Raw genomic sequence first — 103833 nt, 5'->3', positions numbered from 1 at the left:
AGATTTAAAACCTTCACATCATATAAATTACAGAAGCCCAATTGATACAATTGGGCTTCTTCTTTTTTAATACTACCAAAGTATCATTCATACCTAATTCAACCTTGAATTATCCCCTACATTTCACCACCTTTGCGCTTCAAAAAATCACAAACTATGACTTCAGATCAGCTGAAAGATTTAAAAGCCAGAGTAGCGGCTTTGAGGGGGTATCTTTGACTACGATGTCAAGAAACGTGAAGTAGAAGAAGAAGAGCTGGTTACAGCCCAACCAGAGTTTTGGAACGATCCAAAAGAGGCCGAAAAAGTATTAAAACAAATACGTTTAAAGAAAGTATGGACCACCAGCTTTGAAAACGTTTTAACTGCCTTAGAGGATGTTGAAACCCTAAACGAGTTTCTCGAAATGGGCGAAGTGTCCACTGAAGAGGTAGAGAAAGAATACAAAAAAGCCCTTGAAGTTTTAGAAGAAATTGAATTCAAGAAAATGCTCAGTGGCGAAGAAGACCAACTGAGTGCCATGATTGAAATCAACCCAGGCGCTGGCGGTACCGAAAGCAACGATTGGGCAGAAATATTGATGCGTATGTACATCATGTGGGGCGAAAGTAAGGGTTATAAAGTCAAACAAATTCATTACCAACCAGGTGATGTAGCAGGCTGTAAATCCTGTACGCTTGAATTCGAAGGCGAATTTGCTTTTGGGCTATTGAAGGCCGAATCAGGAGTGCATCGATTGGTACGTATTTCTCCTTTCGATTCTGGAGGAAGAAGACATACCTCATTTGCCTCTGTATTTGCCTACCCAGTAGTTGATGACACCATTGAAATTGAAATTAACCCTGCAGATATTAGTTGGGATACTTTCCGATCGGGAGGAGCTGGTGGACAGAACGTAAACAAAGTAGAAACTGGGGTACGCCTAAAGCACGCTCCTACGGGTATTACGATAGAAAATACAGAAGGTAGGTCGCAGCTGGGCAATAAGGAAAAGGCGCTTTCAATGCTTAAATCGAGGCTTTATCAAATTGAGATGGACAAGCGTAACGCAGCTCGAGATATAGTAGAAGGCGAAAAAAAGAGAGTCGATTTTGGTTCTCAAATTAGAAACTATGTACTACATCCTTATAAATTAATCAAAGATGCCCGAACTGGTTTTGAACGCACCGATGTACAAAACGTGTTAGATGGTGATTTAGACGATTACATAAAGGCTTATTTAATGCAGCAATAAATCAAATGGAGTCTAGGCTCCATTTTTTATTTACAACTATGCTCAAAAGAAAGACAGGAACGCCCAGTATTTACACCTTACAGTTTTTTTTACTTTGCCTAAGTTCCTTTCTGTTCTTCGGTAGCTTTAATATGATCGTACCCGATTTATATGATTACATCACTTCACTGGGTGGGGGCGAATACAAGGGCTTAATCATTTCTCTATTTACCGTAACGGCAGGACTTTCAAGGCCCTTTAGCGGAAGACTGTCAGATACGATTGGCAGAATACCAGTAATGATTTTCGGAGCCAGTGTATGCTTTGTAATGGGTTTTCTATACCCAATGGTGGGTACCGTTTGGGCTCTTTTACTTCTCAGGTTTCTCCACGGCTTTTCAACGGGTTTTAAACCTACAGGTACCTCAGCTTATATAGCCGATATTGTACCTTCCACCAGAAGAGGTGAAGCCATGGGGTACTCTGGCTTTTTCGGAAGCTTAGGCATGGCAGCTGGCCCATCCATTGGCCCGAAGATTACAGCCGCCTATGGTTTGGACATGACATTTTATACCTCTTCAATAGTAGCAATTCTCTCTGTAATCATTTTAGCGGGCATGAAAGAAACCTTGCAAGAAAAGGTGAAATTCCATCCGAAATTACTCAAAATTAAATGGAATGAAGTGATTGAGCCAAGAGTATTTAATCCTTCTCTCCTCTTTTTATTGACCGCTTTTTCTTTTGGGGCAGTACTTACTTTAGTGCCAGACCTTACCATACAACTAGGTTATGATCAAGGTCAAAAAGGAATTTTCTTTACCGTGTTCGTGATTTCTTCTTTGGTCATTCGACTTTTGGCCGGAAAAGCTTCTGATAGATATGGGCGAATAATAGTTTTGAAAATAGCGGCACTCGCCATAGTTGTCTCCGATGTGCTTATTGCCTATACACATACCCAAACCATGCTCATGGTGAGTGCTGTAATGTTTGGAGTTGCAGTAGGCATGAATACCCCAACCATTTACGCATGGACGATTGATTTAAGTTTAGATCATTTGCGCGGCAAAGGATTGGCTACGATGTACATTGCGCTAGAAATTGGTATTGGTTCAGGAGCACTTATTGCTGGATGGATTTACGCCAATCATATTGAAAACCTGCGCGAAGCCTTTTTGCTTTGTGGGGCACTTTCCCTTATTGGTTTCTTATTTCTAACTTTTGGTTTAAATTGGTCGAAGCGGCTTGTGAAAGGCACGGTTTAGTTGAATCAAACCTTCCTTCCCAGTCATACTGAACTTGTTTCAGTATCCCATCATTTAGAGAGCGGTAATTAATATATTTAACGACAACTCCAAATAACCTATAACCATTTAATATACAGAACTTTTGGAGGGTTATTCCTAGATTTAAAAATCATGAAAACACCAAAGACACTGCTTCCATTTTTTGCATTTGCCTTTCTCCATCTGTTGGCCAAGCTTATGGATTTTCCTACCATGGCCGATTTCACCAAACCACTTTTGATGGTGGGATTGATGATTTACTTCAATAGTGAAGTGCCTAAAACGGTACTGAGCAAATTTGTTAATGCAGCCCTATTTTTTTCTTTACTGGGAGATGTTTTCTTGATTTTCTCCGATGCTCAACCCATCTTCTTTCTGCTGGGTTTGGCTTCATTTTTACTCGCTCACCTTGTTTACATTTTTCTAAACCTCAATTTGGTAGATACGGAAGACCGAAAACTAAAATTCAGGTGGCACGATTTACTCTTTGGTATGTACGGCCTCGTTATATTTCAGCAAATCAAACCAGGATTGGGAGATATGATGATTCCTGCCCTACTCTACACCATTGTGATTTGTATTATGGGCATTACCGCCAGCAAGCGCTGGGGAAAAACAGACAAAACGAGTTTTTGGTGGATTATGATTGGCGCCTTTTTCTTCATCATCAGTGATAGCATTTTGGCCATTAACCAATTTGGAACCCCTTTTCCGCAAGCGGGTTTCTTCATTATGCTCACCTACATTATTGCCCAATTTATGATTGTAAGGGGCATTATTGAGTTTGTAAAAAGCCTAAAGACAAGTCAATAAGTAACACATTGCATCAGCCTTTCTCAGGTTTCATTCCCAAAAGAAAGTGCCTTCCTTTTCGCCAACACCTTAAAGCGGATAAAGAGGGTGATGGCCGCTATACTCAAGCCGGTTAGCAGGCCATACCAAACACCTTCCGGACCAAAGCCTAACGTGAAACCAAACAAATAACTGACAGGAATACCGAGTACCCAATAGGCCACAAAAGTGATTACAGTAGGCACTCTAACATCAGACATTCCTCTAAGCGAGCCTAGCCCCACCACTTGCACACCATCTGACAGCTGGAAGAAACCTGCCACAATAATCAATGAGCCTGCTATTCTTATTACTTCGGGGTCATCGATATAGAGTGTTGGAAAAAAATTATGGAAGACAATGTATACTACGGAACAACAGGCCATAAAAATAAGCGCCATCATAAAACTGGTATTACCCGCACGGTTAAGATTGAAAGCATCTCTTCTCCCCACTTGGTTACCAATACGCACGGTAGAAGCAGCTGCAATACCTGTGGCCATCATATAACTGAGTGAAACCAAGCTCAACGCAATTTGGTGTGCTGCCAAAGGCACTACCCCAAGCCTTCCCATCAACAACGCTGCTCCTGCAAAAGCACTTACCTCGAATACAAACTGGGTTCCACTCGGCACTCCAATTTTGAGCATGGGTTTAAAGTAGGCAGCAGTAATGTTAAAGATTTTAAAAGCAGCGCTGTAATACTGTGTTCTTTTACTCCTTCCTACATACAGCATCATACCTACGGCCATGAATACCCTAGAAATTAGTGTTCCCCAACCCGCTCCAATTAGGCCTAATTCAGGAAATCCGAACTTTCCATAAATTAGAATGTAATTGAATAACACATTGATCAGGTTAGCACTAATGGTAATAAACATGGTCGGTTTGGTGATAGAAAGCCCCTCAGCGAATTGTCGGAAATTCTGAAAAAGCATCATCGGAATCATCGAAAAAAGGATGACATAGAAATAAGGTTTTCCTAGCCTTATTACTTCTTCGGGTTGAGAGAAATTATCGAAACCAAAAGACAAGAGGTAGCCTAGTAATACCAACACTAAACTGGTACCTAAACACAAAACAATTCCATGGCGGAGCAGTCGGGTGATTTTATTGCGGTCACCCTCACCATCTGCCTGAGCGACTAATGGAGTGATGCCATACGACACACCAATACCGAACATCAGAAATACCATGAGTACATTATTGGCAAAAGAAGATGCCGCCAAAGCTTCTGGTCCAATTTGGCCTACCATAATACTATCTACAATCCCCACGGTAACATGGCCTACTTGGCTCAACATTACTGGATAGGCAAGGTTAATCGTTTTGCTGAAATGTTGTTTGTACGATAGTTTCTCCAACATCAGATTCCTTTTTTTCTTGCAAACCTCATGATTGCCGCTACGCTTAAACTATCGGTAATGCGGCCATCGAGCACCATTTCTAACACTTCGGTAAAGGGTAATTTCTTGATAGAAATATCTTCGGTGTCATCAAAGTTAGTTTCACCCTCAGTAAGGCCAGTTGCTAAATAGGCGAATCCCACTTCGTCTGTAACAGAATTGGAGGTATGAATTTTACACAGAAATTCAAGTTCTTGGCAATGAAGCCCAGTTTCCTCTTTCAGTTCGCGCTTCGCTCCTATTTCTAAAGTTTCGTTTTCGGGTACAGCGCCCATCGGGATTTCCCAGCTATATTCATTCAAGGTATATCGATACTGCCCAACCAGCCAGGTATTCATTTCTTCATCAATCGGAAGAATACCTACCGCTCGACCTTTGAAAGACACCTTCCCATAGATCCCTTTTCCACCCGAAGGATTGATCACATTAAACTCATCGACTCTAATCCATGGGTTCTCGTAAATCAGTTTTCCATCTAAAGTCTTCCAAGGGTTTTTATGCGATTCCATGCCGCAAAATTAGACATATGTTTCAGCATCCAAATCAAAGTTTTAAGTTTGGGCATGTTATTATCAAATTTTGGCTCTGGAAAGATTGAAGCCGGTTGCGATGAAGCTGGCCGTGGCCCCTTGGCGGGCCCAGTAGTGGCCTCCGCTGTTATTCTGCCAGTAGATTACCAGAATAAACTGCTCAATGATTCTAAGCAACTGAAAAGGGCGCACAGAGAGCAGCTTGAAATCGAAATCAAAGCTGAAGCCTTGGCTTGGGCGGTTTGCGAAGTAAGTCCTGTGGAAATTGATGAAATCAATATTCTAAACGCCTCATTTTTGGCCATGCATCGCGCGATTGACCAACTAAAGCAAAAACCCGAGCTACTACTTATTGACGGAAATCGTTTTAAAGTCTATCAGAGTATTCCGCATGAGTGTATTATAAAGGGCGATGGAAAGTATTTATCCATTGCCGCGGCTTCCATTTTAGCTAAGGTAGAACGAGACAGAATTATGAGTGAAGCAGCTCAACAATTCCCTGGTTATGGCTGGGAAAGTAATGCGGGCTATCCTACTAAAAAGCACCGTCAGGCCATAAGAGATTTGGGCGTTACACCTTTGCACCGGAAATCCTTTAGGCTATTGCCCGAGCAGATGGAGCTGTTTTGATAAACTTTTGGAGGGTTTTGAACCCTCCAAAAGGTAGTGCTAAGTTCAAAATTAAGTCATACTGTAAGCACCGAAGTCTCTGATTTTTAGTAACACAGGAAAGAGAGTTACAGATATCAGACAGTCTGTGTTTCGTGAAAACCCCGAAGTCTCTCGGCCTACGGGATGACTGAGTAGCTAGCTTATGAGCATTCAAAAATTCTGTACACCAAGTTCAAAGCTAAGTCATGCTGTAAGCATCCTTTTCAGTAACACAAGGAAAGCTGATATCGGGACGTGTGATCACTGCTATGGCGAGCCCACACGTTTTGAATAAACTTTTGGAGGGTTAAAAACCCTCCAAAAGGTAGTGCTAAAAACAAAAAAAGACGACCCATGGCAGCAGGTCGTCTTTTGTATTTAGGTGAAAGATTTTAATCAATCTACATTGTCGTGTAGAAACTTATTGTTGCCCATAATTTCATCGTCATCATTAAGGTTATAGCGCGACACATTGCTTTCAGATGAAGGGGGTGCATCGTTTAACCTTACTTGTCTACGCTGATAAGCAGGCACTTCAAGTTTCTCTTTTATGTCATCATTCTTGATCTGATAATTTCCAGAGCTACGAAGTTTTTCTTCTCTTAATCTGGCTTGTTGCTGAAGCTTATTACGCTTCATTTCCAAGAAATCCTTGTAACGCTGCTCCTCATGGTCTAACTCAATGCGTTCATTTCGCATACGAACTTCAGGATCTTCGTTGGCTTCTGGCCCAACTTCTTCGATGTCATATTTCTGAGCCAACCTAGACAAGAAAGTATAACCCGAAGTGATATTATCATCATCGCTCTCATCCTTATTCTCTACCTCATCAATTTCTTGACGCGGTTCAGGTTTTTCAAAACCCGCACTAAACAATGAGGATTGTGTTGGCTTTTCTACGAAAGAAGGTTTTTCAACATTACGCTGAATTGGCTGGTTGCTCTCTAAATCAATGACCGTTTTCTTAGTTGCATTTGGTCTCGCCTCCACTAACGGAGTTTCAAAGCCAGTTGCAATAACGGTTACGCTAATGCTTTGCCCGTGCTCAACGTCAATACCGTGACCGAAAATCACTTCAGCATCATCACCCGCTTTGTCTTGGATGTACTCAGTAATTTCAGTAAGCTCGTCCATTTGAAGTTCTGCATCTTCACCAGAAATAATAGAGAGCAAGATTTTCTTCGCTCCTAAAATGTCTTGGCTGTTCAATAATGGAGAGGAGATGGCCATTTCGGCAGCTCTTAGTGCCCTTCCTTCGCCTTCAGCAGAAGCAGAACCCATCACCGCAGCACCAGCGCCTTTCATTACGGTTTGAACGTCCATGAAATCGACATTTACATAACCAGGAACAGTAATGATTTCTGCAATTCCTTTGGCCGCAGTGGTCAATATATTGTCGGCCTCTGCAAATGCCTTACTGATTGGAAGGTTACCGTGGATTTCTCTCAACTTATCGTTGAGGATTACCAAAACAGTATCGCAATTTTCCTTTAATGCAGCAATACCTTCGTTAGCCGCATTCATTTTCTTTCTTCCTTCAAAACCAAAAGGAGCCGTAACAATACCCACAGTTAAAAGGTCCATGTCGCGTGCAATTTTGGCAATGATTGGAGCTGCACCAGTTCCAGTTCCTCCGCCCATTCCGGCAGTGATAAATACCATTTTGGTATCGTCACCCAGCATTTGACGGATGTCTTCTTTGCTTTCTAAAGCGGCATTTTTTCCCACCTCAGGGCTGGCACCAGCACCAAGTCCTTCGGTTAGACCAATGCCAATTTGCAACCTATTTGGAATAGGACTGCTTTTCAATGCCTGTGCATCGGTGTTACAAACGATAAACTCCACATCCTTAATCCCTTGATTATACATGTGGTTTACTGCGTTGCTCCCTCCGCCACCAACTCCAATCACTTTAATGATCGATTTGTGATGCTTAGGAATTTCGAACATATAAGATTCTGCCATGATTATTATGTTTAAGCCTGAAGTCCGAAGTCCGAAGACCGAAGACAAAAACAGGCGTTTGTTATTTTATCTTATTTTTAAATGCTGTCATCAAGTTGAATAACCAATTACAGCATCAAATTCACTTATTGTTTAGTTTCTAATACTCTCCGCCTTTATCCTGAAAATCATCCATCAATAAACCTTTTGTTTTATCGATAAGACCTTTGAAGAAGTCTGAACTTTTCTTTGCGCTCTTCATGGTTTTCTTTCCAGAAGCCACTTGATTTTGCATATAGCGATTTTCTCTTTCATCTATTGCTCTGAAGCCCGAAAGCACCAAACCAACTGTGGTTGCATACATTGGGCTCTTAATCGCTTCAACTTTGCTCTTGCCAAGGTGTTCGTTAGGATAACCAATTCTAGCGTCCATGCCTGTCATGTATTCGAACAACTGTTTTACATAGCCCAATTGTGAACCACCACCAGTAATTACAATACCACCAGCCAACTTGCTTGCATAACCAGAAGTGATAATTTCTGCATGTACTAACTCAATAATTTCTTCCATTCTGGCCTCAATAATATTGGCTAGGTTACGGATAGAAATTTCCTTTGGCGGCCTGTTTCTTAAGCCAGGAATTGAAACGATTTCGTTCGGATTGGCTTCTTCTGCAATGGCTTTTCCAAATTTCGTTTTCAACAATTCGGCTTGGTTCTGCATTACTTTACAGCCTTCCTTAATGTCGGAGGTGATGATATTACCACCAAAAGGAATGACTGCTGTGTGTCGGATAATATTATCATGGAAGATCGCGATGTCAGTAGTACCACCACCAATATCTACAAGGCAAACGCCAGCCTCTTTTTCTTCGTCACTTAATACCGACATGCTTGATGCCAAAGGCTCTAAAATCAAATTCTCAATCTCTAAACCAGCCCTGCGCACACACTTATTGATATTTCTGATGGCATTAGTTTGAGCAGTAATCACATGGAAATCTGCTTCAAGCTTAACACCCGACATACCCACTGGATCTTTAATTCCTTCTTCATAGTCCACAATGTAATCCTGTGGCATTACGTGAATAATTTCACAGCCAGGAGGCATTACAATTTTGTGTATATCATTCGATAAACGAGTTAAATCGCTCACCGTAATTTCGTCTTCAACTACATCGCGAGTAATGCTACCGTGGTGCACCGAACTCTTAATATGTTGACCAGCAATACCCACATTTACCACATTGATTTCGATACCCGATTGCTCACTTGCTTCGGCAATTGCCTTTTCAATTGCAATAACGGTTTTGTCAATATTGGTCACTATACCACGGATCACCCCATCAGAAACAGCTTTACCCATTCCCAATACTTCGAGTTTTCCATACTCATTTTTCGTTCCCACAATCACACAGATTTTTGTGGTTCCAATGTCTAGTCCGACAACTATTTTATCTTCTTGCATGGCGTTGTTTGTATTTTATATTTCAGAGCTTCTGTGTTTGTAAACCTGTCACTTCTACATTCACTTTCGCTTTAAATTCCTTTGTTTCGATCACTCACAAATGAGTTGATCTTTGTATTCTACATTTACTCTACTGTATGTATTCCAACCTTTTGTTGGCATAATTTCTTTGAAGAAAATTTCCAACCTCTTGAACTTCGACTTAAAGTCTTCAGCATAACCAAACTCAAGTTTCTGATCTCCTACTTGCGGAATCATCACTACTTTTCCGTTTTTGCTTACTACCAACTGAGCGATTTGCATGCTCCAAAACTTATCTTTATTAATGTATTCGATCAAATCATAAAGCTTTTGGTCATATTCATTTTCTTCAATGCTTTTTCGAGAAGTCAACTCATCCATATATTTCCCTGAAAGCACAATAACCCTTGCCGTGTATTTACTTGAAACTGGTAAAATATCACCCTCTTCTCCCAAATAAGCATGTTTTCCGTTATCGGCAATAATTCTTGCCATGGGTTTATTCTGAATGGCTTTCACCACCAAATGCCCATTTAAATCTCTAAACACTTGGGCGTCTTTCACAAAACTGTGCGACTCCACTCTTTGCTCTATTTCTTTCAAACTCACCCTACCGTAAGCATCACCCAACACTGTGTCTCCTTTGTTTTCGAAAATGAGCGACATTACATCTTCCTCATCTATAAAGAAATTCTCGAAGGTATTTACGATGTCCACTTCGATGTCATCAATTCTGTAGCCCAGCTCTCTTTTGTCGATAAAACTGATCATAGATAAAAGAAGCACTGAAGCCCCTGTAATCCCTACGACCCTCCAAATTGTTTCTTTTGCTCTCATGACAATTCAGTTTTTATAGGTTCTACAAATTTATCAATGTCGCCAGCGCCAATGGTTAAAAGCACCTCTGGTTGCCAGGCTTTAATTTGTTCAAGCAATGCTTCTTTTGGGCAAACCGTTTTTCTTTCTGCCCTTACCTTTTCTAGCAACATTTCTGAAGTAACCCCTTCAATAGGTTGCTCTCTGGCAGGGTAAATATCCAACAAAATCACCTCGTCTGCTAAGCTCAAACTCTCCGAAAATTCTGGAGCGAAATCTCTTGTGCGGCTGAACAAATGCGGTTGAAAAACAGCTGTAATTCTTTTATTCGGATAAAGCGCTCGCACCGACTTCAATAGTGATTCGATCTCAACTGGGTGATGTGCGTAATCATCAATATACACCAAGCTATCAGACTTGATAACATACTCAAAACGCCTTTTCACTCCTTTATAAGTGCTTACTCCTTCGCGAATAGAGTCATCATCGGCACCAAAGTATTTGGTTACCGAAATGGCAGCCAAAGCATTTTCTACATTATGAAAACCAGGCACATTCAACCGAATACCTGTAATCGTTTTCTTGCTCGTTTTATAATCGAAAACAAAAGCGGCCTCTTCAATTCTTAAGTTCTCCGCTGTAATATCAGCCGACTCCAAGGCATAACTAGAATGATGGATTCTATTCTCATCACCCAATATTTGACTCCCCACTCCTTGCTTCGCGAAGAGTTTACCTTTCTTTTCAATTTTACTTACAAACAGTGCAAAAGACTCTTTCAAAGCGTCTTTATCACCGTAAATATCTAAATGATCTGCATCGATAGAGGTAACCACAGCCGCATCTGGACGAAGCGTTAAGAACGAGCGATCAAATTCATCTGCCTCAATCACAGCGATAGAATTCGTTTCCTCATTCATCACCATGTTTGTACCGTAGTTGGTCGCAATTCCTCCCAAAAAACCTGTGCAATCAATGCCTGCAGTTTTCATCAAGTGGACGATCATAGAACTAGTAGTAGTTTTACCATGCGTTCCGGCCACGGCCACAGAAATCATGCTTTCGGTAATTAAGCCCAGTACTTGAGAGCGCTTCATTATGGTGAAACCTTCTGCCTTAAGCCAAGCCCATTCTTTATGATCTTTTGGAATTGCTGGCGTGTAGATCACCAAAGCATCTTCTTTCGAACTTTTTAAATTATCGCTGATTTGCGCTGGGTCATCTTCAAAATGAACTGCAATCCCTTCGTTTTCTAATTGACGCGTTAAAGGTGTTGGGGTTTTATCGTAACCAGACACAGCTTTGCCGTTGTGCTTAAACCACCTGGCCAAAGCACTCATCCCGATCCCTCCGATCCCAAGAAAATATACGTTATGTATGTCTCTCAGCTTCACGCTATCAATTTTAAAATCTCGTCAACTATTTCGTCAGCAGCATTGGGTTTAGCCAATGCCTTTATTTTTTCACTCAACCTTTCTTGCTTTTCCTGATCGCGGATTAGCGCAATGGCTTCGTCTATTAATTTCTCTCTGGCTTCCACATCCTTCACCAAAATGGCGGCCTCATTATCTACCAAAGCTTTCGCGTTTTTGGTTTGGTGGTCTTCGGCTACGTTGGGCGAAGGCACAAAAATTGTCGGCTTGGCAGCAATGCTCAATTCAGAAACTGATAATGCACCCGCTCTGGAAATCACAACGTCTGCTGCAGCATAGGCCAAATCCATTTCCTTCAAAAACTCGAAAAGAAGAATGCCTTTTGCATCTCCAGAAGCCTCAAGTTTCTTTTTCATTTCAGCATGATAAAACTTACCACACTGCCAAATCACTTGAACACCTTCTTCCTTTAATTTCTCTAAGCCTAGAACCATGCTATCATTAAGGGTTCTGGCACCAAGGCTTCCTCCTAAAATCATCAAAACTGGTGCATCACTCAGACCAAAATGCTTCAAAGCAGCTTCTTTCTTTCCTGCTAAATCCACTATGTCTTTTCTGACAGGATTTCCCGTAAAAGCGATTTTGTTGGTCGGGAAGAATTGTTCCATGCCAGGATACGCTACGCATATCTTTTGCACCTTCTTTGCCAATAATTTATTGGTAAGACCTGCATATGAATTCTGTTCCTGAATCACTGCTGGAATTCCTTTTCGCGAAGCCACTCTTAATAAAGGGCCGCTAGCATAACCACCAACACCTACCACTGCATGTGGCCTAAACCTTCTAATAATCCCCGCACTTTTGCTGAGACTGTTCACCAGCTTTACTGGGAAAAGAAGATTGTCGAAAGTGAGTCTGCGCTGCAAACCACTGATCCAAAGACCGATGATTTTATATCCCGCTTCAGGCACTTTCTGCATTTCCATTTTTCCTTCGGCACCCACAAAAAGAATTTCAGCATCACCGAAACGCGCTTTAAAAGCATTGGCAATGGCAATAGCTGGGTAAATATGCCCGCCTGTGCCGCCTCCGCTGATAATGATTCGATATGGTTGTTTATTTTCTATGGTTATTATGCTTTAGCTGTATTTCTTAGATCGCCATTGATAGGCGAAAAACTTTCTTGTTCTCCTCGGCTCACGCTCAGGATAATTCCCAAGGAAAGCCCAGTGAATAGTAGCGAGGTTCCCCCCATACTAATCAATGGTAATGTTTGACCTGTTACAGGACCTAACCCAACCACAACGCCAATATTCACCAAGGCCTGAATTACAATGGCGAAACTGAGCCCTGCTGAAAGCAGTCCTCCAAATGCCCTGTCACTGTTGGCCATTACTCGCATCCCTCTATAGAGCAGTACTAAATAGAGGAACAAAACGAACACGCCTCCAATCATTCCATACTCTTCGATAATGATGGCATACACAAAATCTGAATAAGGATATGGAAGGAAATTTCTTTGGTCACTTTTACCTGGCCCTTTCCCAATTACTCCGCCTGTGGCGATAGCGATATAAGATTGTTGAGCCTGATAAGGGACCTCTTCTTGACTGATGAAGTCAGTTACCCTGCTAATTGCAGTTCCACCACGCTGACCAAAACTCATGGCTAGTACGCCTACGAAAGCACCTACAACCACCAACATGGCCAAGTATTTAGGCGGTACTCGACCGATAAACAAAAGCAACATACAGGTAAGGAAGAGTAAAATTGCGGTCGAAATATTGGTCATTGCAATAAGTCCGCAAATCGCGCCACACCATGCCAACATTGGAATCAATGATTCTTTGATATTGGCAATATTCTGTTGCCTTTTGGCCAACATACTAGCTAAACCAGCAATCAGAGCCATTTTAGCCAAATCAGAAGGCTGAAATTGCAAACCAATAAATGGCAACTCAATCCAACGAGAAGCTTCATTTACAGTTGAGCCTGCTTGCCATGCATAAAGCAATAATGGCACAGAAACGAAAAGTGCGTATCGGGTAATTTTAGAATAATAGCGGTAGTCAATTTTATGAGCCACCCACATTACCACCATGGCCAAACCTACCATAATGGTATGACGAATAAGGTAATACTCTGTATTTCCCCCCATTTGTTTGTAAGCCAAGGAGCCCGTTGCACTATAAACCACCAAAATACTAATGAGAGAAAGGCATAGCACCACCACCCAAATGACGGGATCGCCCTGAAGGTGTTTATCGGTCCATGTTTTCAATTTTACTAACATCGTATTTTCTATATTCTATTTTAAATGGCTAAAACTGCTGTTCTAAACTGATCTCCGCGATCTTCATAGTTCTTGAACAAATCGAAGCTTGCACAAGCCGGAGATAGCAACACCGTATCGCCCGGTTTTGCCAATTCCTTGGCCATTCTAATCGCTTTTATCAAATCATCAGTCGCCTGAATGCTGGGTACTATATTTTCGAAAGCCGTAAAGAGTTTCGAATTATCTTTTCCCAAACAGATCAAGCCTTTTACTTTATTCTGTACCAAAGCCTGAATTAGGCTGTAATCATTTCCTTTATCTACCCCACCCGCAATCCAAACAATAGGTGCTTCAACCGCATCCAAAGCATAGTAGACAGAATCCACATTAGTCGCTTTTGAATCATTAATGTATTTCGCTCCGTTAATTTCCCTTACTGGCTCCAATCGGTGCGGTGCATTTTTGAAGTTTTTAAAACCACGAATAATGGCTTCATCACTTACCCCTGCCAAACTTGCGGCATAACCTGCGGCTTTGGCATTGAGCATATTGTGTTGCCCCTTTATTGAGATATCTGCTCTGGGGGCAGATACCTCAACGTTTAAAGGGGTAAAAAACAACCTATCATTGTTAATCTCGGAAACGTCTCCTCCAAGCGAATAAGGATGAACTTTCAGGCCGCGAGCGGCTTTAGAAATGTTCTTCCCAATTTGGTGGTCATCGTTCCAATAAATGGCATGACCGCCCAGGTGTACAAGGTGAAATATGCGCATCTTCGATGCGATATATTTTTCGAAGTCGTAATCGTACCTATCCAAATGATCTGGAGTGATATTTAATACAACAGCAATGTTTAATTTCAATTCGTAGCAGTCATCCAACTGAAAACTGCTTAACTCTAGCACGTACCAATCGTGTTGATCTTCGATCACCTGACGTGCTAAACTTTTTCCTACATTTCCGCCAAGACCTACGTTAAACCCTCCTTCTTTTAGAAGGTGATATGTCAAAAGCGTGGTAGTGGTTTTACCGTTTGTTCCTGTTATGCCAATCAACTTTGCGGCTGTATGCCTAGCTGCGAACTCGATTTCGCCAATGATTAAATTCCCTTTGGCTCTGAGTTTCTTAATCAGAGGAGCTGATTCAGGAATTCCAGGGCTTTTAATTACCAAGTCACTTTCTAAAATTCGATCTTCTGAATGTTTTCCGCTTTCAAACTCAATATCATTGGCCTCTAACTCCTGAACATACTGTGCTTTGATCTGCCCCATATCAGACACGAACACATCATAGCCTTTTGCTTTCCCAAGCAATGCCGCTCCTGTTCCGCTTTCGCCTGCGCCTAGTATGGTTAGTTTTCGTTTCATTGTTCAGAGTTACGATTTACCATGTTTGATGTACGAGTATTAGAAGCTGCATTGCTTCTAGCAGTCTTAATAGCTGCAACTGTCATTGCCAAAATCTCTTCTGACTCTTTTATTAGCCTTTGGACTTCAGACGTATTACTTCTATTCAATGCCAAAATAAGATCTAAGAAGTAGCTACACTCATCTGCTTCCTCTTCAACAATCTTGAGCTTATTGATAAAATCAGCAGTCGATTTACCTCTACCAGCAGCCCTGTAGTTAGCCCCTACTGAACTTGACGCTCTAATAAGCTGTCTAGCAAAAACACCATTTGAATAGCTCTTGGGCAAAGCATCACAGACATGTACTATATCTAGTACAAACTTTCTATGCCTCTTTATGATGTCCTGTCTATTCAAAATGTACTCTTTCTAACTCTTACATTAAACCTCGTAAATCAAACATTCTTCGTTATCTCAATTTCAATGTTGCCAATGTTATAATCGCCAACAGAATTCCCACAATCCAGAACCTTGTTACAATCTTGGCTTCTGGAATTTCCATTTTTTGATAGTGGTGATGTAAAGGCGACATCCTAAAGATTCTCCTTCCTTCTCCATATTTCTTTTTTGTGTATTTGAAATAACTCACCTGAATAATTACAGAGAGATTTTCGATCACAAAGATTCCACACAATACTGGAATCAAAAGTTCTTTTCGGAGTACCAAAGCCAGCACAGCGATGATTCCACCCAATGAAAGACTACCTGTATCGCCCATAAAAACTTGAGCCGGATAAGAGTTGTACCATAAAAAACCTACGCAAGCCCCCACAAAGGCAGTACAGAAAATTACGAGCTCTCCAGAATTTGGAATGAACATTACGTTCAGATAATCAGAGAAAATAGCGTTACCCGATATGTAGGCGAAAATTGCCAGCGTAAGGCCTATAATGGCCGATGTGCCCGCAGCCAATCCGTCAATTCCATCTGTAATATTGGCTCCGTTAGAAATGGCTGTAACAAAGAAAATCACCACCAAAATGTAAATGGCTGCAGTAATCCACTTGTTATCTGTTGGGTTGAAAGCATCATAATCCAACTCATTATTCTTCACAAAAGGAATTGTGGTTGTAGTAGATTTGCTATCAACATAATTTGGTGCTTCTGTTACCGAGATAGTTTGCTCTTGTGGAACAGGGTTGAATTCCCTTACCACTACATCATCGTTGAAGTAAAGTACAGCACCTACCAAAAGGCCAATTCCCACCTGACCTACCACTTTAAATTTACCGGCAAGCCCCTCTTTGTTCTTCTTAAAAACCTTGATGTAATCGTCTAAAAAGCCAATGGCTCCTAAACCCAAAGTGGTGATTAACAAAAGAATGACATAAATATTTTCAAGCTTCGCGAAGAGCAAAGTTGGAATTACAATGGCGGCTATAATGATAAGTCCACCCATGGTTGGTGTTCCTTTTTTGGCCATTTGGCCTTCTAAACCTAAATCTCTAATGCTCTCGCCTACTTGTTTGTTTCGAAGCATATTGATCAGCTTCTCACCGAAAGTAATGGTGATTAACAAAGACAAAAGCACAGCCATACCCGCACGGAAAGAGATGTACTGAAACACTCCCGCGCCAACCAAATCAAACTCTCTATCTAAATAATTGAATAGGTAGTATAGCATTCTAATAGGTTTTAAATTTTAGACGCTAGAGTTTAGAAAATCGGTTTTCTGAGCTCTGACATCGTCAATCGTATTTTATTTATGAATTAGGTTTAACATTTCTTTCAATACTTTTCTATCATCGAAATCGGATTTTACACCCTTTACATCTTGATAGGTTTCGTGACCTTTTCCCGCCACTAGGATAATATCTTTAGGTTCGGCCATAGAGCACGCGGTTTTAATCGCTTCTCTTCTGTCTGCCATTACCAGTGTTTTTCTATAATTGCTCGGGCTCACGCCTTTTTGCATGTCTTCGATAATCGCCATTGGCTCCTCAAAGCGTGGATTATCTGAAGTGAGTACCACTTTATCACTTAGTTCACAAGCAATTTTTGCCATTTCAGGCCTTTTCGTTGTATCTCGATTTCCACCGCAGCCTACTACCGTAATTACTTTCTCGTTTCCACTTCGGAAAACTTTAATGGTAGAAAGCACATTCTCTAAAGCATCAGGCGTATGTGCGTAATCCACAATAGCAGTGATTCCTGTATCGGTAAGCACCTGCTCAAAACGACCTGGCGCTGGGTTCAAATCCGATAAAGTTTGAAGCACATCTGCGGGTTCTTCTTCTAGCAAAATAGCCGCTCCATATACCGCCATTAGGTTATAAGCATTGAAATCGCCAATCAACTTGAACCAAACATTATGGCCTTCAATATCTAATTCCAGTCCTTGTAGGGTATTGGAAAGAATTCTTGCTTTGAAATCAGCCATGGTTTTTAAAGCATAGCTGTGTTTCGTTGCTTTTGTATTCTGAAGCATTATCGACCCTCGCTTATCATCAGTATTGGTTAAAGCAAAGGCAGAAGAGGGAAGCCCATCGAAGAGCATCTTCTTCGCTTTGATGTACTCATCGAAAGTCTTGTGATAATCTAAATGATCGTGAGAGAGGTTGGTGAAAACCGCTCCTGTGAAAGTGAGTCCTGAAACACGATGTTGCACTAAGGCATGTGAACTGACTTCCATAAAACAGTGTGAACAACCTTTAGCTACCATCTTCGCCATCAACTCATTCATTTGAATGGCATCGGGCGTAGTGTGAGTTGCCACAATTATCTCGTCATTGATTTTATTAACTACCGTAGAAAGCAAGCCAACATTATAACCGAGTTGCTTGAACAACTGGAATAATAAGCTTACACAAGTAGTTTTTCCATTGGTGCCAGTAACGCCTACCAACTTCAATTTCGTACTAGGGTTTCCAAAGAAGTTAGAAGCCATAATACCCAAAGCCTCACTACTGTCCTTCACCTGAACGTAGGTAATGGCAGCATTTAGGTTTTCAGGAAATTCTTCACAAATAATAGCTACAGCGCCCTTTTCAATGGCCTGTTCTATATAATCGTGACCATCGACTTGAGTACCACGCGTAGCGATAAAGGCTGTATTAGCTTCTACTTTTCTGGAGTCGAAAGCCAATGCGGCCACTTCTACAGTTGTATCGCCAGATACTGACTGCAAAGCCACTTTATACAATATGTCTTTTAATGCAGACATGAATTACCCTAGTTCTATCGTGATGGTTGTTCCTTTTTCTATTCTTCTTCCTGCGTAAATCGATTGCCTAAGCACTCGACCCGTACCAGAAACATTAACTCTTAATCCTTTATTTTCCAGTATGTAAAGCGCATCTCTCAATGTCATTCCTTCCACATTAGGCACGAGGTTCGACTGAGAATGATTGGGTTTCCAAGCAATCGCATTATTATTAACACTAGCCCTTACCCATTCTACATTTTCTTCTTCCATATGATTTGAAATGCCAAACTGATTTAACAGCTTATTCAATTCATCGAAATTTCCAGCCCTAATTACAGGGAAGGTTCCCTCTTTGGCCAAGCGCTCTCCTTCAAACTTATCGTGTAAGTCAAGGTCTAAAGCGAATATCATATCAGCAATTTCTTTGAAAACAGGCGCAGAAACATCTCCTCCGAAACTGTTCCAGCCTTTAGGGTCATCAATCACCACAATGCAAGAATACAAAGGCTCATCGGCAGGGAAATAACCAGCAAAAGACGCATAGTAGCGCTGTTTGTAGTATCGTCCATTAATCAATTTCTGGGCTGTTCCAGTTTTTCCGGCAATCTTGTAATAATCGTTTTTAATGTTTTTTGCGGTACCTCTTTCCACCACGCCTTCAAGCATGATTTTCAATTTTTCTAGTGTAGCTTTTGAGGCTATCTTCTTATCAAGTGTTTTAGCTTCAAACTCTTCTACGATCTGATTTCCTTTCCTAATACTCTTTACAATAATAGGCTGAATCATTTTTCCATCGTTGGCCACTGCATTGTAAAAAGCTAGGGTTTGAAGCGGAGTAATACTTGTTTCATACCCTACTGACATCCACGGTAAACTTGTTCCACTCCATGATTTGTCATCAACATTTTTAATATAAGGTATACCTTCACCTATCATTTGAAAATCGAGTGGTTTCCCTAAACCTGTTGATTTTATAATGTCTATGTATTTTTGAGGATCCTTACCAAAGTATTGATCTACCAGTTTGGAAATACCCACATTAGATGATTTTTCGAAGACTTCCTGAACAGTCAATTTACCATAACCACCTTTCCAAGCGCTTTGATCTTCCATTGTGCGGTCATAAAATTTAACAGTACCGTCATTGGTATCTACTGAATCGGTAAGCTCAATTTTATCTGCTTCTAAGAGGGCTAACATTGAAGCCAGTTTAAAGGTAGAGCCTGGGTCGTTCAAGCCTTGTACTGCATAATTATAATCTTCTACATAATTGCCGCTTTCTGTTCTGGTAAGGTTAGACATGGCTTTGATTTCACCTGTCTTCACTTCCATTAAAACTACTGTACCGTAGGCCGCTTCAAACTTCTCTAACTGCCTCAAAAGTGAGTTTTGAGCAACATCTTGAAGGTTGATATCGATAGTAGTGTACACATCATAACCATTTCTAGGCTTTACATCTGAAGCTACATTTACTGGCATCCAGTTACCACCTGCAATTCTTTGATACAAGCCTTTTCCATCTTGACCTGCCAAATAATGATCGAAGCTTTTTTCTATTCCTACAGTAGCTACACCATCTATATTTAAACCGCCAATTGTACGTTGGGCTAAAGCTTTAAAAGGACGATGTCTCCTATCCTCCTTGTCAAATATTACTCCCCCAATCATTTGGCCTTCCCGAAAAATCGGCCACTTTTCCATCATGGCCTTATCCTGATAATTAATGAGGCGGTTGTTTAGAACCAAATACCGTTTGCGAGACTGTCGAGCTTCCGAGATCTTCTTCCGGTATTCGCCAGGAGAGAGATCTCGAAAAAATTTCGACAATAGTAGTGAAAGGGAGTCAATACCTGTTTTAAAGGTATTATCGTTTGCAAGCGAAGGATCGAATGCAATTTTGTAAAAGGGAAGTGAGGTCGCCATCAGGTCGTTACCATCAGCATAAATACTTCCACGGGTGGCTTTAATTGTTTTATAATCCAACCCAATTTCTTGTGCTTGTTTTCGCCAATCATCGCCTTGCACAAACTGAATGTCTGCAATCCGGTAGATTACTACCAAGACAAAGGCAATCACAGCTAAAAAAGCTATTCTTACTCTCAGTAATATCGACTGCTTAATATTCACGTTCGTCTACAACAATTTTATATGGCGGTTCTTTACTTTCTTCTAATCCTAGTTTCTTTACGTTCTTGGCTACTTCCGACTGCTTACTGCTGTACATGTAATCTGCCTCCAGCGTGGTAACATCAGCCCTTAAATCCTCAACTTCGGTTTCTAGTTTCTTAATATTTCTATTTGCCTTTTCAGCATAATGGCTGTTCCACACATAAAACACACCCAACACTAGTGCGAAAGCTACTTTCGGCAGGTGCTTCACTGGAAGCCCCGTTTCTAAGTTTCCAGCTATTTTCAGCTTCGATAAAAGACCAAATAAGCCACCACCTGCAGTGCCGGATTTCTCATCTCTTTTCGCTTTGAATTTATTCGCTGCCACTTTCTTTACTTATATTTTTTCAGCAATACGAAGTTTTGCACTTCTTGCCCTGTTATTCACTTTTAACTCTTCCTCACTTGCTTCAATCGGTTTTCTGTTGATCGCATGAAATGGTTTCAACTGATTTCCGAAAAAGTCTTTTTCAACCTCACCAAACACCTTCCCCTTGTTAATAAAGTTTTTTACCATTCGATCTTCTAGCGAATGATAAGACTCTACCACTAGGCGACCTCCAGGCTTAATTACCTCAGCCGATTGTTCTAAGAAATCTTCCAGCGCCCCCATTTCATCGTTTACTTCGATACGGATGGCCTGAAAAACCTGAGCATAATATTTATACTCTCTATGCCTAGGCGCCAATCGATCCAATAATTGAATCAGGTCTTTGGTGGTTTTAAAAGGGTTGGAAAAACGCTCCGAAACAATAGCCGCAGCTAAAGTTTTGGCATTTTTCACCTCTCCGTAAATACCCAAAAGCTTATGCAATTGCTCTTCTGAATATTCATTCACCACATCGGCTGCCGTAAGCGAACCATTCAAATCCATCCTCATGTCTAAATCAGCTTCTGCACGGGTAGAAAACCCACGCATTGGCTCATCAATTTGATGAGATGAAATTCCCAAGTCCGCCAAAATTCCATCTACCTGCTTTACCCCGTATAACTTGAGGTACCGCTTGATGTGCCTAAAATTGGCTTGTACAAATGTGAAAGAACGATTGTCTATTTTTTCAGCATTAGCTCTAGCATCAACGTCTTGATCGAAACCAAAGAGCCTACCTTCACTATTTAAATGCTTTAATATTTCGGTTGAATGTCCGCCACCTCCAAAGGTGACATCTACATAGATTCCATTCGGCTTGATAGAGAGGCCATCAACGCATTCTTTAAGCATAACTGGCACATGATACTCTGACATAGTTTACTTATTCGTCTGCCAAAAATTTCTCCGCCATCTTGGAGTACTCACTTGCGTCTTGGATGAGGTATTCCTCATATTGGTCAGGATTCCAGATTTCGATTCTATTCCCCAACCCAACTAACACAACTTCTTTTTCAAGACCCGCATATTCCATCATCTTTTTAGGGATATTGATTCTTCCTGCTCCGTCTAACTCAACATCTACATTTCCCCTAAAAAAAGTTCTCTGAAACCTGCGGTACTCCTCACTGAATTCGCTTAGTCCCTTTATCTTCGCATAGATCTTTTTATACTCAAGCATAGGATATAACACCAAGCAAGGTTCGAAACCTCGTCTTAGCACAAGCTCTTCTGATGCATTATCTGGCAGTGCAGCCCTTACCTTTGAAGGTAAAGCCAACCTGCCCTTTACATCGAGCTTACAGTCATATTCACTTGTAAAAAAAGCCATTACACACCTGAACCTTTACAAAAGTAAGATTTTTTCCCACACTTCACCACTTTTCCTCACTTTTCCCCACTTTTTATGAAAAGTATCTTTTTCCGTACAGAAAAACAAGTGTGATCGAAAAATATCACTAGGAAGGTAAAGGAGGTAAAAAGTCCATTTCTGATGAATTACAAGGGCTTTAGCTGTTCAGAAAACTAGGCTTAAAATGGATTAACCCCATAAAATCCATATGAGTGAGTTTTTTTTAAAAGGCAAGAATAAAAGACCAAATGGGTATAAAAAAAGGCTTAACCAACCCGGTTTTAGATCATGTGGAGTAAAGTGGGAGAAAAATCACTAAAAAACATTCGCTTGCGGTAAAATACGGTTCGGTGGGAGAAGTCAATTCAAACCATCCAGAATTTCTTGATTATGCTGCCCTAATTGGGGAGGCGGGCTCAGCGAAAGGCGATCGAAGCCCGAAGCCACAAAAGAGCGTAAACCTGTAATGCCTTCGGCTTCTAAAAACCAATGAGGTTCGCCTTGATCTAGTGCATCATTTATGGTATTTACCAAGCCAGCTGGTACCTGCTGATTGACCAGCAATTCCATTAATTCATGTGAAGGCCATAGTCGGATTTTATCAGCAAGAATTCTATTCAATTCATCTCTGTTTACCACCCTTTCTTGATTGGCAGAAAAACCACCCATCTCATTAATGCTCAGAATACTACAGAGCCTATAGAATTGCTTATCGTTTCCAATCGCCAACAGCAATTGGCGACAATCTTTGGTCTCAAAAAGCTCACCATAAGGTGCAATATTTGGGTGAAGATTACCCATTGACTTTGGCTCATTTTTTCCTACCAACCAATTTGCACCTTGATTTACCAAGGCACTGATGGCAGCATCGATCAATGCTACTTGAACACACTTTCCTTTACCACTTTCCATACGCTCTATAAGGGCGACCAGCAGCGCCTCTTTCAGTTGGTGCCCTGCTAAAACATCAATCAGAGCGACAGGCATTTTTAACGGAGCAGCCCCTTGCTCACCATTAATGCTCATAAAGCCCGATTCTGCCTGAATGACAGCATCATAACCCACTTTAGGGTTGCTTAATCCATAACCGGTAATTTGACCATAAATAAGCGCTGGGTTAATCTCTTTTAGAGTGTTAAAGTCTACACCCAATTTTTCGGAATCACCAGGTTTATAACTGGCAACTACGATGTCTGCATTCTTGACAAGTTTATAGACTATTGCCCTTTCCTCCTTATTACTTAAGTCGATAGACAAAGATTTTTTACCCCAGTTTACCGAAGTAAAATATGCCGAAACGGTACCGTTTCTTTTTTCCCCCTTAAACAACCATGACCGAGTAACATCTCCGCCAGTTTTAGAGCTTTCTACTTTGATTACCTCTGCGCCCAATTCTGCAAAAAACTGCCCAACACTAGGCCCAGCTAGAACGGAAGCCAACTCAATTATTTTTAATTTTTTCATTGGTGCAGAAAGTGGTTGGTGATTTTTTTTTAAAAAAAACCGGCTTTTATATAAGGTCTTTTCTCCGACAGGTTGTTATTTTAGCATCTGCCATAGCGTGATTTTACTATTGGGCTATAGCAAAAAACAAATTTACTACTAACTAACTGAACAGCGCCATATCTCAAAATATGGCGTTGTTTTTTTATTTAGATCGCTCTATTGTGTAGGTAACTAACTGAGAAAGAGAATCTCTGTAAACACTTGGCTCAAATGTTTCCAGAATTTGTATTGCCTCTTGGTAATACTGATTCATTACTTTCTGGGCATATTCAATTCCGCCCGTTTCTCTTACAAAAGCAACTACTTCATTCACCTTTTTTGAATGATCTCCTTTACTTTTTACGGTTCGGATTATTCTTCGTTTGGTGCTGCTGCTGGCATTTTGTAAAGAATAAATCAGCGGCAAAGTCATTTTTTGCTCCTTAATATCAATACCTAGGGGCTTACCCACTTCTTCAGTACCGTAGTCAAAAAGGTCATCTTTGATTTGAAAAGCCATTCCGACTTTTAAACCAAATTCTCGCATTTTTTCTATGTCTTCTTGAGAAGCATTGGAGGCGGTAGCACCAACAGCGCAGCATGAGGCAATAAGCGAAGCGGTTTTCTGACGAATTACATCATAATAGATATCCTCGGTAATATCTAAGTTCCTGGCTTTGGCCATTTGAAGCAATTCACCTTCACTCATTTCGCGCACAGCTCGGGAAACAATTTTTAGAAAATCGAAATCTTCATTATCTACGGAAAGCAGTAAACCACGCGAAAGCAAATAATCACCTACTAAAACAGCTATTTTATTCTTCCAAAGTGCATTGATTGAAAAGAAGTCTCTTCTGTAATTTGAGTCGTCTACCACATCATCGTGAACCAGAGTGGCGGTGTGAAGTAATTCTATTAGAGAGGCGCCTCTATAAGTTCTGTCTGATATTTTGCCTGTTACCCCTGCTGCCAAAAACACAAACATAGGCCTCATTTGCTTGCCCTTGCGCTTTACAATGTAACTCATGATTTGGTCGAGCAGAAATACTTTACTCTTCATGAATGACCTGAATTTCTGTTCGAACTCAGTCATTTCACTAGCAATGGGGGCCTGTATTTCGGAAAGCTTTAACGCCATATCAGTAGAATGCCACAATATTAACAGGTAATGCTTCAACGGCAAAGTGAGGGCAGTTTTATTTGATAAGAAAAGTAGAAGCCTTTTGTTTAAAAATTTTACGCTGAACTTATTCTTAGTCCTTGTTTTTTAGTCTAAAATCAAAAACGAAAGAAATATAAGCGTCATTTTTTGCTGTTTGTACATCTTTACTCAACCAATGAAACATAATTTTAAATGTCGCTTTTTCATTACCAGTAGCCCAACCCACCCTAAAAGTACTCACCCAAGGCATCTGCCTTTCAGTATGCGGACTTTTATTATTGAATAAACTACCCGAAGCAGTAATGTCATGAAAAATATAGGACACTCCGTAACCAAAAACTACATAACCTACCCGCTCAAGGTCTTGGCTATTTTCACCAATCATGGCATTTGCAAATGGCGACTTGTTCAAAACATTCAATATACCCATCCTAAAATCGAAATTCTGGGCAATGTTCGTATGACCTGTTCCTAACGATGCTGATGATGAACTAATGAAATCCATACTTTTCGGCACCAAACTAAACTGCCGACTGTATTCAGCAGTGGCATTTAAAACCAAAGCCGTTCTAATTTGATGTTGCCATCCTCTTGGTTGCTTAAAACCCACGGCATTATGATACCACTTCTGCAAAGCTTCTGCTCCCGAGGCTTTGCCTGTTGTACCTAACTCCAAACCATATTTAAATCGTGAATTATCATTCTTGAACATAGACTTTGAAATTCCAGCATATAGCAAGCCTGCGTATGGCCTATCCAATTCAGAGATTTCATTATAAAACAAATCGTCAGGCGTATAAAACTTATGCGTAAGACTTATATCTATAATTTCCTTTGTGTTTAAAGAATCTGGTTTCTTGGGAACATACCTATAATGAAAAAGAAACCCATTAGAATAGTACTCATCATCCCTGTTCAGTAAGTAAACATCATTTTCAGTGGTGAACGAAAATTCAGATTTACGATAGTCTACCTGCCCTAAAATTGGCAACGTAAAGAGCAGTGAGAAAAAAATAAGAACCGACTTGATTGCAGTGATATTTAATTTGAGGCGCTAAAGTCTCAATTATTTATAATTTTAGCCAGCGTATTATCGGCAAATGGATAAAAAGAATTCAAGAATTGAGGAACAACTAAGTAAACGAGCGTTGCTGGGCAATAAACGCAGTTTGTCATTAGTAGATAAAAAACTGATAGACTTCAGCTCAAACGACTATTTAGGTCTTGCGAGGTCTGAAGGTTTAAAAAACCAAATTCTAAACAGCTATGAAAACCTAGCGGATAAAAATGGGTCAACCGGATCAAGGCTTTTGACTGGAAATTCAGCCTTAGCCACCGAGGTGGAATCAGAACTAGCCAAGCTTTTTGGATATGATGCCTGCCTAGTTTTTAACTCGGGCTACACAGCCAACCTAGGTTTTTTCTCTTGCCTTCCTCAAAGGGGCGATACTATTCTATATGATGAGCTTTCACATGCATGTATTAAAGATGGTAGTCGATTGAGTTTGGCCAAATCAATGCCTTTTAAGCATAACGACTTGGCCGATCTTGAGCGGAAATTAAAATTAAGTGAAGGCGAAATTTATATCGTTTGCGAAGCCGTCTACTCTATGGATGGTGACTTTGCTCCACTAAAAGCACTCTGTGAACTTTCAGAAAAATACAATGCAAAACTTATTGTAGACGAAGCACACAGCACAGGGGTATTCGGCAAAAACGGAGCGGGCTTAGTAGCTGAATTAGAACTAACCCAACGAGTTTATGCGGTTATTTTCACATTTGGTAAAGCCATGGGTATACACGGTGCTTGCATAGCTTCAAACCAAACAGTAATTGATTATATGATCAATTATTCACGCCCATTTATATATACTACCGCGCCCTCTCCTTTTGAGTTTTTATCAATACAGCAAGCCTTCCAGTTTTTAACCCATCACCCAGATTTGGCTATTCGTTTAAAAGAAAACATTTCCATCTTCAACCAAACACTTGAAACACAAAGACCTCCGCGTTATTTATCTACCAGTGCTGTGCAAGTAGTGATTACTTCGGGCAACTTAAAAGCAAAATCTACGTCAAAGCAACTTCAAGAAATGGGATTCGATGTTCGCCCAATTCTTTCGCCTACGGTAAAAGAAGGGGAAGAACGCTTGAGAATCTGCTTACATAGTTTTAATAGTAAAAATGAGGTATTGGGTTTGGCACATGCGCTGAATTCCTTACTTTGTTAACAGCGGAAGCTAGCGGAAGAATTTTTATCATATCTTTGGGGTTTTTAAAAACTGAATGAAGCCAATCGGCAAAGACTACGTAAAGAAGAAGTACGACCAGGTGGTTCCGGGAGGAATTGACGAGTGGCCGGTCGTGAGCTTAAGCAATAACAGGGATGCTTTCATTAAGGAAGTCACCGCTGAAAGTATTAAGCGTATAAAAAAACTTACCCCAAAGCGTTCAAGCCTAATTGAGGAAATAGAAACAACCCTTTTTAGGGAAAAGCTTAGGGTAAAAAGAAATCCTTGGGCGGTTGACCCACCAGACGAAGCTGACTTTCTTCAATCCATCAAAGACAGACTTCTTGAAATCTCAACAAATGACGACAAGGAGGACATTGACGAGACTTTAGAAGACATTCTTTCAGAAATTATAGAGCGCTACGCCAGTGAGATTGCCGGAAACTTTAAGAAGTCGCGGTACAGAATGGCTCGTTCCATTGTTACTTTTGGTTTTGCTAGGCTTTTAAACGCATCTCGTGCCCGAGGTTTTTGGTCGATTTTCAGTACTCGATATTCGCTTCAAGATAAAATTCATATTACTGGAGAAGTAGAGGAATTGCGCACCTTGGCCAAAAAAGGAACAATCATTATGGTTCCTACACATTTCAGTAATCTTGATTCTATATTAATAGGCTGGGTAATTAGTGCTTTGGGCTTGCCTGCATTTATTTATGGTGCTGGTTTAAACCTCTTCAACATAAAAATATTTGCCTACTTTATGGAAAGCCTTGGGGCCTATAAAGTAGACAGAAGAAAGAAAAACCTACTCTATTTAGAAACCCTAAAGAGTTATTCTAGTCTTGCAATTCAGAAAGGTTGCCATAGCCTTTTCTTCCCTGGCGGAACCCGTTCACGCTCAGGACAAATAGAAAAGAGATTGAAACTTGGTCTTTTAAGTACAGCTATTGAAGCACAGCGTGTCAACTATCAGAAGGGAAAAAGAGACGGTCTGCACAAAATATTTATTGTTCCAGTAACTTTAAACTACAATTTTGTGCTTGAAGCTCCTTCTCTTATTCGTGAATATTTAAGACTAAAGGGACAAGAGCGCTACTATGTAGAAAACGATGAGTATTCCACCTCATATAAAATTTCTGCCTTCTTGCTTAAATTCTTTACCAAAGGTTCCGACATATCAGTGTCCATCGGAAGAGGTTTGGATGTGCTGGGGAATTATGTAGATACAGATGGCAACAGTTATGACAAAAGTGGCCGTCAAATAGATACTCAAGAGTACTTTACCAAAGACGGAAAAATCATTTCGCACGACCAGCAACGCGAAGATGAATATACCCGAATGTTGAGTGATAGAATAGTTGAAGAATTCCATCGAATCAATAAGGTTTTCGCCAGTCATTTGGTGGCATTTGTAGCCTTTGAAATGCTACAAAAGAAATTCAATAAGCTGGATTTGTATAACTTCTTGAGAATTCCGGAAGAAGACCAGATTATTCCTTATGAGGAGTTTAAGGCTGTTTTCCAGACAGTATTAAGAAGAGTTCATGAAATGTATAATAAGGGAGAAGTTAGTGTTTCCCCTTACCTTACCGGAGATCCTGATAAAATTATTGCACACGGTTTGGCCAACGTGGGTATGTACCACGCCAAGCGTCCGCTGATAAAGAATAAGAAGGGGGATATTTATACCCAAGATTTAAATTTGCTGTTTTACTATCACAACCGTTTAGTAGGTTATAATCTTGAGAAATATGTCTAAGGAATGTGTTGGGGTTATTGGTTCAGGCAGTTTTGGAACAGCTGTAGCAAATATTCTTTCAAAGAATTCGAAGGTGTTATTATATGCCCGAAATGCTGAAACAGTCGAAAAAATTAAGTCGACCAGAATTTCGAACGGACAACACCTCCACGAAAACATAACTGTTACAAATAGTTTAGAAGAAGTTGCTAAAAAATGCAATGTGATATTCCCTGTAGTTCCTTCAGCTAATTTCAGGGATATGATGCGGCAGTTTGCTCCTTTTCTACATCCATACCATGTACTCATTCATGGCACCAAAGGCTTAGATTTAATTCTACCTCACGAAATGCCAACCGATTTCAAAATGGATCGATCATGCATTAGAACCATGAGTGAGGTAATAAGGGAAGAAAGTGTAGTGGTGCGTGTGGGTTGCATGGCAGGCCCTAATTTGGCAAAAGAATTAGCTTTAGGTCACCCAGCAGCTACTGTAATTGCTTCGCCATTCAATGAGGTAATTAATGAGGGTAAAAGATTACTGAGGTCTGAAAAATTTCAAGTTTACGGTAATCAAGACTTGAAGGGAGTCGAACTTTGTGGAGTACTTAAAAACATAATTGCTATTGCTTCGGGCATCATCTCTGGTTTAGGTTTTGGCGATAACGCCAAAGGGTTATTGATCAGTAGAGGCTTAGTTGAAATGATATACTTGGGAAAAGCCTTAGGTGGTGAAATATCGTCATTCATTGGTTTAGCAGGTATTGGCGACTTGGTCGCCACCGCTTCTAGTCAAACCAGCCGAAACTACACTATTGGTTTTAAATTGGCACAAGGAAAAAGCATGGATGAAGCCATTGCCGAGATGGAGGAAACCGCTGAAGGTGTAAACACGATTAAAATCATTAAGCAATTAGCAGATGCCCAAGGGATTAAACCTTTGATTACCGACACCCTTTATAAAATTCTTTATGAAGGAATGAAGCCTCAAGATGGCTTAAGTTATCTTATGAAATATCCAGGAAATATCGATATCGACTTTCTTTAAAAGTCGCCCCAAAAACAGTCCTCTTCTATTTCTTCAAATTCCCTTTTTCAACTATATTAAGAGAAAGGCATTCTAACTCCGAAGACTATCGAACTTAAAAGACACCATATTATCTTTCTTTGTCTGACTTTATGGTCTTGTCTTTCACTTTGTGCACAGCAGGAAAGAATAAATTATGACACTATTCCCTTACCAAAAAACACAACTATTATTTTAAAAGATGCCCGATATACTTTCGATAAAGACACCGTCTTAATTTTACCGGACACTGTTTTTTATAAAGTAAGAGGTAATTTCTATCAGCGCCTTCAAGGTAAATGGTCTAACCGAAAAATAACAAAAGAGCTTTTCAATCTTTTGTTTTCGCTGCCTTCTGATGATTTCAAGCTCGACACCACACAGTTTTCTATAAGTGAAAATCCATTTAAAAGTCATAATGGAAAAATCATCGGAAACATTGAGCTTATTAAGCTCAAAGCTTTAGGTACTAGAATGGATAAACCCGAGGAGAAGCCAAAATCCTTTATTCAAAAAACCGGTAATACGGTCAACTTTAACACCAGAGAAAGGGTAATTCTCAACAACCTGCTTTTTTCTAGTGGTGATATTGTTGACCCGCTAATTATAGCCGATAATGAAAGGATTCTCCGTGAACTGCCTTACATTAAAGATGCTCGGATTTACTTAAAACCAAGAGAGGATAACCCCGAAATTGTTGATGTTGAAATTATAACGAAAGACGTTCTGGCCTTATCTTTTGACATTGAAGCACGCGATTTTGACTCGGGTGTTTTAAGGGTAAACCACAAAAACATTTTTGGTTCTGGGCACGAAATAGACAATCGTTTTTCCGTAGACCATAGCTCAGACCAAAGGTACAGTTATCAGATACGCTATCGAGTGCCCAACATTAAGCGTTCTTTCATTTCGTTTGAAGCCAATTACGCCAATACGGTAAATCAAGATTTTAGCAGCGTAAAACTCCAGCGTGAGTTTATTTCACCAAAAATTAAGTTTGCAGGTGGTATTGAATTTACGAACCAAAGACTTCGCTTTACTGAACTATCCAATATCATTTCAGACGAAGAGTATGACTTTCAAACAATTAACCAACGCTATGACTACCAAGACTTTTGGCTGGCTAGGGCTTTCCCTCTCAACTTAAAAGACCCTATTCGAAATGAAAGGACAAGGCTTATTGTTTCGGGAAGAATTTCAAATATAAAATTTACACTCAGACCAGAAGTTGACACTGAACTTAATCAACCATTCCATAATAGAACTTTAGCCATTGGCTCTGTAGGAATTTCGCAAAGAAGATACTTTAAGGATCAACTCATTTTTGGTTATGGAAGAACTGAAGATATACCTTATGGCTATCAAATTGAATTACTAGGAGGTTATGAATGGGCAGAATTTGGTCACCGCTATTTTCTTGGCGGGAAAGCCGGCCGAGGAGGATATATGGGCAACCTAGGCTATTTTTTAGGAGGATTCTCGTTAGAAAGCTTTCTGAAAAACCAAGTTTTTGAACAAGGTGTATTCAAAGCTGATTTCCGCTTTTTCAGCTCATTAATTGATCTAAACCGATGGAAATTCAGGCAATTTATAAATGTAAATTACACCTACGGCATCGACCGATTTTCGAACGAGTACATTGATATAAGAGACGGAAATGGCATAAGGGGTTTGAAAAGTAATACACTGAGAGGAACTCAACGTTTCTTAATTAATATTGAAACGGTAAGCTTTACCCCATTTGAAGCCGCTGACTTTAAATTAGCTGTTTTTGGTTTCTACGACCTTGGCATGGTAAACAATGGTAAGAAAAGCATTTTTAGCGAAAAGGCTCAATCTGGAATAGGTTTAGGCTTTAGGATTAGAAATGACAACCTTACTTTTAAAGCCATTGAAATTCGTTTGGCCTATTACCCCGATGCCCCAGTTGGAATACCAATGACAGACCTGAGCCTATCTGGGAATAGTGGGTTTAACTTTTCAGATTTCTTAATCACACGCCCATCTCCAAGTATTTTCAGATAAAGCTATTCTAGTTTTTTAAATTGATCCATATGTTTCAACCTCTGGAGAAGTGTTGGGTGTGAATAGTTTACAAAAACATATGCAGGATGCGGTGTAAGGTTACTAAGGCTATCCACCGATAGCTTTTTAAGTGCTGATTGTAAAGCCGCAGGATTGTAGGTTGTGGAGGCATAAGCGTCTGCTTCATATTCATTCTTCCTACTAATCATGTTCATTAAAATACCTGTGAGTTTCGAAATTGGCGTATAAAGCAACGCAAATGCAACAAGATTTAAATGAACCGATAGGTCTTCTGCACCCAAGGCCATGGAAAGGCTTTCATTAAAAATAAGAAGAGATAAAATATATAATGTAACCGCCATTTGCACTACAGATATGGCCATGCCAACCATAATATGTTTCTTCTTAAAATGACCTACTTCATGCGCCAAAACAGCCACAAGTTCTTCATCTGATTGTTTTTCAATGAGCGTGTCGTAAAGCACAATTTTCTTTTTCTTCCCCATTCCAGAGAAAAAAGCATTCGCTTTACTAGACCTTTTAGAGCCATCAATTACAAAAATATTGTCTAAAGGAAATTTAACGCGTTCGGCATAGGCGTTAATTTTATCTCTCAATTCGCCCTCGGCCAAAGGAGTCAGTTTATTGAACAAAGGCAAAATGAGTGATGTATAGAAAACACTCATAAATAGTGAGAAAGTCGTAATAACGATAAGTGCATAAATCCAGAATTGCTCTTGCCATTCAAAAATTAACCACAGCAACACATAGCCCAAACCACCACCTAAAATAACGACCAACAAATAGCCCTTTAGCTTATCTGCCCAAAATGTTTTTAAGGAAGTTTTATTGAAGCCAAACTTTGCTTCAATCACAAAAGTAGAATATAGCTCAAAGGGTATATTAATAATGTCAGAAACCAAAAACAGAACACCAAAGAAGGCCAATGAATGCAACATTGGGCTTGTGAAATGAGCCGAAAGCCAAATATGCAAATCTCCGAAAAGCCCAAAAGCAATAATTAATACAGTAAGTGTTGTACTAAACGCGGTGGTAAGAAATGAGAATTTCGACCTGGCTTTGAAATATCGTTGTGATTTAGCGTATTCTTCTGGGGGATAAATACCTTTGAGTTCCTTTGGTAATTTACTTTTAGCTGATTTCATATTGAGGAAATCGAGCAGTTGATCAAAGAAATAATCAACCAAAACAATTCCTATAATCAGGTATAGTAGCTGTACCGAAGACATGCTAATTTAGTTTTTCGGGCAAGGAATGCTCCACTGGTCACGCGGAAGCCTCAAAGGTTTACCCCATTGAAATAAGTAAGATATGGAGATTTCATGAGCTCCTCCACTCGCATTACTCAATTCAGAGAGCGTGTAATCGTAGCTATAGCCGAAATTAAAGTCGCTGGTAGTAACCCCAAAAGAGAAAATCAACGCCTCATTATTAGGGAAGTTCTCGAAAGTTTTAATTGGCAATCCCCTGTATTGTAAACCCAAATTGATTGGCTCTAAGTGTAAAAAGAAACCGGCATCTAACTGACTAAATTCTCCTTGAGTTTTGTATTGAAAAATTGGAGTAATGCTTCTTTCCTTTCTTGTATAGGTAAGGTCTCTTCTTAGAGCTCCTTCCTTCAGCATAATTTTATACCCTCCATGAATACTAACACGCTGATTCAATGGGCTATCACCATCTAAAAGCGACTGATTTGGTTCTGTTAAATGTTGAACCGAAGCACCCAAAAATAAATTTCTTGAATAAAGAATTCCCCCAACTCCTAGGTCTAAATAATTAACATTCAAATTACTGCCCGTTACACTTGGGTCGCCTGGTAAGTTAGGGTCAAAGCCTGTAACTGGGTTAATCTGACTGGCGAAAACAAGGTCTGAGAAATTGGCATTCCGCATAAAATAATTGGCCTGAATACCCGGACGAAAAACGAGATTATCAGAAACTTTCAGTTGATAAGCGTAAGTAAGCCCAGCATTTGTGCTTTGCAAGCCAGCAACACCTTCACGATCAGTAGTTACAATAAACCCTACACCACTATTATATTTTTCCAAATAATGATCGGCATAAAATGAAAAGGTTACAAATGAGGCATCGAGCGATGGCCATTGGTTTCGGTAGTTAATTCCCAATCGGGTAAACCCCGAAGCACCAGTAAAAGCAGGGTTGATATACAAGGGTGCAGCATAGAACTGTGAGAACTGTGGATCCTGGGCTTTAACTTCTCCCAATCCTATTCCCAAAATGGCAATCAACAAAAATAAAGTTTTGCGCATTTAAACTTTTAACCTTTAACGCTTGAGTACCCTCAAACTATTGTGAAACGTAAAGTTATTTTTTTTCCTCGAAACCCAACACTCAAAGCTTACCTTACTAAGAGAATTCCCTTATCTTAGGGCTGACTTTAAGGAGCGATGAATATAATAAAAACTCCGTTAACCACGTAATAGGGTTATATTTTAGCTCCAGTGTTTTATTACTAGACATCATTTAGCGTGGTAAGAAAAACTCGCATTTTACTCCTTTTATTAGGAATCACTTTCTCGGTACTGACACAAGCTCAGAACTTTACACGTCATAATTGGTATTTCTCCAACAATGACCAAGCCCTTATTTTTGGTAAAGAACAAGCCGCAAGATCTTTTATAGCAGACGGAAAAATAGCTCAAACCAATGCAGGTGAAAAGCTAACCGCCACCGACCCGACTACTGGAGACCTATTATTTTACTCAGACGGAATCAATATTTATGACGCCACCCATGCCATTATGGAAAATGGAACTGGCCTAACCACAGACCCAAATGGTATTCAACCGTTGGCTTTAAGCCCAGTACCAGGTGTGGGAAATGAATCACGCTATTACGTTTTTCACCGTAATGTAACAGGTGAAATTCTGTACACTTTAGTGGATATGAGTTCGCAAGGAAACCGAGTAGATGGCCCTCCAGCAGGAGCAGTTGTAATAGGTAGTAAAAACCAACCCACAGGAATTATTAGCCGAGGCGATGGTATGCTTACCGTAGCTTCAGGTGATATGACTCAGTTTTGGCTGGTAACTCAGAATAGCACCAACGGAAACTTCGAAATCCACGAAATACCCGTAGCAGGTCAGCCATTCGACCCACAAGGTGCACCAACAGTATTAACAGCCAATGTTCAGGCTGCGCATTTATCACTCAACCCAATGGGTACCCAAATTGCAGTTCGCCCAAGCAATAATGTCAACATTCAAATTTTAGATTTTAACCGCGACACCCCAGAGCTGATGTTCAACCGTTCGGTAGCCAACTCGTTTGTTCCGAACCAAACCTTAACCGGTTCTATTGGCTGGTCGAATGACGGAACCAAACTTTACTTCAGTAGAAACTTAGCTAATTCAACTTCTGGCAACTTATACAGAATTGACTTATCTGACCCTATGGCTTCAGTAGAGCCCGTTTTCAGTAATCCAATAGGCGCGAGCCAAAGTGTAATGCTTGCACCAGACAGTTCGCTCTACCATATATATAAAGAAACCGCAGCTGGCCCCAGGTTATTGGCTAGAATTAACCAACCTGATAGCGCACTTACTGCATTAGACTACGAACCTTCTCTTTTTGACGAATTTGACCCTGCCTCTGATTATTTCCAGCAGTTTATGCCTCCGGCAGCTATTGGCCCAACGGTAACTATTTCAGATGATGGAGATTATTGCATGAACACTCCTGTTCAGTTTTATGTCAATATTGATCCATCAACAGCCATTCCAACTTCATATTCTTGGGATATTCAGCCTTTTGGAATTACCTCAAATGCCATTGCCCCTATTTTTACATTTGATCAAGCAGGAATGTACATGGCCACTCTTACCGTGGAATTTGATGGCATTGGCACAGTCATGTCCAATACCCTTATGGGTGAAATCATGGAAAACGACATTCAGGTATCGCTTCAAGACACCACTATTTGTGAAGGAGAAACCTTAACCTTAGACGCTGAACCTCAGAGCGGTGGTCAAGGGCAGCAAGGCGGAGCAACTGGCGGCCCATTTGAATACCGATGGAACACAGGAGAAACCACCTCTTCTATTGACGTTACAGACGCTGGCAATTACTGGGTCGTGATTACCCCTACAACAGGTTGCCCGATTTACGAAACGGTTGAAGTAAAAGTATATGGTGACGAAAACCCAACGGCCAATATTTGGTATTTTGGGAATGGCGCGGGAATAGATTTTAATGAAGTGGATGGACTGGCACCGCCTCCGCGAAGTATTACAACAGCACACGCCATGAACGCACCAGAAGGTACCTCCACCATATCTGATGCGAACGGCCAAGTGCTATTCTATACCAATGGAACATCAGTATGGAATGCCGACAATGGCGTAATGCCTAACGGAACTAAGATTGGTGGGGATTCTACCTCTACTCAAGCTGTGGTCATTGTTCCGTTTGAAGATGACGAAACACTCTTCTATGTATTTACTACAGAAGAAGTGCATGGTGACAACACCTATATGCTCAAATATTCTGTTGTTGACCTCAAAGAAGACAATGGATTAGGCGCAGTAATTTCAAAAGACAATGTGCTCTTTACCAGAAGCACAGAAAAATTGATCGCCTTAGAAGGCGCTGGTGGTTACTGGTTAATGGCACATGAGTATGGTACAAATACCTTTAGAGCATACCCCATTACAAACCAAGGGATTGGGCAACCAATCTTATCTTCCGTTGGGTCTGTTCACAGCATTAACGATGCTTTAAGCGGTCAAGCAGGAATGAAGTTTTCAGGTGATCGTTTACGTATTGCTGTTGCCTTGATTGAAGGTAATGAAGACTATGTAGAGCTTTTCAGTTTTGATGCCAATACTGGAGAAGTAACTGATTTATTGTATCAAATTGATTTAGGAGAAGGTGGGCCAGCGCTAAACGACCAAGTTTATGATGTCCACTTTTCAACAGGAGGCGACAAGCTTTTTGCTACCATGAACAACCGCAATGGCGGAGCGCCAGGAGGCAGAATATTAGAATACAGAATTGACTCTGCCTCGACTGAAGTTACGCGACTGGCTTCTAAAACCGATATTTCAACCAGTTCTACTGTTACCGTAAACTACGGTGCCATTCAAACTGGCCCTGATGGACAATTGTATGTGGCCATGGAAATTCCTGGCAACCCAGCAGGAACTCCATTTATTGGTTCCATTAATGTGAATGAAGACACCGCTGCGGTTTCTTCTTTCAACCAAATGCAAGTTCCATTAACTACAGGCAATTCGCGATTAGGGCTACCTAACTTTGTTCAGAATAATGTGAACCCACCAATGGAACCTTCAATGTCGGCTCCAGACAGTACTTGTGTAGAAGAGAGAATAGAACTTTCGGGAGTTGGCACCTCTGATATTGACGAGTTCTTATGGACGATTATTGACGATGCGAACACCACTGTATTTAGTGCTTCTGGACAAGATACGGCCTATGTTTTCCCTCAAGGACAAGCGGGCAGGTTTGACATTTCGTTGAACATCTCTAACCGCTGTGGCTTCGATACTACATTCGTTCAAACCATTGATGTATTCGAGATTCCACCAAGGCCAGCCGTACCTACTGCAGTTGTGCTTTGCGAAGGCTCTAGCCATGATTTAGATGCTTTGGGAGGAGAGCCTGACGATCCGACTTTAAGTTTTGAATGGACGAACAGTCAAGGCGCAGTAGTGAGTAACTCAAGGTATTATTCGGTGACTGAAGAAGAAATTTATACCATCACCATTACTAGTGTTGGTGGCGGAGGTTGTGTTTCCAGTGCCGAAGTTTACGCTGCACCTCCTTTCGAAATTGAATTACCCGAAACCGCCAATCTTTGTGAAGGCGAGTCGCTGACCTTAGATCCAAACGTGAACGCCAACAACTACATCTGGACAAGAATTAACCCTGACAATTCAACAACTACACTACCTAACCAAAGAACTGCTACGGTCGATAGTAGCGTTCCAGGTATATTCACTTATGTAGTTTCCATTGAAGACCCAATTGAACCAGGCTGTTTTGCCAATGATTCGACTGTAGTTACCATTAATGGATCACCAAATTTGTCATTAGTGAGTTCTCAAGATGCTAGTTGCCCACAAGTAGGGCCAACTCCTGATGGCGAATTTGTATTCAATATCGCAGGAACAGGAAATTACAGCTATACCGTAAGTAATGCCACAGGCGCTACAGTAGCCCAAAGCAATTCGGTAAACGGACCAAATGATGTATCAGTAACGGGTTTAGACGGAGGTATTTATTCTGTTAATGTAACAGATAATAGTACAAACTGTACAGATGAACTCACAGGCATTGAAATTCAGAACAACAACTTCAATATTATTGAACCCGTGGTAACGGCTGATGCCACCTGCGATACTGCCGATGGAAGTATTACTATTACTTTAGATGATGCTAGCGTTTTCCCTGTTTCCTATGTACTGACAAGAGATGAAGCAGGATTTACACCTTTATCAGGAAACGCTGTGGCAAATGGCTTTGTAATTTCAGGTCTTGAAGGGGGCACTTACAGTATTGAAGTAACCTCGACAGCTTTGGGTTGTACTGCTACCGCTTCGGGTATTGTGGTAAACCAACCAACGGATGTTCAAAACCTGCAAATTTCTGGCACTACAGAAGTGTGCGATATAAGCCCAAGCACAACACTGACTGCAACTTCGAATAATGGCACAAACTATACATGGATTGGCCCCAGCGGACCAGCAGGCAATACAGCCAGTATTACCGTAACCGAGTCTGGCACCTATACCGTTACTGCAGATGCACCAGGCGTAGCCTGCCCTACTTCTGAATCGGTTATTGTAACACTCACCGTTCAGCCAGATGTAGAAATTATTCAGATTGGAGACGTTTGTGACGGCACCTTGGTATTGGAGGCTCAAATCAACAATGAGAACCCGACTGCTACCTACAACTTTGCTTGGTCTACGGGCGAAAACACCAGAAGCATTACAGTAAGCGCTGATGGCACTTATGATGTAACCGTAAGAGAAGCGGGTGACTTAACTTGTACTGGAACATACTCAGAAACCATTGATTTCCCTGAAGAATTGGAGGCTACTTTGAGTTCAAGCCCAGCTTGTGATGACGGACAACCAATAACACTTACTGTAGACGTTCTATCTGGAAATGCCACTAACTTCACTTGGACTCGTAATGGTCAAGCTGCAGGAACTGGCAACCCGTTGGTAGTAAATGAAGAAGGGTCATATACAGTTACTATTAGCGACAACAGCGGTTGCTCAATTGAAAGAAGTATTTTGATTCGTAGAAGCGTAATTCCAGAAGGGCTTTTACCTGACTTGGAATACTATTGCTCAACCTCTTCTAATGTACTTACAGTAACAGCTGGTATTGGTTTTGAAACTTATGAGTGGACTTTAGATGGACAACCTTTAGCCCATTCAGACCAAGACCTGGTCATTGCTGCGCCAGGCATTTACCAAGTAACCATGACTACAGCTACTGGTTGTGTAAGAGTGGATCAAATGGAGATTATTGAAAGTTGTGACCCTGTCATACTTGCTCCTAACGTAATTGTACCAGAGGGCAATCCACCAAACAACGTATTCTCAGTGGTTCCAAACGGTTTTGTCTCCGACTTCCAGATTTTCATTTACAGTCGTTGGGGAGAATTGATTTACCAAAGTAGCGCACTAGAGTTCCAATGGAATGGTACTTTTAATGGTCAGCTGGTTCCAATAGGCACCTATCCTTATGTGATTAAATTCAGAAGTAGATTCCAACCAGAGAGAGGTGAGTTCGAACAAAGAGGAGCGATAACCGTAGTTCGTTAGTCCGTAAATAATTGCTATTTTCGGGAATGACACGCTACATTTTCACCCTATCATTTCTATTTCTTTTTACTTTTTCTAATGCTCAAGAAAAGAAAAGGGCAAGAGATTACGGAATTGAAATTGGGGTAATGGCAGTGGGAAATCTAAATGCCATTACGGATGTAATGGGGGTGAAAGTTGGTCATCAAACACTCATTAAAGGTGATAGTATTCGAACTGGCGTAACCGCCATTTTACCCCATTCAGGAAATATATTTCAAAACAAAGTGCCTGCCGCCATTTACATTGGAAATGGCTTTGGTAAACTGGCCGGCATCAGTCAGGTGCAGGAACTAGGAAACCTAGAAACCCCCATTATTCTTACAAACACATTAAGTGTTCCCATGGGCATTCAGGGAACCGTAAAATACACATTGGCTTTAGAAGGAAATGAAAGCATCCAGTCTGTAAATGCGGTAGTAGGCGAAACTAATGACGGCTATTTAAATGACATTCGAGGAATGCATGTTTCTGAAAATGATGTGATTGCCGCTATTGAAAATGCAAAAACGGGCATCGTTCCTGAAGGAAATGTTGGCGCTGGAACGGGCACAGTCGCTTTTGGTTTTAAAGGGGGAATCGGCACTTCGTCTAGAAAATTACCAGAATCCTTGGGTGGATATACCGTAGGTGTTTTGGTGCAAACTAATTTTGGAGGGGTACTCACCATCAATGGCGCACCAGTTGGAAAAGAACTCGAACAATTTCCCTTTTCAAGTGCCATCAAAAAAAGCGATGGCTCTTGTATGATTGTAGTCTTAACCGATGCCCCATTAGACGCTCGCCAACTAGAACGTGTAGCTAAAAGGGCCATGATGGGCTTGGCCAAAACAGGCGGCATTGCCTCAAATGGCAGTGGAGATTACGTTATAGCAGCCTCCACCGCAGAATCCATGCGAATTCCTTACCAAACTAGAGATAAGTTTGACACAGGTGATGTACTAAGAAATGACCACATGAGCTCTATTTTCATGGCAACAATAGAAGCGACAGAAGAAGCCATTATTAATTCGCTTTTTATGGCCGAAACCTCAAAAGGAAAAGATGGGCATACAATTCAACAATTACCAATGGAAAAGGTAATGCCCATACTCCAGAAATATGGGGTTATTAAGTAAACCAAAAGATTCCGACTGTTTTATATGATGGTATAATAACGAGCCAACCTCAGGCTAATACTAGGTCTTATACTTCTATCTTTTTACTCACCATCTTCTCATAAGTATTTTTCAACCAAATAATATTGTTTTGAGATGACGGTCGATTCCATATCTTTATCAATTCAATCGGATTCGACTAGTGCTATTATTGAGGAAAACATATGTATTGTTTTTTCTACTCCTTTTAGGCCATTCTTGCTTTGCGCAGAATGACAGTTGGGGTAGAGAATTCTATGTAAGCCTGTTTCCGCATGACGAGCCTCAAAAAGAGGTTTATTTCCATTTTAGAGCCGAAAAGCCAAGTACAGTTGAAGTCAACTTTGCCAATAAACAAAGCGTAACCCACAACCTTCCTGTTGGCCAGTCAAGCTTTAAGTTAACTTCAGAACAAGCCCGACTTATTACAACTTCTGTGTCTAATGGCGCTAATGTCAATGCCTCAGCCCAAGTAATTTCCGACAATAAAGTCATCTTTGCATTTAGTAATTCAGGCAGTTTCAGTGCCGATGCTACCATTGCCACTCCTTTAATTTCAGCCGGACATCACTATATCGTTGCCGATGATTGGGAAGGAGGCCTTAATCCTCCCTACACTAGTCAGGTAAATATTATAGCTACTGGCGGCAAAACCGTACTGAAAATAATTCACCCCGATGGAACTGAAAAAGCCTTGTTTCTCGATGCCATGTCTACCTATACCATCGAATCAACCAGTGACCTTTCCGGTTTAGAAATTATCGTATCCAAAGATCAAACTATCGTTCCTAGCAATGGGCCACCTCCACCTCCTGGCGGAGTAGGGCTTCCTCCTATTTACTGTAACCCTGTAATTGTTTATACCGGAAGTCAAAAGCGTTCATTCGGTCACTGCCCATTTCCTTCTGCCGCCAGCCATATTGTAGAATCTCTCTCGCCCTTATCTACTATTGGCACAGAATACGTTTTAACCCGCCTACTGGGCAGAGAAGAAAAAAAATTCTCATACAGCTATATGGCAACTGAAAACAATACCACTATACAAGTAACCAATCAGTTCAGTACAGCAACAAAGGTTTTTGAGAAGGGAGAAACATTTATGCTTTCAGATGACGACCCATTATATATTAAGGCCGACAAACCCATTTTAGTCACGCAGCAAGCATCAGCGCAAGATGGTTGTGACGCATTCACACCTCCCGTCTTAGGTAATGCAATGGGCTCTCCTTTTTCAATTACCCTATCACCTTTTGAGCAAGGCATTGAAGAAACTGTAGTCGAGATTGTGGAGACCAAAGACATCGTTAATCAGTTTTTAAACATCGCTATCCCTACAGCAGATGCCCCAAATTTCAGCATTTCGCCAAGCCCTGGCGCAGTTAATTTTACAGAAATAGGAGGTAGTGGCTTCTCTTATGCCACCGTAGCAGTAACACCAGGTGTAGCCTATCGACTGAAAGCTGGCACAGGTAAATTTACGGTTACCGAATACGGATTTGGCCCGAGTACAAGCTATGGTCAAAACCCTTTTCAGAACTTAAACAATCTTAGTTTCGAGGTGGCCATCAACGATCAACAATTGGGTATAGTAAAAGAAAATGCCTGCCTAAACTCCGAACTTGAGTTTAGCTTAAACTACCTCAAACCAGGACTTGAAAGTACTTACAGTCATATTGAATGGGATTTTGGTGACGGCACCACCGCAGAAGGAGTCAGCGTAAATAAGATTTATGATGATGCTGGCCTATATAGAATTTCGGCCAAGGTTTTTACCGATGAAGACATTTGCTTAACTACCCATACTTTAATCCGAGAAGTAGAAGTACATGAAATAAAAGCCGAAAGAATAGAAGGCCCCACATCACTTTGTCCTTTCTCTGAAAATATGGTGTATACCTTAATCAAAGAAGGAGACTATTTTTACAATTGGGAAGTCATTGGGGGAACAATTGTAGGTGCCGACAACCAAGAAACGGTAACTATTAATTGGGGCGCGCCAAATCCACAGGCAATGGTTAGGGTCTATGTGTCTGATGAATTCAGTTGCACTATTCCTGCAATAGAGCTAGAAGTAGTATTGGAAGCCAAAGATGAACTAAGCCCAGACAAACCCTTTGGAAGTACCGAAGTTTGTTTTCAAGAGAAGACCAAGCAAATCTATTATACTCCTCAAATCACAGGTGCTACTTTTGAATGGCATGTAGAAGGAGGAATTATATCTTCTGGCCAAAACACAAATCAGATTGAAGTGAACTGGACGCAACCAAGTGGGAAAGTGTCTTATACCCTATTTCAAAACTCTTGCTATGGAACTTCCGAAGCACTAAATGTTTTGGTTTACGAAGACATTTCCTTCGACATTCAAACTTCTGACCTTTCGTGTTTTGGTGCCGATGACGGCAAAGCCAGCGTATCCATTCAAGGAGGTAAGGCCCCATATTCTATAAGCTGGAGCAATGGTAAAGATTTAACACCGAATGTAAGCGATTTGGCCGCTGGAGAATATGAAGTAACTGTAACAGACGCAATTGGCTGCAGCTTAACCCAAACCTTTGATATCTCATCTCCTCAGCTTTTAACAGCCGATGTGCAAGAATTTAAATTTTGTAACGGAGACGCTGACGGTATTGTAAGCATAATTCCCAAAGGAGGCACTGCTCCTTTCACCTATCATCTTTTTGCTAGCACTAGCGCCAGCAATTACGATGTAACACAACCAGAACCTTTATTTGACAAGCTTTTTGCTGGTATTTATACTTTAGTGGTGACAGACAAAAATGGTTGTACTTCTAATCATTATGTGGAACTAGTAGACCCCGCTCCGCTTCAGTTACGGGTAAGCGACAATGTCGCCATTTGCCCACAGCAACAAGACGGGACCATAACGATTAGTGTAACTGGCGGTACCGAACCTTATACCTATCAATGGTCGACACAACCCAGTGTAAATGCCCCAACCATTTATGATGTGGGCAAAGGAACTTATCAGGTAGTTGTAACTGATGCTAATGGTTGCACTATTTCCAAAGAAATCAAAAAGGAAGAAACTTACCCTAAGCTATTTGTTCCAAATATTTTCACTCCAGATGGCGATGGCATTAACGACACCTTCAAGCCAATATCCCCTTGCATCGTCAATTATCAAATCACTATTTTCAACCGATGGGGGCAGCCCATTTTCATCTCTGAAACTGGTGGAGAATGGGACGGCACACAAGACGGCAAAGAGCTTCCGGCTGGCACCTACATTTATAGAATCGATTACTATGACCCTATCAACCCAGAATTAGCCGCACAAACCAAAGGCAGGGTGGTGATGTATAAGTAAGTGGGACTATAAATCACTATTTAGCTTAAACTGAATTAGTACAGGGTTTTGTTCTTGCTCTAAAGCTAATAGAGGTGGCACTAACTCTGGATAATTCACCTCAAATTGCTCCCACTCTTCAGGGTATACTTTTTTCAAGGCACCGATACCTAGTGAAGATAGGCTCGAAACATATGTTCCATCTGGCAGCACTGTTTTTGGGGCGTTTATCATTTTGAATAGGAGATCTTCCGACACGTCATTCTCATTAAAGGCATGACCATTCTTCCTATTGTAAATCAAATGTCTATTTCTTCTTTCATACATCACTCCCTGAAAAAGGAAGCTATCATCGTAAAACAAGGACGTATTTAGCCAAGATATATCTATTGAGTTTAACTTATTGAAATCAAACCCATGTGGCCATTCATTACCGTCAAAATCAAACCTGATACTTTGATCTATTTTACCAGTTTCGATATTCAGAAGATGTAAAGTGTCAGAAAAAGCATGTGCATAAAATCCTGAATCACCATTTCCAGCAAAAAGCCCAGAAAATCCTACAGAAGATTGGATTGATTTAGGATAAGGAAAGTATTTCTTCAACACCTTACCTTTCATGTCTGTAATCAAAACATTTTTATAACCTGAAACATCTCTAGGGTTATAATTGGTATAAAAAGCGAGCTTATCGTTACCAAGTAGACTAAATCGACTCGAATAGAAATCTAGTTTTACTCTTTCTATATGCTCACCCGATGTAACGTAAACCTGAATAGCCAGTTGTTCAGGACAGTACATATAGAGTTTCTTTGAAACCTCATCGATATCAAAATCAACTGCCTCTCTATACTCTCCAGGCCCATCTCCTTCTGTTCCTATTTGATACTTAAAATTGCCTTGCGAATCAAATACGAATAGTTTCTGTATCTGTCTATCCAGTACAAAGTACTGATCCTCAAAAAATTTAACTTGATTAGCACCAGCCATAAGCAAGTTATCGTTGGTCTCTAGCGAAACAATTTGAACATTCTTAAAGAGCTGTTGACTAGCCACTGGCTCCTTCAAATTGGGTTTAGCAGCGTTAATCGTAATAAATCTTTCGTTTTTAACTTCAGGCTTTGAGCAACTAAAAACGGCCAATGTGATTAGGAAGAGCCACCAAGCTTTATAATTCATGATCCTATGGTTTAGAATAATCCCTTTATTTGAGTCCAAACACATCAAATACCAACTGGTCCTCATCTGGCTGATACTCAATTTGACGTGAAAAGTGCAGACCTTCTTTACTTACAAAAGCTGTTTCATACTCATACATTCCTTCAGGCAAGTCCAGCTCATCCATCTTCTCAAAATTTGAATTGGTCACGATGATGGATAGCTTAAAACTCCTTCTCCCTTTCTCATATTGTTCAGCCGTTCTTTCATGGAGAGCAACCCGATAATAAACATCCTTATAAGGGTCGTAAATGAAGTTCACATAAAAACCTTGCATATTGGTAAGGTCGGAAAGTTCATTAAAACTATAGCCATACAAAGTAGGCGTGTCTCTGCGCTTAGGGAGCGGCTTCATCTCTCTCATGTATTCAGATTTTACCGACTTACTTTCTTGAATGCTATCCAAATCGATGACCGAGACAATGTCTATTTCTGGATTTTTAGTGTAGCTCAAACTGAACTCTTGAGTGTTAGGGTTAAATGCCAAAGAAGAGGCAAATGGAGTATAAACTCCCCAGAAATTATTCAACATTAAAGGTTGCGGAAGCGAATGGTACTCTCGTTCTCCCGTCCTCAAATTCAACTCAATCATATAGATCAGTCGCTGATCATCAAAAGGATTTGCTCCTGCATTCTGGACAGAAATAAAAAGTCGATCACCATTTTTAAAAGCTTGGGAAAGGGGTGACACCATCATGTGAAACCCTTGTTTTGACTGTTCTTCACTATCTTCCCCTATTCCAACATCATAGGAGCGTAATTTCTCACCTTTAGCATTCATTAAGTGTACTCTACTTTGCCAGTGGTTAAAAAAGAAAATGGAATCTGAGTTTTGCATAAAATGCCCCATATTCGTAATTGTTCCAATTCCTTCTGGGCCATCTTTCAGAAAGCCTATCTGCTTTTCTATTTTACCTGACGAGTAATCAAAAACGTTTACACTGACATTAAAGTGATTAAAGATTGACAGTTTGGTAACTCCATCCTGTTCAAAAGTTAAGATGGACTGGTTATATGGCGCCAATGTACTGTCCAAGTAAAAGACCTTTTCTCCTATTTTCTCAAGTTCAAATTTGCCAAAGGCATCATCATTTACATTGTCCTTCTGTGTTGAACAACCCCAGAAGGTTAGCAAAAACACTATTAAAAAATACTTTTTATTTGAGTTCATAATTTCAAACGACATTCGACTAATATTTAGGAGAAGTAATTCTCTTTTAGTGCTTAAAATTAAAAGACATGATCATTGGGTTTTCTGAAGCCAAGGCTTTTTCTATGGATTGACTGCCTTTTATGACCTTCTCGAATTGAGGGTTTTTGGATAGAATATACCTGAGATTATCAGCATCAATAGCCACATAAACGCGTTCGTTTTCAACCAAGATTGGAAGAATAGAGTCTTGTAAACCTTCTCCTATTTGAAGGTCTAGATATTGAGCTTCCCCTGATTTTTTATCTATCACTACGCCCAGTGTTCGATATGTAGGCAACATTGTCATTTTACCAAAAATCCAATTATCAGATTCTATACTCGTAAAATATATCAATGCCTCGGCCTTCCCTTTCAGGTTGTCTATAAATTCAAAAAACTCATGATCGGTTTGTAGTTCATTTGCGAAATGCCAATACTTGCCAAATTCAAATCGATAAGCTGGACTTGCTTTGTGTTCAGGGGAGATACTATATACAGTATCGCTAAAGCCAGGTCTGTAGTGTATGTCTCTGCCAACTTTACTAAAAACAACCGTATTTCCGAGTAGCAAAGATTTAGGTTTTTTAAATGGCACTAAGCCTATTTCTAAATCAAAATTCGCATTGGTTGCAATCACATTCGCACGAACAGTGTCATCTACCAATGTGTAATTAGCATTGAATAAATATCCATCTCCTTGTACAGTAAAATGAGCTGCCGCAAAACCCAATCGCATTGCCGAGTCATAGCCCCAGTCTTTCGTCCACTTAGTAATTCGTTGACGCTTGCCGTCAAGCAACAAAACTTGATCATCTATAATTGTTAAACCGGTAATGGATGGGTATTCCCTCGGCCCCATTCCTCGCTCGGATAGGTGAGAAATATATTCTCCGTCTCTATTAAAGCGTATCGCTTTTCCATGACCTCCAGTCACAACGATCAAATCATCCCCATCAGGAATAATTTGATCCACATAACCAAACATCGAATTTTCGCTTTCTTCCAAAACCGTAATTTCTACATCCTTTACCGCATCGAACAAAGAAGTACGTTCGCCATCAAGGTCTACCTCGTATACTTTCAAAGCTGTCGTTTCTTCTTTTTCAACAGTGCAAGAGGAGATTATGATTAAGGAAAATAAGTAAAAGAGATTGACGGGCTTGAGGTGCACAAGATTAAATTTTTTCACCTAATAAGTTAGGCGAAAAAGATCATTTTTGAAATGATTCTACCTTCTCATTTATTGTTTGGTCTCATAACCCATCTTCTGCTGGGCATAAACAAACATTCCAAAAGCTTAAAGCTTTTGGAATGTTGATGGAAACATCAGATGACAATTTGAAAGGCGTCCTAAATTGGTTTATTGATTATTCTTATAGGATCAGTCTTGAGGAGACGATCAGACTAGTGAAGAAAAACGCAATAACTTCAACTATGTCTAATCTACAAGAATAAGAGTTTATCAACTCTAGCGTGCATTTGTCAGCAAACTACTATCACTTCTAGCATCCGATGATCAACAGTTGATCATAGATCATCCTCACAAGAGCACTGCAGCTGTGGTCTAGCAAAATAATAAGCACACTGGCAATCGAAAAAATTTACATTACCTCCAAAAAGGCTTCTTTTTTTCCAAGTGGCATAGCCGTTTTGGCAGCATGGTTCTGGTTCTTTTAACATCGTATTCTCACTGTCTAAACTGTGTGATGATGTAATTGAAGTCATTGTAAAAATGACAAATGATATCATTAAGATCTTCTTCATAATATTTTATTTATTGGTCTGTTGAACATTCACATTGTACGGGGTCTCTTCCTTTTTGTGCTGTGCATTGGCAATCAACAAAATTCACACCTTGACCCCAAATCCAACTAGGTTTTTTCCAAGTCTTATAGCCATTTAAACAGCAAGGCTCTTCTAACTCTTTTAACACATGATTTTCACTATCTACGCTATCCGATGTTGTAATGGAAGTCATCGAGAAGAGTACTAACAACACAATTAAGATTTTTTTCATGATTTTTTTATTTTAACTCGATTGAATAATTATATAGCATGATTCTTCATAGTCGCAGTAGCTATTCAGACCACCTCGCCTCTTATTTTAAACCCACTAAAATTGAATTAATTTCCGAAAAAGGTAGACACTAAATAAAGTTGTCATCAGAGATCTTCATATTATCATTAACCTTTAAGGCTTATGGTTTGATATTGTACATAACTAAAGGCATGTCTTCATTCAATGGATCAACTGCGATCAAAGTCTTGTTATCTTCAGTTACAGTCAATGCTTTTATGGGACGGTCTAGTTTTATTATCTTATGCAAGCTTCCCTCCCATGTAAAAACGTGAATTTCTGTTGGAATATCATAATTTAATTTCTCCAGTTCAATATCGTCAAAACCTATATAGCTTGCGTATATAAAATCTTTCGTTGAACAAATCCCATTATAATGCAACACCGTTTCATCTGACGTAATACTCTCTCGTAAATAAAATATGGGTTCTTCTGTATCAGGAAAACTATAGGTTTTAACGAGGGCTCCTTCATAGTTATAAATTTCAAGTTGCTTAAAATACTCATTAACAACAGCTATCCTTTTAGCCTCTCTATTGACAGTCATCTTATTACTGTACAAATACCCCCTATCTCTATCGGTCGGTAATGGCTTTTTAGTTTTTGGTATAAAATCAGTATACTTGATCGATTCCGTATTCGTGTTGTAGAAAAACAATTTGCCCTCACGAATTCCGCCAGATCCAACAACATGATCTTCGTCAAGAAAGATTGCCAGCTGAGCATTAATTAATTCAGGAGGAAAAACCACATACTGACTGAAATTGGCAATGTCGTTGGCTAAAATATTCTCTAAGCTCAACTTTATGAGACGCTTTTTACCAAAATCGTAAAACTCAAAACTTTCAGTATTCTCGATATCCTGATGAACTGCGGTTGGACCGAACGATATCTCATTTGGCCCCATTCCTTTTTTCCCAAACGACACTATAAATTCTAAGGTGTGTCTATTAAACACTTTGTACACCATGCTATCTGCGTCATCTTGGATAATGATTAGGTCACCAAAAGTATTGAGAAAACCTGGAAGAAAGACTTCACCTGATGAGAAAGCTTTTGGTTGCCCTACTAATTCAATAGCTTCCCCGTTCTTGTCTGGGCTAAAAACTTGTGCTTTAGATGACTTTATATCACAAAACAATAAGGCGTAAAAAACACCTGCCACTAAAGAATATTTTGATATTTTCATTGATTCAATACTTTAAAGAATTGTTTCTCTTTCTCTTCATTAAAAACTGGTGAACCGAGGAATAAGATCTTATTTCTTTCATCTAAAATCATTGTATGTTCCGCTTTCACATCTATAAGATCATTGGAGTCAGTAAATTTATACTCAGGATCTAAATATATTGGCATTTTCAAAAAATCCTTTTTCAGTACATTATACTCAAAATAGAAGTCATGTTGCCCCTGAGCAATGAAAACATAATTAACATCTTCATCAGACATATGTTTATCAATAAATGCTTGCCAATCTTTTAATTCCTGTATGCACCTTGAGCACGTACCATCAACAATATTGACTATCGTCTTCTTGTTATTAAGCACTTCTCTGTTTTTAGATGCGTCATTATATGCTATTAGATGTTCATTTAAATCGACAACCTTATCTTTCAGGTGTGGATAATCTATCAAATAGTCTTTTTCTTGATTACCACATGAAACAGTGAATAATAATAATAATAATAAATATAGGGAGTATCTCATAAAAAAAATTTAAAGTAACCACTCAAAAAAAGTGGTTACTCAGTTCACTAATCAACAGGGCATGAACATGCTATCGGGTCGTTGCCTTTATGCCAAGAGCACCCGCAATGTTGAAAATTCTTATCTGCTTCCAAAGGGTTAGGGTCTTCCCATAACTTGTATCCATTTAAACAACACTCATTAGGATTTTCAACCACTGGCTGTTCTGCTTTCAACTTATTGAAAGGCGTCATAGATATAAGCACTATCAATAATACACAACTGACAACACCTATTACTGATCTTAAGATTTTTTTTGATTTCATCATATCAATAAATCATTGTTTGGCCTACTCTATTCAATGGGTTTTCAGCATCTCCCTTTGCCAATCAAAAGCGGCAAAACAGGTTGCATGCCACCTTATTTTACCATTAATTTCACCTACTCTAAAACAAGGTTTTCGGCAACCCCCTTTTAATTAACGTCATAATGTTACATAATCTACTTTAGAATAACAATATTTTACTACAATTCATTATTGTGATTAATCAAGCTAAACCTTAAAAATGCAGTTATACCCCGTTGTTTCACTCATTTCATTTCAAAATTATTTTTATTTATTTTCTAAATACTCAATATTAGACAAATCATATTTAGGCATAACCTAAATATAGTCTTCGCTTATAAGTAAATACTTTCTTGGATTTACGACAATTCATGAACTTAGCTGAAATCACGTAACAAAGAGCCGTACTATTCTGCCACCCTGTCACCCATTTCCGCTTGGTATGGCCTTTGTCTTATTGAACTTGGATTAAAAAAACTGACAATAAGCCATGCAAGAAAAAGGTACAATCTCGATTCACACCGAGAATATTTTCCCAATCATCAAGAAGTTTCTCTATTCAGATCATGAGATCTTTTTAAGAGAATTGGTATCGAACGCAGTTGATGCCAGTCAGAAAATGAAACGCCTTGCCATACTCGGTGAGTACAAAGGTGACCTCGGAGAGGTAAGGGTAGAAGTAAGCGTAAACAAAAAGAAAAAGACGATTACCATCAGCGACCGAGGAATCGGGATGACGGCTGAGGAAATCAAAAAATACATCAACCAAATTGCCTTCTCTGGTGCCACTGAGTTTGTAGAGAAGTTTAAAGATGCGGGCGATGCCAAAGAAATCATCGGTAAATTCGGTTTAGGTTTCTACTCTGCCTTTATGGTAGCCGATAACGTAGAAATTGACACCCTTTCTTATCAGGAAGGTGCAGAACCTGCCAGATGGATCTGTGACGGCTCTACAGAGTTCGAAATTACTGAAGGAACAAGAAAAGAAAGAGGTACAACCATCACGCTTCACGTGAACAAAGATTCTGTTGAATTTTTGGAAGAGTCTCGTATTCAGAATGTGCTTACCAAGTATGCCAAATTCCTTCCTATCGAAGTGAAATTTGGAGAGAAAGACAAGCAAGTTGAAGACGGTGAAGACAAAGAGGGCAAGAAGAAATATAAGACTGTTAAGGAAGACAATATCATTAACAACACTACGCCACTTTGGACAAAATCACCAAATGATTTAACAGATGAGGATTACCTAAACTTCTACAAAGAGCTTTATCCGTTCTCTGAAGAACCATTGTTCTGGATTCACTTGAATGTGGATTATCCGTTCGAGCTTACAGGTATTCTTTACTTCCCTAAATTGAAGAAAGACTTCGAAGTACAGAAAAACAAAATCCAGCTTTACTCTCGTCAAGTATTTATTACTGACGAAACCAAGGATGTCGTTCCTGAATTCTTGATGTTACTTCACGGTGTAATTGACTCACCAGACATTCCATTGAACGTTTCGCGTAGCTACTTACAGTCGGATGGAAATGTGAAGAAAATCAATACTTACATTTCTAAGAAAGTAGCCGACAAACTGAGTGAGCTTTTCAAAAAAGAACGTGAGTCTTACGAAAGCAAATGGGAAGACATCGGTCTTTTTGTGAAGTACGGAATGATCTCTGACGAGAAATTCTATGACAAAGCAAAAGACTTTGTGTTGGTGAAAAACACAGCGGGCAAGTACTTTACAATGAAAGAGTACGAAGCGCATATTGAAGCCAACCAAGTAGACAAAGACAACAACAAAGTTTGGCTTTACGCTACGAACGTTGCAAAGCAAGATTCATTCATTAGCGATGCAGTTGACAAGGGCTATGATGTGATTGTATTGGATACTCCAATCGACAGCCACTTTATTAACCATATGGAAACCAAGTTGGAGAACACGCAAATCAAGCGTGTGGATGCCGACAACATCGATAAGCTAATTGACAAAGATGAGAAGCGTGAGTTGGTGATTAATGACGAGCAGAAAGAAGCCGTAAAAGGCATCTTCGATAAGGCGATCAACAACAAAGCTTATACCGTTGCTGTTGAGCCTTTGGCGCCATCAGATGCACCTGTTTCTGTGACTATGCCTGAGTTTATGCGAAGAATGAAAGACATGCAAGCAACAGGCGGAGGCGGTTTCAACATGTTTGGTTCCATGCCCGACAACTACAATGTAACCGTCAATGGTAACCACAAATTGGTAGATAAAATCATTGCGGCTTCAGCAGATGGCGACAAAGAAGGTTTGGCAAAACAAGCATTCGATTTGGCCCTACTTTCTCAAGGTTTGTTGGAAGGCAAAGCCCTTACCGATTTCATCAAAAGAAGTACAGCCATTTTAGGCGAGTAATTCTATAAATTACAAAAACAGAAGCCTCAATTCAGCAATGGATTGGGGCTTTTTGTATCTATAGATATGGCTAAAGACAAGCTCAACATGACTGCTAGAGTTGAACCTCAGCACTTTAATGAACTTCGAATATACCCCACTGCCGGGACAGGGGTGGATCTGCAATCTCACTTTCCTGTCTCAGGTTTTCCAAACCTGTCTATTAAAAGGGACGCTGTCCCAGTTAAAAAGAAATAACCCTGAAAAAACGATCAATTACTTTAGAGTTAAACGGACCCCATAGTGACGAGTTCGGAGAACCTCTGATTGTTCGTGATTATACATAGGTGAAACAACTCCTCACTAAACCATCTTTTTATTACAAAAAATATGATTTATATTAGACCAATATTGAAATAATTATCATGAGAGCACACCTAATATTCACTCTTCTCTTTGCTTCATCCGTTAGTCTTAACGCTCAAGATTCTTTAAGGCTAACATTCAAACTCGATGGTTTTAAGGACAAAGACCAAATAAGGATCGCCTTTAGCGAAGGCCAATTCAACTTACCTACTGACAAGTCGGAGATTGTCATCTCAAGAAAACTAAACTCCCCAGAGGTTATGTCAATTCTCTATAAAAACAAGTTCCAATCTATCTGGATCGACAATAACGACATTGAAGTTTATATACCTAAATCTGGCTTTGTAGGTGGTATTATTTCTAAAGGGTCACCTTCTCAAATGTTATGGAATAGCCTATTAGCTGCCAATAAGGAAGAGAAAGCTCAAATACTGGAGAAAAACATTGACCACAAAGTGGCGCATAATTTTTTAGCAACACAGAGTAATTCTCTACTTGTCAAAGATAGAGAAAGGCTTCTTACGATGGTGCCCGAAGAGATTAGCAACCAAGCCAAATATGGACTTACAAGTGTTTCGGCCATAATCGACAGGAAAACTAAGATTAAGGAAAATGATATAATATTTGACTTTGTTGCTAAAGATTCAAATGGGAATGAATTCTCCACTAAAGATTTCCGCGGAGAATATTTGCTGTTAGATTTTGCCGCTACTGGCTGCGGTCCGTGCTGGCAAGGCTATCCTGACATGATTGAAATAGTAAAAGAATACCCCAACCTAAAAGTGATGACTTATAACCAAGACTTCTCAATAAAAGCCTGGGGTAAACAAGCAGAAAGACTTAACATCAATATTGAATGGCCAGTATTATGGGAAAGTGAAAACAAAAAAGAAGTATTCTCAAAATATGGAGTAGACGGATGGCCTTACTTTTTCCTTATTTCACCAGAAGGCAAAGTTTTAGAAGCATGGTTCGGAAGCAGAAAAGGTCGGTTAATTTCTGCTTTGAAAAAACATATAGATTAATTGACTATTGTCTAAAGTGTATCGAACCTGTAGCAGTTGTACTACTTAGTATTGTGACCAAGGATACTAAGACATAGTCGAATTCAAACCTCAGCACTTTAATGAACCTCGAATATACCCCGCTGGCGGGGCAGGGGTGGATTAGGAAAAGTTCAATTGCTTTGGTGCTAAACGGACAGAGTCCTAAAATCCATAAAGCGTCACAGGTTTGGAAAACCTGCGACAGTTGCGGAGTCAGCTAATTGATGTCAGCTCCTTTCTTCAACACCCAAACACTTTAACACCTCAACACATCCTAACTTCAACACACCCCCACCGTCCGTCACCGCACACTACTGTTCTCTAGGGTACAAAATAAAAAGCTGGAAGTCTAAAAAATGTTCATTTAAGCCACTAAGTGGCTACTTTCTTTTGGCACTCGTTTTGGAAACAAGCCAACAGAAATACCTAAATTCATCCCCATGCTGAAGAATATGTTCAAGGTTGCCTGGCGCAACGCAATCGCAAACAAGCAATTCACCATTCTCAATATTCTTGGACTTTCCATTGGCATTACCGCCTGCCTACTAATTAGCCTTTATGTTCAAGAAGAACTGTCGTATGACAACTTCCACAAAGAAGCCGATCAAGTATATCGAATTAACCAACCCTTAATTTGGGGCGATTGGGATGCGGAGTTTGCCTCCACTGCCCCCGGAGTAGCGGTAGCGCTTCGGGAAGATATTCCGGAATTTACGGAAGTACTGCGCATTCATGATTCTGGTGAAAACTTAGTCACTTATGAGCCAAAAAATGGTGATCCTGTTTCGTTTAAAGAAGCTAGAGTTTATTCAGCCGAAGCCAACTTCTTCAAGCTTTTCTCTTTTCCTGTTTTAGAAGGAAACCCTGAAACAGCTTTAGTAGAACCCTTGTGCATTATCATTACCAAAAGCATGGCCACCAAGTATTTTGGGGAAGAAGAGGCCATGGGTAAAATTTTAGAAGTAACACAAGGCGAAAACGCTGGGTCGTTTAAAGTAACGGCTGTTTTAGAAGACATCCCATCTAACTCACATATCCAGTTCGACATGATGACTTCGATGAGCACCTACCGCCATATCGAGGCGCGTCAATGGACATGGGTGTGGACAACCTTTGTGACTTATGTGAAAGTCGCTCCAGAGGCCGATCTCACAAAAATCAATGAAAAACTACAGGCCATTCCGCCAAAGTGGGCGGCTCCAGCCGTAGAACGTGCCTTTGGCGAGTCTTACGCTGAATTCGTTCCTGATGGTAAAAAATGGACGCTCACAATGCAGCCCATTCGCGAAGCTTACTTGTATTCGCCAATTACAGGAAATAGAATAGGGCCTTCAGGCAATATCGCTTATGTTAAAATATTTGGTGCAGTGGGTATCCTTGTACTTATGCTTTCTTGTATCAATTTTATGAACCTTTCTACTGCCCGTTCAGCAGGAAGGGCCAAAGAAGTTGGCGTTAGAAAAGTGTTGGGCTCTGGACGAAAATCAATCGCCAACCAATTTATTTTCGAATCTGTAATTTTTGCTTTAGCAGCCACAACGATTGCGTTGATTCTATGTGAATTGTTTATCAATGGCTTCAATACCATTGCTAACAAAACCCTTTCACTTCAAACCGAACTATCTAACCCATTCTTTTTAGGGGGAATATTAGTGTTTATTTTGGGTTTGGGTCTTGTAGCGGGCAGTTATCCTGCCTTTTACCTTTCCTCTTTCAAACCTACTCAAGCCCTAAAAGGCAAAATAAGCAATGGCTTTAGGGGAAAAGGGATTCGGAACACCTTAGTCGTATTTCAGTTCACCATTTCCGTAGCCCTTATTATCACCACGTTTTTTGTTCAGAAGCAGCTAACCTACACCGCCAATTACAATGTTGGTTTCGAAAAAGAAAATATTCTTCAGGTACATAATTTGGAGTTATTAGATAATTCAAGCCTTGAGACCTTGCAAAGTACACTTCAACAAAACCCTGCATTTACCCAAGTAGGTTATTCTGATCTAGTGGCACCGAATATTTTTAATGAAGACAAATACAAAGCCGAAGGTCCCGAAAACAATCCTGTAACACTCAACCGAGTGCTTGTTGACGAAGATTACATCAAACTGTTAAGTCCGAAATTTATTGTAGGACGGAACTTTGACGATAACATAGCGAGCGACAAGTACGCTATTATTTTGAATGTTTCTGGTGCAAAAGCCTTAGGTTTTGGTGGCCCAGAAACCTATGACACCGACAGCCCACTGGGCAAACACGTTACATTCCCAGGTTCCGAGAGCCCAAAGTTTGAAGTGATTGGTGTGGTAGAAGACTTTAATTACAACAGCCTAAGAATGACGATTAGTCCACTAATGATTGCTCATAAAGACAATGGTGAACTCTACAATATTGGCACTTCCTACCTTTCTGCTAGAGTTGACCCAACTCAGGTAAATTCTGGAGAGAAAATGTCTAAGCTATTAGATGAAGTAAAAACCGAATTGGCCTCCATAAAACCTGGGCTTCCCTTTGAGTACAGTTTTATGGATCAGGATTTTGAAAATAGTTTCCGTACCGAACAACGCATGACATCAGTGCTCAATATCTTTACCGTAATGGCTTTATCAATTGCCTGTATTGGCTTATTCGGACTAGCAGCTTTTACTTCAGAGCAGCGCACAAAGGAATTAGGAGTTAGAAAAGTATTGGGTGCTAGCGTAAAAGACATTGTGCTTCTATTCAGTAGTGAATTCACCAAATTGGTAATCATTGCAATCCTAATTGCAACGCCTTTGGCCTATTTTGCAGTAAAAACATGGCTGGCAGATTTCGCTTACCAAACCCCAATAACCGCTTCAATATTTATTATCGCGGGTGGTTCCGCATTGCTAATTGCCTGGGGCACTATTAGTTTCCAGTCTTTAAAATCGGCTTATAGAAATCCAGTGGAAGCGTTGAGGGATGAATAGGGAATATACAACTCTCCAAAAGTTTTAAACTTTTGGAGAGTTGTAGCGACAACCCCACCTTTATCGATATTATTTATTGACCAGAAGTACCTCTTGTTCTTTCTTTTGATCATACTTCCAGCGCTTATGCGACCATAAATAGTCAGAAGGATTCTGGCGAATGGTTTCTTCAAGCAGTTCCGCAAATTTCTGAACAATTTCTTGCCCTCCTTTCTGGTATGGCGGGGTCATAACGGGAATAAATTCAACCTCATAATGCCCTTCTGATGTTCTTCTGGTAGCCGAATAGAAGACTGGGTAATTCACTATTTGCGCAATTTTTTGAGGACCAGTATAGAAAGCCGTAGACTGGTTTAGAAAATGAATCCAATATTTATCAGCTCCAATAGAAGGCAACTGATCGGCCAGTATACCTATAATTCTTGGTTCATTTTTACGCTTAATGATTTGCCTTAATGCAGAATCCTTAGGTAGCGCACGACCACCATGACGGGTTCTTAGATTGATCATCAGTTGATCAAATTTCGGGTTTTTCACGGGCTTATAGAGAAACTCCATTGGATAGCCAATTTGCTGACCTATTGAAAAAGCTGGCCATTCCCAATTGGCAGTATGGCCCGAAAGTAAAATAACAGGTTGGGCTTTATCTAAATATTCAAGCATCGCCTTAGCATTCACTAGCGGCACACGCTTTTCCCAATCCTCCTTTTTAAAACGATAAGCCTTAATCGACTCTATAAAAACCTGAGTGAACTGTATGTAAAATGCCTTTTCAACTTTGAAGCGTTCCCCATCCGATAAGCCCGGGAACGTTTTGCTTAAATTTTCACGAATTACAGACCTGCGATAGCCCACAGTATAGTAGAGCAAAAAAGAAATCACCTTTCCAAGTGCGTACAAAAACCAAAACGGAAGCAATGATATAAGCCTGATCAAAAACATCGCGCAAAGATAGAGAAATGAGAAATTGGAGGCTTCAAAAAAAGCTTATAAAAGCAATCACAACAACCTTTATAATTGATTTAAAGAAACTTAAAATTATTTTCCATTCTGCTAAATCCACTCGTAACCAATACACCGTAAGTTAAAGTGGTATATAACAAAGTGTTTTTTTAGTTGAAAAACCGAGCTATCAGAAGGATGGCTCGGTTTTCTTTTTGTCCATCACAGAAAGATGTTCTACCTTCATTCTAAGGACAAGAACAATGGAAAAAGATCAAATTAAAAATAGGCTTAGTGCTGCTTATTCAAACTTTATAAACAGCTGCAATTCACTCACTAAAGATGAGTTTGAATATGCCCCAGAAGGTAAGTGGTCGGCTGGGCAGCAAATGGAACATTTGATAAAAAGTACTTCTCCGTTAAATCAGGCCATGGGTTTACCTAAATTTCTGATCAAGTTTAAGTTTGGCAAAGCCAATCGCCCTTCAAAAACCTTTGACCAATTGGTAGAGCGATATAAAGAAAAGCTGAGTTTGGGTGGAGTAGCAAGTGCAGCTTTTACGCCTCAAAAAGTCGATTTTAATCAGAAGGAGAAGCTCGTCCAACAGCTTCAAAGCAACATTGAGACTATAAACCAAAAACTCGATAAATGGACTGAAGCTCAATTAGATGAGTTCATACTACCTCATCCGTTATTAGGTAAAATCACTGTTCGGGAAATGATGTATTTCACAATTCATCATGCGGACCATCACCGTAACCTTATTAAAATTTACTTAAAAGGAGTTTGATAATAATCATTAAACTCAGCCATTAGAGTTTTTTTAACACTTGTAAAAGGTCTGTTAAATGATCTTGGGTGAAATCATAATGCGTTACAAAGCGAATAAGCTGAGGGCCAAAACCAAAAGCCAAAACTCCATGATCTTTCAGTTTAGCTAAAAACGATTCGTTTGTATAACGGTCACTTATTCTGAAAATCAGAATGTTCGTTTCGCAAGGATAAATCTCTTCTACATAATCTAAGCCTTGCAAAGTATCAGCAATGATTTGAACATTTTTATGGTCTTCTGACAAGCGCTCAATATGGTTTTCTAAAGCATACAAACCAGCCGCGGCAATGTATCCTGCTTGCCTCCAAGCCCCACCCATTACTTTACGTACACGTTTGGCTCGCTTAATTTTATCAGCAGTGCCCAGCAATAGAGAACCTACCGGAGCGCCCAAACCTTTAGAAAGACAAATTGAAATCGTATCGAAAGCTTTGCCATAATCTTCTGCCTTCTGGTTTTTAGCTACCAAGGCATTGAACAGTCTGGCGCCATCCAAATGAAAAGCCAGTCCGTTATCGGTACAGACTTTTTTAATGGCCAGAATTTCATCGAAATCATAACAACTTCCCCCGCCCTTATTCATGGTATTCTCTAGCGAAACCATTCGTGAAACAGGTGAGTGAATATCATCTGGTTGAATGGCAGCCTTCACATCTTTGGCCGTAATTCTACCTTGATCACCTTCTAAAAGGCGAACAGAAACCCCAGAGTTCGACATAATTCCTCCACTTTCATAAAGATAGATATGTGAATATTTATGGCAGATTACCTCGTCTTGTAAGGTGGTATGCAAACGGATTCCAATTTGGTTGGTCATGGTGCCAGAAGCACAATAGAGTGCAGCTTCCATCCCAAACATATTGGCAGCCTTTTTTTCTAAAGCAGCTACGGTTGGGTCTTCGCCAAACATATCATCGCCTACTTCTGCGGCCATCATTGCAGCATGCATTTCAGGTGTAGGCTTTGTCAGGGTATCGCTTCTTAAATCTATCAAGGGAGTAATTTTTAGGATCGGAATCTAGGAGGAAAAGGGAGGAAGTGCAAATGTTTTTATTCGAGTCATTTCCCGGTCAGGAACCTTATGTTCCTAACCGGATTATCTCCGTTTCAACCTAAACATTAGAGACTTGAAGCTGAACCAGCTCCAAAATGACCTGACCGTCTGTCATTATTTGGGTGTGTAATCTCCTAACATTGTGCGCAGCTTTACTAGCTCTTGCTTAATGCTGTAATTCGTTTGTGCGGGCACACTCTTTAGAAAATTCGCAAAGTGCACCTCCATAGACTTCATCATTTCTGCCTTACTCTCCACACCACGCTGAGTAAGTTTTACCCGAAAAGACCTTCCGTCTGCTTCATTCCCTTCTTTTACAATCCAGCCATTACGCTCCATACGCACTAGCATGCGTGAAATTGAGGGTAAATCCTGAAGTGTAACCCGACTGATTTCAGTTGGAGTTACACTTCCGTGATTCCAAAGCATAATCAATACCTGCCATTGCTCAGGAGTGACAGAATATCCCTTTAGAGCTCTTATCAACTCTCTATGAAAGAGTAGGTAAGTGCGATAAAGATTATAGCCAAGATTGCTATTCAGGTGAAAGAGAGTCTTACCGAAATCCATAAGTAGATGGTAAATCTAATTCAATATACTTAGAAAAGTTGTTTAGACAAGTATTTTAATCAAAAAAATGAGCACAAATTTTCAATCATGCAAAAACATGGAGTCAAGCCCTGATTAAGCAAGTATTGAGAATAGCTAATACGCTTCTGCCCTTACTGGTTTAGAAAACACAAGAAATGAGAATTTAATACGATTTTCAGGAATTTAACTAGGCTAAAAAGGCATTCTACACCTTCTTGATAGACTTTTTCTCTAAATCGCTAAGCTCTAAATTTAGGGCTTTGGTAGAAATCTGGGTTTCAATAAAGGAAAGTGTTAGTGAAGCAAGTAGAAGAAAAAGGCTGGCTCCAAACACAAGGTCGGCAGTTTGTTGTTCGCGCAAGTACATAAGCACCATACTTAACACACAGCAGAAAAAACTAGCGATTCCGAGCGCTTGCATGTTGCGAATTAGCAAAAGACGCACTTTCAAATTTTTGATTTGACCAAGTATTGTAGCAGGCGGATCATTATGGTCTAAATACCTTTGCCGTAAACCACGCGCAAGGGTGGCCAACGCCACGAAGCGGTTGGTAAATGCCAAAAGCAAAAGCGTAATGGCAGGGAACAATAGTGCAGGGGTTGAGATGTCGATATTCAATGTTCTCGTTTTAAGTCTTCATGTCTCTTTTTACGCTGCTCTTTCCCTTCTATTTTTTTATCTAAAGTCTGACGCCAAACAAGTATCAATACTGCCAATACTGAAGGGTAAAGAACAATTTCTATCCAGTATTTGGCCATCACGGGATCAGAGAAGCTATCTACCCCTACTACATATTGTAGCACCAAGCAAATACTAGTGACGATCACTAGGACTACCATTATTCGCTTCTCTACCTTCGGTTTCATGCCACAAAGTTAATGAAGAATGTAACGACATACACATAAAAAAAGGAGTCTCGATGAGACTCCTTTAAGTTCTATGTATTCGGACTATAATCTACTGATTCGCAGTGGCCGAAGCTTTGGCACTTGCCTTTGCTCTAGCATATTCCTGCTCCTTATCTGCTGCTTTACCCAAAGTCTTTTTAGACAAATCAACCACAATTGGTGATGCGATAAAGATTGAAGAATAAGTACCCACAATAATACCGATCATGAAAGCGAAAGAGAAGCCTCTTAGTACCTCTCCACCAAAGATGAATAGGACAACTACCACAATCAAAGTAGTCATTGAAGTAATCAATGTACGGCTAATGGTACTGTTGATAGACTCGTTAAAAGTACCTACAAGATCTTTAGATCCTTTAAGCTGTAAGTTTTCACGAATTCTATCGAACACAACCACGGTATCGTTTATTGAATAACCCATAATGGTAAGCAAGGCGCCAATAAATACCTGATCTACCTCGAAATTGATTCCGAACAAGCCCGCAATCGCAAAGGCAGATAATACGATTAATGAATCGTGGATCAAGGCAATAATTGCACCTAGCGAGAATTGCCATCTTCGGAACCTAATAAGGATATAGAAGAAGATGGCCAAAATAGCCAAACCGAATGATTCAAGAGATGAATTCTTGATATCATCTGCAATGGTTGGAGATACTTTAGATGAACCGCCAATGATAAACTGGCCAGCTTCAACATTATCAACTGTTCCATCCACAAATGTCTTATTCGTAATTTGACTCAAGGCATCTGTCAACGCGCTTTTAACAGCAGCATCAGCTTCTACCGACTCATCTTCGATCATATATGAGGTAGTGATCTTAAGCATATTCGGAGTATTGTAAGTTTTTACTTCAATACCTGAGTTAGCAAAAGTCTCAATTCCAGAAAGAGATGTTTTAATGTCAGAAGCAGTCATAGCCTCATCAAAGTTCACTACATAAGAACGACCTCCTTGAAAGTCTACACCAAGTCTCAATCCATTGGTGGCCATCAATACAATACCGATTGCAATTACAATGCTCGACATTACATATGCCAATCTTCTTTTACCTAAGAAATCGAAGTGAACATTGTTTAACCAACCTTTTGACAACGGAGTATCAAAGCTAAGTTTACTATCATTTCCCTTTTTAGTCATGTAGGTAATGATAACTCTAGTAATAAATACCGCTGAGAAGAATGAACAGATAATACCAATCATTAAGGTTACGGCAAATCCTTTCAATGGCCCTTGACCTAGAACGTAAAGAATAACACCTGTTAGGAATGTAGTTACGTTGGCATCAATAATAGAGCTGTAAGCTTTTTGGTAACCTGAAGATATGGCTTGCAAAACAGGAATACCGTTTCGCATTTCTTCCCTAATTCTTTCGAAAATAAGTACGTTGGCATCAATCGACATACCAATCGTTAGTACAATACCTGCAATACCAGGTAAGGTTAGTGCTGCACCTAGGTTGGCTAAAATTCCAAGAATAAAGAAGATGTTGAAAAGCAAAGCTACGTTCGCTACGATTCCTCCTTTAGCATAATAGAATATCATGAAAATAACCACAATGGCCAAACCAGCTAAAATTGAAGTTACTCCTTGCTTTTGAGCTTCTTTACCCAAAGTTGGGCCAATCACAGCTTCTTCTACAATTTTTGTTGGTGCTGGAAGTGAACCTGCTTTTAGAATGTTTGCAAGATCTTCTGCTTCTTCGATAGTGAAGTTTCCACTGATTTGTGAGTTACCTGCTGCAATCTCTTGATTAACATTCGGTGCAGTATAAACATAGTTATCAAGGGCAATTGCTATTCTTCTTTGAATGTTTGCACCAGTAATATTTCTCCATTTCTTCGCCCCTAAAGCGTTCATTTGCATACTTACCGCTGGTCTAGAAAATTCATCTAGCGACTGACGAGCATCTGTAATTACTTCACCTGTTAAAGGAGACTCTCCTCCTCTGCCCATTTTAATGGCATAAAGCTCTAGCAATTCAGTTCCTTCAGCTGGTTTTACATCCCATAAGAATTTTAAAGTACTTGGGAATAACCTTGTAATACTTGGGTTCTTAAGCACCCTATTAATTTGGGCAGTATCTTCTAAAGCGTAGAAAAAGCCATTAGATGGACCTTGCTTCATTAGAGCAAAGAATTTTGACTGACCTGGAGTAGCCAATTCTTCTTCAGCAGTATTGGTAGTGTCGCCCGACAATTCATTTTCAAGAGAGTTTTCTTGTCCTTCAGCACTTTCAGCTTTCAATTCAGAAGCCAAATCAGTTGTAGGCTTGGTTGTCTTATCTGCAGCCTCAATTTTTAAAAGCGCATCGTTAATCGCTGAAAGTGTAGGAGCAACTTCACTTGGATCGTATACTTCCCAGAATTCCAATTTCGCTACACCTTGTAATAGTTTTCTTACCCTTTGTGGGTTGTCTACACCTGGCAATTCAATTTGAATTCTACCTGTTCCTTGAAGTCTTTGAATGTTTGGTTGTGATGTACCAAATCTATCAATTCTAGTTCTAAGAATTTGGAAGGCACGATCGATAGCGTTATCGATCTCCTCGTTAACTACCTTCATTACCTCTGCATTGGTTGACCCAAATTCAATTCTACCTTTATTAGCAGCGTTAGCAAATACTTTACTTAACTGACCTCCTGAGGTAACTTCTGAATAAGCTGTTTCAAACAAACTAGCGTATGGCGCTTGAGTGTTAGTTTTATGCGCTTCATCAGCCCTAGCCAATGCTTCTCTAAACTGTGGGTCTTTGCTGTTTCCTGCAAGTCCTTCAATAATCGCTATTGGAGAAACTTCTAAAGTAACATGCATTCCACCTTGTAAATCGAGACCTAAGTTCAACTCGTATTCTTTGATTTCTTGGTAGGTAAATTCTGCACCTAGGATATTAAGTACAGGCTCTCTCCAAATAGAGTCAAGGTATGATTGCTTCTTTTGTTGGTCTATTACACCTGCTTCATTTTTAGCATAATTAACTGCGTCTTGTTGGATTCCTCTTGAAAAGAAGGTGATTCCTAAATAGTAAAGACACAGAGCCGTAATGATCACTGTCAAAAAGACTATGGTATTCTTATTTTTCATTTTGGTTTATGTTAGTTAATCGTTTGGAGGTTTTCTGAATTTGTTATCAAATGAATGACTTCCAGTTTCAGGTACTCCTGATATAATAAAGTTTATTTTATTCGCGAGGGGTTATCGCACCATATTGATGCAATAAAATAAAGCCTATGGGGCGTTCGGGGAAATTTTCTTTCGGAAAAGAGTCTTGTAATGAGGCGAATCGTACAAAGGAACGCTCGGATATTGAATTTCCTTGTCTTCTGATTCTCTTATTACTGTTCCTATAAAAACAGGAATAAAGGCTTGAAGCTGCACTACCGTAGAAGGCAATGCCAGTTCGCAAGTGTATTCATACACTGTTTCGTTTTCATCGCCTTGATCATCGTTTTGTTGCTGATCTGTGGCTTCTGAGGCTAATTCAATCCTTAAACTTTGGTAGTCTATAAGTTCTTGTGCCACTACAAATACAGCCACTAGCACTCCTAATACATAGAAGAGGGTACTTTTGATGCCTGATATTTTTGGTGACATTTTCATTTAGCGTGTCAAATTTATAGAATAGACTTTAGAATCATACAGTATGCTCATTTATTTTCGATTGAATAAATGCCTTAAGTACATCTAATGCTACCCCAAAGTCAGTATTATTAGGCACTACAATGTCTGCATGTTCTTTATGCGGTTCGATATATTTCTGATACGATGGCATAATATGGTTCTCATATTTATAGAGCACATCATCAGCATCGTATCCTCTTTCTACTCTGTCGCGTGTAAGCCTTCTCTGAAGTTTGATATAATCTTTCGCGTCTACAAAAACCTTTAGGTCTATCAATTCAGAAATTTTTTGGTAATGGAAGATGAAAATCCCCTCCACTAAAATTACTGGTGCGGCCTTTACTACAATATTCTTAGGCTTAACGTTTGGGTTATTGAAGGTGTATTCCTGTTTTTCAACATCATTGCCTTTACTTAGAGCCAAAAGGTCACTTGCAAAATGCTCGTAATCAATAGACTCGGGTCTGTCAAAATTAAACTCCCCATTCTTATCAACCAATTGATGTTCTCTAGGCCTGTAATAGTCATCTTGAGAAATACTGGCTACTCCTGAATCAAAGCTTTCAATTAGCGAACGAAGAAAACGTGTTTTCCCCGATCCACTCCCTCCTGTGATTCCAATGATATACGGCTTATTTTCAGACATTTTGCAAAAATAGTAACCTAAACTGATTTACCTTCTTTGCCTTTTAAAAAAATAATAAGTTTATCGAAGGCTCTTTTTCTGTGACTGATTGTGTTTTTTGTTTCTGACGATAATTCACCAAAGGTTTTATCATAGCCTTTTGGTTGAAAAATAGGGTCGTAGCCAAAACCACCTTCACCACTAACCTCTTTGGTAATATCCCCTTCAACAATTCCTTCAAACTGAATAGGCTCACCATTTTCTATATAAGTAATTACTGTTCTGAATTTTGCCGAACGATCATTAACCGTTTTCAGTCCTTCCAGCACTTTGGCCATGTTCATACTTGAATCCCTTTCAGGCCCAGCATACATAGCAGAATAAACGCCTGGTTCACCATTTAAGGCATTTATCTCTAACCCTGTATCGTCAGCAAAAACAGGGATTCCATAGTGTTCAAAAACATAGGCAGCCTTCTGCAAAGAATTTCCTTCAAGTGTTACTTGGGTTTCTTCCAACTCTTCGGTACAGCCAATTTGGCCTAAAGAGACCAGTTCAAATTGGTCTCCTAAAATCTGAGAGATTTCCTTAAGCTTATTTTTATTATTTGTGGCAAAGCAAATTTTCATGTCGCAATTTAATGGAATGAAACAAAAAGAGCCGTCTCAAATTAAATTAAGACGGCTCCTATAATTTTTTAAATTAGATAACTATTCAGGGGTTTTCTCATCCGGGAATTCTTCTTTCATTCCTTTCCAGTAATCCGCAATGGTGTTCTTCATATCCTTTCTCAGTAAGAAAATACCCAATAAGTTAGGCAAGGTCATTACGGCAATGGCAATAGCGGCCACTGTCCATATAATAGTAGTATCTGCAATAGCAGCGATGAAGAAGCCTGCCACATACACAATTCTATAATATTTAACTGAACCAGAACCCCATAAGAATGTCATGGCTCTATCTCCATAGTAAGACCATGAAATGGCTGTACTGAAAGCAAACAATAGAATACCAATAGAAACAATGTACTGTCCATATTCACCAAACCAACCTTTGGTAAAGGCTATGGCCGTAAGCGGAACACTATGAATTAGTGATTTACCGTAGAAAGAAATACTTCCGTCTACCGGTTTTCCATTAGATATTTCCACTTCACCTGTGAGCGGTGCACCTCCAAAAGATTCATTTACAACGATATCTTCAGCTAAAGACCTAGCGTGAATTACCGTAACATTGCTGGTTATTTTTCCATTTTCTACCTGAAGCATACCATCAAATACAGGTAATGGGTTTTCACCAGACAAGTGCTCTTTCAAAGCTACTCGTCCTGCTTTATTATCATCAGTATAATCATGCCCAGCAAGAATCGACATATCGGTTACTGCGAAATCATTTAGATGTTTTTCCTGCCACACACCCGAAGAAAGTAGCGTAAGACCAGTGATAGAGCAAATAACAATGGTATCGATAAACGGCTCCAAAATAGCAACCATTCCCTCCGATACAGGCTCGTGTCCTTTGGCCGATGCGTGCGCAATTGGCGCAGAACCTTGACCTGCCTCATTTGAGAAAAGACCTCTACCCACCCCTACATTAAACGCATACATTATCGTGGCTCCTAAGAAACCACCAGTAGCTGCTGTAGTTGTAAACAAGCTTGAAAAGATTGAAGTGATAGACGGTATTAGGTTTCCGAGATTAGCAAAAATTACGGAAAAACAACCCAAGAAGTACACAATGGCCATGGCTGGCACTAACTTTTCAGTAACTGAGGCAATTCTTTTAATTCCTCCAATAATTACAAATGCCAAAATAACTGATAAAACAGCTCCTGTCATCCAAGGCTCAATCGAGAAAGTAGATTTTAAGGCAGAGGAAATACTATTGATTTGGGGCATATTACCTGTACCGAAAGAAGAGAGAACAGTAGCAATAGCAAATACAACTGCTAACCACTTCATATTCAACTTATTTTTCATGTAATACATAGGGCCACCAGCCATGGTACCATCTTCTGCTACCTCACGGTATTTATGAGAAAGTGTAACCTCCACAAATTTGGTACACATACCAATGGCGGCAGTAACTACCATCCAAAACAATGCTGCTGGCCCACCCAAATGCACGGCAAGCGCAACACCCGCAATGTTACCCGTACCTACTGTACCAGAAAGTGCTGTAGTTAAAGCTTGGAAATGTGAAGTATCTCCTTGATCTCCTGCACGGTCAAACTTCCCACGTACTACCTTAAAAGCAAATCTGAAATATCTTATTTGAGGGAATTTTAGATAAATAGTGAAAAATAGACCCACGCCCAATAAAGCGAAAGGGAACCATCCTGCACTACCAATGTAGCTATCTATTGTAGAAAGAAAATTGTTGAGTTGCTGCATAATCCAGTTTTATGGTTTTTAAGGAATCCACAAAAATAGGGATTAATGCTTCTGAACAAAGCTTGTAATTATATTAGTGATAATCCGTGGTTCGAACGGGGTGAGCATTTAGTTAGTAATAGTATGCCTCCTGCTACCAAACCAGCACCGAAGGTCAGACCTGATATGATAATACTAAAAGCCTCAAATTTTTCGCAGAAGTATTCGTAGTTCATTACCTAGTACCCAAGTCTGACGTGCCGTCCGACTTTGAGCATGGGATTACTTCTTGCTTGGAAATCGCATTCGGTAATCTGTTTTTACCGAGCCTTTTGAGATATTAAGCAACTTTGCGCGAAGCATCTGCTTTTTTAATCCTTTGATATAGTCCGTAAAAAGAACGCCATTGAGGTGGTCGTATTCATGTTGAATTACTCGGGCGGTCATAGAGTCAAACTCCTCTTCGTGCTCGTTCCATAACTCATCGAAATAACGAATAGTAAGTTTTTCAGGACGAAGGATATCGCCATGCACATCTGGAATACTTAAACAACCTTCTTCAAAACTCCATTCTTCACCGTATTCATCTAAAATCTCAGGATTAATGAAAACGCGCTTAATGCCTTTTCCTTCTTCCTCTTCCATTTTGGTAGAATCAATTATAAATAGCCTCTTGGACATTCCTATTTGTGGAGCTGCCAAACCCACACCATTCGCATGGTTCATGGTGTCGTACATTGCTTCAACCAGCGTGGTTAGGTCTTCAGAATCTCGATGAAACTCTTCAGCCTCTTTTCTTAAAATATTGTCTCCGTAAGCTACTATTGGGTAAATCATGCTATCTGCTTTCCAAAAAGGACTGTAAAATAATTGTTGCGCTAATTTTATCTACATTCCCCTTTTCTCTTCTATCCTTTTTTTTCATCCCTCCGGCTATCATCGCATCCATGGCCATTTTGGAGGTAAATCTTTCGTCCTGCAAATAAACGGGTTTTTCTGGAAAATGCTTTTTAAGTAGGTTCTCAAATTGTTGGACACCTAGTGTAGCATCTGTAGGTTGGTTATTCAAGTTCATGGGCATTCCCAACACAATGGCTTCGAGATTTTCGGCCTTGTCGTAATCCTTTAAGTACTGAATCACATCTTTACTATGAACGGTTTCTAAAGGAGAAGCGATAATTTGAAGTGGATCGGTAACGGCCAAACCAACGCGTTTTCTGCCATAATCTATGGCGAGGATTCTACCCATTAATTCTGCTTAATAATATCGTAAAAACGAAGTTTAACCAGTTTTTCTAACTGAAGCGCCTTTGGTAAAAGAATGTCATCTTCAATTTTAGCATGTAGAAGCAAATCCTCTTCAAAGGATTTCAGTTCTTCATAAAGCACCTTAATGTGCAAATCGGCTTCTTCGCAATAGGTGTAATTATTGGTGATTTTGCGAATCCCATCCATTTCGTGTTCATGCTCTTCATGATCTACTGCAAATTCATGAATGGATAGCTTCTCCATGGTATAAAAAAGCTTTGTACCATGGTTTTCTCCTGAAAGAAAATCTCTGAGCTGCTGAATATAGACAAAGAGTGAATCTTCTTCTTCGTGAATATGGTGAATAAAATCTTCTACAAATAACGGGAATACAGTTTTTAAATCGTGTGCCAGACTCTGATAGCGGTAATTTACTACGCCCAAACTGTCAATTAACTGGGCAATGTAAGCTAGGCGCTTTTTTACAAATACAGAATGAGAATGCTTTAAATATTCTACAACAAGGTCGATTGGATAGGCCATTAGCCTGAGCTCATTTACATCGGTTTTCTTTGGCTCAGCTTCTAAACTTTTGATTACCGTTTTAATATTTAAGCCGCAAGAAGTGCATACTTCTTTCAAAGTGCGCTCCTCGTTATCATAAAAATTTACCCCGAAGTAGTACAGTACCGAAGCCCTAACATGGTTTTCGGCCACTAAATCATTAATCGTTCGTTCTTGTATACCCTGCATTGAAATTGACTATTCAGCTAAAATAATAAATTTTGAGCGATCTATATCTCCATAAACACGCTTAAATTTTATTTAAACACAAACCAACACATTTCGTTTCTATGTTACTATGCTCAAACGGAATATTTTGTTTGACTGAAATAGTTAATTTTACCGAATTCAAAATTTTGCAACACCGTGAGTGATACCCATAATTCTAAAAGTCAAATACGCTTACCCCTTTTACTTGCTGCTGCCGTTGTTCTAGGCATCTGGATTGGCTCGAGCTTTTCTTTTCCCGGAGCAAACAGCAAATACAGCGCTTCTATTCAGAAATTTACGCAACTGATGGACTACATAGAGCATGACTATGTGGATTCGGTAGATACAGAAGAATTGCTCGAAGAATCTATCAGCCAAATGCTAGATAAATTAGATCCGCATACGGTTTACATTCCTCCACAAGACAGGGAACTTGCCGAAAGCCAATTGCGCGCAAGCTTCGATGGTATTGGAGTTGAGTTCAATTTACTTAGAGATACTCTATATGTTGTGACTCCCTTGGCCGGTGGGCCTTCAGAAAAAGCTGGGATTTTGGCTGGAGATAAAATTATAAAAGTAGATGGTGAAAACATTGCCGGAATCGGGATGGATAACAACCAAGTTTTTAACTTACTCAGAGGCCCAAGAGGCACCGAGGTAGCCATTACTGTTTTAAGAAAAGGAGAAGATGAGCTACTCGATTTTAATCTTATCAGAAATGCCATTCCCCAATATTCTGTAGATGCGGGTTATATGATTGATGATGAAGTTGGGTACATTAAAGTGAATAAGTTTGCTGAAAACACTTATGCTGAATTTAAATCGGCACTAGAAAACCTGAAGGAACAAGGCATGCAAAAGCTGATCTTGGACTTACAGAACAATGGTGGTGGTTATATGAGTGCTGCCATTGGCATTTCTGACGAACTACTTTCAGACGGCAAGTTAATTGTAAGTCAGAAAGGTCAAGGGTCGAAATATGATTCTGAAGCAAGAGCTACCAAAAGAGGCATTTTTGAAGAAGGACCAGTTACTGTACTCATGAACGAAGGAAGTGCTTCTGCTTCGGAAATTGTGGCTGGCGCTTTACAAGACAACGACAGAGCTTTGATTATCGGAAGAAGATCCTTCGGCAAAGGTTTGGTACAATTGCCTTTCGACCTCAAAGATGGTTCAGAATTACGAATGACCATTGCCCGATATTATACTCCAAGTGGTCGTTCTATTCAAAAACCTTATAGTGAAGGCGAAGAAGCTTATGCGTCTGATTATTATCAACGCTTTGTTTCTGGTGAACTTTTCAGTCAAGACAGCGTGCATTTTAATGAAGACTTGGCCTACGAAACCACTTCAGGAAGAACTGTTTATGGCGGTGGCGGAATTATGCCCGACTACTTTGTTCCATTAGATACGACTTACGCTACGGCTTACGTAAACCGATTATTCTCAAGTAATTCTGTAAAAGAATTTACGCTAGACTACAGAGACAACCACAAGTATTTAAACGATTGGGATTTTGAAAAATTCAATAAAGAATTTGAAGTTACCGAAGCCATGCTGAACCAAGTAATTGAAATCGGAAAAACCAACGGGGTTAGGTTCAGAGAAAGAGAATACATTAAATCGAAAGCGTTTTTAGTCTTCTTAATTAAAGCACAATTGGCCCGCGATATTTATGACGATAACGCCTTTTACAAAATTTACAATCAGACTAACGAGGTATATAACCAAGCCGTATTGCTCTTTCAAAACCCAAGTTTATTGAAAGATAAATCAAACAGTTTATTGCTACAAAAGCGCTAGGTATTTACTAAAACCGACTTTCAAGCCAGAGTTATTTAAGTGACTCTGGCTTTTTATTTCCTAAAAGCCAACAATCAAAGCAAGATTCCGAATTCCTCTCCGTTGCATTTGTAAGGTCATTAAATTATGAAGAAGATATTACTCGGAGCCATGCTTGTTATGTGCTGCTCCAATACATTTGCACAATCGGAACAAGACAAAATCAACAAAGACGTTTGGTACAACTTTATGCAGGCATATCAGGATTTGAATGCCAGCCTTTTCAATTACATCCATACAGACGATGTACTCCGAATACCCATTGATCAAAATCAAATACTAGTAGGCAGGGTGTACAAAGATTCTAATCTCAATATGTTCAACTTATGGAATGAGCGCAAAATCAAACAGCGGATTCAGTTCGGTTTTACTAATCGAATACAAAAGGGAGATTGGGCTTACGAAACAGGCATCTATAGGCTTACACGTTATAATGGCTATACCCCAGAACACCACTATGGCAAGTTCAACGTCACCTTAAAAAAAGTGAATGGCACTTGGAAAATCTACATGGATGCCGATACCAGCGAAAAAGCTACGGTTAGTGAAAGTGATTTTCTTAAGGCAAAAGCACTCCAATAACTAAAATTACAGGTTTTTAAATCAAGTAAAATTCAAATCACTAATTGATCTACTTTTAGTTTATATACTTGTTAATAGACAATTACTTCCGCTAAAATAATTATTTACCCAGTAGCATTAAAAGGAAGATTCTCAATGCTTACAAATTGTCTAAAGGTTAAATCATTTTTAAAACTCAAAAACAAAATCATGAAAAAGTTAATTTTTACAATGGCAATTCTATTGGTGAGTACCATGGCTTTTGCCCAAATTCAAAAAGGAGATATACAGATTACTGGAAATATTGGATACAATAAGACAAGACCATATATAACACAAAATATTCCTTATGAAACTTCAAGAGTAACGATTTCATCAAAAGCAGGAATGTTCCTTTCAGAAACAATAAGTTTGGGGGGTATTTTAGGTTACACAGGTGCTAAGTCTCAAGATTTAAATATATTCAATGTTGGCGCCTATGCTCGCTTCCATAAATCAATAGCAGAAAATTTTTATCTCTATCTCGAACCTTCTTTCTCTTATGGGTTTTCAAGCCGAATTTACGATACAATTGACGCTAAGCTATCTCCAGGAATGACCTACTTTATGTCTCCTAAATTTGCCCTTGACCTGAATTCTGGAATGATAGGTTACTCTAAAAATGTTAGTGGCATAGAAAGCTACAGTTTCAACTTAAACCTATCGAATATCACCTTGGGAGCAAGTTTCTACATTAGATAGTGATTCAAAAATCTCAAACAAAAAGGCCAGACTATCGAGAAATTCTGGCCTTTTTGTGTTTTCTGTAGCGTTATAAAACTACTTATCTGAAATCAGTTTTAAACCCAAACCATTAATATAGTTTTTGTATGCTGCAAAATCATTGCCTAAAAGCGCTTTTACCTTGGCTTCCATTGGAGGAATAGCAGCTTCGATAAGCTTCATTGCCGTTTCATCGTTTTTGGTGATTGGTAGTTGAACTGATTGCATGGCTCCTCTTACCAAGCCTAATTTAGCAGACAGTACCGTTCCGTCACTGTAACTCCCTTGAGGGGCAGGTTTGCTATTGATTTGGTAATATAATTCGTCAATGGCTTTGATCATTTCTTGTCCACGTTTGATTACTGGGTCTGCCACCGATTTTTCTTCTTCTCTCACCCTTGCATTCACTTTTTCAATAGCAGCTTTTGCATTTCGCAAATCGATTGTCATGGAACTCACTTGACTTTGCAACTGATTGTATTTCTCCATAAACGCTCTTTTGGCAATCATATCTTGCATGTTCACTTCCATTCTAGGGTCTGCAAAAACATTCACTTTGGCTTCGCTTTGTTCGTTCTTATAGCTTACGCGAATGGTGTAAGTACCTGGAAAAACATCTGGGCCACGAGAAAAACGGCCAGCCGATGGGTTCGCTCCATCAGAATCTAGCCTCCACTCAAAACGGTTCAAACCATTCTTTGCGTTCTGATTTATAGTTTTTACAACTATCCCTTTGTCATCAAGAATTTCAACCTTAACACGTTCTGTTTTGTCATCTTTCCCTTTAAAGTAGAAAGAGATCATGGCGTTAGGAGAGCGATTGTCGCCTTCAAAAATGGCATCACCAACTAGGTTGGCGCGGTAGCCAAAAGATTCACCGATAAAGGCTTTGTATGCATCTGGCGCATCGAAAGCCTGTACCTGCTTATCAAGCAAATTCTTCATTCCCATGGCCGCCATTGCCCGTAGCGGACGAATATCGTCCAATACCCAGAAAGACCTACCGAAAGTAGCAATCACCAAATCGTGTTCTCTAGGGTGAATCACCATGTCTTGAGTCGGGAGTGTGCCGTAGCCATTGGTCCATTGCGACCAAGTGGTACCTGCATCTACACTTACCCAAAGGCCAAACTCAGTGCCTGTAAACATCAATTTTGGTTCAATCGGGTCTTGTACGAAACTCAAGGTTGCACCTCTCATATCTGTGTCATCAACTAACCTCGTCCATGTACGACCAAAGTTCTTGGTGTGATAAACATAAGGCGTCCAATCATGCATTCTGTGGTTATCTATGACCACAAAAGCCTCTGCGGCATCGTATTCAGAAGGTTGAACTTGCGTAATCCAAGCATTGGCAGGAAGTCCTTTCATGTTGCTCACAACATTGTTCCAGGTTTTACCTCCATCTTGGGTCACTTGAACATTGCCATCATCTGTACCTACCCAAATCACACCTGCTTTCTTCGGGCTTGGCCCAATAGCCGTAATAGTTGTGTGGTTTTCGGCATCTGTATTATCGTAAGTAAGTCCTCCTGATTTGTAGTCTTGTTTAGCGGGGTCATTGGTGGTCAAATCAGGAGAAATGATTTCCCATGAAGCTCCACGGTCGTTGGTTTTATGTAAGAACTGACTGCCGTAATAGGCCACAGATTTATCAATCTTGTCTACTTCTAAAGCCGCATTCCAATTAAAGCGTAAAGCAACTCCTTCTGGGTGAACCGGACGAACTTTATTCATTAAGCCCGTTACTCGATCATAATAATTCAAGTTTCCGCCCTGCCCCATTGACCAGCCATAGCGGTTATCTCTTGGATCGGGTGCCATGTCAAAGCCATCGCCAGTACTCAGTCGTTGCCAGTAAAAATTACGGATTCCGCCCCTGAACCAAGATTGACTTGGGCCTCTCCAAGAACCATTATCTTGCGCTCCGCCATAAATATTATAAGGAATATCATTGTCTACTCTTACATGATAAAATTGTGTTAGTGGAAGGCTTGTCACAAAATGCCAGTTCTTACCACGATCCCTGGTATAAGTAAGCCCACCATCATGGCCATCTAAAATGAAAGTAGGATCTTCTGGGTGAATCCACCAAGCGTGGTGATCGGTATGTACTCTTCCTCCAGAAACAAAACTGCCCCAAGTTTTTCCTCCGTCTTCAGAAACCGTAACGGTAGAATGGATACTGTAAATTCGATTTTCATTGATAGGGTCAACATAGATATCGGCATAGTAAAAAGGTCTTCCACCTATATTTCTATCTCCATCTTTTGAAACTTGCCTCCAATTAAAACCGCCATCATCTGAGCGGAAAATAGCATTCGATTTTGACTCTACATAAGCGTAAACCCTGTTGGGATCAGAAGGGGCAAAAGCCAAACCAATTCGGCCTAAATCACCTTTTGGCAAACCATTTTCAGATGTTCTTCTATTCCAAGTGTCTCCGCCATCTAAACTCACAAATATGCCAGAACCAGCTCCGCCTGAATTAAAAAACCAAGGCCACCTTCTGTGTTCCCACATGGCTGCGATAAGTTTATTTGGATTAGACGGATCAACCACCAAATCAGCAGCTCCCGTTTTCATATCTATGTATAAAGTCTTAGTCCAGGTTTTTCCGCCATCTGTGGTTTTATAAATACCTCGCTCTGGGTTTTCGCCCCAAGGTGTACCTGTAGCTGCAACTACTGCTATTTTGGGGTCATTAGGGTTGAGGATAATACGATGAATACCATTGGTTTTTTCTAATCCTAAAAATTCCCAAGTTCTTCCTTTATCAATGGTCTTATAAATTCCAGCACCATTGTTCATGCTATTTCGTGGGTTTCCTTCGCCCGTTCCTACCCAAATTTCATTCGGATTATTTTGATTAATGGCAATAGAACCGATTGAAGCTGACTTGCCGTCATCGAACAAAACATCCCAAGTGGAGCCTCCATTTTCTGACACCCATAAACCGCCCGCAGCGGTACCAGCGTAAATTATATCTGGATTATTAAGTTCTACATCAAAGGCAGTTATCCTACCACTCGCTCCTGCAGGGCCAATGCTCCTTGGCTTCATGTCTTCCAAAAGTGACATGTCGATTTTTTGGGCAGAAACAGAGCCTAGCAGCCCTATAAAAACGATTAGGGTGAGTAAAATTTTCTTATTCATGATATACTATAGTGGTTGATTAATGGAAAACTAATAAGCACAACTAAAGAATGGAAACAGTATCGGATAGAAGGGGATTGGCCATTTCTTGAACCATATTCTAAAACTTCCGTATATTTGGCCAGCTTGAAAAAATCAGCAACCATATTATTCACTACCCTCTACTTGCTTGCCAGCACCGGAATACTGGTTGGGCAGCATGTTTGCATGGGTAGAGTAAAGGAAGCTGCGCTATTTAAGCAACAGGAAAAAAAGTGCAACATGTCTGCCGAAATGCACAAAAGCATGAAAGACTGTTGTGAGGATGAGTGGTCTTTAACCAAAATTGAAGACGATCAGCATGCCGCTGCTCATTACCAAATTCCTGTAGCTAATTATCATCTGCTTTATGAGATGCCATACAGCGAGTTCCTTGTTATTATGGACGAGAAAGAAGAAAAAGTAGAAGTTAATAATACTGGACCACCTGACATTCCCAAGCTTGACCTCTACATTGCTTACCACTCTCTCAAAATTCCTGCTGCATTACAGTCTTAATCAGCCTTTTCATAGGTTAGGTTTAACTGTGTCTTTTTAAAAAGCCATCTTATTCCATTTTTAATCTGGGATAAAATCTAATTGAATTGATTTGTGCTGATCTGTCCATCTCTTGGGCAAAACCGTCATTCTCTGATTGTAACGCATATTTCAATGATCAATAGACTAATTAAATTCTTTTTAGAAAACCGACTTGTCACTTTTCTTTTTATGGTGGCTTTTGTGGGCTGGGGCTTAGTAACAGCACCATTCGATTGGGATATCAACCTGCCAAAGGCCCCAGTACCTGTAGATGCTATTCCAGACATTGGAGAAAACCAACAAATCGTTTTTACCGAATGGGCGGGTAGGTCTCCACAAGATATTGATGACCAAATCACTTATCCACTTACCTCTTCCCTATTAGGTATTCCGGGGGTGAAAACCATTCGAAGCTCGTCCATTTTCGGAGTTTCTTCCATTTACATCATTTTCAACGAGGACATAGAATTCTATTGGAGCAGAAGTAGAATTATAGAAAAATTGAATTCGTTGCCCAAAGGCCTTTTACCTGATGGAGTACAGCCTGCTTTAGGGCCTGATGCCACTGGATTGGGACAAATTTTTTGGTATACAATTGAAGGAAGAGATGAAAACGGAAACCCTTCAGGTGGCTGGGATCCACAAGAAATCAGAACAGTTCAGGACTACACTGTTAGATATGCACTTGCGTCAGCCGAAGGTGTATCGGAAGTTGCTTCTGTGGGAGGCTTTGTCAAGGAATACCAAGTGGATGTTGATCCGAATGCCATGAAAGGTTACGGAGTATCACTAGATCAAGTGGTCAAGGCTGTCAAGGAATCGAACCAGGATATTGGTGCCAAAACGTTAGAAATTAACCGAGCAGAGTACCTAGTAAGAGGTTTAGGCTATATTAAAAGTCTAGCTGATTTAGAAAATGCGGTTGTAAAGTCAAATTCGAATACACCAATTCTCGTCAAAGATGTGGCCCATGTTTCTTTAGGGCCAATGGCCAGAAGAGGTGCTTTGGACAAATCGGGAGCAGAGGCCGTTGGTGGTGTGGTAGTGGCCCGTTATGGAGCAAACCCAATGGCTGTAATTGATAATGTAAAGCTGAAAATTGAAGAGATTAGCCAAGGGTTACCTTCAAGAACATTAGAAGACGGTACAGTTTCCAAGCTGACCATCGTTCCTTTTTATGACCGTACCAAGTTGATTAAGGAAACCATCGGCACATTGGAAGAGGCGCTAACGCTGGAAATTCTAATTACCGTAGTCGTAGTATTGGTGATGCTCTTTAACCTAAGAGCTTCTATTCTAATTTCCAGCTTGCTGCCGATTGCAGTACTGATGTGTTTTATTGCCATGCGCTATTTTGGCGTAGATGCCAATATTGTGGCGCTATCAGGAATTGCCATTGCCATTGGCACTATGGTGGATGTGGGGATTGTACTCACGGAGAACATTACGCAACACTTGGATGAGAAGAAGGGTCAGCCGCTTCTGAAAACAATTTTAGAAGCGAGTCAAGAAATTGCATCGGCCATTATCACAGCTGTTCTGACTACAATTGTCAGTTTTATCCCTGTGTTCACTTTGCAGGCTGCGGAAGGTAAATTATTCTCTCCTTTAGCTTACACCAAGAGTTTCGCACTCATTGCAGCCATTATCGTTGCCTTGATAATTCTGCCAACAATGGCTTATTGGTGCTTTGGCTTCAAACCTAAAGGCAAAAACCTAAAGTTAGCGCTCAACATCGGACTTATAGTTTTTGGAATCTGGGCCTTAACCCTCTCTTATTCATTTGCGGGATGGGTATTGATTGCCTTCGGTATTTTAAATATCATTCGCCATTTTGTTCCTTCTCTCGGCTTCTTGAAATACGGGTCTATCGCCATTTCTTTATTGGCCATTACCATATTACTAAGCCAAGAATGGATGCCACTTGGGGTTCAAGTAAGTGGCTTAGTCAACTTTATTTTCGTTGCGCTCATAATCGGAATTACCTTAGGCTTTTTTAATCTGTTTATTCATTTCTATCCAAGAATTCTGGACTGGTGTTTACAAAACCGATTGAAATTTCTAGTCATCCCTACCTTCATTGTTTTATTAGGAATTACCATTTGGCAGGGTTTTGATAAGGTTTTTGGCTTTATTCCCACCACTTTCGGTGACTCGGTTCGTACGAACAAAACCTATTCATACCTGAACCACACTTTCCCTGGTATTGGAAAAGAGTTTATGCCTTCATTAGACGAGGGTTCATTCCTATTGATGCCTACAAGTATGCCACATGCGGGAATGGCTCAAAATATTGAAGTGTTGAAAAACTTGGACATGGCGGTAACCGCTATTCCTGAAATCGAATCTGTCGTAGGGAAATTGGGACGAACAGAAAGTGCTTTGGATCCTGCACCCATTTCGATGTATGAAAACATCATCAACTACAAAAGTGAATACCTCACCGGTGAAAACGGAAGAAGACTTCGCTTTAAAAAGGAGGATGGAGAATTTATACGCGATGAAAAAGGCAACTTAATTCCTGATGAAGATGGTTCTTACTTTCGTCAGTGGCGAGACCATATTTCTTCGCCAGACGATATTTGGAATGAAATTGTAGAGGCCACACGGCTACCAGGAGTTACTTCAGCCCCAAAACTTCAGCCCATAGAAACTCGCTTGATAATGCTTCAAACTGGCATGCGAGCACCCATGGGCATAAAAGTAAAAGGGCCTGATTTGGCCACCATTGAGGCATTCGGGTTACAGCTGGAAGATATTCTGAAAGAAGTGCCTTCGGTAAAAGCGCAATCGGTTTTTGCTGAACGAATTGTAGGCAAACCTTATCTGCTTATCAACTTAGATCGAGAGGCATTAGCGCTTTATGGTTTAAGCGTTGTACAAGTTCAGCAGTATTTGCAAGTAGCGATTGGGGGCATGGAACTCTCCAAAACTGTGGAAGGTAGAGAGCGATATCCAATTAGAGTTCGCTACCCTAGAGAATTGAGAGATGACCCAGAAGCACTTAAAAATATTCTTATTCCAACCCCTTCAAATGGGCAAATTCCTCTTGGGCAATTGGCCGGTATAGAGTACACTCAGGGCGCTCAAATGATCAAAAGTGAAGACACCTTCCTTGTGGGTTATGTGATCTTCGATAAGAACACGGGGTATGCCGAAACTGATGTGGTAGAACAAGCGCAAGACTTAATCGATCAAAAAATTGAAAACGGTGAACTGAAAGTCCCTACTGGTGTTTCCTTCCAGTTTGCTGGAAACTATCAAAATCAACAAAGGGCAGAAGCCCGACTTGCCATTGTTATTCCAATTGTATTGGCCGTTATTTTCCTCATCCTCTACTTTCAATTCAAATCAGTACCGGTTACGCTTATGGTGTTTTCTGGAATTGCAGTAGCCTTTGGCGGAGGATTCCTAATGTTAGGTCTATATGGTTGGGATGGATTTCTCGACTTCAGTTTGTTCGGCACCAATATGCGTGACTTGTTCCAAATCAGCCCAATCAATTTAAGTGTTGCGGTTTGGGTAGGCTTTATTGCTCTGTTTGGTATTGCTACTGACGATGGCGTTTTGATTGCCACTTACCTAACCCAATCTTTTGAAGGAAAGGAGAACCTAAATAAAGATGAAATCCGAGCCTTGGTAATTGAAGCCGGAAAAAGAAGAGTACGCCCATGTTTAATGACAACGGCTACCACTTTGCTGGCGCTATTGCCTGTTTTAACTTCTTCTGGAAGAGGCGCAGATGTAATGATTCCGATGGCCATTCCATCTTTCGGAGGAATGCTCATTGCCTTGATTACCCTGTTCGTTGTCCCTGTGCTTTACTCCTATTACAAGGATGTTCAGTTTCGCTCAACATTAAAAGCAAAATCACTATGAACCAGTCATCATTCAATTTTATCTACCATTTAAACAAATATACCGCTCCTATTATTTGGGCTATTCGGTCAATAAGCATTCAACTACTTTCAAGCAGTCAAGTTGCTGTATATCAACGTAAAAGAGCAACTAAACTTTACCTTTGGAAAAATCTTTTTTATATCTGTGGTATATGGATTATGATGGGAATGGGTCTTCGGGCCCAAACCCCTCTTAATGATTACCTCAAAATTGCCGCAGAACAAAACCCTTCTTTAAAAGCCAAATACAATCAATATTTGGTTGCGTTAGAAAACATTAATCAGCAGGATGTTTTGCCAGACCCAAATCTTAGTTTTGGCTATTTCATTTCTCCAGTAGAAACGCGTGTTGGGGCACAACAACTCAGGCTGTCTATTTCTCAGATGTTTCCATGGATGGGCACACTCAAAACAAGAGAACAAGCTGCTTCCATGATGGCCAAAGCCAAGTTTGAAGAGTTCGAAGAAGCTAAAAACCTTCTTTTCCTCAATGTAAAAACTAAATGGCTGGCACTTTTAGAAATTCAGGAAGAAATAAGAATCACTACTGAAAATCTACGAATCCTTCGTTCTTACGAGCCCATTACCAAAACAAAATACGAAGCCAGTTTAGTCTCTTTGGCCGATTTGGTTCGGGTACAAATTACTGTAGAACAATCTGAAACCAGGCTAGAGCTTCTTGAACTAAAAAAATCAAGCCTTTTAGGCGATTTCAATACTTTACTTAACAGGGAATTGAATAGGGAAGTGCTGATCAATGAGTCAATTGAAATCAGCGAACAGCATACTGCCTCACTTGATTCAGCGCTTGTTCATCAGTCAGGAATTAAGGCCGCTCAAGCCAACTTAGAAGCCGTAGAAAGTGAAATAGTTTTATCTGAACTTAAAAGAAAACCGAACATTGGTGTAGGCTTGGATTATGTGATGGTAAACAAACGAACAGACATGAGTCTTCCTGACAACGGCAAGGATGTATTAATGCCTATGGTAACTGTTAGCCTACCTGTTTTTGGTAAAAAGAATCAATCGATAATAAAAGAAGCCGAACTTAAAAAAGAAGTTATTACAGGACAGTACTACGGCTTGCAAAACCAAGTACGTAACGTTTGGAACACTACTGAATTCGACATTCAAACTTCACTTAAAGAGATTGAACAGATTGATAGTGAGATGAATAAAACACAGACATTATTGAGTGTTCTGACTAGTGAATACACCAACGACAACCGCAATTTCGAAGACCTATTAGCCACGCAACAAAAACTATTACAGCTGCAACTGGCAAAAATAAAATCAAAAATTAAACACAGAGAGGCACTTTATAAGAGAGAATACCTCACTGGCTCAACCTTAAACCAATTCAAATGAAGTCTAAAAACACTCCATTCTTAGTCATCACTGTACTGAGTATTTTACTCTATGGGTGTGCGACTAAAGAAAAAGACAAGCCATTTTTCAATAAGCTAGATTTAAAAACCATGGATGGCAAAGCACTGACTGTGGCAGACTTGAACGGGAAAATGGCCTTTGTAAACGTTTGGGCAACTTGGTGTGGGCCATGTTTGAAAGAAATGCCTTCAATAGAAAGGGCTAAAGCAAAATTGGAAAACGAGGGCTATGTATTCATTGCCGTTTCCAATGAAGAGCATGATAAAATAGAAAGCTTCATTGCAAAAAATGACTATACGTTCGATTTTGCCAAGTTAGGAATGGGGCTTGAAGCGCTCAACATATACTCTCTTCCAGCCTCATACATTATAGATGGAGAAGGTAATCTCGTTTACGAACACATGGGCGCCAAAGAATGGGACAGCCCAGAAAATATTTCATTGTTCAAATCCCACCTTAACAATAAACCATGAAAAAGATTTATTCAATTTTAATCATTGCAATTGTTGGTATTACTTCATGCCAACCAGCAAAAGAAGCAGCACCAACAGTTACTAATATTGATAGTCCTGCCACAGAAGGAAGCCAAGAACCAAACCTCTTTACCGATAAAAAGGGGAACGTTTATTTGTCGTGGGTTGAAAAAAAGGAGAAAAAAGCAATCCTATCTTTTTCAAAACTAGAAAACGGACAATGGTCGGCTGCAACAAAAATTTCAGAGGGAGACAACTGGTTTTTGAATTGGGCAGATTTCCCATCCATTGCCGTAAATGAAGACTGGATGGCCGCACACTGGCTACAAAAAAGAACCGAGAGCACTTACGATTACGATGTGCATATCACCACAGCTAGTAATTCTGGAAATAACTGGATGGAATCGTTTATTCCACACAAAGACAACATAGCCGCAGAACATGGATTCGTGAGCATGATGCCTATTGATAAGGACAGAATGATTGCGACTTGGCTTGACGGAAGATTTACCAAAGGTGAAGGACATGAAGGTGCAGATGGCCATTCTATGGGAGGTGGCGCAATGACCCTAAGGGCTGCCATTTTTAACAAGGAGGGAGAAATACTAGAAGAATGGGAATTAGACAACCGTGTTTGCGATTGTTGCCAAACCTCAGTTGCCATGACCGACAATGGCCCGGTGGTAGTTTATAGAAACCGTTCGGAAGAAGAAATTAGAGATATGTCGATTGTACGCTATGTAAATGGCGAATGGACTGCACCACAAATCATAAATGCTGACGATTGGAAAATAGCAGGCTGCCCAGTAAATGGCCCTTCTATTACTTCAAGTGGCCAAAACACTGCCGTGGCATGGTTCACCGCTAGCGGTGGAGTACCTACAGTTAAACTAGCCATTTCGAACGATGCAGGCGCTACCTTCTCTGCTCCAATTATAGTGAGTGAAAAAATAACAAGCGGAAGAGTAGGTGCTACTATGCTGCCAGACCAAACGGTATTGGTAAGCTATATGGAAACAAAAAATGATTTAGCGCAAATCATGTTAGCCCAATACAATCAAAAAGGTGAGTTGCTGCAAATAACGGAAGTAGCACAATCATCTTCCTCCAGAAGCAGTGGATTTCCTGTGCTTACAAGCAGCAGAGAAGACGTTTATATCTCATGGACAGAGATTGGTGATAAGTCGATGGTGAAAACAGCAAAAATTAATTTTTAAGCCGATGAAAGTAAACAAGTCTATAATTATCACAGGCTTAGTAACCCTCGGTTTGGGGCTACTTATAGGAGCACTGTTTTTAGGAGGCAACCGAACCACAACTACCAAGCTTGATGGGCATGCGGGTGATGGCCATCAGCTTGAGCAAACAGCTTCTGGGCTATGGACCTGCTCAATGCATCCCCAAGTTCGGCAGCCAGAACCAGGCGATTGTCCCTTCTGCGGTATGGATTTAATTCCTTTAAAGGAAGAAAGCGGTAGCGATAATCCGAAAATGCTGAAAATGTCGAATGCAGCAATTCAATTAGCCAATATTCAAACTTCCATCATTGGAAGCGGAAATATTGAAGCAGGGTTAACATTGAATGGAAAAGTGAAAGTAGATGAGCGCAGAGTGAATGTGCAGACTACTCATTTTGCTGCTCGAATTGAAAAGCTGTACAAGAACTTTGAGGGCGAAATAGTGCGTAAAGGTGATAAAATCGCTGAGTTGTATTCTCCTGAATTGGTGACGGCTCAAGAAGAGCTTATTGAAGCCAAAAAGGTAGAAAGCTCAAACCCTATTTTGCTTGAAGCAGCACGTAAAAAGCTTCACCATTGGAAACTGAGCATGGAGCAAATTCATGAAATCGAAAACTCAAGTCGCCCCATGCGTACTTTCGACTTATTGGCCGACTATGATGGAATCATCAGTAAAAAAATGGTGAACAATGGAGACCACCTTAATCAAGGCGGAGCACTGATGGAAATCACGGATCTATCTAAAGTTTGGGCGGTATTTGAAGTGTATGAAAGAGACTTGAAAAATTTAAGACTAGGTCAGCAAATTGACTTTACCGCTAGGTCAGTTTCTAGCCAGCAGTTTTCAGGGAAAATAGCTTTTATCGAACCGGTTTTAAATGCAAGCAGCAGAGTTGTAGAAGTTCGTGTAGATATTAATAACGCGAATGGAGCACTAAAACCTGATGTTTTCTTGAAAGGTAAAGTAAGCATGAACTCACAAAGTGATGGTCTGATGGTGCCTAAATCTGCTGTTTTATGGACAGGCGAACGCTCCGTAGTTTACACCAAAGTAAATGAAGAAGGCAACGAATACTTTATGCTAAATGAAGTAACCTTAGGCGATGCTTCAGGCGACTATTATCAAGTAAAATCTGGGCTTTCAAGTGGAGACGAAGTGGTTACCAATGGCGCATTTACGCTAGACTCTGAGTCGCAGCTTAAAGGCAAAATAAGCATGATGAATCCTAGAAAAAACACAGCGGAAACATCTAGTTCTGGTTTTCCTGTAGTCACTTTACCCGAATCAAAAAATTTCAAAAGCCTTGCGGTGGCCCCTTTCCAAAAACAGCTTGGAGCAGTAGCCACAGCCTATATCGACCTAAAGGATAAAATGGTAAAAGGTGAGGCCAATAGTATTAAAAGTTCAGCTGTGAAAATGAAGGAGCAGCTTTCGAAAGTAGATATGAGCCTGACCAAAGGTGAAGCCCATACGCACTGGATGGCCATGCTGAACCCAATGAATGAAAGCCTTAAAAAAATAGAAGGAAGTAACGACAGAGACCAACAAAGGCTACAATTCATTAATCTTTCTAAAGCCCTAATCAATGCCATTGAGTCGTTCGGCACAGACATTAACAATCCACTGTACGTTCAGTTCTGCCCTATGGCAAACGACAACAAAGGAGCGACTTGGATAAGCAAAGACGAGAACATTATTAACCCATATTTTGGAGACATGATGCTGACCTGCGGAAGCGTGGAGTCGGTGATTGGTCAATAGTCAATAGTCAATAGTCAATAGTCAATAGTCAATAAAGAAAAACGAAACAAACATAAAACGATAATGAAAAGAGCAATTCTATTAATCGCATTGGTAGCCACAGTGGTAGCCTGCGGAGGAAACAAAGAAGAAAAATCATCAGCGAAGGTAAACTTGGTAGAAAACTACCTAGCGTTAAAAGATGCCTTAGTAGCCACCGATGGTGCTAAAGCACAAACTGCAGCCAAGGCTTTTTTAGAAGTAAATAACAACGATGCCTTAACAGCAGACTTAAAAACCATTGCTTCTAGCACTGATGTAGCGGCCCAACGCATTGCATTCGAAGGCCTATCTTCAAATATGTATTCAATTGTAAAAGCAAGCGGTTCCGAAACTGTGCTCTATAAGCAGTATTGTCCAATGGCTTTCAACAACAAGGGTGCATATTGGCTAGCAGCGGAAGAAGAAGTAAACAACCCATATTTTGGAGATGTAATGCTTCATTGTGGAAGTGTTCAAGAAACTATCAATCAGTAAAACTAATCTCAAAACTTCGGGATAAAGTAGATCACTTTACTTTATCCCGAAATTATAACGCTACTTTTCCAACCGCTCAATGATTCTTTTCATTTGAGCAATTTCTTTCTCTTGGGCTTCAATAATTTGCTTTGCCAATTCGGCAGTTTCAGGATCTTCGAACGTTGCATTTTCACTTACCATAATGGCCGAAGAATGATGCGGAATCATGGCTTTCATGTACTGTACGTCCTTAATTGGAGTTTGCGTCCTCAATGCAGATAATACAACAATAAACACGATTGCAGCCCCTGAAATAATCACCATATTAAGTCTTTTGTTTTCATACATTCCCCACATAAACAACATCATACTAATAGCCATTGGAGCTACCATCAGTAAACTCATGTAAGTTCGGGTAGTGCTCAGCAAAATATGGTCAATTTCAGCCACGTTTAAAAACATGATCCCGTACATCATTATAAATGAGACGAGCATCATAAATAGAAATTTTATGTAGGGTGACGATTTTTGGTTTGGGTTATTCATAATGACATGATTTAGTTTAAAAACAGTCTATCTATCAGACAATTAAATCAAAAAACCATGCCGAAATCATCATTCTTGAAAGAAGCAACTCCTAAGCAATCTGCCCTCCTTCTTTTAGTTTTTTGTAGAAAACGAACCTCATGTTTAAGGGAGAAAAAACCACAGAACACCCAAATATGCCATTCCATTTTAATAAATTGGGGTCATGAAACTGCACATAAAAAACATGGTATGTAACCGCTGCATTAAAGCAATAGAAAGCGCAGTTTTTAATACACTTGGCATTCAAGCAAGCCACGTTCAATTGGGAGAAGTAGAACTCGCTTCTCCTATTTCAGATGAAGAAAAAAAGCGACTTGCCACTCAACTCCAATTACTTGGCTTTGAGTTGCTAGACAATGAAAAATCAGAACGAGTAACGCAAATCAAAAGCCTCATTATTAATGAAATTCATCATGGCGTAGGTTTAAAGCAAGCGAATGAGAATTTCTCTGTTTTTATCTCTTCAAAAATGGGATATGACTACTCCTACCTAAATGATCTATTTTCTTCTTTAGAAGGAAAAACCATTGGCCAATACATTACCCTTCAGAAAATTGAGCGTGCCAAAGAGCTCATCATTTATGATCAGCTGGGCTTGGCCACTATTGCCGACCAACTGGAGTATAACAGTGCGCAATACCTTTCGGCACAATTCAAAAAAACCACAGGCATGACACCCTCGGAGTTTAAAAAATTAGGGCTTCGAAAATCTATAGACTACCATTAGCTAGAAAAAGCGTACATCTAATCTGATTTTGTGTAAGCCATCATTTTCTACGCTTCGCCACCTTTGTTCCAACAAATTCTAAATCAAAAATGGAACATCAATATCAAATTACCGGAATGACTTGTGAAGGCTGCAAAGCTAAAGTGCGTAGAACTTTAGAAGCTTTCTCTGAAGTAACAGAAGCCAACATCAACCTGGCAGATGGCATAACAACCATCAAAATGAATAGCCATGTTAACACGGCTCAATTTCAATCTGCACTATCAGAAAAAGGCAATTATACCATCTCCGAAGTACACTCTAGGCCCATGAGCACAATGGCCATGGAAGAAGAACCAAAAGGCTTTTTTGCCACCTATAAGCCGCTTCTTTTAATTGTTGTTTTTATAGCAGGAGTAAGCGTTTTGGCCCAAACCCCTTTGGATTCTTTTTCTGGAATGTTATGGATGCGCTATTTTATGGCAGGCTTCTTTATTGTTTTCTCATTTTTTAAACTACTCAACCTTCAAGGCTTTGCCGATTCATATAGAATGTACGATATAGTAGCTGAAAAATGGAAAGGCTGGGGTTACATTTATCCTTTTATAGAGTTGGTCTTGGGCTTGGCTTATCTTACAAATTGGAATCCCAACATTACCAATTGGATCACCATTATAGTACTGGGAGTAAGCACTATTGGAGTAGTAAAAAGTAACTTGAACAAACGAAAAATTAAGTGCGCTTGCCTTGGCGATGTATTCAACCTACCTATGAGCACAGTAACTGTTGTAGAGGACGTGACCATGTTGGCAATGGCCGCATTTATGTTGATATAGTTAAGCCTTAATTCTTGAGGCAGAAAACATAAAGATCATACAGTTTGAGAGGTGAATCTATCAAGGGTGGTTATCAAACTACAGTAACCACCCCTTTTAAATAAGCTTTATCTCAACCTTTAAAGTTCTAATTAGCTTTCAGTTTGTAATCAATCTTTACGGTTTGCTCAGAAAACATACTGCCCCTTTCAGAAGAAGCTCCGCCTCCAGTTCCGCCTTGTCCACCGCCAGCTCCAGCGCCACCACGGCCTCCACCTCCAGCACCGCCACGGCCGCCACCGCCACCAGTTCCTCCACCAGAAGGTGCACCTCCTCCACCTTGAGGTTGCGAGATTGCATTTACAGTAAATGAAATTTCTAAATCAGATTGACTTAGTACGTTTAAATCTACAGTACCATCAAAGAGCTCTTGTAATGGAATTGCCAGTTCATAACTTAGCAGTCTTGTTCTTCCTTCTCCTTCTAAATAAAGGTCTACCTGCATATCCTTCATTTGATTCACCCCTAGGGTTCCATTGAGATTTGAAAAACCTTTCAGCTTGGCCTCATTTTTAGATTCCAACATACTCATCAACATCATTTCTTGTAGCAAAGCCCTGTCCTCTGCCGAGCCCTGTGCCCTTAAATTACCACTGGATTTATCTTTAGCCGGTAGCGGAAAGTCAATTTTCGCATTTAACTTGGGTTTAGTTTTGGCCTTCAATTTAATAGACATCCCTGCTTGCATTACTTTGTTTAATGCTTGTTGATTTGCCGCCTGAAAAATTAAATAAAGGTTCTCATTATCATTTTTAACTCCTGTCAAAAAAGAGGTTTCCTCATCTTTAATCAATTCTTCAGCTGTCCAAACTTGGGTATTTGAAGCTGATTCAGATTGAGTGCCCTGGGCCTTAATTACCTGACATGTAATTAACAGGCCTGCCAATAAAAAAATATTCTTCATGTGTCGTTATATTAATTCCACTTCGACAGTTTTTAAGCTTATAGGTTTAAAAGCTTTATCAAGTATATTTTTAGTTTAAAACCCCATTGCATAATTTGATTGATTAACTTTGCGGTATGCAGTGGTCAAAGACCTTAATGGCCTTATTAATTCTCTTTTTTAGCCTTACGCCTTGTGCCGAAGGTTGGGAAGAAGACAACTGTGCAGACGAAAACGGAATTCATTCGGAAACAGAGCCATGTGATTCACATGAAGATGCAGATACTTGCACTCCTTTTTGTGCCTGTGCCTGCTGTCACATTCCACTCACTACGGTTTACATTTTCCCAAAAATGCCACAAAATGATCCTCCTGTGGACTTCTTAGTTGAAGTATCTGGAAATATCACTCCTCCTCTTTTTGAAATTTGGCAGCCCCCTAAAATCTAATGTTCGTTCAGAATACAGTTAGATTTTCAATTCAAATTCAATTTTAAAAATGATTAAAAGATTCTTTTTAGCATCTGTATTAATGGTGCTCTTTACCCATATGGCCATTGGCCAAAACAGCATTAGGTTTCAGGTTTTTGATGAAGAAACCAACGAACCACTAGTCGGAGCCACAGCTTTTGTAAGCACTACCAAAGGCGGAATATCGGATAGTCAAGGGTTTGTTACGCTCACCAATTTAAGCGGAACGGAAGTAGAAGTCCGTTTCTCTTTTGTAGGTTATGAAACACAAACCAACACTTATGTTTTTAGTGAAGTAGGTGACGAAACCATCAAAATTATGATGGAATCGGCTACGGAAGAGCACGAAGAAGTGGCCATTGTTACGGCCACCCGTTCTAGTAGAAGCATTGAAGAAATACCAACCCGAATCGAGTTTTTAGGAACAGAGGAGTTGGAAGAAAAGGCAGTAATGAAATCGGCCAATATTGCCATGTTGCTTCGCGAAAGTACGGGTATTCAAATGCAAATTACTTCACCAAGTTCGGCCAACCAGAGCATCAGAATTCAAGGTTTAGACGGACGCTACACTCAACTATTAAAGGATGGATTTCCACTTTATGGTGGTTTTTCTGGCGGTTTGAGCATTATGCAAATCCCACCTTTAGACCTAAAGCAAGTTGAAGTTATCAAAGGCAGTAATGCCACTTTGTATGGTGGTGGTGCCATTGCGGGTTTGGTAAACTTGGTAAGTATTCAGCCCGAAGACGAAGCAAGATTTAGGTTAATGCTAGATCAAACTTCGGCCGGAGGTACAACCGTGAATACCTTTTACGCCAAACGAAATGATAAATTTGGAATGAGTTTATTTGCTTCTGGCGGTTTACAAAAAGCTTACGATGTAAATGATGATAATTTCTCCGACATCCCTGAATCAAAAGCCTTAACCTTCAACCCTACTTTCTTTTATTACCCAAGTGCAGACAGTAAAATCAGACTGGCCCTAAGTGGTACTTTTGAAGATCGACTGGGTGGAAATTTAGACGCTATTGATGCGGAACAAAGTAACGCAAACGCTTATTTACAAGAGAATAACACCAATAGACTTTCTTATCAGTTGAGTTATGAGAAAAATTGGGATGCGAACAGGTCGTTCACAATCAAAAACAGTTTGTTGAGTTTTGACCGTACTATTCAGGAGCCAAGCTTGACGTTTAATGGTCAGCAATACGCCACTTTCAGCGAGGCGGCCTATTCTTTCGGAAGAGACAAAAGCAGATGGATTGTAGGTACTAACCTTTATTCTGACAACTTTACGGAAGACAGCGGCACAAACAATAACCGCAATTACGAGCAAATAACTACTGGTGCTTTTATTCAACAAGTAGAACAAGTTTCAGAAACATTCTCAATCGAATCAGGCGTTAGACTTGACTACAACAATGATTATGGTTGGTTTGCACTTCCGAGAGTAGCACTTTTCTACAACCCTGCTTCTAAATTTTCTTACCGACTGGGCGGTGGGCTTGGATACAAAACACCAACCATCTTTACAGAAGATACCGAGAGGTTATCATTCAGAGGCTTGGATGCTTCGAACTTAACCAGCCTTGATGCCGAAAAATCTTTTGGTGGAAACTTCGATATCAACTACAAAACTGCCATTGGCGAACGTTGGACTTTCAGTGTAAATCAGTTGTTTTTCTATACCCAACTAAACGACCCATTGGCGCTTCGTCAGGTTCCGCTTACAAACTCATTTAGGTTTGAAAATGCTGGCGACCATATGCGCTCTCAGGGATTGGAAACTAACCTAAAATTGACCTACAATGATTTCAAATTGTTCTTCAATTACGCCCTAATTGATGCGCAAGAGAAGTTTGACAACCGAAATGATCAAAAGCCATTAACCGCCAAACATAATATTGGGGCGGTTTTGGTATATGAAGAAGAAGGAAAATGGAGAATCGGACTTGAAGCTTACTATACTGGCGAGCAATACAGAAGAGATTTGACCAGAACGGATAATTACTGGATTACGGGTCTAATGGTGTTACGTAAATTCGAGCACATTAGTCTCTACAGTAACTTCGAAAACTTCTCTGACACACGTCAATCTAAATTCGAAAACATTAATTTAGGTTCTAATATGAGCCCATCAGATTTAGACATCTGGGCACCGCTAGAAGGTTTTGTGGTAAACTTTGGGGTCATCATTGATTTCGGTCATTCAGGACACCATTAAGAGGCAATACTCCTTAAAAGGCACGTTTCATAATTATTTGAGGCGTGCCTTTTTTATGTGTATGTGTACAATATCACCTAGTTTTAAGTCGGGCAAATTACACCTAAGCTCAATTCAGGCTGAGATCGCTAACTTTGTTATATCTTAGCCGTAAGTCAACTCAATAATACCATAGATATGAACCTTAAAGCATCTGCCCTACTCCTTTCTGCCTTTGTCGTGGCTTGTTCTTCGCCACAAAAAACGGAGAAAGCTGAATCCAAATCCAAAGTTCAAGAAATTGTAGATGAAGCCATTGCGTTTCATGGTATGGAAGGCCTAAACGATGCAGAGTTTTCACTCACCTTTAGAAATATTGACTATACCTATACCAACCATAAGGGCATTTTCGAATACACCCGTACCCAAATCGATAGCATTGGCCAAACTGTTTTTGATGTTATGAATAATAATGGTTTAGTAAGGCTAACCAATGGCGATACGACTGATTTGACAGAAGAAAATAGAGCGGCTTATACCCGCTCGGTTAACTCTGTTATTTACTTTTTCCGATTACCCTTTGGGTTAAATGATGCCGCGGTAAACAAAACTTATGTGGGTGAAAAAGAAATGAAGGGCAAAACCTATTATGAGGTAAAAGTCACTTTTGCCCAAGAAGGTGGCGGTGAAGATTTTGATGATGTATTTCTTTATTGGTTCGATAAAGAAGACTACAGCATGGACTATTTGGCTTATTTATACCATACTGATGGAGGGGGAATGCGTTTTCGCGAGGCAATTAATGCAAGGAGAGTTAATGGAGTTCTGATTCAAGACTACGTAAACCTAAAGCCAGAAGATGAGCGCATGGACATTATGAATATAGCTGAACTGTATAACGCGGGTGAGCTTGAGGTACTTTCTGAGATCATAAATGAAGATGTAAAATTCACCCTAAACTAGTAAGGCTTAAAGTAATTAACCGCCCAAACGACCTTTCACCATAAGTTTTAAACCACCTCGACAAAAAGGTGAATATGCTAAGGAAATAAATCAATACTTTAAGACATATAATTCTATTGCTATGTCTTTTAATTTTTCAGAATGGTGGGATACCCTTGAAACTACCCATAAAATTTATTGGGGTTTGGCCATTCCATTTTCCATCATTTTCATTATCCAAATGATCTTGACCTTTGTGGGAGGTGAAGTAGATGTTGATGGAGACCCAGATTTTGACGTAGACAATGATGGCGGTGCGGGCTTCCAGTTTTTCACCTTAAAAAACTTTATTGGCTTCTTTACCATTTTTTCTTGGGCAGGAATTGCATCAATAGATTCGGGCTATAGCGGCCTGACAACGCTAATCATCGCTACAGTATCAGGCCTGATTATGATGACCATAATGGCCTCACTTTTCTACTTTTTCAGTAAACTTACCGACAGCGGCACCATGAACATCAACAATGCAAAAGGCGGAATTGGTGAAGTGTATATGCGTATCTCTGCAGAAAGAGGTAATGTAGGTAGAGTATTGATTAAGGTGCAGGGCTCTTTAAGAGAACTGGAAGCCATCACCGATGACGAAATAGACATCCCAATGGGCTCGGTTGTCAATGTAAAAGACGTCATCAACAACAATATACTTTTAGTGTCTAAAAATTAACCTAATCAATATGAGCGAAACTTTTATCATTATTATTGCCGCTGCGGTCGTCTTTATCTTTGTGATGCTGATTGGCGTCTTCAGACGGTATAAGCGTTGTCCTTCAGATAGAATTTTAGTGGTTTACGGAAGAGTAGGAAACAACGTAGGCACGGACACTGGCCGTTCTGCGAAGTGTATCCACGGGGGCGCTGCCTTTATTTGGCCTGTCATTCAGGACTATGCCTTTCTAGACCTTACTCCAATTTCTATTGAGGTTAACCTCACCAATGCACTAAGTAGACAAAACATTCGCGTGGATGTTCCTTCAAGGTTTACGGTGGGTATTTCTACTGAAGAAGGTGTAATGACCAATGCTGCCGAAAGACTTTTAGGCCTTTCTCAACAAAATATTCACGACCTAGCCAAAGACATTATTTTCGGTCAGTTGCGTTTGGTGGTTGCTACTATGGATATTGAAGAAATTAATTCTAATAGAGATAAATTCTTGGCCAATGTAGCTTCCAATGTTGAAGCGGAATTGAAGAAAATTGGTTTAAAGCTGATTAACGTAAACGTAACCGACATTAAGGATGAGTCGGGCTATATTGAAGCATTAGGTAAAGAAGCTGCTGCAAAAGCGATTAACGATGCAATTAAAAGCGTAGCCGAAAAAGACCGTGATGGTTTGATTGGCCAGGCGAACGCACACCAAGACCAGCGTACACAAGTAGCTGCAGCTGACGCAAGTGCAGTTGAGGGTGAAAACTTAGCGAAGATTAAAGTAGCTCAATCCGATGCACTTCGTTTAGAAAAAGAAGCCGAGGCTAGGAAAATTGCCACCGCTGCTGAAAAAGTACAGTCGGCCAAAGCATTAGAAGAAGCCTACGCTGCAGAACAACAAGCGGAAAATGCCAGAGCGGAAAGAGACAAATCGAGCCAAACGGCTGATGTTGTAATCCCAGCTCAAATTGATAAGCAGCGTGTAGAAATTGCCGCTGAAGCAGAGGCTGAAATGATTAGAAGAAAAGCGCGAGGTGAAGCTGATGCAATTCTTTATATGAAAGAAGCGGAAGCAAAAGGTATTTACGAAGTACTCACAAAACAAGCACAAGGTTTAGAGCAAATTGTGAAAGCCGCTGGCGAAAACTCAAGAGATGCTGTACTCCTACTGATAGCTGATAAACTACCAGAATTGGTAAGGTTGCAAACTGAAGCGATCAAAAACATTAAGATTGATAAGGTGACTGTGTGGGAAGGTGGCAACACTACCGATGGTAAAAATTCAACTGCCAACTTTATTTCTGGATTGTACAAATCAGTTCCCCCATTGCAAGACATGTTCAACATGGCTGGTATGCAATTACCAGATTACCTGAAAGGAAAATCTGCTGAGGAAATTCAGCAGATGGCTGAAGAAGTGAAAAAGAAAGAAGAAGGCGAGGCCTAAATTTTATTCACTTAAAAATTCAAAAGTCAAGTCGAAAGGCTTGACTTTTTTTATGCAGAACAATCGCACGAAATACCGAGTGATAGATAGTTTACTGGCATTTTTCCAACTATATAGTTAATCCCCGAAGGGAAATATTTCGGTCACTCGCTACAAGCGAGCGACTGAATTTTGAATCTAATAATATTAACAGTCGCTCGGCTGTGCCGAGTGACAATTAGCGTTTTGGCATCTTGCCAACTTTACATTCTGCTAGTTCTCAGTGGTGAAGTGGGGTTTGCACTTGAATACTGCCAAAACTCCCCATCAGTCACCAACCCTGCTTCAACAGGGTTATTTCGAATGTATTCAGTTTTCTGGTATTGAATATGGGCAGAATTAAGTTCGATTGGGTAGTTAGTTTTTTGCCAAAACATATATTTTGAATTCTGCCGATAGTATTTCGCATTGAACTCAAACATATGCAAAAGCCATTTCGAACGACCCTCATATTGGTAGTTCTCTTCTATTTCCTTTATGATTTTTTTTGCAGTAAAGCTCTTAAAATCACGTAATATGAAATTCAAATTTCCATCTAAAGATTGAGCAATCATATGAATATGGCTGGGCATAATTACATATTCAAAAACTATCAAACCTTTGTTCTTAACACAAAAGCTAAGGCTCTCAACAATTTTATCACAATAGGCCTGCCTGGTAAATATATCAATCCAATCTACAACGGTTAGTGTAATAAAGTAGGGCAGATCAGTATTCGATTTTCTTAATTCTGACATAGATTTAATCAAACTATTCTTTGAATATAATAAACCTTAGTTTTAAAAACTACCCGTCACTCGCTACAAGCGAGCGACTGAGTTCTGAACCTCAATATCTCAACAGTCGCTCGGCTGTGCCGAGTGACAATTAGCGTTTTGGCATCTTGCCAACCCCATTCTTAGTCAATTGAATGACACCATGATAAAAACTAATAGTAACCTTTTCCTTTCTAATGATCCACTCTTACATTTTATTCAGCGATTGTGTAATATGGCAGCATGAATAAGAAAGTAACCATCGGAGTTGTACAGGCTGCGCCAGAATACCTAAACGTTGAAAAATCCATGCAAAAAGTGGAAGCACTTTTAAGAGAAGCTGCTGCCAAAGGGGCTCAGCTTGTCACTTTTGGAGAAACCTGGTTTACTGGCTATCCCGCTTGGATTGACTACTGCGATGAGTACGCCCGTTGGGACTTCCCCGCTACCAAAACCGTTTTCGCCAGAACACATGAACATAGTTTAGATGTAAATGGGCCAGAGGTAAAGCAAATTGGAGAATGGGCCAAAGAACTAGGCGTAGTGGTGGTGATGGGCATTAATGAAAAAGTAACTTCTGGAATTGGAAATGGCACAATTTACAACAGCCTTCTGACATGGAATGAAAAAGGAGAACTGGCCAACCATCACCGAAAACTTATGCCAACGCATACGGAAAGGTTACTTTATGGTCAAGGTGATGGTGCAGGATTGCAAGCAGTAGACACTTCTTTTGGTAGAATTGGCGGATTGATTTGTTGGGAGCATTGGATGCCACTAACACGCCAAACCATGCATAATTCGGGCGAGCATATTCATGTGGCCGTTTGGCCTAAAGTGCACGATATGCTTCAGGTGGCTACACGTTCATACGCTTTTGAAGGGCGTTGTTTTGCAGTGGGTGTCGGCCAAATTATGCGGGTGAAAGATATTCCTTCAGAACTTAAACTTCCCCCAGAATTTGAAGGAAAACCCGAAAATATGATTCTGAACGGTGGCAGCTGTATTTTCGGGCCAAGTGGAGAAACCATTTTAGCTCCTCAATGGGATATTGAAGGTGTATTCACTGCCGAAGTAGACCTTAACAAATGTTATGAAGAACGATTGGCTTTGGATGTAACAGGGCATTATCAGCGCCACGATATTTTTGAGCTGACTGTAAACAAAAAAAGACCGAAATAAATCGGTCTTTTATATCTCTTTTAGAGCAAGTTACTTACAGTCCTTTCGCTCGTCAATTGTCTCAGCATATTCCCATTTATTGATAACAAACTTAGGATCACCAACGCTAGTGCTGAAACCAGAAAGTGAGTAAGTATAAACAGTTCCCATGCTATCAATGGCTGAAATCTTAGTGAGGTTGTCACCATCCACCGTCAAGTGTAATTCTGTATACGGCCTAGTAGTAGTAGGTACTAACTTAATCATGTTTCCGTCCATTGTTGCTTTGTGCTCATAAGCATAGAAAGTCAACAAGTTGCCATAATCTACAATAGCCTCTGTGTTCTTACCAGGGCAGAAATATAGAATCTGGGAATGATCTTCCTCCTTTGTTCCTACATACTCCACTTTACCATCGTTTAGCCAAGTCTCATTAGGGCCATATTTCAAAATATATTTTTCGCCTTTTACAACCAGTGTTCCTTCCTGAACATTTTTAAAACCCATATCCTCATTATTGGCTTCATAAACAATATTGAGCTTGTAATTAGGAACACTACCATACTTGTTGGCCAGTTTGGTCACCAAGGCATCTGCATTTTGGGCAGATAGAACATGGTTTAAAGACACTACACATAAGAGTGACATTAAAAAAATCTTTACAGTGCGTTTCATCAGTACATACTTTAGTTTTGGAAAATCAATTTCTCCTCGATGGAAAAAAGGAATGTGACGGTATCTAGATTAATTGAGGAAGGTAAAAATAAAAAAATCCTGTGAATTTACACTCACAGGATTGAAATTACTATTCTTTTCGGCTATCCTTTTCGGATATATATATTTCCGTTTCTGGTTTCCATGGTTACTTCGGCTCCGCCACCATTGAGTTTACCTTCCACCCAATCTTCATATTTAACTTTATAACCATTGCCTTCTTTACTCTTTTTAGGAGTTGTTTTTTGAAGAGCAAAATTCTCGAAATCAGTAAAAATATCTCTATGGGTTTTCATTCTCGTGCTAAACTTAGTGCCAGCAGGTACTGTCAAATCGACATTGCCATTATAAGTAGTGAAAATCATTGGTGCATTCGCAGTGACAGAACTGAAAGTAGCCTTTACCTCTCCATTATAAGTACTAGCACTCGCAGAGCCACTTACATTATTTAAAGTGATAGGCCCATTATAACTTTCTATGCTGTGCTCGCCATTTACGCCATCAACTTCAATGGCTCCGTTGTTATAAGTTTTTACCTCAAGGCTAAAATTTGTCGGTACCTGAATCTCAAAGTCAACTCGATTATTCCAACCTTCTGTTTCTACTCTCACAGTGTTATTTCGCTCTTCGGCTTCCACATTAAATCCTCCGCTACTCAACAAGCGCATGCCATTTTCATTAGATTCACGCTCTACCTTTTTACTGTACTTTATCATTTTAACCTTAACCGTAGGCCCCGAATAAGCTGAAATCTTAACCGTTCCATTATGCGATTCAACTTGTAGTTTTCCTTTCTCCCCCGGCTTACTTAAAGGAATTTCAAGTTCCTCGGTGTCTTGCTGGTACGCTTCTTTCCATGCCCCTTCTTCATCTCCAAAGTTCATTTCGAACATACCTTCGATACTGCTCATAGCTTGCTCTATATGCGCACCAAGATCAATTTCAAAATCTGGCCCCATCGCCATCTTCAAGTCTGGGGTTACTTTAACCTTCATTTTTGTATCTACCTTATCCTTTTGAGCACTCAGGCTAAAAGCTGATAAAATCATCAACAGTATTATACTTACCTTTTTCATATTACTTGTTTTTTTGAGTCTTTGATTAAATAATTTTTTCAATGCTCGCTTTGAGCGTCACCTTTACATCTTCTGGCGTTTGATCATTCTCCAGAATAGAATTCAATTCATCCTTCGCTTTTGTTTCTTGTAGCTTCACCATCAATTCGGCCAAGTTCACTTGCATTAAGGGCGACTTTTGTTTTGAAATACTGTTCACCAATCCTTCTCTTACTTTAGGGTCATTGGCAAACTCTGCCAATGTATTTAAGGCAGCAATCCGAACATTCGTACTGGGGTCGCTGTTGAGAGTAAGAAAAAGTGCATCGATGACTTTTTGATTGGAAGAAGAAAGCTGAGACGACATTTGCACGCCTTTCAATCTGTCCGAAACTGATTCCTTTTCCAACATTGCCATCATCATCATTTCTCGCATCTCTACCATCTGACCATTTAAATCTGAGAGTTCCTCCTTATATGAGTTATTCCCCCAAGTTGTTCCGAAGAAAAGACCAACAGCTAACAGGCCAATGCCAAAGGCCATTCTACCATACTGGTTAGCGAAAAGGAAACTCTTTATTTTTTCTAACAAGGAAGATCCATAATTGGCTTCAGGCTGTTTTACCTGTGCCTCATTCAGCATTTGGTAGAAGTTTTCTTTCAACACAGACGAAGGTTCAGGTGCGGATGAACTCAGCATTACCCCCTGAATTTTAGCCATTTCTTCGACCTCAGCCATATCAATATGCCCTTCTCGAACGTATTGGTGGAATTCCTTTTCCCTTTCAGGCGAAAGTGTGCCATCAATAAACTCAGTAATCATTGACATATATTTTTCTTCCATCTTATTTACTTTTTAGCTTTCATCACCCTTATATCTCCATTCAGTGTTTTGAATGAGAACTCTGGCCCTCCGCTTCCTACTTGGTAACTATTGGAGTTGTCAATCTTATATTTTGTACCTCCGCGCTCGCCCTTATTGGCTACTAGTTTTGGCGATAGTTTTTGAGAGAAATCGAAATCACTGTACACCTCTCCCCATTGACTTTCGAAATTGTAAATGGCACCCAAATTAGCTGGAGCAAATATTTCTATCTCCCCATTCACCGTTTGGAACTCAGCAAACTCGGTAGGCATTTTTAAATAATTCACCTCGATTTTACCATTTACCGTACTGGCTTTAGTATTGCTTTCTACATCAATCAACCTTACATCGCCATTCACATTGTTGGCATAAACTTCACCTTTCACACCTTTAATGTAGAGGTCGCTATTGTTTACAGTAGAGATTTTCACGCTAATGTTTCTGGGTACTTTCACTTTGTAGTCAAGCCTTGCCCTGTAATTAACTCGTTCCCGATCTTGATTCCAGTCCCAACCACAAGCCAGAGGATCATCTTTTTCCCTCACCTGATTATTTGGAGTAGTGAAACGGGCTCGCACAAAACCATCGCCTTGAGCAAAATCAAGTTTCACCTCTTCCATTCCCTGCTTAATTTCTGATTGATTTCCAGAAATTTGTTTCTGAACTTCTATTTCTATGGTGTTTTCATCATGGGCTTCCACTTCAATATTCCCCTCGATATTGCACACAGCAAACCATGTTGCCTTTTCATTTTTTACCGTAAAACTCTTCTTTACTGTTTCCGTTTCGCTTTGCCCCTTAACCATCAGGGCCGGCAAAAATGCCAAAAGCAAAACCATACACTTTATCACTTTCATCATTCAGCTATTTTGTTGTTTCATTGCGCAGAAGGAGTTGCCTCCAACTGCATATAGACCATTTTTAAATCCTTCAATGCTCTGAAGATTCGCACCTTCACCGCACTTTCAGTAATTCCCAGTAAGTCGGCAATGTCTTTATATCGCATTTCTTGATACTTACTGAGAATAAGCACTTCCTTCTTTTCGAAAGTCAGTTGATTCATGGCATGCTGCAGCAAATCCATTTCCTCCCTTTGAATTCTATTCGACTCTGCATTATTCTCGTTTCTGAAGTATTTATCAGTCACCTCTACATCTTCTTTGTAGCCCATCTTTTTATTTTTCCGATAATGATCGGCAAAAAGATTTCGAGCCATATGGTACATCCAGGTTTTAAACTGGCCGTCTCCTTTATAGCTGTGTTTGTACTTCATCATTCTCAAAAACACATTTTGAACTAAATCCTCACTTATCTCACGATCAAGGGTTAAGCGATAGAAAAACCCATACAGGCTCTTGTTATATCGCTCGAACAACAACCCGAGTTTATCGAGCTGCCCTTCTTTTACTTGTAGCATTAACGCGTTGTCAGAGAGAGAATCCAATCGTCTTTTTTAAGAATTCAATGGGGGAAACCTAAGCTTTTTAGAAAGGTTACAAGTCAAGGTACACTTTTTTGATTTTATTCAGATATGCCCTATATTCAAACACCCAAGCACTATCGAATTATGGAAATGACAAAAGAAAGCCTAGAACAAGAAATTCAAGCGCTCAACGCTCAACTTACTGGAGACATGTTTAAAGACATGGACATTAAGGATAAAATACACAATTTGACTATGAAACTGAATGGGGTAAAACCTATGGATTCATCTTTTGAATGTGTGGGCTGTGGAAGCTAAGCCATGAAAATAGCACCAAATTCAACCTTAAAAATTGAGCCTCTTTTGGCTCTTTTTTTATTTCTTTTTACCGCTTGTAGCGAACCGAATAACCAAAGAGAAGTCCCTACCGATAATCCTTTCATTGTGGTTTTGGGTGTCGCACAAGATGCTGGCTACCCACAGGCCGGTCAAAAACAAGAATGGGAATTAATTAAAGAGAGAAGCGCAAGACCAAAGAATGCAGTGGCGCTTGGTCTTGTTGACCCCACCACAAAACAGCGTTGGCTTTTTGAGGCTACTCCCGACTTTAAGCTTCAGCTGCAAATGTTAGATGATGTTTCTGAAACCAACAACTATCCAATGGACGGAATTTTCTTAACACATGCGCATATTGGCCATTACACTGGGCTCATTCATTTGGGTCGAGAAGTGATGGGCACTTCGAGTGTTCCTGTTTATGCTATGCCTAAAATGAAGGCTTTCTTGGAAGAAAATGGGCCTTGGAGTCAATTGGTTGATTTAAATAATATTGAAATCAAGCCTCAACAGGATAGCATTGCCATTCAATTGAACAATAGTGTTTCCGTTACGCCTTTTACCGTTCCTCATCGGGATGAGTTTTCAGAAACCGTTGGTTATGAAATTAGGATCAAGGATAAGTCCATCGTTTTCATTCCAGACATTGACAAGTGGAGCAAATGGAATCAAGATATTATTGAAGTAATTCGAAAAAGCGACATGGCACTACTAGACGCTTCTTTCTTCAAGAATGGCGAAATACCTGGGCGCGACATGAGTGAAATACCTCATCCCTTTGTTGAAGAAAGTATGAGCCTATTCGGTAAACTATCGGATGAAGACAAGGCTAAAGTTTATTTCATTCATTTTAACCATACCAATCCAATGAACTTCAGCGATAGTGATGAATCGAAATTGGTTAGAGAGAAAGGTTTTAAGATTGCTTATGAAGGACAAATTCTAGAGTTTTAATAACATCGATCATAACAATCTATAACACTCCATAGTTATTTTTCTAGCTCTTCAGGAGCTTAAAATTAGCTATATGGAGATTCATCAACAAGAATTAGAAATATTATTGAGCGTTGTTATTGCCACGGTACTTTGCGGTATTGTAGGTTATGAGCGCGAAAGCCGAGACAAACCTGCTGGCCTCAGAACCAATATGATTGTTGGTGGCTTTAGCTGTTTAATTGTTTCGTTATCGCTCCCCTTGGTCGACTTTATTCATAATTATGAACTTCACGAAGCAGTTAAAGCCGACCCTATTAGGATTTTACAAGCCCTTGTTGTTGGAATTAGTTTTATTGGTGCTGGAACTATCATTAAGCAAAACAACGATAAAGTAAAAGGACTAACTACTGCGGCCACCTTACTTTACTGCCTTGGAATTGGCATTGCCACCGCATTACATAAGTACATTATCGCTGTCGGCATCACGTTTATTATTTTAATCATTAACTACTCTTTCACCAGAGTAAAAGAAAAAATCACTGATGATTTAGGGGAAGGCAAAGTACCTGATTAAGATTATTTGTTAGTAAAAAGAACCTTTCAATTCCCCAAACGATCTGATAAAAAAGCAGTTTCACCAACATAATAGCGATTTAACGAAGGAGAATATAGGATATAAACACAGTGCATAAAAACAAAAAAAAACAGCCGTTTCTGACTGTCTTTTGGTGGGCGCTGAGGCTCCGAAGCCTCGGAGCGAACCACCGACCCTTAGGAAAACCTCAGCAAAATATCTTCGATAATTTTAGGCTCAGACTTCAGCTCCTCTATAAATTTCCTACTCTTCTGTTGCTTAATAAATAGCTCAATCTTTAAGGCCTGACTTCGATCAACACATTCAATTTCTAAAAACAACTCCCAATCCGAGGCAGACTTAGTGCTTGCATTTTTGTAAAAACCAGAGTTATGCTGCTCCAAACGACCTGATACAAAAGCAGTTTCGCCAACATAGTAGCGATTTACCGAAGGGGAATATAGAATATAAACACAGTGCATAAAAACAAAAAAAGACAGCCGTTTCTGACTGTCTTTTGGTGG

At 40.0% G+C, this 103833-nt stretch carries 86 protein-coding genes; 36 read left to right on the top strand and 50 right to left on the bottom strand.

Annotated elements, in window-relative coordinates; all coding sequences use genetic code 11:
* Nucleotides 1-156: 156 nt before the first annotated feature.
* The 3 genes from prfB (at nt 157) to MB14_RS07055 (ending at nt 3309) form a co-directional block, all read left to right on the top strand.
* A protein-coding gene (gene prfB / locus MB14_RS07065; RefSeq protein WP_132644126.1) for a peptide chain release factor 2 occupies nt 157-1234 on the top strand; the annotation gives its coding sequence in 2 pieces (ribosomal slippage) (nt 157-216 and nt 218-1234; 1077 coding nt in all).
* Nucleotides 1235-1272: 38 nt separating this feature from the next.
* Complete coding sequence (locus MB14_RS07060) at nt 1273-2475, top strand: MFS transporter (protein ID WP_062590882.1); 1203 nt, start codon at nt 1273-1275, stop codon at nt 2473-2475.
* Nucleotides 2476-2628: 153 nt separating this feature from the next.
* Nucleotides 2629-3309: a lysoplasmalogenase gene (locus MB14_RS07055; RefSeq protein ID WP_062590880.1), complete on the top strand. Its 681-nt coding sequence runs from the start codon at nt 2629-2631 to the stop codon at nt 3307-3309.
* A 23-nt stretch (nt 3310-3332) separates the two neighbouring features.
* Here MB14_RS07055 and MB14_RS07050 read toward each other — a convergent pair whose 3' ends face one another.
* Together MB14_RS07050 and MB14_RS07045 are read right to left on the bottom strand one after the other, a co-directional pair.
* Nucleotides 3333-4694, bottom strand: coding sequence for an MATE family efflux transporter (locus tag MB14_RS07050; RefSeq protein ID WP_062590878.1), 1362 nt, complete (start codon nt 4692-4694; stop codon nt 3333-3335).
* Nucleotides 4694-5242, bottom strand: coding sequence for an NUDIX domain-containing protein (locus MB14_RS07045; RefSeq protein WP_062590876.1), 549 nt, complete (start codon nt 5240-5242; stop codon nt 4694-4696). Before MB14_RS07045 ends, MB14_RS07050 begins: the two co-directional genes overlap by 1 nt.
* Before the next feature lie 54 nt (nt 5243-5296).
* Between MB14_RS07045 and rnhB the strand changes: the two genes are divergently transcribed.
* Nucleotides 5297-5893, top strand: a complete 597-nt coding sequence (gene rnhB / locus MB14_RS07040; protein WP_062590874.1) for a ribonuclease HII — start codon at nt 5297-5299, stop codon at nt 5891-5893.
* A 417-nt stretch (nt 5894-6310) separates the two neighbouring features.
* Here rnhB and ftsZ read toward each other — a convergent pair whose 3' ends face one another.
* The 17 genes from ftsZ to MB14_RS06955 form a co-directional block, all read right to left on the bottom strand.
* Nucleotides 6311-7879 (bottom strand): cell division protein FtsZ, encoded by a 1569-nt coding sequence (gene ftsZ / locus MB14_RS07035; RefSeq protein WP_062590872.1) that lies wholly within the window; start codon nt 7877-7879, stop codon nt 6311-6313.
* A 139-nt stretch (nt 7880-8018) separates the two neighbouring features.
* Nucleotides 8019-9326: a cell division protein FtsA gene (gene ftsA / locus MB14_RS07030; RefSeq protein WP_062590870.1), complete on the bottom strand. Its 1308-nt coding sequence runs from the start codon at nt 9324-9326 to the stop codon at nt 8019-8021.
* Nucleotides 9327-9416: 90 nt separating this feature from the next.
* Nucleotides 9417-10184 (bottom strand): cell division protein FtsQ/DivIB, encoded by a 768-nt coding sequence (locus MB14_RS07025; protein WP_062590868.1) that lies wholly within the window; start codon nt 10182-10184, stop codon nt 9417-9419.
* On the bottom strand, nt 10181-11557 hold the full coding sequence (murC, locus tag MB14_RS07020) for a UDP-N-acetylmuramate--L-alanine ligase (RefSeq protein ID WP_084375996.1): 1377 nt from the start codon (nt 11555-11557) through the stop codon (nt 10181-10183). The genes MB14_RS07025 and murC overlap by 4 nt, the downstream gene beginning before the upstream one ends.
* The gene (murG, locus tag MB14_RS07015; RefSeq protein ID WP_084375995.1) at nt 11554-12663 is read right to left on the bottom strand and encodes an undecaprenyldiphospho-muramoylpentapeptide beta-N-acetylglucosaminyltransferase; all 1110 of its coding nucleotides are present in this window, start codon (nt 12661-12663) and stop codon (nt 11554-11556) included. The genes murC and murG overlap by 4 nt, the downstream gene beginning before the upstream one ends.
* A 5-nt stretch (nt 12664-12668) precedes the next feature.
* A complete protein-coding gene (locus MB14_RS07010; RefSeq protein ID WP_053224892.1) occupies nt 12669-13829 on the bottom strand; it encodes an FtsW/RodA/SpoVE family cell cycle protein in 1161 nt (386 codons plus the stop codon).
* Nucleotides 13830-13849: 20 nt separating this feature from the next.
* Entirely contained in the window at nt 13850-15178 is a 1329-nt protein-coding gene (murD, locus tag MB14_RS07005) for a UDP-N-acetylmuramoyl-L-alanine--D-glutamate ligase (RefSeq protein WP_062590861.1), read from the bottom strand.
* Nucleotides 15175-15576 (bottom strand): four helix bundle protein, encoded by a 402-nt coding sequence (locus tag MB14_RS07000; protein WP_062590859.1) that lies wholly within the window; start codon nt 15574-15576, stop codon nt 15175-15177. The genes murD and MB14_RS07000 overlap by 4 nt, the downstream gene beginning before the upstream one ends.
* A 52-nt stretch (nt 15577-15628) precedes the next feature.
* Nucleotides 15629-16843: a phospho-N-acetylmuramoyl-pentapeptide-transferase gene (gene mraY, locus MB14_RS06995; RefSeq protein WP_062590857.1), complete on the bottom strand. Its 1215-nt coding sequence runs from the start codon at nt 16841-16843 to the stop codon at nt 15629-15631.
* Between the two features lie 75 nt (nt 16844-16918).
* The gene (locus MB14_RS06990; RefSeq protein ID WP_062590855.1) at nt 16919-18382 is read right to left on the bottom strand and encodes a UDP-N-acetylmuramoyl-L-alanyl-D-glutamate--2,6-diaminopimelate ligase; all 1464 of its coding nucleotides are present in this window, start codon (nt 18380-18382) and stop codon (nt 16919-16921) included.
* Between the two features lie 3 nt (nt 18383-18385).
* A complete protein-coding gene (locus tag MB14_RS06985) occupies nt 18386-20491 on the bottom strand; it encodes a PASTA domain-containing penicillin-binding protein (RefSeq protein WP_062590852.1) in 2106 nt (701 codons plus the stop codon).
* Nucleotides 20481-20861 carry an FtsL-like putative cell division protein gene (locus MB14_RS06980; RefSeq protein ID WP_062590850.1) on the bottom strand — a complete coding sequence of 127 codons (381 nt, stop codon included), beginning with the start codon at nt 20859-20861 and terminating at the stop codon, nt 20481-20483. The genes MB14_RS06985 and MB14_RS06980 overlap by 11 nt, the downstream gene beginning before the upstream one ends.
* Before the next feature lie 9 nt (nt 20862-20870).
* On the bottom strand, nt 20871-21779 hold the full coding sequence (rsmH, locus tag MB14_RS06975) for a 16S rRNA (cytosine(1402)-N(4))-methyltransferase RsmH (protein ID WP_062590848.1): 909 nt from the start codon (nt 21777-21779) through the stop codon (nt 20871-20873).
* Nucleotides 21780-21786: 7 nt separating this feature from the next.
* Nucleotides 21787-22233 (bottom strand): division/cell wall cluster transcriptional repressor MraZ, encoded by a 447-nt coding sequence (mraZ, locus tag MB14_RS06970; protein ID WP_053224899.1) that lies wholly within the window; start codon nt 22231-22233, stop codon nt 21787-21789.
* Between the two features lie 381 nt (nt 22234-22614).
* A complete protein-coding gene (locus MB14_RS06965; RefSeq protein ID WP_062590846.1) occupies nt 22615-23718 on the bottom strand; it encodes a CaiB/BaiF CoA transferase family protein in 1104 nt (367 codons plus the stop codon).
* 184 nt (nt 23719-23902) lie between these two features.
* Nucleotides 23903-24877, bottom strand: coding sequence for a polyprenyl synthetase family protein (locus tag MB14_RS06960; RefSeq protein WP_062590889.1), 975 nt, complete (start codon nt 24875-24877; stop codon nt 23903-23905).
* A 115-nt stretch (nt 24878-24992) separates the two neighbouring features.
* Nucleotides 24993-25904 carry a lipid A deacylase LpxR family protein gene (locus tag MB14_RS06955; RefSeq protein ID WP_342775973.1) on the bottom strand — a complete coding sequence of 304 codons (912 nt, stop codon included), beginning with the start codon at nt 25902-25904 and terminating at the stop codon, nt 24993-24995.
* A gap of 97 nt (nt 25905-26001) precedes the next feature.
* Between MB14_RS06955 and MB14_RS06950 the strand changes: the two genes are divergently transcribed.
* The 4 genes from MB14_RS06950 to MB14_RS06935 all read left to right on the top strand — a co-directional run bounded on the left by MB14_RS06950 (nt 26002) and on the right by MB14_RS06935 (nt 31961).
* Nucleotides 26002-27132: an aminotransferase class I/II-fold pyridoxal phosphate-dependent enzyme gene (locus tag MB14_RS06950; protein ID WP_062590842.1), complete on the top strand. Its 1131-nt coding sequence runs from the start codon at nt 26002-26004 to the stop codon at nt 27130-27132.
* Between the two features lie 55 nt (nt 27133-27187).
* Nucleotides 27188-28891 carry a 1-acyl-sn-glycerol-3-phosphate acyltransferase gene (locus MB14_RS06945; RefSeq protein WP_062590840.1) on the top strand — a complete coding sequence of 568 codons (1704 nt, stop codon included), beginning with the start codon at nt 27188-27190 and terminating at the stop codon, nt 28889-28891.
* A complete protein-coding gene (locus MB14_RS06940) occupies nt 28884-29918 on the top strand; it encodes an NAD(P)H-dependent glycerol-3-phosphate dehydrogenase (protein ID WP_246032642.1) in 1035 nt (344 codons plus the stop codon). Before MB14_RS06945 ends, MB14_RS06940 begins: the two co-directional genes overlap by 8 nt.
* Nucleotides 29919-30275: 357 nt before the next feature.
* Nucleotides 30276-31961 (top strand): BamA/TamA family outer membrane protein, encoded by a 1686-nt coding sequence (locus MB14_RS06935; RefSeq protein ID WP_062590836.1) that lies wholly within the window; start codon nt 30276-30278, stop codon nt 31959-31961.
* A gap of 2 nt (nt 31962-31963) precedes the next feature.
* Here MB14_RS06935 and MB14_RS06930 read toward each other — a convergent pair whose 3' ends face one another.
* Both MB14_RS06930 and MB14_RS06925 read right to left on the bottom strand, forming a co-directional pair.
* Nucleotides 31964-33211 carry a M48 family metallopeptidase gene (locus MB14_RS06930; RefSeq protein ID WP_062590834.1) on the bottom strand — a complete coding sequence of 416 codons (1248 nt, stop codon included), beginning with the start codon at nt 33209-33211 and terminating at the stop codon, nt 31964-31966.
* A 6-nt stretch (nt 33212-33217) separates the two neighbouring features.
* Complete coding sequence (locus tag MB14_RS06925) at nt 33218-34252, bottom strand: PorP/SprF family type IX secretion system membrane protein (protein WP_062590832.1); 1035 nt, start codon at nt 34250-34252, stop codon at nt 33218-33220.
* A gap of 219 nt (nt 34253-34471) precedes the next feature.
* Here MB14_RS06925 and MB14_RS06920 point away from each other — a divergent pair, with 219 nt between their 5' ends.
* The 3 genes from MB14_RS06920 (at nt 34472) to MB14_RS06910 (ending at nt 44305) form a co-directional block, all read left to right on the top strand.
* Nucleotides 34472-39802, top strand: a complete 5331-nt coding sequence (locus MB14_RS06920; protein ID WP_062590830.1) for a T9SS type B sorting domain-containing protein — start codon at nt 34472-34474, stop codon at nt 39800-39802.
* Between the two features lie 26 nt (nt 39803-39828).
* Nucleotides 39829-40959, top strand: a complete 1131-nt coding sequence (locus tag MB14_RS06915) for a DmpA family aminopeptidase (RefSeq protein ID WP_062590828.1) — start codon at nt 39829-39831, stop codon at nt 40957-40959.
* Nucleotides 40960-41167: 208 nt separating this feature from the next.
* Nucleotides 41168-44305, top strand: coding sequence for a T9SS type B sorting domain-containing protein (locus MB14_RS06910; protein ID WP_062590826.1), 3138 nt, complete (start codon nt 41168-41170; stop codon nt 44303-44305).
* A gap of 6 nt (nt 44306-44311) precedes the next feature.
* On the opposite strand, the gene MB14_RS06905 is transcribed toward MB14_RS06910, so the two are convergent.
* The 6 genes from MB14_RS06905 to MB14_RS06885 all read right to left on the bottom strand — a co-directional run bounded on the left by MB14_RS06905 (nt 44312) and on the right by MB14_RS06885 (nt 50478).
* Complete coding sequence (locus tag MB14_RS06905; RefSeq protein ID WP_062590824.1) at nt 44312-45463, bottom strand: DUF4934 domain-containing protein; 1152 nt, start codon at nt 45461-45463, stop codon at nt 44312-44314.
* 25 nt (nt 45464-45488) lie between these two features.
* The gene (locus MB14_RS06900; RefSeq protein WP_084375992.1) at nt 45489-46688 is read right to left on the bottom strand and encodes a DUF4221 family protein; all 1200 of its coding nucleotides are present in this window, start codon (nt 46686-46688) and stop codon (nt 45489-45491) included.
* A gap of 31 nt (nt 46689-46719) precedes the next feature.
* The gene (locus MB14_RS06895; RefSeq protein WP_221405470.1) at nt 46720-47778 is read right to left on the bottom strand and encodes a DUF4934 domain-containing protein; all 1059 of its coding nucleotides are present in this window, start codon (nt 47776-47778) and stop codon (nt 46720-46722) included.
* Nucleotides 47779-48468: 690 nt separating this feature from the next.
* A complete protein-coding gene (locus tag MB14_RS18925) occupies nt 48469-48711 on the bottom strand; it encodes a hypothetical protein (RefSeq protein ID WP_132644124.1) in 243 nt (80 codons plus the stop codon).
* A 181-nt stretch (nt 48712-48892) separates the two neighbouring features.
* Nucleotides 48893-49960 carry a BF3164 family lipoprotein gene (locus tag MB14_RS06890; protein ID WP_062590816.1) on the bottom strand — a complete coding sequence of 356 codons (1068 nt, stop codon included), beginning with the start codon at nt 49958-49960 and terminating at the stop codon, nt 48893-48895.
* The gene (locus tag MB14_RS06885) at nt 49957-50478 is read right to left on the bottom strand and encodes a redoxin family protein (protein WP_062590814.1); all 522 of its coding nucleotides are present in this window, start codon (nt 50476-50478) and stop codon (nt 49957-49959) included. Before MB14_RS06885 ends, MB14_RS06890 begins: the two co-directional genes overlap by 4 nt.
* Before the next feature lie 816 nt (nt 50479-51294).
* On the opposite strand from MB14_RS06885, the gene htpG reads away from it, so the two are divergent.
* The 3 genes from htpG to MB14_RS06865 all read left to right on the top strand — a co-directional run bounded on the left by htpG (nt 51295) and on the right by MB14_RS06865 (nt 57523).
* Complete coding sequence (gene htpG / locus MB14_RS06875; RefSeq protein WP_062590811.1) at nt 51295-53187, top strand: molecular chaperone HtpG; 1893 nt, start codon at nt 51295-51297, stop codon at nt 53185-53187.
* Nucleotides 53188-53591: 404 nt separating this feature from the next.
* Nucleotides 53592-54557 (top strand): TlpA family protein disulfide reductase, encoded by a 966-nt coding sequence (locus tag MB14_RS06870; protein WP_062590809.1) that lies wholly within the window; start codon nt 53592-53594, stop codon nt 54555-54557.
* A 461-nt stretch (nt 54558-55018) separates the two neighbouring features.
* Nucleotides 55019-57523, top strand: coding sequence for an ABC transporter permease (locus tag MB14_RS06865; protein WP_062590807.1), 2505 nt, complete (start codon nt 55019-55021; stop codon nt 57521-57523).
* 69 nt (nt 57524-57592) lie between these two features.
* Here the strand turns inward: MB14_RS06865 and MB14_RS06860 are convergent, their stop codons facing one another.
* The gene (locus MB14_RS06860) at nt 57593-58465 is read right to left on the bottom strand and encodes a lysophospholipid acyltransferase family protein (protein WP_062590805.1); all 873 of its coding nucleotides are present in this window, start codon (nt 58463-58465) and stop codon (nt 57593-57595) included.
* A gap of 263 nt (nt 58466-58728) precedes the next feature.
* Here MB14_RS06860 and MB14_RS06855 point away from each other — a divergent pair, with 263 nt between their 5' ends.
* The gene (locus MB14_RS06855; RefSeq protein WP_062590803.1) at nt 58729-59256 is read left to right on the top strand and encodes a DinB family protein; all 528 of its coding nucleotides are present in this window, start codon (nt 58729-58731) and stop codon (nt 59254-59256) included.
* 22 nt (nt 59257-59278) lie between these two features.
* Here the strand turns inward: MB14_RS06855 and MB14_RS06850 are convergent, their stop codons facing one another.
* From MB14_RS06850 to MB14_RS06795, 12 genes are all read right to left on the bottom strand, one after another.
* A complete protein-coding gene (locus tag MB14_RS06850) occupies nt 59279-60292 on the bottom strand; it encodes a threonine aldolase family protein (RefSeq protein WP_084375991.1) in 1014 nt (337 codons plus the stop codon).
* A 174-nt stretch (nt 60293-60466) separates the two neighbouring features.
* Nucleotides 60467-60922 carry a MarR family winged helix-turn-helix transcriptional regulator gene (locus tag MB14_RS06845; RefSeq protein WP_062590798.1) on the bottom strand — a complete coding sequence of 152 codons (456 nt, stop codon included), beginning with the start codon at nt 60920-60922 and terminating at the stop codon, nt 60467-60469.
* Between the two features lie 226 nt (nt 60923-61148).
* Complete coding sequence (locus tag MB14_RS06840) at nt 61149-61562, bottom strand: DUF2721 domain-containing protein (RefSeq protein ID WP_053224918.1); 414 nt, start codon at nt 61560-61562, stop codon at nt 61149-61151.
* Nucleotides 61559-61810 carry a hypothetical protein gene (locus MB14_RS06835; protein ID WP_062590797.1) on the bottom strand — a complete coding sequence of 84 codons (252 nt, stop codon included), beginning with the start codon at nt 61808-61810 and terminating at the stop codon, nt 61559-61561. The genes MB14_RS06840 and MB14_RS06835 overlap by 4 nt, the downstream gene beginning before the upstream one ends.
* A gap of 91 nt (nt 61811-61901) precedes the next feature.
* Nucleotides 61902-64937, bottom strand: a complete 3036-nt coding sequence (gene secDF, locus MB14_RS06830; RefSeq protein ID WP_062590795.1) for a protein translocase subunit SecDF — start codon at nt 64935-64937, stop codon at nt 61902-61904.
* Nucleotides 64938-65081: 144 nt separating this feature from the next.
* Complete coding sequence (locus MB14_RS06825; RefSeq protein WP_132644123.1) at nt 65082-65447, bottom strand: hypothetical protein; 366 nt, start codon at nt 65445-65447, stop codon at nt 65082-65084.
* Nucleotides 65448-65487: 40 nt separating this feature from the next.
* Entirely contained in the window at nt 65488-66120 is a 633-nt protein-coding gene (gene udk / locus MB14_RS06820) for a uridine kinase (protein WP_062590790.1), read from the bottom strand.
* Nucleotides 66121-66137: 17 nt separating this feature from the next.
* Nucleotides 66138-66728 carry an RdgB/HAM1 family non-canonical purine NTP pyrophosphatase gene (gene rdgB, locus MB14_RS06815; protein WP_062590788.1) on the bottom strand — a complete coding sequence of 197 codons (591 nt, stop codon included), beginning with the start codon at nt 66726-66728 and terminating at the stop codon, nt 66138-66140.
* A gap of 81 nt (nt 66729-66809) precedes the next feature.
* Nucleotides 66810-68492, bottom strand: coding sequence for an alanine/glycine:cation symporter family protein (locus MB14_RS06810; RefSeq protein WP_062590785.1), 1683 nt, complete (start codon nt 68490-68492; stop codon nt 66810-66812).
* Nucleotides 68493-68753: 261 nt separating this feature from the next.
* Nucleotides 68754-69308: a peptide deformylase gene (gene def, locus MB14_RS06805; RefSeq protein WP_062590783.1), complete on the bottom strand. Its 555-nt coding sequence runs from the start codon at nt 69306-69308 to the stop codon at nt 68754-68756.
* 1 nt (nt 69309) lies between these two features.
* Nucleotides 69310-69720, bottom strand: coding sequence for a Holliday junction resolvase RuvX (ruvX, locus tag MB14_RS06800; RefSeq protein WP_062590781.1), 411 nt, complete (start codon nt 69718-69720; stop codon nt 69310-69312).
* Nucleotides 69720-70472: a hemerythrin domain-containing protein gene (locus MB14_RS06795; protein ID WP_062590779.1), complete on the bottom strand. Its 753-nt coding sequence runs from the start codon at nt 70470-70472 to the stop codon at nt 69720-69722. Before MB14_RS06795 ends, ruvX begins: the two co-directional genes overlap by 1 nt.
* Nucleotides 70473-70649: 177 nt before the next feature.
* Here MB14_RS06795 and MB14_RS06790 point away from each other — a divergent pair, with 177 nt between their 5' ends.
* The 3 genes from MB14_RS06790 (at nt 70650) to MB14_RS06780 (ending at nt 73637) form a co-directional block, all read left to right on the top strand.
* Nucleotides 70650-72296 (top strand): S41 family peptidase, encoded by a 1647-nt coding sequence (locus MB14_RS06790; RefSeq protein ID WP_062590777.1) that lies wholly within the window; start codon nt 70650-70652, stop codon nt 72294-72296.
* 126 nt (nt 72297-72422) lie between these two features.
* Entirely contained in the window at nt 72423-72917 is a 495-nt protein-coding gene (locus MB14_RS06785; protein WP_062590775.1) for a Cif family virulence factor, read from the top strand.
* Between the two features lie 189 nt (nt 72918-73106).
* On the top strand, nt 73107-73637 hold the full coding sequence (locus tag MB14_RS06780) for a putative outer membrane beta-barrel protein (RefSeq protein WP_157716552.1): 531 nt from the start codon (nt 73107-73109) through the stop codon (nt 73635-73637).
* 78 nt (nt 73638-73715) lie between these two features.
* Here MB14_RS06780 and MB14_RS06775 read toward each other — a convergent pair whose 3' ends face one another.
* Nucleotides 73716-76814 carry a VPS10 domain-containing protein gene (locus MB14_RS06775; protein WP_062590770.1) on the bottom strand — a complete coding sequence of 1033 codons (3099 nt, stop codon included), beginning with the start codon at nt 76812-76814 and terminating at the stop codon, nt 73716-73718.
* A gap of 126 nt (nt 76815-76940) precedes the next feature.
* On the opposite strand from MB14_RS06775, the gene MB14_RS06770 reads away from it, so the two are divergent.
* The 7 genes from MB14_RS06770 to MB14_RS06740 all read left to right on the top strand — a co-directional run bounded on the left by MB14_RS06770 (nt 76941) and on the right by MB14_RS06740 (nt 86649).
* A complete protein-coding gene (locus tag MB14_RS06770) occupies nt 76941-77351 on the top strand; it encodes an HYC_CC_PP family protein (protein ID WP_132644120.1) in 411 nt (136 codons plus the stop codon).
* 153 nt (nt 77352-77504) lie between these two features.
* Nucleotides 77505-81251: an efflux RND transporter permease subunit gene (locus MB14_RS06765; RefSeq protein WP_062590766.1), complete on the top strand. Its 3747-nt coding sequence runs from the start codon at nt 77505-77507 to the stop codon at nt 81249-81251.
* Nucleotides 81248-82639 (top strand): TolC family protein, encoded by a 1392-nt coding sequence (locus MB14_RS06760; protein WP_062590764.1) that lies wholly within the window; start codon nt 81248-81250, stop codon nt 82637-82639. Before MB14_RS06765 ends, MB14_RS06760 begins: the two co-directional genes overlap by 4 nt.
* Entirely contained in the window at nt 82636-83133 is a 498-nt protein-coding gene (locus MB14_RS06755; protein WP_062590761.1) for a TlpA family protein disulfide reductase, read from the top strand. Before MB14_RS06760 ends, MB14_RS06755 begins: the two co-directional genes overlap by 4 nt.
* A complete protein-coding gene (locus MB14_RS06750; protein WP_062590759.1) occupies nt 83130-84350 on the top strand; it encodes a hypothetical protein in 1221 nt (406 codons plus the stop codon). Before MB14_RS06755 ends, MB14_RS06750 begins: the two co-directional genes overlap by 4 nt.
* A gap of 4 nt (nt 84351-84354) precedes the next feature.
* Nucleotides 84355-86133, top strand: a complete 1779-nt coding sequence (locus MB14_RS06745) for an efflux RND transporter periplasmic adaptor subunit (RefSeq protein WP_062590757.1) — start codon at nt 84355-84357, stop codon at nt 86131-86133.
* 63 nt (nt 86134-86196) lie between these two features.
* Entirely contained in the window at nt 86197-86649 is a 453-nt protein-coding gene (locus tag MB14_RS06740) for a DUF3347 domain-containing protein (RefSeq protein WP_062590755.1), read from the top strand.
* 60 nt (nt 86650-86709) lie between these two features.
* Here the strand turns inward: MB14_RS06740 and MB14_RS06735 are convergent, their stop codons facing one another.
* A complete protein-coding gene (locus tag MB14_RS06735) occupies nt 86710-87129 on the bottom strand; it encodes a DUF305 domain-containing protein (RefSeq protein WP_246032641.1) in 420 nt (139 codons plus the stop codon).
* A 253-nt stretch (nt 87130-87382) separates the two neighbouring features.
* On the opposite strand from MB14_RS06735, the gene MB14_RS06730 reads away from it, so the two are divergent.
* Together MB14_RS06730 and MB14_RS06725 are read left to right on the top strand one after the other, a co-directional pair.
* The gene (locus MB14_RS06730; protein ID WP_062590750.1) at nt 87383-87946 is read left to right on the top strand and encodes a helix-turn-helix domain-containing protein; all 564 of its coding nucleotides are present in this window, start codon (nt 87383-87385) and stop codon (nt 87944-87946) included.
* 89 nt (nt 87947-88035) lie between these two features.
* On the top strand, nt 88036-88761 hold the full coding sequence (locus tag MB14_RS06725) for a heavy-metal-associated domain-containing protein (protein WP_062590748.1): 726 nt from the start codon (nt 88036-88038) through the stop codon (nt 88759-88761).
* A 127-nt stretch (nt 88762-88888) separates the two neighbouring features.
* Here the strand turns inward: MB14_RS06725 and MB14_RS06720 are convergent, their stop codons facing one another.
* Entirely contained in the window at nt 88889-89704 is an 816-nt protein-coding gene (locus MB14_RS06720; RefSeq protein WP_062590746.1) for a hypothetical protein, read from the bottom strand.
* A 116-nt stretch (nt 89705-89820) separates the two neighbouring features.
* On the opposite strand from MB14_RS06720, the gene MB14_RS06715 reads away from it, so the two are divergent.
* The 5 genes from MB14_RS06715 (at nt 89821) to MB14_RS06695 (ending at nt 95451) form a co-directional block, all read left to right on the top strand.
* Complete coding sequence (locus MB14_RS06715) at nt 89821-90132, top strand: hypothetical protein (RefSeq protein WP_132644119.1); 312 nt, start codon at nt 89821-89823, stop codon at nt 90130-90132.
* A gap of 49 nt (nt 90133-90181) precedes the next feature.
* Nucleotides 90182-92377, top strand: coding sequence for a TonB-dependent receptor (locus MB14_RS06710; RefSeq protein ID WP_062590742.1), 2196 nt, complete (start codon nt 90182-90184; stop codon nt 92375-92377).
* 177 nt (nt 92378-92554) lie between these two features.
* Nucleotides 92555-93319 carry a DUF6503 family protein gene (locus MB14_RS06705; RefSeq protein ID WP_084375990.1) on the top strand — a complete coding sequence of 255 codons (765 nt, stop codon included), beginning with the start codon at nt 92555-92557 and terminating at the stop codon, nt 93317-93319.
* Between the two features lie 121 nt (nt 93320-93440).
* On the top strand, nt 93441-94022 hold the full coding sequence (locus MB14_RS06700; protein WP_062299732.1) for a hypothetical protein: 582 nt from the start codon (nt 93441-93443) through the stop codon (nt 94020-94022).
* A gap of 10 nt (nt 94023-94032) precedes the next feature.
* Nucleotides 94033-95451, top strand: a complete 1419-nt coding sequence (locus MB14_RS06695) for a flotillin family protein (protein WP_062590740.1) — start codon at nt 94033-94035, stop codon at nt 95449-95451.
* A gap of 242 nt (nt 95452-95693) precedes the next feature.
* Here the strand turns inward: MB14_RS06695 and MB14_RS06690 are convergent, their stop codons facing one another.
* A complete protein-coding gene (locus MB14_RS06690) occupies nt 95694-96227 on the bottom strand; it encodes a transposase (protein WP_062590737.1) in 534 nt (177 codons plus the stop codon).
* Between the two features lie 261 nt (nt 96228-96488).
* On the opposite strand from MB14_RS06690, the gene MB14_RS06685 reads away from it, so the two are divergent.
* Nucleotides 96489-97427 (top strand): carbon-nitrogen hydrolase family protein, encoded by a 939-nt coding sequence (locus tag MB14_RS06685; RefSeq protein WP_062590735.1) that lies wholly within the window; start codon nt 96489-96491, stop codon nt 97425-97427.
* Between the two features lie 30 nt (nt 97428-97457).
* On the opposite strand, the gene MB14_RS06680 is transcribed toward MB14_RS06685, so the two are convergent.
* The 5 genes from MB14_RS06680 to MB14_RS06660 form a co-directional block, all read right to left on the bottom strand.
* Nucleotides 97458-98054: a hypothetical protein gene (locus tag MB14_RS06680; protein WP_221405469.1), complete on the bottom strand. Its 597-nt coding sequence runs from the start codon at nt 98052-98054 to the stop codon at nt 97458-97460.
* Between the two features lie 170 nt (nt 98055-98224).
* Nucleotides 98225-99196: a DUF4097 family beta strand repeat-containing protein gene (locus MB14_RS06675; RefSeq protein ID WP_062590731.1), complete on the bottom strand. Its 972-nt coding sequence runs from the start codon at nt 99194-99196 to the stop codon at nt 98225-98227.
* A gap of 25 nt (nt 99197-99221) precedes the next feature.
* Nucleotides 99222-100019 (bottom strand): HEAT repeat domain-containing protein, encoded by a 798-nt coding sequence (locus MB14_RS06670; protein WP_062590728.1) that lies wholly within the window; start codon nt 100017-100019, stop codon nt 99222-99224.
* A gap of 5 nt (nt 100020-100024) precedes the next feature.
* The gene (locus MB14_RS06665) at nt 100025-100900 is read right to left on the bottom strand and encodes a DUF4097 family beta strand repeat-containing protein (protein WP_062590726.1); all 876 of its coding nucleotides are present in this window, start codon (nt 100898-100900) and stop codon (nt 100025-100027) included.
* A gap of 17 nt (nt 100901-100917) precedes the next feature.
* Nucleotides 100918-101457, bottom strand: a complete 540-nt coding sequence (locus tag MB14_RS06660; protein ID WP_084375989.1) for an RNA polymerase sigma factor — start codon at nt 101455-101457, stop codon at nt 100918-100920.
* Between the two features lie 156 nt (nt 101458-101613).
* Between MB14_RS06660 and MB14_RS06655 the strand changes: the two genes are divergently transcribed.
* The 3 genes from MB14_RS06655 to MB14_RS06645 all read left to right on the top strand — a co-directional run bounded on the left by MB14_RS06655 (nt 101614) and on the right by MB14_RS06645 (nt 103309).
* Nucleotides 101614-101781: a hypothetical protein gene (locus MB14_RS06655; RefSeq protein ID WP_165899495.1), complete on the top strand. Its 168-nt coding sequence runs from the start codon at nt 101614-101616 to the stop codon at nt 101779-101781.
* Nucleotides 101782-101784: 3 nt separating this feature from the next.
* Nucleotides 101785-102753 carry an MBL fold metallo-hydrolase gene (locus MB14_RS06650; RefSeq protein WP_062590720.1) on the top strand — a complete coding sequence of 323 codons (969 nt, stop codon included), beginning with the start codon at nt 101785-101787 and terminating at the stop codon, nt 102751-102753.
* A 73-nt stretch (nt 102754-102826) separates the two neighbouring features.
* A complete protein-coding gene (locus MB14_RS06645; protein ID WP_062590718.1) occupies nt 102827-103309 on the top strand; it encodes an MgtC/SapB family protein in 483 nt (160 codons plus the stop codon).
* A 197-nt stretch (nt 103310-103506) separates the two neighbouring features.
* Here the strand turns inward: MB14_RS06645 and MB14_RS06640 are convergent.
* On the bottom strand, nt 103507-103833 hold a 327-nt coding region (locus MB14_RS06640; protein ID WP_062590716.1), incomplete at its 5' end, for a GIY-YIG nuclease family protein.

It is taken from the genome of Roseivirga ehrenbergii, assembly GCF_001593005.1.
GTDB classification, from domain to species: Bacteria; Bacteroidota; Bacteroidia; order Cytophagales; family Cyclobacteriaceae; genus Roseivirga; species Roseivirga ehrenbergii.
Note: the sequence above shows the minus strand (reverse complement) of the source record. Positions and strands in the feature narration are given on the sequence as shown.

Bases quoted from the DNA above. Each gene is read 5' to 3' on its own strand.
- MB14_RS07060 (WP_062590882.1), top strand. From the start codon at position 1,273: ATGCTCAAAAGAAAGACAGGAACGCCCAGTATTTACACCTTACAGTTT.
- MB14_RS07055 (WP_062590880.1), top strand. From the start codon at position 2,629: ATGAAAACACCAAAGACACTGCTTCCATTTTTTGCATTTGCCTTTCTC.
- MB14_RS07050 (WP_062590878.1), bottom strand. From the start codon at position 4,694: ATGTTGGAGAAACTATCGTACAAACAACATTTCAGCAAAACGATTAAC.
- MB14_RS07045 (WP_062590876.1), bottom strand. From the start codon at position 5,242: ATGGAATCGCATAAAAACCCTTGGAAGACTTTAGATGGAAAACTGATT.
- rnhB (WP_062590874.1), top strand. From the start codon at position 5,297: ATGTTATTATCAAATTTTGGCTCTGGAAAGATTGAAGCCGGTTGCGAT.
- ftsZ (WP_062590872.1), bottom strand. From the start codon at position 7,879: ATGGCAGAATCTTATATGTTCGAAATTCCTAAGCATCACAAATCGATC.
- ftsA (WP_062590870.1), bottom strand. From the start codon at position 9,326: ATGCAAGAAGATAAAATAGTTGTCGGACTAGACATTGGAACCACAAAA.
- MB14_RS07025 (WP_062590868.1), bottom strand. From the start codon at position 10,184: ATGAGAGCAAAAGAAACAATTTGGAGGGTCGTAGGGATTACAGGGGCT.
- MB14_RS07010 (WP_053224892.1), bottom strand. From the start codon at position 13,829: ATGTTAGTAAAATTGAAAACATGGACCGATAAACACCTTCAGGGCGAT.
- murD (WP_062590861.1), bottom strand. From the start codon at position 15,178: ATGAAACGAAAACTAACCATACTAGGCGCAGGCGAAAGCGGAACAGGA.
- mraY (WP_062590857.1), bottom strand. From the start codon at position 16,843: ATGCTATACTACCTATTCAATTATTTAGATAGAGAGTTTGATTTGGTT.
- MB14_RS06990 (WP_062590855.1), bottom strand. From the start codon at position 18,382: ATGTCTGCATTAAAAGACATATTGTATAAAGTGGCTTTGCAGTCAGTA.
- rsmH (WP_062590848.1), bottom strand. From the start codon at position 21,779: ATGTCAGAGTATCATGTGCCAGTTATGCTTAAAGAATGCGTTGATGGC.
- mraZ (WP_053224899.1), bottom strand. From the start codon at position 22,233: ATGGCTTTTTTTACAAGTGAATATGACTGTAAGCTCGATGTAAAGGGC.
- MB14_RS06965 (WP_062590846.1), bottom strand. From the start codon at position 23,718: ATGAAAAAATTAAAAATAATTGAGTTGGCTTCCGTTCTAGCTGGGCCT.
- MB14_RS06960 (WP_062590889.1), bottom strand. From the start codon at position 24,877: ATGGCGTTAAAGCTTTCCGAAATACAGGCCCCCATTGCTAGTGAAATG.
- MB14_RS06950 (WP_062590842.1), top strand. From the start codon at position 26,002: ATGGATAAAAAGAATTCAAGAATTGAGGAACAACTAAGTAAACGAGCG.
- MB14_RS06945 (WP_062590840.1), top strand. From the start codon at position 27,188: ATGAAGCCAATCGGCAAAGACTACGTAAAGAAGAAGTACGACCAGGTG.
- MB14_RS06940 (WP_246032642.1), top strand. From the start codon at position 28,884: ATGTCTAAGGAATGTGTTGGGGTTATTGGTTCAGGCAGTTTTGGAACA.
- MB14_RS06930 (WP_062590834.1), bottom strand. From the start codon at position 33,211: ATGTCTTCGGTACAGCTACTATACCTGATTATAGGAATTGTTTTGGTT.
- MB14_RS06925 (WP_062590832.1), bottom strand. From the start codon at position 34,252: ATGCGCAAAACTTTATTTTTGTTGATTGCCATTTTGGGAATAGGATTG.
- MB14_RS06915 (WP_062590828.1), top strand. From the start codon at position 39,829: ATGACACGCTACATTTTCACCCTATCATTTCTATTTCTTTTTACTTTT.
- MB14_RS06905 (WP_062590824.1), bottom strand. From the start codon at position 45,463: ATGAATTATAAAGCTTGGTGGCTCTTCCTAATCACATTGGCCGTTTTT.
- MB14_RS06900 (WP_084375992.1), bottom strand. From the start codon at position 46,688: ATGTCGTTTGAAATTATGAACTCAAATAAAAAGTATTTTTTAATAGTG.
- MB14_RS18925 (WP_132644124.1), bottom strand. From the start codon at position 48,711: ATGAAAAAAATCTTAATTGTGTTGTTAGTACTCTTCTCGATGACTTCC.
- MB14_RS06890 (WP_062590816.1), bottom strand. From the start codon at position 49,960: ATGAAAATATCAAAATATTCTTTAGTGGCAGGTGTTTTTTACGCCTTA.
- MB14_RS06885 (WP_062590814.1), bottom strand. From the start codon at position 50,478: ATGAGATACTCCCTATATTTATTATTATTATTATTATTCACTGTTTCA.
- htpG (WP_062590811.1), top strand. From the start codon at position 51,295: ATGCAAGAAAAAGGTACAATCTCGATTCACACCGAGAATATTTTCCCA.
- MB14_RS06870 (WP_062590809.1), top strand. From the start codon at position 53,592: ATGAGAGCACACCTAATATTCACTCTTCTCTTTGCTTCATCCGTTAGT.
- MB14_RS06865 (WP_062590807.1), top strand. From the start codon at position 55,019: ATGCTGAAGAATATGTTCAAGGTTGCCTGGCGCAACGCAATCGCAAAC.
- MB14_RS06860 (WP_062590805.1), bottom strand. From the start codon at position 58,465: ATGTTTTTGATCAGGCTTATATCATTGCTTCCGTTTTGGTTTTTGTAC.
- MB14_RS06855 (WP_062590803.1), top strand. From the start codon at position 58,729: ATGGAAAAAGATCAAATTAAAAATAGGCTTAGTGCTGCTTATTCAAAC.
- MB14_RS06845 (WP_062590798.1), bottom strand. From the start codon at position 60,922: ATGGATTTCGGTAAGACTCTCTTTCACCTGAATAGCAATCTTGGCTAT.
- MB14_RS06835 (WP_062590797.1), bottom strand. From the start codon at position 61,810: ATGAAACCGAAGGTAGAGAAGCGAATAATGGTAGTCCTAGTGATCGTC.
- secDF (WP_062590795.1), bottom strand. From the start codon at position 64,937: ATGAAAAATAAGAATACCATAGTCTTTTTGACAGTGATCATTACGGCT.
- MB14_RS06825 (WP_132644123.1), bottom strand. From the start codon at position 65,447: ATGTCACCAAAAATATCAGGCATCAAAAGTACCCTCTTCTATGTATTA.
- udk (WP_062590790.1), bottom strand. From the start codon at position 66,120: ATGTCTGAAAATAAGCCGTATATCATTGGAATCACAGGAGGGAGTGGA.
- rdgB (WP_062590788.1), bottom strand. From the start codon at position 66,728: ATGAAAATTTGCTTTGCCACAAATAATAAAAATAAGCTTAAGGAAATC.
- MB14_RS06810 (WP_062590785.1), bottom strand. From the start codon at position 68,492: ATGCAGCAACTCAACAATTTTCTTTCTACAATAGATAGCTACATTGGT.
- def (WP_062590783.1), bottom strand. From the start codon at position 69,308: ATGATTTACCCAATAGTAGCTTACGGAGACAATATTTTAAGAAAAGAG.
- ruvX (WP_062590781.1), bottom strand. From the start codon at position 69,720: ATGGGTAGAATCCTCGCCATAGATTATGGCAGAAAACGCGTTGGTTTG.
- MB14_RS06795 (WP_062590779.1), bottom strand. From the start codon at position 70,472: ATGCAGGGTATACAAGAACGAACGATTAATGATTTAGTGGCCGAAAAC.
- MB14_RS06785 (WP_062590775.1), top strand. From the start codon at position 72,423: ATGAAGAAGATATTACTCGGAGCCATGCTTGTTATGTGCTGCTCCAAT.
- MB14_RS06780 (WP_157716552.1), top strand. From the start codon at position 73,107: ATGAAAAAGTTAATTTTTACAATGGCAATTCTATTGGTGAGTACCATG.
- MB14_RS06775 (WP_062590770.1), bottom strand. From the start codon at position 76,814: ATGAATAAGAAAATTTTACTCACCCTAATCGTTTTTATAGGGCTGCTA.
- MB14_RS06765 (WP_062590766.1), top strand. From the start codon at position 77,505: ATGATCAATAGACTAATTAAATTCTTTTTAGAAAACCGACTTGTCACT.
- MB14_RS06760 (WP_062590764.1), top strand. From the start codon at position 81,248: ATGAACCAGTCATCATTCAATTTTATCTACCATTTAAACAAATATACC.
- MB14_RS06755 (WP_062590761.1), top strand. From the start codon at position 82,636: ATGAAGTCTAAAAACACTCCATTCTTAGTCATCACTGTACTGAGTATT.
- MB14_RS06750 (WP_062590759.1), top strand. From the start codon at position 83,130: ATGAAAAAGATTTATTCAATTTTAATCATTGCAATTGTTGGTATTACT.
- MB14_RS06745 (WP_062590757.1), top strand. From the start codon at position 84,355: ATGAAAGTAAACAAGTCTATAATTATCACAGGCTTAGTAACCCTCGGT.
- MB14_RS06740 (WP_062590755.1), top strand. From the start codon at position 86,197: ATGAAAAGAGCAATTCTATTAATCGCATTGGTAGCCACAGTGGTAGCC.
- MB14_RS06735 (WP_246032641.1), bottom strand. From the start codon at position 87,129: ATGATGCTCGTCTCATTTATAATGATGTACGGGATCATGTTTTTAAAC.
- MB14_RS06730 (WP_062590750.1), top strand. From the start codon at position 87,383: ATGAAACTGCACATAAAAAACATGGTATGTAACCGCTGCATTAAAGCA.
- MB14_RS06725 (WP_062590748.1), top strand. From the start codon at position 88,036: ATGGAACATCAATATCAAATTACCGGAATGACTTGTGAAGGCTGCAAA.
- MB14_RS06720 (WP_062590746.1), bottom strand. From the start codon at position 89,704: ATGAAGAATATTTTTTTATTGGCAGGCCTGTTAATTACATGTCAGGTA.
- MB14_RS06715 (WP_132644119.1), top strand. From the start codon at position 89,821: ATGCAGTGGTCAAAGACCTTAATGGCCTTATTAATTCTCTTTTTTAGC.
- MB14_RS06710 (WP_062590742.1), top strand. From the start codon at position 90,182: ATGATTAAAAGATTCTTTTTAGCATCTGTATTAATGGTGCTCTTTACC.
- MB14_RS06705 (WP_084375990.1), top strand. From the start codon at position 92,555: ATGAACCTTAAAGCATCTGCCCTACTCCTTTCTGCCTTTGTCGTGGCT.
- MB14_RS06700 (WP_062299732.1), top strand. From the start codon at position 93,441: ATGTCTTTTAATTTTTCAGAATGGTGGGATACCCTTGAAACTACCCAT.
- MB14_RS06695 (WP_062590740.1), top strand. From the start codon at position 94,033: ATGAGCGAAACTTTTATCATTATTATTGCCGCTGCGGTCGTCTTTATC.
- MB14_RS06690 (WP_062590737.1), bottom strand. From the start codon at position 96,227: ATGTCAGAATTAAGAAAATCGAATACTGATCTGCCCTACTTTATTACA.
- MB14_RS06685 (WP_062590735.1), top strand. From the start codon at position 96,489: ATGAATAAGAAAGTAACCATCGGAGTTGTACAGGCTGCGCCAGAATAC.
- MB14_RS06680 (WP_221405469.1), bottom strand. From the start codon at position 98,054: ATGTCACTCTTATGTGTAGTGTCTTTAAACCATGTTCTATCTGCCCAA.
- MB14_RS06675 (WP_062590731.1), bottom strand. From the start codon at position 99,196: ATGAAAAAGGTAAGTATAATACTGTTGATGATTTTATCAGCTTTTAGC.
- MB14_RS06670 (WP_062590728.1), bottom strand. From the start codon at position 100,019: ATGGAAGAAAAATATATGTCAATGATTACTGAGTTTATTGATGGCACA.
- MB14_RS06665 (WP_062590726.1), bottom strand. From the start codon at position 100,900: ATGATGAAAGTGATAAAGTGTATGGTTTTGCTTTTGGCATTTTTGCCG.
- MB14_RS06660 (WP_084375989.1), bottom strand. From the start codon at position 101,457: ATGCTACAAGTAAAAGAAGGGCAGCTCGATAAACTCGGGTTGTTGTTC.
- MB14_RS06655 (WP_165899495.1), top strand. From the start codon at position 101,614: ATGACAAAAGAAAGCCTAGAACAAGAAATTCAAGCGCTCAACGCTCAA.
- MB14_RS06650 (WP_062590720.1), top strand. From the start codon at position 101,785: ATGAAAATAGCACCAAATTCAACCTTAAAAATTGAGCCTCTTTTGGCT.
- MB14_RS06645 (WP_062590718.1), top strand. From the start codon at position 102,827: ATGGAGATTCATCAACAAGAATTAGAAATATTATTGAGCGTTGTTATT.